Origin of the sequence: Shewanella sp. ECSMB14101, assembly GCF_000773485.1 — a bacterium.
GTDB lineage: Bacteria > Pseudomonadota > Gammaproteobacteria > Enterobacterales > Shewanellaceae > Shewanella > Shewanella marisflavi.
Window position 1 is genome coordinate 173015 of record NZ_JSFF01000002.1, and the last position, 113388, is coordinate 286402.

A 113388-nucleotide genomic window follows, 5' to 3' on the forward strand; every position below is an offset into this window, starting at 1 on the left:
AAAATCGCAATACTCAGAGCGTCCTCGATGGCGATCTGGACAAGTTTATTGAAGCTAGCCTGAAATCTGGCCTTTAACGAGAGAAGAAGATGACTGAACAAACTCAAGACGAAAACAAGTTAATTGCAGAGCGCCGTGCCAAGTTAGATCACGTTCGCGCTTCTTGCCCTGCTAACGGTCACCCGAATAACTTCGATCGAAAACACAAGGCTGCAGATATCCAGGCCGAGTACGGTCACTACAGCAAAGAAGAGCTGGAAGAGATGAATGTCCAACGCTCTATCGCTGGTCGTATCATGGCTAAACGTGGTCCCTTCCTGGTGATCCAGGATGTGAGCGGTCGCATCCAGGCCTACGCCGGTAAAGATGTGCAGAAAGAGCTTAAGGCCAAGTATCAAGGCTTGGATATTGGTGACATTATCGGTGTGACCGGTCAGCTGCACCTATCTGGTAAGGGTGACCTCTATGTCAACATGGAAGAGTATCAGCTGCTGACTAAGGCGCTGCGTCCGCTGCCAGAGAAGTTCCACGGCCTGACTGACCAAGAGATGCGCTACCGCCAGCGTTATGTAGACCTTATCGTCAACGAAGAGTCTCGCGCGGCATTTGTCATGCGTTCTAAAGTAGTTACGGCTATCCGTAACTTTATGGTGAGCAAAGAGTTTATGGAAGTAGAAACCCCTATGATGCACAGCATCCCGGGTGGTGCCTCGGCGCGTCCTTTCATTACTCATCACAATGCGCTGGATATCGAGATGTATCTGCGTATCGCCCCTGAACTTTACCTTAAGCGTCTGGTTGTAGGTGGTTTCGAGCGTGTGTTTGAGATCAACCGTAACTTCCGTAACGAAGGTCTGTCGCCACGCCATAACCCAGAATTCACTATGATGGAATTCTATATGGCCTACGCCGACTACAAGGATCTGATGGATCTGACCGAAGAGATGCTCTCGTCAATTGCCAAAGATCTGCTGGGTGATACTAAGCTGCCTTATGGCGATCACACCATCGATTTTGGTGGTCCATATGAGCGCCTGAGCATGCTGGATGCGATCAAGAAGTACAATCCAGACAATGAGACCATTCAGTCGATGACCTATGAAGAGGTTAAAGACGTCGAGTTTATGCGTAACCTGGCTAAGAGCCTGGGCATGACCATCGAGAAGTTCTGGACCTGTGGTCAGCTATTGGAAGAGATCTTCGGTGAAACCGCTGAGCCTAAGCTGATGCAGCCTACCTTCATTACAGGTTATCCTGCTGATATCTCGCCACTTGCACGTCGTAACGATGAAAACCATTTCATCACAGACCGTTTCGAGTTCTTTATCGGTGGTCGTGAAGTGGCTAACGGCTTTAGCGAGCTGAACGATGCTGAAGATCAAGATAAGCGTTTCAAGGCCCAGGTAGATGCTAAAGATGCGGGTGACGACGAAGCCATGTTCTATGACGCCGATTACATCACGGCGCTTGAGCACGGTCTGCCACCGACTGCGGGTCAAGGTATAGGTATCGACCGTTTGGTGATGCTATTTACTAATACGCACACTATTCGTGACGTGATCCTCTTCCCGGCGATGCGTCCCCAGGGTTAAGCAAATTCGCTCGTGACAAAACCAGCCTAAGGGCTGGTTTTTTTTATCTCTGCGGCTGGGGTATATCAGCCACTTCTGATTTTATCTTGGTTTAAATGACTGATAAGTTAATCTATTTCTAGTGTAAGATGAGGTAAATGCTGGTCATGACCTGAACTTTGTTCGCTTTAACATGTTTTTGTTAATTTAAGGTTAATTTATGCCGTTTGCCTGTGTCCATCTAGATAAATTGGCGATATGCTAGCAAAGGGATTATGGGATAGTGACAGTAGCTCGTCGCTCTCGGAGACGAATAGTGATAGATATCAAGATTCCAGCGCAAGCGATACAGGAGTGGCAAGAGGCGATAGAGACCTTGGCATAAGCCTTTGACGGCAGTGTTTTCCTGGTTAGCTTAACCGCCTCTGATAGCCTGTCACCTTTGCTGGCTGTGGGTGATAACAACCAAGCTCATAGACTGAGCGTTGAGCAGTTGTGTGCTCAGGGGCTCAAGTTATTTCGCGCCTACATAGAACAATCCCATTTGCCTCCGACACCCGTTTATGTCGGTGATATCACTCTGCATCCTATCTTCTGGCCTTCTCAAGCCATTTATGGCGCCATCTGCCTAATCCCTAATGAACAAGCGGGTCATGGTGATCGGGTTGCAGCCTTGGTGCGAATGACCTGCCAGGCGATTCAATATCGCTTGGTGACCCTGTATCAAGACCACCGGCAGCAGCTGTTATCGTCACTGCCAGACAGATCGCCCAGAGTAGATCTGCAGCTATTTATCGATAGCCTGCCTGAGCATGTGTGGATGAAAGATGTGGCTGGGCGCTACGTACTGGTCAACCGCAGTGTTGAGCTTGCCTGGGGCCGTAGTCGAGATCAGCTGCTTAACCGCACTGACGATGAGATCTTCGAGCCAGATGTGGCCGAGGGGTTTGTGACGGGGGATTATGAGTCGATTGTGCGCGGCGTGCACGTTGCGACAGCTGAGTGTGAGGCCAATGATATTGACCAATCTCAATCTTGGTTGGAAACCACTAAGGTGCCCGTGGTGGCGGCCGATGGCACCCTGGAAGGGGTGATTGGCATCACACGCAATATTAGTTCTCATAAGGCGGCCCAAGAGCAGCTGGAATTGGCTGCCAATGTTTTTGAGAACTCAGTAGAAGGTGTAGTGATCACCAATGCTGAAGGTCAGATAGTGGAAGTGCATGGCGCCTTCAGTGAGATCACGGGTTACAGCCGTGAAGAGGTACTGGGGAAAAATCCGCGCATCCTTAATTCGGGTCGACATGACAAAGCCTTTTTCGATCGTTTGTGGCATTCACTCTTAACCAATGGCAAGTGGCATGGCGAGATCTGGAATCGTCGCAAGAGCGGCGCCATCTATCCCGAACAGCTGACTATCAGCTCCATGTATGATGACGATCATCAGGTGCGCTATTTTGTCGCCGTATTTGCCGACATCTCGGCGCAGAAGAAGAGTGAAAAAGAGCTGGCGAGGCTGGCATACCAAGATCCCTTAACTAAGCTCCCCAATCGTTTGATGCTCTCGGCCAATCTGGAGCAGGAGCTGCGCCATGCTGTGCGAGAAGAGACTGAACTGGCATTGATCTTTATCGATGTGGACCTGTTTAAGCATATTAACGATAGTTATGGTCATGTGGCGGGGGACTCCATCCTGGTCGAGGTCGCCAGACGCTTAGGGCAGAAATTGGGAAATGAGGGGACTCTGGCCAGGCTCGGCAGTGACGAGTTTATCGCCGTACTGCCCCATATCGAGAGTGGCGATCATGTCTCTCTTATGGTGAGTCGTCTGAGAGAGGTATTTGATACGCCGTTTCTATTTGACGATGAAGCCAGTATTCGTTTGACTGCCAGTATGGGGGTTGCCATCTATCCGGGTGATGGCGAAAGCGGCGATACGCTGTTGCGTAATGCCGATACGGCCATGCATAGGGCTAAGCGCAATGGCCGTAATAATTACGCCTTCTATACCCAGTCGCTAACATTAGAATCTGTGGAGCACCTTAAGTTACAGAGCGCCCTGCACGATGCTATCAGTAATGGCACCTTCTACTTAGTCTATCAACCTAAGTTAGATCTGAGCTCAGGCGCATGCATTGGTTTTGAGGCCTTGCTGCGCTGGCAAGATCCGCAGCTTGGGCAGATCTCACCCGCGGTGTTTATTCCCGTTGCAGAGAAGATAGGCTTGATTAACGAGATAGGTCACTGGGTATTGAAACAGGCCGCGGCTCAGGCTGCTCTGTGGTTGGCTAAGGGGAAAGCATTTGGACGCATCTCAGTGAACGTGACGGGGCCGCAGCTGCAACAGAAGCATTTCTTCGATCAAGTTAGGCGAGTGCTCGATGAAGCTGGGGTACCCCCAGAGTATCTGGAGCTGGAGGTGACCGAGAGCTGTATGATGTCTGATCCTTTGGCTGTGATTGAGGTACTCAAACAGCTAGGTGAGCTGGGCGTCGAGTTGTCGGTGGATGACTTTGGTACCGGCTATTCATCACTTAACTATCTGAAACGTTTGCCGATCCATAAGCTAAAGATAGATCAGTCATTTATTCGCGATATTCCTAGCGATAGCAACAATACCGCTATCGCTAAGGCAGTGATCGCCTTAGGCCATGCGTTGAACCTCTGCATTATCGCAGAGGGGGTTGAGACACCGGAGCAGGCGGCATTTCTTAAGGCGGCGGGGTGCGATCAGGCGCAGGGCTATCTGTACAGTCAGCCCAGAGTCGTCGACGAGCTGGGTGACTTTCTGCGTTAGGCTTGCTTTAACCGGTTTGCCTGCTTGTTTTTACATCAGGCGTTTTTTCTGAGCCTGTCGTCAGCGCCTGAGCAACTTTAAACTAGACTCAGCGGCCGAACCTCACCCGGCGTCAGCTTGCCCAAGTGAATATCGCCTATTCGTACTCGCACCAGTCTTAAGGTGGCAAAGCCAACGGCTGCAGTCATCTTGCGGATCTGACGATTCTTGCCCTCAGTGATAGTGATGCTCACCCAGCTGGTGGGGCCGTGGCGCGCATCTCTTATCTTTCGCCCCCGCGGCGGTAAATCGGGCGTCAGTGTTAGACGGCGTGCCCGGCAAGGCAGGGTGTAATATTTCTCCCCTTTAATGCCTATCTCAACGCCTTCGCAGAGCCTGGTAATCGCCTGGTCGGTGATCTCTCCATCGAGCTGTACATAGTATTCCTTCTCAATCGATTTACTGCGGATATTGTGGCTGGTCTTGCCATCAGTGGTGAGTAATAGCAGGCCCTCGGAGTCATGGTCCAAACGGCCTATGGCCATGATGCCAGCGGGAAATTCGCCTAGCTCTGATAGGGTGGGTTTACGTTTACGCCGCTCGGCAACAAATTGACTGAGAAAGCCATAAGGCTTGTAGATCATAAAGTGCTGCACTTGGGGATTGGCTGAGTCTGCGGTCACTGAGATAGGGCTCTTGTGGAAAAGTATCGAGTCGATCTTAGCACGAAAACGGCGTCGATATTATCGTCAGATTAATAATGACAACGCTGTCATTTGTGGTTATAGTAATGTTAATTCCTCTAATGAGCGCGCCATCTCTGGGGTCATTTCAATTGCGGTTGAATAGGCGCGACTGTGAACATTGCGACTAACATAGGGCTGGGACGAGTCAAATTATGCAAATTGTTATTCTACGAGACAGCGCCGAGGTGGCGGAATATGGTGCCAACCTCATCATCAATCAGCTTAAGCGTAAGCCCGACTCAGTACTGGGGTTGGCGACCGGCTCGACGCCAGTATCTCTTTATCAGCGACTGGTGGCGGCCAATCAAGCTGGAGAGATCTCTTTTAAGAGCGTCACCAGTTTTAACCTGGATGAGTATCTGGGGCTAGATGCTGACCATCCACAGAGTTATCGCCACTTCATGAATCAGCAGTTGTTTGATGCCATCGACATCGACAAGGCTAACACCCATGTGCCGCCTGGAGATGCCGAAGATCCTATCGCCGCCTGTGAGCAATATGAGGCGCAGATCCAAGCCGCGGGTGGCATAGATATCCAGTTGCTCGGCATCGGGCGCAATGGTCATATCGGTTTCAACGAACCCTCATCTGGCTTGATGTCACGCACCCGGGTCAAGACACTGACCAAGGCGACGATTGAGGATAATGCCCGTTTCTTTGCGCAGGGAGAGTATCAGCCCCATCTGTCGATCACTATGGGCATAGGCACCATTTTAGATGCCAAGAAGGTGTTGCTGCTGGCGACCGGTGAAAACAAGGCTGAGGCGATTCGTGCCACGGTAGAAGGGGCCTTAAGCGCCGCCTGTCCGGCTTCGGCGCTGCAACTGCATAGAGACGCCGTGTTAGTGATCGACGAGGCGGCAGCGTCAAAGCTGGCTGACAAAGATTTCTACAAGCATATCGAGGCGGAAAATCAGCTGCTACAGGCTAGACTAGCGGCCCTCAAGGCTGGCTAATCGCCATAGGGACTCGGTTCCTCAGACATTTCTGGTTTTGGTAAAGGGCGTCTCTTAATCGAGGCGCTTTTTTGCTTTGTGGCAATGGTGTTTGCAAGCTCTTGTTAACTATGGGCTCTCTCTTGGGGTTCTTGGCTGGTGTGGCTTTCCAAAGCCTTGATTCTTGACTATGTTAAGACGAGTAGGTTTACACCGGCTGGCGTGCTGGCACCGACCATTTGAAGGAACTCGCCATGTTAAAAAAGCTGCTGATACTCGTGCTGCTATTGCTCTCCTCTCCCTTTATCGCCGCCCTCTTTATCGAAGAGGATTATCATGTTAATACCCATATCGTTATCGATAAACCTAAGGATCAGGTTTTTAACTTCTTGAGAATGCTTAAAAATCAGGATCAGTTTAGCGTCTGGGCCAAGATGGACTCGGCCATGGAGCAATATTATCGTGGGGAGGATGGCACCGTAGGCTTTGTTTCCGGCTGGCGCAGTGACAACCCTGATGTCGGTTCCGGGGAGCAGGAGATTAAGGCGATTTTCCCCGGTAAGCGCATAGAGTATGAGCTGAGGTTTAAGACGCCGTTCGAGGCGGTGTCACCTGCCTATATTACCACCGAGGCGCTGGGGCCGAATCAGACCGAGGTCCACTGGGGCTTCAGTGGCCATATGGCCTATCCGATGAACATACTGCTGCCTTTGATGCAGGTCGATGCAATGGTCGAGAGGGATCTGAGCCAGGGACTAGATAACCTTAAGACCCTGTTAGAGGCAAACTAAGCCAAGGCTTTGCCGTAAAGGAACGTCTATGGAAACACGTAACATCTTTCAATCTTTGCCCCAGGATCTGAGCCAGGAGGTGTTCGAGCCACTGGTGGATACGGGCGCAGTGTTAATCGAGCGTATTGTCTCAAAGGCCCATCGCACGCCAGAGGGGCAATGGTATGATCGAGACAGAAGCGAGTGGGTCATGGTGTTACAGGGGGAGGCGACCTTAGTGTTTGAGCATGCCGAGGTGGTGCATCTCAAGGTGGGCGACCACCTCAATATTCCCGCCCATGTTAAACACAGAGTCAGCTGGACCAGCGAGCGCGAGGAGACTATCTGGCTGGCGGTGCATTATTAAGTCTGTGGTGATTCATATCGTCTGAAGCATTAATCAAACGGCCTGCGAGCCTGAAGAATGGCTAATTTGGCGAAAAAGTGCGCGGCGGCGAGGTGTTTTGTGAGCCAGGTCTGTTATAATCGCGCCCCTAATTTTTATCTATCTGTGATCTGATTCGAGACTCCTCATGGACAAGCCTGAGATTTTTATCCCCGATAGCGCCCCGATAGCGCCGGTAACTACCCGCTCAAACCGCCTCGAGCTGTTGGCGCCCGCTAAGAATGCCGACTATGGTATTGAGGCCATCAAGCATGGTGCCGATGCTGTCTATATCGGTGGCCCGGCCTTCGGTGCCAGAGCGACTGCAGGTAACAGCGTCGAGGATATCGCGCGTCTATGTGAGTTTGCCCACCGCTATCATGCCCAGGTGTTTGTCGCCATCAATACCATCTTGATGGACGATGAACTGGAAGCGGCGCAGAAGCTGATCTGGCAACTATATGAAGCTGGTGCAGATGCCTTGATCGTGCAGGATATGGGGGTACTCCAGCTGGATATCCCGCCTATCGCCCTGCACGCCAGTACCCAGATGGATAATCGTAATCCCGAGAAGGTCGCCTTTCTTGAGCAGGTGGGTTTCTCTCAGGTGGTGCTTGCCCGTGAACTGGGGCTGAGTCAGATCCGTGATGTGGCGGCCAAGACGAACATGCAGCTGGAGTTCTTTATCCATGGCGCCCTGTGCGTTGCCTATAGCGGTCTGTGTAACCTGAGTCACGCCTTTAGTAACCGCAGCGCCAACCGTGGTGAGTGTTCGCAGATGTGTCGCCTACCTGGTGATCTCAAGACGCGTCAGGGTGAGGTGTTGGCACAAAATGAGCACCTGCTATCGCTCAAAGACAACAATCAGACAGATAATTTAGAGGCGCTGATCGACGCTGGTATTCGCTCCTTTAAGATTGAAGGGCGACTTAAAGATCTTAGCTATGTGAAAAACGTGACCGCTCACTATCGTCAGGAGCTGGACAAGATCATGGCGCGCCGCCCAGAGTTTGTTGCCTCAAGTCATGGCCGCTGTGAGCATACCTTTACCCCCAATACCGAGAAGACCTTTAACCGTGGTCGCACCGACTATTTCGTCAATGAGCGCAGCCAGGGGGTCAGCGATTTCCGTTCGCCTAAATATATCGGCGAAGAGGTGGGCAAGGTGGCGGCCCTGGGTAAAGACTTTATTCAGGTCGAATCGATCCATAGCTTCAATAATGGTGACGGCCTGTGTTACTTCCCACCTAATTATGAGAAGGCCAAACAGTCTGACGATAAGCTGCAGGGGCTCAGGGTTAACCGCGCCGACGGCAACAAGCTGTATGTGATTGCCGTGCCGGGCGATCTCAAGGTAGGCGCTACCTTGTATCGTAACCACGATCAGGCGTTCGAAACTGTGCTGGCCAAAGAGTCGGCTAAGCGGATCATCAAGGTGGATATGACCCTGAGCGATACCGAGCAAGGGGTCGTGCTGACCATGACAGACCAATATGGCCTGAGCGCAAGCTGTGAGCTTGAGCTGGAAAAGACACCTGCCACAGACGCAGACAAGACACTGAACAATATACGTAAACAGCTGAGCAAGCTGGGTAGCACAGACTTTGAGCCGCGCGAAATACGTATCGACACCGCCAGTCCTTGGTTTATGCCGGCCTCATTACTTAACGGCCTGCGCCGCGATACCGTTGCCGCCCTTGAGCTGGCTCGTGTCGAGGGTTATGAGCGGCCACAGGCGTGGAAATACAACCAAGACGCGGTTTATCCCTTTAAGCATCTGAGCTTCATGGGTAACGTGGCTAACGAGAAGGCGAAAGATTTCTACACCCGTCATGGGGTGATTGAGATTGAGGACACCTATGAGAAGAACGGCGTTACCGAAGATGCGCCACTCATGGTCACCAAGCACTGTCTGCGCTTTAACTTTAACCTCTGCCCGAAAGAGGTGCCCGGCATCAAGGCTGAGCCGCTGCAGATAGAGATAGGTAAAGATGTGCTCAAGCTGGTATTCGACTGCCCTAAATGTGAAATGATGGTTGTCGGTGCCAATCGCCAGGTATAGGCTAGAGAACAAATTAAGTTCACTTTAAAGGAGATAAAGTATGGGACTGTTAGATGCACTGATGGGTAATGCCGCCGAAGTCGACCTGCAAGAGTTGGCGCAGGAACTGGGGCCTATCATGGGAGACAACGAGCAGTTAGCGCTGGCTTACCGCGTGGTGCGCGATATGTTTGTGTTTACTAACAAGCGTCTTATCCTCATCGATAAGCAGGGAGTGACAGGCAAGAAGGTGAGTTATCACTCTGTCCCTTATAAGGCGATCACCCATTTTGAGGTGGAAACTGCCGGTACCTTCGATATGGACGCCGAGTTAAAGCTGTGGATCTCGGGTCAAAAAGAGCCCTTGGTAAAAGAGCTGAAGAAGGGCACTGACGTGGTGGGCATTCAGAAGACGATTGCTAACTTCTCCCTGTAACGCCAATCTCTGACAAATTTGTTGATTGATTAAGCCCAGGCCTAAGCCTGGGCTTTTTGTTGCCTAGCCTAGCTGGCAAGCCGATTGTGGAGGCCTGCTTGGGAGATATTCCTATCAATGGGTGTTATAGGGGAAAGATAATCCTTCCTCTCTGGGTCTTATACTGCTCAAGGCTAATTTAGCCAGATGTAAATAGACCAAGGAGATCGATTTGATGGGACATTTAGCGAGGCTTTTCATTTTATTGCTACCGACCTTTTTACTGAGTTCGCCTGCCAATTCAGCGGTGCAGGGGAATGATTTTATTGAAGTGTTTGAGAAGCTTTCCGGTAAGCATCCAGGCGTCAGGAAAGGTCATGCCAAGGGCGTGTGTGCACTGGGTAGCTTTTCGCCTTCTAAGGAGTCAGCGCTCTATTCACATGCCAACTTATTCAGTGGTCAAGATATTAAAGCCAGTATTCGCTTCTCTATGGCGGGGGGTAACCCCTATGCCGATGAGACCGCGCGCTCTCCGCGCGGCATAGGTGTGCAATTTAGTTTGCCTAATGGGGCTGTGCATAATATTGCCGGCCTGACGACCCCCGTCTTTCCCGGTAAAGATCCTGAAACCTTTCTTGGGCTGCTGAAAACCTTGCTACCCAACGAGCAGGGCAAAGTTGATTTCGCCAAGCTAGCAGAGTATCGACAGGCCCACCCCAGTACTCTGCCGCAGTTTAATTGGTTGCAAAGCCATAACCCGCCGAGTTCATACACCCGTGCCCAATACTTTGGTATTCATGCTTTCTATCTGGTCGATGAGAAGGGTCAGAAAACGAAGTTTAAATGGCGTTTGGTACCGGACGAGGGGGAGTTGCCTCTGACAGAAGAACAGATGGCGCAGTTACCGAAAAGCTTTCTTGCTAAAAAATTACAGCAAGAACTGAGTGACGGCCAGCGCTCATTCGACTTACAGGCTATCATTGGCGAAGCCCAAGATCCGGTAAATGATCCTTCACAGGCCTGGCCTGAGTCTCGAAAGGTGATAAGCCTGGGTAAGTTAACAATGCACAGTGCTGGCGACGATCATTGTGAGAAGATCAACTATGATCCCAATGTGTTGGCAAAGGGCGTATTGCCCAGTAGCGATCCTGTATTAAAGCTCAGATCTGTCGCCTATGCTATCTCATTCGCCAAGCGTGTGAGCGGCAACTAACCCAAATGTAAGGCGCACGAAATCACTTCTTGTTCGCCAAATGGGCCTTACGCTCGGCGGTGTAGTGCCACCAAGGCTGAGCGTCTTCTCCCTCCATAAAGCGCACCGCGGCGATAAAGACATCGATGACACAAGGATCCTGCCGACAGCCCGTGATGGCCTCTAACCGCGCGTGCATCTGGTAAGGGTCTTGCCCGATAAGATCCTTAGGGTGATGCAGTGCAAGCTGATGGAAATCCGCCGCCGTGGCCTTACCCACATTGGGGATCATGGTGAACTCCTTGATGGCGCTGCGATCTGACATCTTGCTATTTTCCTAGTAACCCAATTTTAAGTGTATGGCGTTTGGCGTTGTTTGTCTGTAGAGCTAGGGAAGCAGGGCATAACCCACCGCCAGCAACATGGCGATGGCGAAACTGATGCGCATTATTCGCGCCGCTCTGGGGCGGGCAAACAGCGGGCGCAGCAGACCGCCGAAGATCAGCCAGAGAGTATCGACTAGAGTTGCCACCATGAGTGCGCAGACACCTGTCGCCAGATACCCTAAGGCGGTGTTTTCCAGCGGCAACAGGAACTGCGAAAAGATGGCCAGAAAGGCGGCATAGGCCTTTGGGTTAAGTAGATTGAGGATGAAGCCATCTTTGAAACTGGGCGCCTGTTTTGCCGCATCTAGGCTGGTGATCGGCGCGCTGGCAATCTTGTAGGCGATGAAGGCGATATAAGCGGCGCCGAGCAGCTGACAGACGAGCCTGAGCTCGGGAAAGCGGCTAAATAGGGCGGCGAGTCCAGCACTGGCACCTATGATGGCGACCGAGAGGCCAAGGAGTATACCCAGCAGAAACGGTGCGCCGCGGCGGATACCAAAGGTGGCCCCGGTGGCAGCAAGCGCCAGTGGCGCCGGGCCTGGTGAGCCTAAGAGTAAACCAGTGGCGACGATTAATGACAGTACAGCTTCCAGCATGCCTTATTCCTTGTAGCAAAGTGTCCTTGGAACTTAGTGTCCGTGTGGCAATGAATACCATCAGCATCAGCATCAGCATCAGCATCAGCATCATATCCTGATCCCTTATCATGTAAAGCTAAAGACTGAGATCCACACCCGCTGCCAGTGCAAGCATATCGCTACGCCTTAGCCGATTTGTTTACACTAGGGCTTTTTCTATTGGTTAGCAGGTCGCCACTTATTAATGTCTTGTTGCCAGCGCTCGGCGATAAAGTCGATGAAATGGCGTACAAGATGCTGCTGATAGCTACGCGAGAGATAGACGGCCCACAGTGTCTTACTGGGCAGATGATGGCCTTGCAAGACCTCAACGAGTTCACCCGAGGCTAAGTGAGGATTGGCTAGATCGCAGGGCAAGAGAATGATCCCCTTACCACCAATGGCAGCTTTTAGCAGTACGCCCATGTCGTTGGCCTGCAGATTGCCGCTGATACTCTGCGCTATGGTCTGGTTATCTTTGACGAAATCCCATCGGCTCTGGCTGCTGTGAAGCAGGCAGTTATGCATCCTAAGATCGCTTATCTGCGTGATCGCCGGGTGCTGGCTTAGATAGTGGGGAGAGGCGCATAGCGCTGAGTCTATCTGCATCAGGCGGCGAGCGATCAGGCTCTCGTCCGGTTGATGGGTATAGCGTAGGGCGATATCGACGCGCTCGCCAACCAGTTGTGCCAGTTCGTCAGACAATACCAACTGTATCTTGACTTGGGGGTGTTGGTGGGTAAAAGCGTCGATAGCCTCGAATAACAAGTTTTGCCCTAAGCCGATGGGAGAGGCGACTCTGATGCTGCCCACCAGTTCCTGCCTGTGACGCTGGGAACGGCTCTCTAGGCTAGCGACTTCGTCTAGGATCTTCTGGCAATAGATGAAGGCTTCCTCACCTTGCACGCTAAGGCTGACACTGCGAGTGGTGCGGTGCAATAACCTGAGGCCAAGCCAGCGCTCAACTTCCTGTACGTGTCTGGAGACCTGTAAGCGGCTGAGATCCAACTGCTCTGCGGCCTGGGTAAAGCTGCCGCAGCTGGCCACCTCGACGAAACTACGAATCGCGCTGATCTTATCCATATTAGTATCTTATATTGAAACAATATTGCTCTATTTACGCTGTTTGTCACGATATCTTGGCTAAGTAAACTGATGCCAATTTAGTCAGACAGTGAGGAACAGAAGATGAATATTGCAATTATCGGTGCCACAGGTTGGATAGGTAGCGCCATTATGCAAGAGGCGTTGAGCCGTGAGTTAAGGGTAACCCCCTTGGTCAGAGACCCTGCAAAATTGAATGAGACGGTGCAGGCGCGTCAGTTAGATTTGAGTGAGACGCTCACCCCGGAACACTTTAACGATGTCGATCTGGTGATCGCCGCCATTGGTGGTCGTGCCAATGGACAGCACGAGTTGGTCCCAAAGAGTGCTCAGGCGCTACTTGAACTGTTGCCTAAGACTCAGGTGAAACGTCTCTTGTGGGTTGGCGGCGCCGGCAGTTTGGAGCTTGCCCCTGGGCAGATGTTGGTGCAATCGCCCGATTTCCCCCCTGAATACAAAGATGAGGCTCTTGCCCAAGGGGAGGCGCTTAAGGTGTTCAGAGAAAGTGATTCACCACTGAACTGGACCTTTGTCAGCCCCGCGGCAGAGATCTATCCTGGTGACAGTGAAGGTATTTATCGTATCGGTGGCGATCAGTTTTTTACCGATGAGCTGGGACGCAGCCGCATCTCGGTAGCCGATTATGCCAAGGCGATGGTCGATCTGGTGAGCACTGACAACTATGCCCGTCAGCGGATCAGCGTGGCCTACTAACGAGATATCTGGCTGTGGCGTTGAGTGAAATTGACTGCTGAGTTTGATGATAAAAAAAGCCACTCTAGGAGTGGCTTTTTGGTATGACTAAACTTGGTGTGTCAGCTTAGTGCTATAGCTTAACCGTCTTCACCCCATCAGGGGTTCCTACCAGCAGGACGTCTGCGCCGCGGTTGGCGAACAGGCCGTTAGTGACGACACCAACGATCTGGTTGAGCTTCTCTTCCAGCTCTTTCGGGTTAACGATTTTCATGTTGTACACATCGAGGATCACGTTGCCATTGTCGGTGATCACACCCTCACGGTAAACCGGATCGCCGCCTAATTTCACGATCTCGCGGGCCACGTATGAGCGCGCCATAGGGATCACTTCGACAGGCAGTGGAAATTCACCCAGAACATCGACTTCTTTCGTGTTATCCACGATGCAGACAAACTTTTCGGCCACGGCGGCAACAATCTTCTCACGGGTAAGGGCGGCGCCACCACCTTTGATCATGTCCATATGGCCGTTGATCTCATCGGCACCATCGACATAGACAGAAAGTTGGTCAACTGAGTTGAGATCGAAAACCGGGATCCCTAATGCCTTCATTTTCTCAGTTGAGGCCTCAGAACTAGATACCGCGCCTTCAATATCGGCCTTGATGGTCGCCAGGGCATCGATAAAGTGATTAACGGTCGAGCCTGTGCCCACACCGACAATACTGTCTTTTTCGACATATTCGAGGGCAGCCCAACCTGCGGCTTTTTTCATTTCATCTTGAGTCATAAGGAGTTCCTATTAAGGATATACGAAGCATTTGGTCGTCATTATACCCCTAGTTGCGCCAGAGCGTATGTCAAATGACACAGTTTGTTAGTTTGCCTGGCAATTTGGCTTAAAGCTCACCTTAAACAATTGTGCTAAACCTCCCAAGTTAATGCGCTATCAGGCGTTTTACTCGCTAGCCACTGGAAAAGTGTCAGGCTAAAGAGTAGGTTACGCTAATAGTTCGCTCGGGCACCTTTGTGATGTTTGATAACGCGCAAATGGGGCAGACAAAGGATATTGAAAGAGTTAAGGAGAGAGCATGGCTGGCGCGAGTCTATTAAGCCTGTTGGATGATATCGCAGCAATATTGGATGATGTTGCCCTGATGAGTAAGGTTGCAGCCCGTAAAACCGCGGGTGTGCTGGGGGATGATTTGGCGTTAAATGCCCAGCAGGTCTCAGGGGTCAATGCCGACCGTGAATTGCCTGTGGTGTGGGCCGTGGCTAAGGGGTCGATGCGCAATAAATGCATCTTGGTTCCCGCGGCGCTGCTGATCAGTGCCTTTATTCCCTGGGCGGTGACGCCGCTGCTGATGTTTGGTGGCCTGTTTCTCTGTTATGAGGGCTTCGAGAAGGTCTATCACTCGCTTACCCATAAGCATGAGCCTGCCATGAGCGAGAGTGAGATGATAAAGGCCGCCGAAGATCTCAAGGCGTTTGAGACGCAGAAGGTGGCAGGAGCGATCCGCACCGACTTTGTGCTCTCTGCCGAGATCATCGCTATTACCTTAGGCGTGGTGGCCGAGAGTAGTTTCATGACTCAGGTAGTGACTCTGGCGGTCATCGCCGTGCTGATGACCGTTGGGGTATATGGTTTGGTGGCGGGGATCGTCAAGCTTGACGATGCGGGCCTCTATTTGAGTCAGCGTCAGGGGGATAGCTTAACTAGACGATTTGGCCGTAAGCTTGGCGGCGCCTTGGTCAATGCGGCACCTTATCTGATGCGGGGGCTGACCGTGGTTGGCACCATCGCTATGTTCATGGTGGGTGGCGGGATCCTGACCCATGGTGTGCATGCCATCGGTAGCTATTTTGAGCAGGCGGCTCACTGGGTTGAGCAGTTTGCCTTGGTAGGGCCTGTACTGGCGTGGATCACCCCGAGTCTTCTCAATGCGTTGTTTGGCGTCTTAGTTGGGGCGGCAGCCTTGGTGGTGATGTCTCTTTTTTCAAGGATTCGTCGCTAGCACTGAGTTAAGTTATTGCCTTGTGTGGCGGTATCATTTTGTGTTTTATCGCCTTTCATAATTAGATGGCTGCAGCCCCCTAAAGTGGCATGTTTGGGGACTGACTCAGTCGAGCGTTGTCAGGCAATGGCTTTTTACTGCCTTTGCACAGCCTGATGGATGAATCGCCCTGGCTATTAGGGGCTGGTGGCCTGATGTTGTTTCACCAGCGCTACCATCGCCTGGGCGGCAAAAGAGAGGCTATGATCCTTGCGCCAGAATAGGCTCATCTGCCAACTGAGATCTGTCTCTGTCAGTGCCTTGAGACATACCCCTTGGTGGCGGTAGCGCTCGGCAATGAATTTAGGTAGTAACATCACGCCAATGCCCGCTGCCACTAAGGCCACGCCAAATTCAGGCTGATTCACCTGAGTGGGGTGCGTGATGGTCACTCCAGATTTTTGACAGGCGTTGAGCACCATCTCGTGCAGGGAAAACTCTGGTTCAAACAAGATCTGAGCATAGCCGTCGAGCTGGCCCAGAGGGATCTCGCTAAGATTAGCCAGTGGATGTTCGCTGGGAAGCACGACCACCATAGGCTCTGTGTGGATGGCAATTCCTTCGTACTGCTCTTTAAGATCGATAATGCCGGTCGCGAGTTCTATCTCTCCTTGTTGCAGTGCCGAGGTCTGCTCGACACCGCCCCGCACCAGCAGTTGGGTTTCAATCTCTGGATAGGCCTGACGATACTTGGCGATGATGGGGGCGAATAGTTCAGCACTGCCCAGAGGCGCCAGTCCCAGTCGCAAGCATCCTTTGCTCAGTCCCTTCAGCTTATCCAACTCTTCTGTTAGCGCCCTCTTGGCTGCAAGCAGCGTCAGCGCATGGCGGTAAACCACTTCGCCATGGGGGGTGAGTTGAACCTTGGTTCCTCGTTTGCCCCGGGTCAGCAGGGGAAGCTCGAGTTCGGCTTCTAGCTGGGCTATCGATTTAGAAAGGGCGGGCTGGCTGAGGTGGATACGCTCAGCGGCGCGATTGAAACCGCCAGAGTCCACCACCTCGACAAAATACTGTAGTGCCTTAAGATCCATCTTTAGATAGCTTTTGGTAATTAGTTTTATAAATAATATTCATTTTTTTTATTTAAATGGCAAGCGTAAGATCCCTTTATCTTCTTTTGGGCTGAGTATGTGATGGCCATTTATCTTCTCTCTTTTCGAAATCTGTTACTGCTGGCGCTTCAGGTCGGATTATTATCTCTGCTAGCCATAGGTGCCCAGTGGTTGGTGACGCGACTGGCGTTGCCATTACCCAGTGGTGTGATAGGTCTGGCGGCGCTGCTGACTCTGTTGGCATTAAACTGGTTACCTGAGCGCTTCGTGGCACGCGGCGCAGCCTGGTTGCTCGGTGAGTTGCTGCTCTTCTTTATTCCACCTGTGGTTGCCTCGATTCATTATGCCCCCTTGTTAGAGCAATATGGGGTTAGCTTACTCTGTACCTTAGTGCTGGGCAGTGGCTGCGTTTTGTTGTTCACCGGCTTAGTGATTGATCGCGTGTTCAAGTATGAGCGTCGGTTACGTCGACCAATCGCTGACTCGACTAAGGGAGCCTAGAATGTTTTCCTTTTTGCATCTCTCATTATTGGGGCTGGCCTGTCTGCTGGCAACGCTAGTCAGCTATGGGGTGAGCAAACGCCTCTATCGGCATTTCGGCTACTGGTACTTATCGCCTATGCTGCTTACGCCAGCGATACTGCTGGCTCTGGTCGGTTTTTTTGCCATCCCCTTACCAACTTATTTCGAATACAACCATTATTTAAGTATGTTGCTGGCACCAGCGACTATCGCCTTTGCCCTGCCTATCTACCGAGAGCGCCGGTTGATCAGGCGTTACCCTTTGACTCTGAGTCTTGGAGTGTTGACCGGGTTGCTGGTTGGGCTGCTCTCTTCCTGGTTACTGAGTCAGGTGATCTATCTGCCGCCTGAGTTATCACATAGTCTCTTGGTGCGAACTGTGTCGACGCCATTTGCCCTGGAAGCAACAACGGAGTTTGGTGGTGTGCCGGATCTGACCGCCGTGTTGGTGCTTATGACGGGTGTACTGGGGATGGTGTTATGTGGGCCTGTATTTAAGCTCGCCAGGATCTCCAGCCCCTTGGCGAAGGGAGCAGCCTTAGGTGCCAGTGCTCATGGCGTAGGGGCGGCTAAAGCCGCCGAATATGGTCGGGAAGAGGGGGTTGTCGCCAGCCTGACCATGATCTTTACTGGTATCGCCATGGTGGTCGGCGCGCCATTATTCGCCTACTTGTTGGTATAGCTTTTTGGGCCGCGCTCTATCGTAATAGCCAAACCACTATTTCGCGCCTTAGCCCTTGCCTAAGCTTTCGTCTGCGCTATTGCTTAAGCAGTGTGGCGCAGAGTTTGACGAAATCCGATGAAGTGAGAATGCCAATTACCTTATGGCTATCGTCTACCACAGGCAGGCAGCCCAACTTGTTGTCGATAAAGCAATCGACAATGACTAACAGGGGCTCATCCAGAGTGACTTTTTGAAATTCCCTTTCCATGATGTCGGCCACTAAGGTGCGACGTTCTTGACGATCTAACCCTTCATTGCCGTAATGGGTCAGTATGCTCATTACGGTTGCTATCATCTTCTTATGGGTCAGTATGCCGACTAGGGCGCCGTCATTTTCGCTGACTACCGGCAGGTGACGCACGCCGCGGCTACTCATTAACAGGTGAGCATCTTTAATCGTGGCCTGATCGCTGATACACACGATTTCCGTGGTCATGATATCGCTAACTCGCATGGTCGACTCCTTCAACTATGGTGATGGCTTAATCATAACAGCTTGTGATAAATGCTCTAGTCTGTATGAAGTAAGGTGCCTTTAGTTGGCGAAATATGCTGTCTCACTCCAATTATTTATCTGTTTTCAATATTTTTAGCTGCCTTGCTAGATGATACCAGTTAGAACCATCTGTTGCTGTGACCATAATAATTTTGCAATATTGTTAATTGACAATTAAGGTCATTGGACCTCTTACCAGGAATAACAATAACAAGGTCAGTTATCTTTCGAAGTATGAGTTTTCAGCTTCACATGATTTGGGGGAGAGGCGCTAGGGATAACAGGCTCAAATAAAGGAATAACAATGAAAACGAAATATTCTCGCAGGGATTTTTTGGCCATGTCGGCCAAGGGTGTCGGTGCCGCAGTGGTCTCCTATGGCTTGATGGGCTGTTCGAGCAGTGATGACGATAAGGTGGAAACCGCCGCCAAGGTACAATTTCTGCACGGTGTCGCCAGTGGCGATCCCACTCACAGCGCCGTGATCCTCTGGACCCGAGTGACGCCCGAAGTCGATGGCGATATTAATGTCAGCTGGGAGATCGCCACAGATGCCAGCTTTACTCAATTGATTTCTAACGGTGAGATGACCACTAATGCCGAGCGCGACTATACGGTGAAAGTCGATGCTATCGGCCTGGATTCGGGTACCGCTTACTACTATCGCTTCATGTCTGGCGACCAAGCCTCGGATGTGGGCATGACCAAGACGCTGCCAGAGGGCGCCGTCGAGCAGGTCAAGCTGGCAGTCATGTCATGTGCTAATTTCCCAGCTGGTCACTTTAATGTCTATCAGTTGGCGAGTGAGCAGGAAGGGCTGGACGCCGTGGTGCATCTGGGTGACTACATCTATGAATATGCTCGCGAGGGTTATGCCAGCGAAAATGCGGCCGAGCTTGGTCGTGAGGTTTTGCCTGCCGGTGAACTCTTTACCTTAAGCGATTATCGTACCCGTTACGGCCAATACCGTGGCGACACTGCCTTACAGACACTGCACGCCAAGGTGCCTTTCATCACCGTATGGGATGACCATGAGGTCGCCAACGATACTTGGTCTGACGGCGCGGAAAATCATAATGAAGGTGAAGGAGACTTCGAGCAGCGTAAGATGGCGGCGCTGCAAGCCTATTTTGAGTGGCTGCCAATTCGTCCTTGGCGTGATGGTAATCACGAGGAGATCTATCGCTCCTTTAGCTTTGGCGATCTGGTCGATCTGCATATGTTGGACACTCGTGTGCTGGCGCGCGATAAGCAGCTGGATTATGCCGACTATGTCGACGGGGCCACAGGTGCCATGGACAGCGCCCGTTTTATGGCGGATGTGACCAGCAGCGATCGCACCTTGCTCGGCGCAGACCAACTGCAGTGGTTGCAGGCGAGCCTGCTTAGCGCCACCGGTAAATGGCAGGTGCTGGGACAACAGGTTTTGATGGGCACCATGATGTTGCCTGCGGCGATCGCCATGCAGAAGCTGTCTGTGTATCAGTATGCCGAACTTGGGGCTCTGGCGCAGCTGGCGGCCCGCGCGGCGGCGAATGACCCTACGCTAACGGCGCAGGAATACAGTTATCTTATTGGTAATCAACACAAGCTAACTCCTGAAGTGATGGCCTTGTTACAGATGCCATCTATTCCCTATAACTTAGATGCCTGGGATGGTTATGCCTATGAGCGCGAGGTGATCTTGGCCACGGCAAAGGCGACGGGGGCAAACCTGGTAGTGATTGCCGGGGATACTCATAACGCCTGGGCAAACGAGCTTAAGGACAGTCATGGTGATGTGGTAGGGGTTGAGTACGCGACCAGCTCAGTTTCATCGCCTGGACTTGAGTATTACTTAGGCATTAGTGAGGATCAGCAAGGCGTGACCGAAGCGGGCGTGGTCGAGCTGGTGGAAGGGCTTAAGTACACCAACTTAAGGGACCGTGGTTTTATGCTGCTGACCTTTACTCCAGAGGCGGTGCGCAGTGACTGGCACTATGTCGATACCATACTGGATACCGAATTCAGTGAGGCAAGTGACAAACATTACGCGGCCGTGACTAAGGCGGGTGAGCCCAAGATTGCCGCGGCGTGAGCCTAAATTAGTCGATGTAGCCGCCTTCGAGGCGGCTTTTTATCTTATTGCCCATAGTAATAATTTAAGCTTGTTTAAATGCTCTATATGGCTGTTCACCAATTTTGATTGTCGTTATCTAAGGTTTTTTCCTTGTTTTCAGGCATTTTATCTAGCCATTGCTGAGCACTTGCTTGGGGGATTGGTATAAAAAAATGGATCCCCAGTTCAAGTTTCACGATTTAGTTCAGCACCTCTGGTTTTTTTAGTATAAAATTCAGCTCCAAATCCCGTAGCCCTGCTTGTTGTCGTGTTGAAACTCAATACGCCGCCCTTGTGCTACGCTGCATTTGGGGTGAAGCCTAATCGAAAAAGGATTACTTCCTCCCTCTCAAAGACCAAATAGAAAAAGATGGGGACGGCCTGATGTCTGATAAACACTTTATTACCGCACAAGAACTGCTGGAGGATTCTTTCCGACTAGCGGCGCAAGTTTATGAAAGCGGCTTTAGGCCACAGTTCATTGTTGGCATTTGGCGTGGTGGCGCTCCGATAGGGATCGCGGTACAGGAATATTTTGATTTCAAAAAGGTCGAGACAGATCATATTGCAGTACGTACCTCTTCCTACTACGGCATAGGCACGGACAAACAGAGCAAACAGATCAAGGTGCACGGCCTGCATTATATCGTTGAGAACGCTAACGCCGATGATGGCTTGCTGATTGTCGATGATGTGTTCGATTCGGGCCGCAGTATCCACGCCCTGAAAGAGAAGCTGGCTGAGCTGATGCGTCTTAACATGCCACGAGATGTGCGCATTGCCTGCCCATACTACAAGCCGAAGAATACGGCGGTGTCGTTAAAACCAGACTATTTTATCCATGAGTCTGAAGATTGGTTGGTATTCCCGCACGAGGTGTCTGGCTTGTCGCCAGAGGAGATCGCCAGCGGTAAGGGCGACTTGAAGAATATCAAAAATCTGTTTGTTTAAGCTTGTCGCTAACAATGCCACCCATTAGGGTGGCATTTTTTATCTCTGCCAGTTAAGTGCTAGAGCTTATCTATCTCATCCCTTAGCTGATAAGCCTTATCGGTAACGATTTTCTCTAAGGTGGCTATACGAGCCTTGAGCTGATCTATCTCCGCCTTAAGTTGATCCAGCTCGCTGTTGTCCTCTTTGACCTGACGTTTGTTATGTTCCTTAAAGGCCGCAAAGGCGAAGGCTCCTATGATGGCGATGGCGGCAAGTTGAAAAATGCCCATGGGATTCTCCTGTTGACTAGGCTACTGGCTGCTCTTTTCACTATAACCTAAAATCCTTTGCCATAGGTCTAGGGAAGATGCTGCATCGCCTCCAATACGCGAATACACTCTTGTTCTGCCTCTATGGTTTGGTTGATCCCCTTCAAGGTGGTTGGGCTATATCCCTCAGGTTGTGCCAGCAATGCCTGTAGGCGAGCGACACTGGCATAGTTGCAACTTCTCGGAAGCAGGTAGCGGGTATATTGCTGCATAAAGGCTTGGCTGTTGCGTTTATCCAGCTGCGTCAGTTCATCGAGACGTTGCTCGGCGCTCGCCTGACTCAAGGCTTTCTGTTCGCTGGGGTAGAGCTGACGCATCACGAGCGTCAGTTTTTCCAGTAATTGTGGATCACTCTCTTGAGTGTGAGACTGTACTCGTTCAAACCACTGACGCTTCTCTTTGGCGCTGGGTCTGGCGACCAGAGCGCTCAGCGCAGCCTGTTGGGCGAGTTTGGAGTCGTCGGCCTGTTTTTCCCGCTGCACCAGTCGCTCGGCACCTGGGTAATCATAACGATTGAGGTGGATCAGCATCTGCCAGCGACGCTCTGGCGTAAGCGTGATACCACTTAATTGCGCTTTGCCATCGAGCAGCGCCGCCAGATGCCGTTTGGCCTGGTGACTGACGGCAAAGTGCAGATAGTTGTCAAACCACAGAGATTGCACTTCAGGCTGAGCTTTGTTGCTGATAGTCAGTCGCAGGCTCATCTGGGCAATGGCATTGAGAGCCTGCCGGCTATAGCGTTGCTGATTAGGGCTCATCTGTTCCAGCATCGCCTTGGCCTGACGCAGCAGCTCTTGAGCGCTCTCAAGCACCTGAGGCTCGGACTCAGCGGGCAGGTTGATCAGGCTGCTGCCGATAAAGCGGTTAAGGGGCAGCTCGCCCGCAAGGACTGACTCCCATAAGGTTTGCCAAAGCATGAGACGCAGCTCAGGCTCTTCGAGGCTACTCAGGTGCAGCAGAGCCGTTTCCAGAGAGGTGTCATCGAGCTTGACCCTGACATAGGCCTTATTCTGATAGTTACTAAACACCAGATCCGGGCAGCGCACGCCATTAAGATGCTTCACCGTCGTGTGCTCACCCTGATAGGTTACCTCGGACACCAGATTCTTATGCAGTGCATGGCGCCCCAGGGTAAATAAGCCTAGCTTGACTCTATTAGATGCTGCGCCGCCATTTAGCTGGTGGAGATCAAAATGGCTAATGCGTCCCCCCTCGCAGCTGAAACGGGTTGTTAGGCGAGTGACACCAGCGCGCATAAAAGCTTCTTGTCCCCACTGGCTGAGTGGCTGATTGGTGACAGTCTCCAGGCTCAAAAGAAAGTCGTTCAAATCGGCATTTTGCAGGGGATAGGTCTTAAGGTAGTGAGCTATTCCTTGGTAAAAATGGGATTCGCCCAACATAAATTTAAGCTGGCTAAGCTGAGCGATTGCCTTATTTAGATTTGGCACTGTATTGGCATCAAATAGCTCCAGGCTATTGGCGACCTGCCGTGCTATTTGAGGCGCGCTGCGGCTGTAGTTATCCAGGGCTAAGCTGGCCTCTATTGGCTTATCGATAAGCTGAGTCTCGGCATCATCGGCGACAAGATGCGCCAGGCTCTGATTTAGCCAGAATTGATCCCACCACTTTAGGGTGACCAGATTTCCCAGCCACTGCTCGGCCAGAGCTTGTCGAAGTAAACGGCCCGGAACGGTTGCCGAAAAGCTTGCCAGATTAAAACTTGTTTGCCCCATACTAGCGCGAAAGTCAGAGGGCAGATGGGGGACTATGGCCTGGGTATAATGGCCAAAGGGATAGGGGGTCGCCAGACGCTGTTCATAGTAGCTCATGGCCTGAGCGGTTTGCGTTAACCAAGTATTCGCTTCTATCTGTGAGGCGACAGATTGAGGTGCCAGTAGCTGTAAGGTGATGCCATCTTTATCTTGCTGCCAGCTTTGGTAGGGACCCGCCAGTAGTGAGAAGTTATGAGGGCTGACCGGCAAACTGGGGTTAAATTGCCATAGCGTATTATCGCCCTGGGCCTGGCTGTTTTGCAGCGTTGCAGCACTAGCGAGTTGCCACTCTTTAGGGGCGAGTACACTGAGCTGGTAGCTGGCTCTAAGGTCCGGTTGATCGAACTGAGGCATCATGGTTTGCGCGCTCGATGGCAGAAAGTGCGAATAGAGATAGCGCTGACCATCGACGGGATCTTGGTATTGGATCAAGCCCTGATCGCCCTGGCTATAGGCCTTGCGAAAGTGCAGGCTGATCAGGTTGTTGCCGCTACGCAGTAACGTCGCAGGGATCAGGATTCGGCTGCCGTCATAATTGGGGTAAAGCTTCTGAGCGTTGATCACCAGATTGCTGATCTGTGCCTGCTTGAAGTCTAGCCTTAATGCCTGCTGGTTATCCGTAAGCCTAAACTGGATCTGAGTTTCGCCTGTTAATTGCCTGTCATTGGTGACATCCAGATGGAGTTGGTAACTTACCTCGCTGACCCGATTCGCTCGCTGCTGGGCAATAGTGGCGCTGATACCGTCCTGATTGGTCGAGGGCTGCTTAGGGGCGGGGGCCGTGCTCTGGCATGCGCTAATCAAAAGAGTGGTAAGGCTAATAGCGCAAAGCGAAAACAGTTTCAAAATGGGTCCTTGTTAGCTGACTGATGGGCGTAAGGCTTAGGTATTAAGGCTTAGGCATTAAAGCTTATCCATTAAGACTTAGTTATTAAGGCTTAGTTATTAAGGCTAAGCTGGCGATGTTTAGCTGTGCCAATAGCGGCCTCATTCTACATGACTCTTTGGCCGCGCAGTAGAATTTATCGGCAGAAATTGTGTGATGTTTTTCAGGGTAGAAGCCAGCCTGAGCAAGAGAACGCCATAAAAAAACCAGCACTAGGCTGGTTTTTATTGGCTCATTCGACAAGGTTCACTTACATGCCGAGGAAAGACTTAGATTTGGTCTTACGGATCTCTTTTTCGTCAGACCATTCGATCAGACCCGTTTCCAGATCCATTAGACGCATGGTCATCTTGTAATAGACATCTGTGGTGCTGCCATCTTGCTTGACGATGCTCGATAGATTGCCGTAAAGCATAAACTGGGCGCCAATTTGACGGCCGAAGTTGATGGCGGTCGATGGGTCTACCATGCCTGAATTGTTTTGGTAATCCAGTTGCTTGCGAACTGCGTCGACCTTAGTCATGTCGATAAAACGGAACTTGCCCGAGCGTAACAGCTTATTGCTGATAGAGTCTGTTACCGATTCGGTATCGATATGCTCCGAGGTCTTGTTCTTGATCTTGTCGACAAAGATGATTGGACGATCTTTGGCTGTCATGGCAACCACGGGTGGGAAACTCAGCATGCTGTCGACCATCTTGGCGGTGATCGCCTGCAGATCGGTAGAACCGAAGTTTTCATTGACGGTTTCGACTTCAGTTGCATCACCGTACTGGACCTTAGATTGACAGCCTGCCAGGCCGATAGCCACTGCAATGATAAAAATGAGGTTGAATTTTTTCATAAAAATACCGATTCCTTTATCTAGATTAGATGATTATTGAATAAAAACGGGTGAAATTACCAGTATCAATTATCCAAATTAATGTGGTTTTATCGCTTTTTACGTCAATCGTTTGCATTTGAGACTGCCCTAAGCGGATCTCATATTGACCGGCATCCAGATAACGCCTGGCCAGTTGTGCCTGCCTTGGCAGAGTCAACCAGCTACGCCTGTCGGCTTGCTCTGTGACCACGTTAAAGATCTGCATGGCAATGGCACCGGCATCTAACTCGTCCCGGCGCCGCTTAGATTCACTTCGTACACTGCGCGCCATCTCTGCCTTAGCGTATACCCTGGCCGCTTGTCGTATTAAGGCGCTGGGCAGTTCCTCTTTAAGTGCCGTGATGGCTAAGGCATCTATATTGGCGAGTGGCGCCGCGCGCAGCACAGTGCCAAACCCGGTTATCTCCGCGGCACTCGTCGCCGCGCGCTGTGGAGGGTAGGTGGCTAGCGAAGCCGTTTGCCAGTTATCATCAATTCGAAAAGGTACGGTAAAGCTTTGCTTCTCTGGGACAAAGCCTCTCTCGACCAAAACGACAACCTGTCCCTGGCTTGGCTTGGCGAGCAGCGCATCGCCCCAACGGCGCTTAAACTCCTCATACTGTGGCATGGCCAGTTTTTTGGCGAGGCGCACCAAATCTTGCTGCAGATAAGGGTTGTCAGGAGCTATTTGAGCGGCCTTACGATAATCGATAAAGGCATCGTTTTCTTCCCCCAATAGCTCATGTAGCAGACCCGTGGTGTAGTAACTATAGGCGTTTAAGAAAGAGCTTGTAGTGGTTCCGGCCGCTTGGCCAAGTCGATTAACCTCGGCGTCTATGGTGCCGTTGGCCATCGCCTGTACCGACGCTTGAGACTTTTGGTATCTGGCCTGCTCGCTTTGTTGTAGCTCATTACTGCGCCTGACTTCCACCAGAGCCCCTTGACTGTCCCCGCTAAAGAGGTAGTTGAGGGCCTGATATTGGTGCAACATAATGCGCTCATAGCCCGGACCACGGTAGGGGATCACATTGTCGTTGATGAACAAGCTGCTGGCCTTTGCTCCCAGATCGGATGCGCTGAGCACTGCCTGTTGATCAAATTTTTCATAGGCTTTTGCCGCCTGTTGATAGTAGCTCTTACTGGCTTCAAAGTCGCCGCTGATCTGTGCGATTCGCCCCGCCTCCTGGGCATATAAGAGTCCATCCTGGCCCGTGATGGCATCGTCGAGCTGATGGTAAAGCCCGGGTGATGCTTGTCTGCCGAGTTCTGCCTTGATGGGGGCTAGTTGTGAAGGGTAGCTAATGAAAATACTGTTAAAGGCGCAGCCCGATAGACAGAGTGAGACTAGGGCGGTGAGCAGCGGCGCTGTATAACCCTTGATGGCTCTGACAAATACGTTGGGCTGACTTGGCATATAGATTCAAATCCTTTATGAGCGGTTTTCCATCTTGGAGCATGACGCTTTCAGGTGCGCCGATGGCCGCCGCACACCTTAGTAGTGTGGTGGCGGTGTCTCTTCTGCTTGACTGGCAATGTTGCTGGGTTCCACCTGTGACAGCTTGCTGGTCAGTAAACGTAATTTTTCCTGCTGCTCGGCAAGAAGATCGTTGAGTCTGATCACCTGCTGATTCAGTGACTCTATGGTGTCGTCCTGAAAAGCCAGTTTCATCTCGAGATCTTCGATTCTTTGTTCTAGTTGCACCAAATGTTCCTTTATTGCTGTGGCATGGGCCAAGTCTCTAGCAAACCGTTGCTGGCGAAGCTGATGATCTGCCCATTGGGGGTTTCTGCCACTGAGTATACAACGGCGCCCTTGATTTGCGCACGTTCGGTGCGGGTAACTTGCCAGTTTGCGAGCATTTTTCCATCGGTGACCCGCCAAACGTTCACTTCTCGAGCCGGGGTGCCTGTGAGAAGGGTGAGATTATTATTGGTAAAGCGTGCGGTGGAAAAGTTCATTGTGCGCCGCTTTATTTTCAGTTGTGAGACGGCGTCGCCGCTTTGGGTCTGCCATATCTTGGCCTGATCTGTACTGTCGGCGGCAAAGGCCAGACTCGCATCTTGGCTTAGACTGACCTGAAGCACACGGCTGGGGAGCTGCCACTGACGCTGCGGCTGGCCGGTATTCGCTTGCCAGAGAACCACTTGGTTATCATTTCCGCCAGACAATGCCCAGCGACCATCGGCCGAGAGAGCCACGCTGTTTACTTTCTCACTATGGCCGAGGAATTTAATCAAGGTGTTGGTTTGATGATTGAGTGACATTACGCTGCCGTCGGTGAGGCCGATTAGCAAGGTGCCATTGTTGGCAAGTGCCAGGGTTTGTCCTGTGGCAGGTAGTGACCACCATCCCAAGGGCTGGCCATCCTCCATGTTCCACAGGGCAACTGAGTCACGGCTGAGCGAGGCGGCATATTTTAGGTTATCCGATAGAGCGGTATCTATGGCTGTGCCCCCTTGACCACCATGTAGCCATTGGTATTTCAGCGTCTGTGTTTGCAGATCCCAGAGTTGTAGATTGTTACTGGTGGTGCTGACCAGCAGATAGCTGGCATTGGGCGAGAGGCTGGCATCATAGCTGGGCTCGGCGATGATACTGTTGACCTGAGGCTTTGGCTGGCAGGCACTCAGCAGGAGTGTACAAGCTATCAGTGTACAAAAATGCAGCAAGCTGGATTTGCTCATGAACTTGTTCCTGGTTTAGTAGTCTCTAGCTCAAGCGCTATTACATGTGCTGGCCAAAATACCCCGCCAGCCTTCTAGATGAAACTTCATCAATGTAATTGGTATATGTTAATTAACTAGTATAAAGTGGTTCGTCTTAGAAGAGTAAGGTTATTGTAACCACAAGAAAATGCTGAGGAAGCTTTAATGAAGTCGATTTATAAAATGTCACTGGTCGCGTTGGCGGTGGTTGGTCTAACTGCTTGTAATCAAGAACAAAAAACAACAAAACCGGCAGAAGTCAAACTCGAGACTCAGGCGCAGAAGCAAGCCTATAGTGTCGGCGCGTCTATTGGTAAATATATGTCAGGCCATATTAAAGAGCAGGAAGAGTTGGGTCTGCCTGTGGATCGTAGCCTGATCATTCAAGGTTTTAGCAACGGTTTGAACGATGAGCTTAAGCTTACCGAAGAAGAGATGCAGACAGTACTGCAAGGTCTTGACGAGCAGCTTAATGAGAAGCGTCAGGCACAAGCGACTGCATTGGCTGAAAAAGCCCAGGCAGAAAGCGCTGCTTTCCTAGAAGCCAACAAGGCGAAAGAAGGTGTGGTGACAACTGAATCTGGTCTGCAGTATGAAGTGATCACTGAAGGAACGGGCGATAAGCCAGCGGCAGAAGACACAGTTGAAGTACACTATGTGGGTACGCTGATCGATGGCACTGAATTTGACAGTTCAATCGCTCGTGGTCAGAGCGCTAAGTTCCCGCTAAACCGCGTTATCCCAGGTTGGACCGAAGGCGTGCAGCTGATGCCAGTGGGTGCTAAGTACCGCTTCGTTATCCCTTCAGAGCTGGCCTATGGTAACCGTGATACCGGTAGCATTCCTGCCAACTCGACACTGATCTTTGAAGTGGAACTACTTTCTATCGAGAAGGCGGTACCAGCTGAAGAAGCGGCCAAATAAGCTTGGTTTAGCTAATTAAAGGGCGCTACGGCGCCCTTTTTTTATGCCTGCGCGTTAGCGTCAGTGGCAGATCAATTTATCGGCGTTTACCCTGTGCTCGAGCGGATATTCCTGCAATTGTCTTTTTCTTAGTTTAAAATTTGCAGAGCATTATTTGGGAAGACAGTTTATGGAATATGAATTTCGCCGCAATACATTAACCGGAACCTTGGTAGCCCAATTCACCATGGATCACGAGATAATGGGGCTTTGGTTTGTCGATGAGTTGGGCGAAGACAAGACTTTAATCGGCCAGGTGCAAGAGGCGATAGCGGCATTGCAGCAGGGTAAGATTAGAGAGCAGCGTTTTATTGGCCAAGCAGTGTCCATTGAACTGGATGAAGAGCAGGTAAGAGTGTTTGCCAACGTGCTCGAGACGGAGGACGACACCCTGCTGGATGAGTCTATGTCTCTGTATGATGGAGAGTCTCAGGCCTATTGCGGCTTGGAAGATTTTGAGGCGGCGCTTAATAGTTGGCAAGCCTTTATCGATGAGAGTCGATAATTTATTGGTCAGATCTAAAAAGGCAGCCTTAGGCTGCCTTTTTTATAAACTCGCGCAAGGTCAAGTTTATTGGTTTAAGTAACGTACCGCCATTTCGGTGCGCGACTTGGCATTTGCTTTACGCAGCAGGTTTTTGACATGGACTTTAACCGTGCCTTCACTGATATGTAGCTGCTCAGAGATCACCCGGTTGCTCTTGCCTTCGGCCAACTGCTCGAGGATCTGTAACTCTCTTGGCGTCAGGTTAGCTATCCAGTCCTGCTCGTCCGCGCCATCTTTAAGTTCGTAGATAAACTCCTCAACCGAATCAGAGATCACTCGGTGACCCTGCATGGCATTTTTGAGTTTCTCCAATAGCAGATCCGGCTCAGTATCTTTGAGTAGGTAACCATCGGCACCGGCTCTCACGAGGCGGATAACGTCCTGCTTCGCATCAGATACCGTAAGGATCACTATGCGGCTGGTCACTCCTTCCTGACGCAAAGCGTTCAGGGTATCTAGCCCTGTCATCCCTTTCATGTTGAGGTCTAACAGTACGATATCCGGTTCGTTTTCGGCAATTGCCGACAGGGCATCTAGGCCGCTGCCTGCTTCACCAAAGAGGGTGAAGTCTGAATCAGAGGTGATAAGTTGACAGATCCCACGACGTAACAGGGGATGATCGTCCACAACCAAAACTGAATAGGGTTTGCCCATTTGTATAGCCTCCACTGAGGTCTGTTTTGTTTAACAATTAGTATCTTATATCGTCAGTATCCCTACTGACTAGGCTCTTTTTCAGGTGGGAAGATTAAGGTCACCGTCGTTCCCCCCTGTTCATTGCTGCTGAAGTCTACCACACCTGAGAGGCGACTTGCGCGTTCATGCATGATTCCTATGCCAAAATGTTGATCTCTTTCTTTTAGCTTCTCTAAGCCTACCCCGTCATCACTGATACTGATCTTGACGTTGTTGCCGCTGCGAGTGCAGGAGATATGAATGTGATCAGCCTGAGCATGCTTGATGGCATTGAGGGTAGCTTCTCGGGTGAGCTGCAGGACATGTATATGTTGATGTGCACCCAAAAGTTGTATGGGTAGCTTGTCCTCCAGGGTTATCTTGGCGGTGGTTTGTCCCCTGAGCTGATCCAGCATCATCTCAATGGCATGATTGAGGTTAGGATCCTTAATGGTGAGCCTGAAGGTGGACAGGAGCTCCCTTAACTGAACATAAGCGGTATTAACCCCTTCGTTGATCTCTTTGAGCTGTTCCTCTACTTGAGGACTGCGGCATTGATTATCGAGTCCCTTGGAGAGCAGGTTGACCTGAATTTTAAGAAAGGACAGTAACTGACCCAGAGAATCGTGTAGCTCGCGAGCGATCACGCCACGCTCCTCCATCAAGGCCAATTGCTGGCGTTGTTCACCCGAGTTATGGATGACGATAGAGCGGGCCAACATGATGGCGAAGTTTTTAAAGAGCGGATGATTGATCTCCCCAAGCGAAGTGACCTCCAAATAGCCCAGTTCGTTGTCGGCAAATTTTAGCGGGAAACGTGTTTGACTGCGCGAGGCTACTGGCCAGCCGCCATCGGCATCAATATAGAGTTTCTCTTTGTCATCTTGAGCGATCACGAGACGCAAGAAGCTGTTGGGCTCGTGCGCTCGCAATTGATTCAGCGCCTGTTTAAGGGTGCTGAGCTCCAGTTTTCCGGAGTGCAGCATCACCAAGTTGTCATAAAGCAGTGTTAATTCATTATTGGCGCGCGTCAGTGCAAAGGTCTTCTCTTTGACCTGGTTTTCCAAGTTGTTATACAGAGTTGATAGCTCTTTAGCACTGCTGGCCAGGGCATTGCTGAGGGAGCTGAGCTCGATATATTCACTATCAGGCATGGTGACATCAAACTCCCCCTTAGAGATGGTGTTAGCTGACTCCATCAGCTGATTTAGGGGGGTTACCACCTTACGCTTTGTAAAGCGTACCGCAAAGAAAGCGATTAATAACATGAGTCCCAGGCCTGAGATCTGGCTGGCCGCCAGTAACTTGAGTTTGAAGGCGGCGAACTCTTCGGTTTCCAATACGAACAGATCTATGGTGTCGACAAAATCTTTAAGCGCCGAGACGTAGAGGCGGCTGTTTTCCTCTTCAATATACTGTTTCATCATCTGCCATTTCTCGATTACTAGCAGGTATTGAGAGGAGAGATCATCCGGTGTCATCCAGTCCAGGGAGCGTTTTAAGGCATCTGAGTGCAGGGTGGCTTCAAATTCTTTGATTTTCTCGTCTGCCTCTTCACTGCCGGAGTTGGCATAGAACATCAGGCGGTAGCTTTGCATTCGCAGAGAGCCGGAAGCGTTGATGGCTCTGGCATCCCCGAGACTATATGCCAAATTGGCTATGGCGAATGTGGCGAGTCCACTGGAAAGTAAAATTAGGGTTAACATTAACCTTAATATTGTGGAGGTGAGACTGCCTTTCTTCATGTATTAGAACTCATTAAATTATAGAGAGAAATCGGAACTTTGGACTATGTTACTTGTTTAGCAGTCGCTGATAAAATTAACAAAGTGGTAAAAATGTGACCAACAACACATTCACACTATGATCTGCCTCAAGTTTTACCCCGGATACCCCATAAGGGGTATATTTTTAACAAGCTTAAGGGACTAACTTTGGCCTTGGAGATGTTGTGGTTATAAAGACTACTATAAAAAGTAACACGGAGATGAGATGGTGAGAACATTAACGACTAAAACCTTTGCACTAAGTGCTTTGGTCGCTGCTAGCCTAATGGCTACTGGCGCAATGGCAAGTGAAAAAACTGAGCCCCGCAATGAAGTTTATAAAGATAAGTTTTCTAAGCAGTACAACAGCTGGCATGACACTGCTGAAAGCAAAGAAATTGTAGATATGCTTGAAGATGTACCTAGCCTGGTTGTGTTATGGGCAGGTTATGGCTTCGCGAAAGATTATAATGCGCCTCGTGGTCATATGTATGCAGTGACTGACGTACGTAACACGCTTCGTACCGGTGCACCAAAGTCTGCTGAAGATGGCCCAATGCCAATGGCATGTTGGTCTTGTAAGAGCCCTGATGTGCCTCGCGTTATTGAAGAGCAGGGCGAAGATGGCTACTTCACAGGTAAGTGGTACAAAGGCGGTGCTGAAATCGTTAACACTATCGGTTGTTCAGATTGCCACGAGAAAGGTTCTTCTAAACTACGTATGTCTCGTCCATTTGCCGACCGCGCAATGGCAACATTAGGCACACCATTTGATAAAGCGTCTAAGAAAGACAAGCAGTCAATGGTTTGTGGTCAGTGTCACGTAGAATACTACTTCGAGAAGACTAAAGATCGTAAAGGCTTTGTGAAGTTCCCATGGGATATGGGTACAACTGTTGAGCAGATGGAAGTCTACTACGACAACATGGAGTTCGCAGATTGGACTCATGCCGTGTCTAAGACACCTATGCTGAAAGCACAGCACCCAGGTTATGAAACTTGGCAGCTAGGCGTACACGGTAAGAACAACGTTAGCTGTACTGACTGCCATATGCCTAAAGTGACTAACGCTGAAGGCCGTAAGTTTACCGACCACAAGGTGGGTAACCCATTCGATCGCTTCGAAGAAACCTGTGCGACTTGTCACTCTCAAAGCAAAGAGTTCATGGTTAACTTAACTAAAGAGCGTAAAGTTAAAGTTGCTGACCTTAAAGCACGTGCTGAGTCTCAGTTAGTTAAAGCGCACTTTGAAGCTAAAGCGGCTTGGGACGCTGGCGCAACTGAAGCTGAAATGAAGCCTATCTTAATGGATATCCGTCATTCACAGTGGCGCTGGGATTATGCTACTGCCTCTCACGGTGTAGCGGCTCACGCGGCTGACGAAGCACTGCGCATACTCGGTACTGCAGTAGATAAAGCGGGTGATGCACGTATCAAGCTTGCTCAACTGCTAGCGAAGAAAGGTGTTCAGCAACCAATCGCTATCCCTGATGTTTCAACTAAGGCTAAGGCACAAGCAGCTCTTGGTATGGACATGAAGAAGATGAATGCCGATAAGGAAGAGTTCAAGAAGAATGTACTTCCTAAGTGGGATGCTGAAGCTAAGAAGCGCGAAGCAACTTACTAATACATCCCCCCTGCATAGTAAAAGCCCCGGTTATCCGGGGCTTTTTTATATCGTTGCTACTTTATCATCTTGAGCAGAGCCTTGAACCTGTCGCCACAGGCATGGGCTTGCAGTTCAAACAATAGTGATTCGCTATTGGTCAGCAATGCACCGTGCTGCGTCATCATCTCACAGCCTAATTGCTTATTGGTTTGTGTTCTGGATGAAACCGCGTCGGTTACCAGGTGCACTTCGTATTGATTATCCAGCAGATCCCGGCAGGTCTGATAGACACAGATATGGGTCTCAATACCTGTAAGCAATACCTTGGGTCTGCCATATTGGTGTAGGGCTTGCCTGAAAGGCTCTGCATGCCAGCCGCTAAAATGCTCTTTTGCGATAGGCTGATAGTGAGGTGTTAATAAATTCGCTAATTCAGGACTAGTGGCACCGAGTTTATCCGGAATCTGTTCCAGCCAGATGATAGGGATCTCGAACAGTTCGGCGGCCTTGATAAGGGTAGTGAGTTTAGCCTCTAGCTCATTGGCCTCATGCATCATGGTGGCCAGTTTTCCCTGTACATCCACAATGATCAGAACACATTCCTGTGGTTTTAACATAATGCTCTCCTCGGCTGATGGGTACTCAATCATACCTGCATATTGCGCCGAACCAATCCGTCATAAGTCGAATACCTGATTGCGCTATTTTTGTGCGCCGCATGCATGCCTGCACCCTATTGGTGCATTTATATGCAAGTTGTTTGGGTGAAATGTTTATAACTACATGAATGTTATGGTTTTGTAATTGTGGCCTAATGATTGAATTGTCTTTGGCATCAGCAAGATTATTAGGATGAGTCGGAGGCGGTAATGAAATTAATCAGCGCAATAATTAAGCCATTTAAACTCGATGATGTGCGAGAAGCCATTGCAGGGTTGGGTATAGAAGGCATGACGGTGACAGAAGTAAAAGGTTTCGGTCGTCAAAAAGGTCATACAGAGTTGTATCGAGGTGCCGAATATCAGGTGGATTTTCTGCCTAAGGTGAAACTTGATATTGCGACCAAGGCTGAAAATGTCGATCACCTTATCGAGTCAATCGTCGCGGCAGCGCGTACTGGCAAGATAGGTGATGGCAAGATTTTCGTGACGGATCTCGATCAGGTGATCCGTATCCGTACCGGCGAACTCGATAACGAAGCACTTTAAGGGGGATATCCAATGGAAGAGTTAACGGCACTAGGTGCGACTGTATCTGAGTTGAGATTCGCGCTCGATACCTTTTATTTCTTGATTTCTGGCGCTTTGGTGATGTGGATGGCTGCTGGGTTTGCCATGCTGGAAGCCGGCCTGGTGCGCTCTAAAAACACCACAGAAATCCTAACCAAGAACGTTTGTCTCTATTCGATCGCCTGCATCATGTATCTCGGGGTGGGCTATAACATCATGTATGTGGATAACGCTGAAGGTGGCTGGTTACCCTCGTTTGCCAGTTTAATTGGTTCACAGGCCAGTGATGCTGACCATGCGTTAGAGTCGGATTTCTTCTTCCAGGTCGTTTTTGTGGCGACTGCCATGTCTATCGTCTCGGGAGCCGTTGCCGAGCGTATGAAGTTGTGGGCATTTCTCATCTTCTCAGTGGTTATGACTGGGGTTATCTATCCTGTCGAAGGTTACTGGACTTGGGGCGGCGGCTTCCTCTCGGAAGCTGGATTTGTCGACTTTGCCGGTAGTGGTATTGTTCACATGGCCGGTGCCGCTGCGGCTATCTCAGGTGTGTTGTTGCTGGGTGCTCGTAAAGGTAAGTATGGTCCTAACGGGCAGGTCAATCCGATTCCTGGCTCTAACCTGCCGATGGCGACCTTGGGTATGTTTATTTTGTGGATGGGTTGGTTCGGGTTTAACGGTGGATCGCAGTTACTGGTGTCAGATGCCGAGAATGCCTCTGCTGTGGCGAAGATCTTTGTTAACACTAACTCTGCCGCCGCCTTCGGTGCAGTGTCAGCCCTAATAGTCTGTAAGATGGTGTGGGGCAAGGCTGATTTGACCATGATATTAAACGGCGCATTGGCTGGCCTGGTAGCGATAACCGCAGATCCCTTATCACCGTCATTGCCGTTGGCTGGCGTGATCGGCATGGTTGCTGGTGGCTTGGTTGTCTTCTCTATCGTGATGTTTGACCGAGTGAAAATTGATGATCCTGTTGGCGCCATTTCGGTGCACGGTGTGGCAGGTCTGTTTGGTCTGGTGTTGGTGCCGCTCTCAAACGCCGATGCCACCTTATTGGGACAGCTCTATGGCGCAGGGGTGATATTTGCTTGGGTATTTAGTGCATCGTTTGTCGTCTGGTATCTGCTGAAAGTGACCATGGGCATCCGCGTCACAGAAGAGGAAGAGTACAATGGAATGGACGCTTCTGATTGTGGTATCGACGCTTACCCTGAATTTGTATCGCTAAAAAGCGCCAGCTAATACCTAATCCTGATAGGCGTAAATAGAAAACAGGGCCCTGCCACATGGTATGGGCCCTGCTTTTTGTATTATGCTAGTTCAACGTTAGCTTGGTTAGAGGGCGCGACAATGAGAGTCTGGTTAGGTGTGCTGTTGATGGCAGTAATTGTGGGTGAGTTACAGGCGGGGCAGGTGGTGGTGCGCAAATCGAGTGAACCTTTCGATGCGTTTGCCGTGCGTGATCAGGTGCAGCGAGATTTTGAGTGGCGCGAATCGCTGCGCTTACAGCAGCAAATCCAGATCTTACAAAGCCTGCCTCTTGGTTGTGCGCTGTTTAAGCATCCCTATGCCTATTATCGGTGCGGTGCGAGTTTCTATCGCCCCTATCTGTATCAGACTGACAATAATCCAGGTCAGCAGCTCTATATTCAGATCGATCCTCCTTCGTCCAAATGATTGTTAATATTTTGTAACGCTTTGCAGGGGCAAAACCCAAAAGGCTACTTTATGATAGATCTTAGGGTGCCATCATAAGCGTAGGTTAAAGATGAGAAGGCTAATTGAGTGTCAATGCGCTATGTTACTGTTATTGCTAATAGTCAGCGGTTGTGCCAGCGGCCCAGGTAAGGAGACCATCGCGAATATAGAGCAATACTTTGTCGATAATGAATTTGCAGAGGTATCGGTTGAAGTGACTCCTGATGAGCTGTTTGCCTTGCCTCCTCAGGTGGAAGTGGATCTTCGACAAGAGTATAAGCGCAGTCGTATGGCGCGAGACTATATTGCCGCTAACCTTTGGCTAGCCAATTACATTAATGCCGACAATGGCGGCTTTAAGTACCAAGACAACCTTACCAAAACTCCGATGGATACTTTCAATGCCCGCGCCGGGAACTGTTTGTCTTTGGTGCTATTGAGTGCCTCGCTCGCAGACGCCCTGGGGGTCGATGTGGAGTTTCAAGAGGTCGATGTTCCGCCAGTATGGGATAAGGCGGGGGATTTCTACTTGGTGAATGGCCATATTAACCTGCGTCTCATACCGCGAGAGAGCAGTGAGACCTTTCTTGCGGACAAGAATGCACTTCAGATCGATTTCCTGCCGGAGCGCAGCATGCGAGGTTATGCCAAGCGACGTATCGACAGAACCACTGTGATGGCGATGTTTTATAACAATGTGGCTGCAGAGTCTTTGGTTGAGGGTAAATATGATTTGTCTTACGCCTATTTGAAACAAAGTCTGCAATTGAAAGCCGATTTTATCCCGGCGTTGAACACCTTGGCGATTCTTTATCGTTATAAAGGCTTGGATGAGAAGGCTGAGGTTCTCTATAAGTTGGCACTGTCGCAAAATAGCGAAGATATGAATGCGCTGTTTAATTATGGTGTGCTGCTCGCCAGTCAAAATCGGCTCGAGGAGTGGGCTGAGGTGCATAAAACGCTGGAGTTGGTCAGGATACGTAACCCTTATTACTACTATGATATGGCTCAGCAAGCCTATTCAGATCATGAATACCAAACCGCATTGACCTGGTATAAGCGTGCTGTAGAAAAGGCCGATTATCGGCATGAGTTCTACTTTGGATTATCTCGCGCTTATTGGGCTATGGGAGACGAGCGCCGGGCCAAGTTGAATATGCAAAAGGCGCTCTCACTGTCGGTTGATGAATATAACCAGAAACGTTACCAGGCTAAGTTGCAGGCGATGCAATCTCATCACGGGATGCATTAATCCTGCTGGGGCAGTTTGCCTGCATCACTCGCTATATTAATCCGTTAGCCACCTGGGGCAAGCTTTCCTGTCGATTCCTCTTGCTCCAGTTGTGCAATGCCTAAATCTATTTTTTCTGCCAAGCTTTTGTCGTGACAGGCTATTTTACGTGGTGCTTGGGAAAATAGTGGGTGTTCTCGAGTGGCTAGGCCAGTATCAAGTTTAAATTTGAGTTGATTACGATAGTAGTCAAATATGCGCCTTTCTAAAATAATCGCATCGACCCGTCCTGAGAAGAGCATCATCACCTGGCTTCGCTGACTATTTGACTCCCCATACTTTGGATTGCCTTTCGCCATGTCATAAAATGCACTGCCCAAATATTGTGTTGCATTTTGGAACCCCATTACCGAGAGGCTTGCCAGATCGTTAACGTTTTCAATCACTATAGCCTTGCTCGCTAAGGTAAATACACTATTTTGATAGCTGATCAGGCTGCGAGTGTAATAGAGGTCGTTGAGATTGTCCGGTGCGTTAATGAGGCAATCGACGTTTTTACTCAATACCTGACGAATTGCCCGTTTATTGGGTGATAAATAGATGTGATCTATCGACATGTGTTGTTTTGCCAGGGCGGCTGTCAGCCTGTCATATTGAATGCCACTTTGGCCGTTGGCAAAGAAATAGGGGGGGATAGTGTTGCTGACGGCAAAAGTGCGTTTGTCGATAGTATGATTGCCTAAAGCTTTGACAGAAAATAGCATAAAACAGCTTAGTAACAGCAACCTTCTCATTCGTATTTTTCATCCCCTTTACTCAATCGCGTTGGCGTTAGCCTATCTATTCGAGTGAGTTGTCTTAGTGTGTTTTAGCTTGATGAATACCTACTATAGATAGGCTTCTGTGTGATTTCCATCTAAATATTAACACTTTGTTCTGTTAGATCTGGCAACCATCGCAGCTTGTTTGTTAGAAGTCTTGAAAATAAAAAATATTTAATTCAATTATAACAATTGGTTATTGTTATCTTTTTTATTTTATTAATGTTTGGTTGCAATAAAGTGGGATACTGGATAAATTGAATTCAGTAGTGCAATAGAGAGACACGTATTTAATCCAGAGCCGGAGTGGAAATTTTTTATCATGTATTATCAAACTGATGACGTTCGCATTAATAAAATAAAAGAGTTATTACCCCCTGTTGCGATTCTTGAGCGATTTCCGGCAAGCGAAAATGCATCGGCGACAGTGTTTAATGCACGGCAGAATATCCACAATATCCTCAAAAAAGAAGATGATCGTCTGTTGGTGATTATCGGACCTTGTTCTATTCATGATCCTAAAGCCGCGCTCGAATATGGTGAGCGTCTGGTTAAGTTACGAGAGCAGTATCGTGACCAACTGGAAGTGGTCATGCGGGTTTATTTTGAAAAACCGCGCACCACTGTGGGTTGGAAGGGACTGATTAATGACCCTTATATGGACAACAGCTTCAAGCTCAATGATGGTTTGCGCACCGCGAGAAAATTATTGCTGGATCTTAATGAGCTGGGCATCCCAACGGCGGGCGAGTTCTTAGATATGATCACACCACAGTATGTGGCGGACCTTATGTGTTGGGGCGCGATTGGTGCTCGCACCACAGAATCTCAAGTGCATAGAGAGCTGGCCTCGGGTTTGTCATGTCCTGTCGGCTTTAAAAATGGGACTGACGGTACCATTAAGGTGGCGATTGATGCTATCGGCGCAGCCAGTGCTCCACATCATTTTCTTTCAGTGACCAAGTTTGGCCATTCAGCCATTGTGTCGACCAAGGGAAATCCCGATTGCCACATCATTTTACGTGGGGGGAAAGAGCCCAATTACAGCGCTGAACATGTGAAGGCAATCAGTGAGCAGTTGACTAAAGCGAACCTAGCGCAAAATATCATGGTGGACTTTAGCCATGCCAATAGCAGCAAACAATATAAGCGTCAGATGCTGGTGGCCGAAGATGTTGCGCAGCAAGTGGGTAAGGGGGAACGCGCTATTTTTGGCGTGATGGTAGAAAGCCATCTGGTTGAGGGTCGACAGGATTATGTTGAAGGACAACCTCTATGCTACGGCCAGAGTATCACTGATGCCTGTATTGGCTGGGAAGACACCGAAACCTTGCTGGCAAGGCTGAATCAAAGTGTTATCGAGCGGCGCGCTTAAACGACAGTCATTAAAAAAGGAAGCTTTAGGCTTCCTTTTTTATTATTGGCAATCTCATTTGTTTTGCTGCTGCACCAAATATTCATTGGCTTTAGCAAGACTGCCAAAAGACGATATTAAGTTATTTTGGCCCTTTTGCTGGATTTCTGGGCTGTTCGATTCGGTCATCATCCATACCCAAGTTTGTATCAGTGGCAATGGAGGGTATTGCACGTCAGATGATTGTGGCATATCGGCTTCCTTTAAAATGTGGGGTTATTCTTGCTCTGCGCTTAGCTCTGCTAACCCATCTTAAGCTGAGCTTGAGATTATCAAAATCTAAGGCAAGAGATAACAATAAATACCCCTGTGAAACATTAAAGTGATAATTATCTCACTCGGAATAGTTCTTTTTTCTAGTTTGGTTGTAAATAAGTAGGTCGAAAGTAGTATCTATTGTTCCCGGGGAGCTTGTCAATTGGGTCTCCTTGCCCCCAGATTTCAATGTTGTGACTGAGTCACTGAGTTGTCATTTAATGCTCGCAGTGAAATGGACTGGTGATGCACATTTGTCATGAGGTAAGATGGTGTATCTAGTGGCTTTTACCTTAATTTCCCTAAATGCCATCGTCTCTCTTTTGATGCTAGCTGGAGTTGCAATGCGTCCCTCTCTCTATTTTGATGGTCCAATCGATAAACTTAATTGGCATGTGTTGAAACTCCTTTGGCCCTATTTACTCGAGTTTAAGGGGCGAGTCCTTTTGGCGCTTGCCTGTCTGGTGGTAGCTAAGTTAGCCAGTGTCGGCTTACCTTTTGTGTTAAAGGAGTTGGTCGATACCCTGGGCGATGCATCAAATCTACAGTTGGTTAGCGTGCCTATTGCACTAGTGGTTGCCTATGGTGGATTACGTCTACTTAATACCGTGATTTCAGAGGTACGAGATACTCTGTTCGGCCGAGTGACTGAGCGTGCCATCCGCCGTTTAGGATTATCGGTTTTTGAGCATCTACATAGGTTGGATCTGGCCTTCCATCTGGAGCGCCGTACCGGTGGCTTGTCGCGGGATATTGAGCGTGGCACCAGTGGCGTCAGCTTCCTGATGCGTTTTATGGTGTTTAATATTGTACCAACCCTACTTGAGATCGCTCTGGTGGTGGGGATCCTCTTTTACAACTACGGCTGGGCTTTTGCGGCGATAACCCTCAGTGCCGTAGTGGCCTATATTCTCTTTTCCGTGCTGGCTACTGAGTGGCGTACTGGATTTGTGCGGGAAGCCGCTCAAGCGGATTCGCAATCAAATACCCGTGCGATAGACAGCCTGCTTAACTACGAGACGGTTAAATATTTCAATAATGAAACCTATGAATCAGAGCAATATGATCATGCTTTGGAGCGCTGGGAAGTCGCTAAGCGTAAGAATCGTCTCTCACTGTTTGCCTTGAATGCCGGTCAGGCATTTATTATCTCCCTGGCGATGACGCTTATGTTGGCATTGGCGGCGACTCAGGTGACCGAGGAACTCATGACTATAGGTGACTTCGTACTGATTAACGCCTTTATGATGCAGCTCTTTATGCCCCTTAATTTTTTGGGGTTTGTCTACCGGGAGATCCGCGGTGCGCTGGCCAATATCGAGCGAATGTTTAGCTTGCTAGACAGGGAACCTAAGGTGATAGACACTCCCGATGCTAAGTCACCTGAGCTACCCCAAGGTAGCCTCAAATTTGAGGGCGTTAGTTTTCACTATGGTGATCGCCCAATTTTATCTGATGTGAGCTTCGAGATCCCTGCCGGTCATAAGGTGGCGATAGTGGGTGATAGCGGTGCAGGTAAGTCTACTATCGTAAAGTTGCTGTTTCGCTTCTATGAGGCGCAGCTGGGGCGAATTACCATAGACGGACATGACATTCTGGGGCTCACTCAGCATGCACTGCGCAGCGCTATCGCCATTGTTCCACAAGATACTGTGCTGTTTAATGATTCGCTGTTGGAGAACATTCGCTATGGCTCACCGGGTGCCAGTGATGAAGAGGTGATGGAGGCGGTCAAACTGGCCCACCTGTCGACCTTTGTTTCTCAATTAAGTGAAGGCTGGCACACAAAGGTAGGCGAGAGAGGGTTAAAATTGTCCGGCGGAGAGAAGCAGCGAGTCGCAATAGCCAGGGCGATTCTTAAAGGTTCGCCTTTGTTGGTGTTCGATGAAGCGACCTCTTCGCTCGATAGTCATTCAGAGCAGGCTATCTTGAATGCACTTAAAGAGATGGCAAAGGGGCACACCAGCTTAGTGATTGCTCATCGGCTCTCGACTGTGGTGGATGCGGATCAGATCCTTGTATTGAGTCAGGGTAAGATAGTTGAGCGCGGCGATCATCAAAGCCTGTTGGCGGCAGATGGTCTGTATAAGAAGTTATGGACGGTTCAAAATCAGCACTAAAAGTGTGGGATTAAGTCTTTATTCAGGTTTGATTAGCATAATATTGTAAACATAGTGCTCACGGAGAAGAATCCATGAAGAATATTCCAATACACGCCAGCATTGAAGGTCAAACCCGAGTCGTCGACACAGATTGGCTAGCCATTATGGCAACGCTAAGAGAACGTGGACTGGAACAGGATGAGCTGCAATTGGTCTATTCACAGCTGAATTCTTATCTTAAAGTGACTACAAGAGGACTTACCTTAGCTAAGATACCGCCTTCAATGGCTATTGAGGGGATTACACGTGAGGTGAAGGGTTCTACCTATGAAGATATGGGAGTGATTCGACTTTAAGCTGTCTTTGAGGTGTTTATCGGCTTCCAGCCATCGCAAAGTAGGCTGAGTTTGGTGTTTTGGGGTTCATAGGGGGTCAGTCTGATGATCTCCCCAGCCCTAAAACAGATGGTTTCGCCTTCGATAACAGTGAGTCGGTCACAGTTTTGGCAACTGACCGACAGTGGTTTACTCTTACTTCCCGAACCAAAAAACGAATTACTCACCAGTTAATCTCCGTGGTCAAGCTTAACGCCAATTCTCTGGCGCTATTCCATATGTTGCTAATGTAATCAAGTTTAGCCTATAAATCTAGCGCTATCTAGACTAATGTCTAATCCTTAATGGGTAATGGCTGAAGATGCACCATATTGAGTCTTTATCAGACTGCTTGGACCATTTTCGGGTACTGAAAGTATATATAAATGGTTATATTCATTCTCTTTTAATTGCGGGATTTTGGGTCCTTTGAGTGCATCTATGATTGGTGCCAGGGTATTTGAGTGACCCGCGATAATCACATTGCCCTCCTCTTGGTTCACCCGTTCGACAATTGCCTTTATGTGCGCCGCTAGATCCGGTCCGGCATTGACTATGGTTACAGGGAGTTGACGGGCGCTGATAATCGGCGCCAGTGTTTCTTGGGTACGCCGATACTGAGTTGCTATAGCCAGGCTTAGCGGGGTGTTAGCTAAGGTCTCTATTAGCGCCTGAGCCCTAATTTTACCCTGTTCTGTCAGTGATGGATCTCGTCCGTTAGTCGCCTTTTCGGCGTGACGAACTAAAATGACGGTTTTCCCCTCACTCCCTTGATTTGCCTCAGCTAAAGGCTGGTAGAGTAAAAGTGAGATGAGGGCATAGCTTAACAGTTTTAACATGGGTAACCTCAGGCATCTAGTGCTGGTTTGTTAGGATAAACCATTTATTGGTCGATGCCGATGTAAGATTACATGATCAATTTGTCTAAAGTTGGCTATAAAATGGTCGATAATAGAGGTTGAGGGTGAATTTAATTTCTTGAGAGAGGCGATTATGGAGATTCAAAATCACGGCGGAGCCGTATCAGCGGCGGCGCGAAATAAAACAGATTCGACAACGAATCATGGTCAGCAAGTCTCCGAAGTGGCCAAGAACAAGACGGCATTGGCAGCCAGTAAGCAGTTGATGAATGCGGCTATCTTATCGGCGCAGCAGGAGGTCAACCTCAGTGCTGGTAATGAACCTATGCAGCTGCTGTACAAAGCGGCTATCGAAGCCATTAATGAGGAGTTAGCGCCGACCATGGGTGAACATGCCATCGAAACGGCAGTTGCTCAAGGGGTCGATACATCGCCAGAAGCGACAGCCGATCGCATCGTCAGCTTTGCAACCCAGTTTTTTGCTATTCATCAGGAGCAAAACCGAGGCCTCTCCTTCGATGAGCAACTTAACTCCTTTATGGATATTATCGGTGGTGCTATCGATCAAGGTTTCGACGAGGCCAAGGATATTTTATCCGGCCTTAAAGTCTTGGAAGGAGATATTGCCGATGGTGTCGATAAGACCTATAGCTTAGTGCAGGAAGGTCTGCAGGCTTTTAGAGACAGTTTTAATGATGATACGGCGCAAGAATAGTGCTTGCTTACATTCCAATATCATTGATTAAACCCCTTAGACTAAGGGGTTTTTTGTTGTCTTGACTCTAGCTAAAAATCTATCAATGATGGGGCTAACAGTATCCATAAGGCCGATAGAGGTAGTGAGATGTGGGGAGAGGCGAAGGTAGTAGAGCGAATAGACTGGAGTGATCAATTATTTACCCTGAAGTTGTCGGCCGATATTGGTGACTTTATTGCCGGGCAATTTATTAAACTATCGCTACATATCGACGACAAACGTGTCGCCCGGGCTTATTCACTGGTCAATGCCCCGCATGAGTCCCTGTTGGAGGTTCTGGCGGTTAGCGTCGATGATGGGCTCTTGTCTCCCAAGCTGCAGGCCCTTAACTCAGGGGATAGCGTTGACATCTCTACTAAAGCGGCTGGGTTTATGACCCTGGATGAACTGCCAAAACAGGGTAAGCACTTATGGCTGTTTGCCACAGGCACAGCCGTTGGTCCCTTTATTTCCATGATGAGAACTGCTGAGCCGTGGCAGAGATTTGAGCGTGTGATCTTAGTCTATGGCGTAAGATATCAAGAAGATCTCGCTTATTACCAAGAGCTTAAGGCATTCGAGGCTCAGTATCCCGGCCTGTTCTCCTTGGTTACTTCTGTGACGCGTGAGCCAGTGGAAGGGGCGATCAGCTGCCGCATCACTCAAGGGGTCGAGAGTGGCCTTATTGAGCAGCGAGTCGGCTTGTCACTCAATCCGCAAGATTCACAGGTGATGATTTGCGGTCATCCAGAGATGATTAAAGAGTTAAACACCTTATTACAGTCCCGCGGATTGGCGAAAAACCTGCGCCGGGCGCCAGGGCAGATAACCGTTGAAAAATATTGGTAGAGGATTCGAGATGCAACTATTGTTTTCTGAGGCGTCACCCTATGCGAGAACGGTTCGGGTGGTGATTGCGCAATTTGCGGTGGCGGGTATAGAACAAGTTAGTGTTAATCCGCTTGAAAATGGCGAACTGCTGCTTAATGCCAACCCTTTGGCTAAGATCCCTTGCCTCATGTTAAACGATGGCGGCGCCCTGTATGACAGCGAGGTGATCCTGCGCTACCTGGATCATGAATACTGTGGTGGTGAGCTGTTTGGTCAGCCTGGGGACTCTTGGTATGGCGAGACGCAATACTCGCTGATTAAGGGCTTACTCGACAGCGCGGTGGCGTTAAGACAGGAGCAGATGCGTGATGATGAGGGACTGCGCAGCCCCTTTTGGACCGCGAGATTTGAGCAAGCTCTGTTGAGGGGGTTAGCGCAGATCGAACAGATGGGAATTTCGGGTCACAGTCAGCTTTCTCTTCAGCAGATCTGTTTAGCCTGTTTATTGGAATATCTGGACTTTCGGCATCCAGATTTGGATTGGCGTAAGATTGCACCTGCAACGGCTAGGTGGTTAAAGTCCTTTTCTAAGTTAGAGGCTATGGTCAGCACTCGACCTAATGTCTAGTATCGCTTTGGCGTCGACCCTTACTTGGTTGGTGGCGCCTGTTGGTTTCGCCAAAGACACCATAGAGCTCGCGAGTGACGCCAAAGTCTAGCCGCCTATCTTCTGTCTGTCCCCGCCTGTCCTCATGGTGTCGATAGCGGCAACTGCAATCCGCTTTAGTACAACCCGCTAAGGGGAGGGGTGGAGCATCGTCAGATAGAAATCGCTTGCCCTTGAGTTTTTCTGCATTTTTACATAAGCCTTCATCACTCACAATTTCGACACAGTGATAGGGGTGGATGGTGTTGTGTTTGACGCTCGGCGCATGAGGAACTTCTTCGCTGATCACGCTAGCACTGAGGTTTGATGGCTGGGGCTGAGAGCGGCGTGAACGTTTCACTTTTACCCGGGTAAACCTGTGTTTAAAAAGGAATAAAAGTAGTATGACGGCGAGTATAAGGGCGAGAATTTCCAAAAACATGTGAGCTCCTTTTTTAAGCCGAGTCTTTTGAGTTTAGTCAGAGAGGCTTTTTTGGTCAAAATGAGACATCAAGGGGATTTTTACCTGTTTACTCTTGCCGTCTAGCCTAAGATTGATTACGCTAACCGCGATTGATAATGGTTATCATTAACTTTGTTTGGGAGTTCTCTCATGAGATTCATGAAGCGTTTGGCTGTTCTAGGGTTTGCTTGTGTGGCATCTGTTGCCAATGCGGCTGATAGTGTTACCGTTTATTCTTATCGTCAGGCTTTTCTTATTGATCCTATTTTGGCGGACTTCACCAAGGAGACCGGCATTAAAGTGAATCTGGTGTTTTCCAAGCAAGGCATCGCCGAACGTATGGCAAGAGAGGGACGTTTATCCCCAGTGGATCTGGTGCTGACCTCTGATTTCTCTCGTTTGATGGAGTTGGCCGATAAGCAGCTAGTGGCGCCGGTGGACAGTGAGTTACTGACAAACAATATTCCAGCGAATCTACGTTCACCCGAAGGTGATTGGTTTGCTATGACCAAGCGGGTTCGCAACATCTACTCCTCCAAGGAACGTCTGGGCCCACTGACGATCGATTATGAAGATCTTGCCGATCCTAAGTTTAAGGGCAAGATCTGTACCCGTAGTGGTAAGCATCCCTACAATATCTCTTTGGTTGCCTCAATGATCGCCCATCATGGTGAGGCGAATACTAAAGAGTGGCTAGAAGGCTTTAAAGCAAATCTGGCGCGAAAGCCACAGGGTAATGACAGAGCTCAGGTTAAAGCCGTTAAAGAAGGCCTGTGTGATATCGCCGTCGGTAATAGCTACTATCTGGGTAAAATGTTACAAGATCCAAAGCAAGTGCCTTGGGCAGAGGCTGTGAATATCAATTTCCCTAATCAGGCAAATCGCGGTTCACATATTAATGTTTCTGGGATGGCATTAGCCAAGTACGCGCCATCGCGGGAAAATGCAATTAAGTTGATGGAGTATCTTTCTGGTGATCAGGCACAGCAAAGTTACGCCGAGTTAAACATGGAGTATCCAGTGAAGCCAGATGTGAAACCGTCTCAGCTGGTGGCATCTTGGGGTGAGTTTAAAGCCGATTCACTGCCTATTCACAAACTTGCCGAGTATCACAGTGCTGCGGTAAGGTTACTTGATGAAGTGAAGTTCGATCTCTAGTGGCGTAGGCCTCCTGATTATATTAAAGCCTTCCCTGGGGAAGGCTTTGTTGTTTTTGCCTTAAGTCGCTTTTACTAAGTAATAATCGTTCGTCTTTAAGCTTAAATTTAAGTTGGTCAATGATAATGACCTCCCTTTTTTATTGAGGCTCTATATGATTTTAGGCTTTCCCAAAAGCTGGTCGACTATCAGTTATCTGACGGCGATCTGCTTTGTCTTACCGTTAGCCGCTATCTGTATTCAGGCGCTGGTTCCCGACGAGGCCGTGTTTGGCCATCTGATGCAGACGGTATTACCCACTTATCTCTTTAATACCTTAGGGTTAATGTTCTTGGTGAGTTTGGGAGCCTTGCTGTTAGCCGTGCCCGCCGCTTGGTGTGTGGCCCGCTGCGAATTTCCGGGTCGTGCCTGGTTTCAATGGGGTCTGCTCTTGCCTCTGGCTATGCCTGCCTACGTTGTTGCCTATGTGTATACGGATCTGCTTGATTACGCCGGTCCAGTGCAGTCTTGGCTGAGAGAGTTTTATGGCTGGCAATCACAGATGGATTACTATTTTCCTGATGTGCGTACCTTAGGTGGGGCCTCCTTGATACTTGCCTTGGTGCTTTTTCCCTATATTTATCTTCTGGCGCGAACCGCCTTTATGGAGCAGTCTCCCAGTCTGCTGCATGCGTCACGGGTCATGGGAGCGAGCCCCTGGCGCAGTTTTTGGCGTCTGAATTTGCCGATGGCCAGACCGGCATTGGCCGTTGGTGCAGCTTTGGTGGCGATGGAAACGGCGGCAGATTTTGCTACGGTAAGCTATTTTGCTGTGCCCACCTTAACTACGGCGGTCTACGATACCTGGTTAGGCTATGGTAGCTTGGCGGCGGCCGCAAAACTGTCGGCCATGATCTTGCTTGTCGTATTTTGCCTGATTGGCGTTGAACGATTTGCCCGGCGCAAGCAGCAACTGTTTCAAAAGCAGACCCCCATTTCTACCCATGACAGATATCAGCTGAAACCTGGCGCAGCTTGGTTGGCCTTTGGGTATTGCGCGATTTTGCTACTGTTTGCTTTTGGGATCCCCATGTGGGTGCTGCTCGGTTATGCCTGGGACTACTTTAGTGTCAGCTGGAATGATGATTTTTGGCAGTATAGCCTGAATAGTTTGCTCATCGCCTTAGTGGTCAGTCTGCTAACGGTTATCGTGGCTTTATTGTTGATGTTTGTAAGACGCTGTAGCCCCAGAACTATTGATATTTTGCCCTCACGCCTCGCCTCAACCGGGTATGCGTTGCCGGGGACAGTTTTGGCCATTGGTGTCTTGGTTCCACTGACCTATCTGGATTTTGCCGTTAATGACCTCTATCGCTATTTCGGGGTCATGGGGCCAGGCCTTATTTTCAGTGGTACGCTATTTGTTTTAATTTTTGCCTTCGCCATTCGTTTTGCTGCCATTGCAATTGGTAGTATTGAGAACAGCTATAAACACATTAATCCCTCTTTAGATATGGCCTCTGTGACCATGGGGGTTAGGCCCGCGTCTATTCTATCTCGGGTACACTTACCGCTGCTGCGTAGTGGTATATTTGCCGCTATCTTATTGGTGTTTATCGAATGTATGAAAGAGCTGCCTGCAGCACTTCTGCTCAGGCCGGTGGGATTTGAAAACCTGGCGACCTATGTCTATCAGTTCGTATCTGATGAGCAGTTGGAGCATGGGGCGCTGGGCGCTATCGTTATCGTCTTAGTGGGACTTATTCCGCTTATCTATCTAAATCGCTCGCTGGAGCAAGGGAAGTAATATGTCGACACTCTCCATCGAGAACCTACATAGTGACTATCAAGGGCAGCTTATTCTGCGCGGGTTGGATCTGGTGTTACGCCAAGGGGAAATCGCCGCCTTACTCGGTCCCAGTGGCTGCGGCAAGACCACTTTGCTTAAAGCGATTGCGGGTTTACAACCCATAAGCCAAGGCTCGATAAGTATCAACGGCAGGTTGTTGTCAGGGCCGGGGGTATTTGTGCCGAGCGAAAGGCGCGAGGTTGGCATGATCTTTCAAGATTATGCTCTGTTTCCCCATCTGACGGTGGCCGATAACATTTTGTTTGGTGTGAAAGGGCTTGATGGCGCCAAGAGACAGGCGCGATTGGACGAGATGCTCGCCTTGGTCAAGCTAGAAGGGTTGGCGGGGCGCTATCCCCATGAGCTTTCCGGCGGTCAGCAGCAAAGGGTGTCGATTGCCAGGGCTTTGGCCTATGAACCTGAGCTACTATTACTCGACGAGCCCTTTTCGAATATTGATGCCAAGGTGCGGGGCGAGATGATGTTGGAGATCAGGGAGATCTTAAAGCAGCGTAATGTGAGCGCCGTTTTTGTTACCCATAGCAAGGATGAGGCCTTTGTGTTTGCCGACAAGCTGGCGCTCTTTAAAGAGGGACGCATTGTTCAGTATGGCTGCGCCGAGGAGCTCTATAGTGCGCCGACAGATAAATATGTGGCTGAATTTCTTGGCCAGGTGAACTATCTTGGCTGCGAAGTCGAATCGACCGATGCCCTGCAGACACAGTTAGGTTTGATTCAAAGTAGCAGTGCTTTATCTCAAGGGGTTGGCTATCGCGGAGAGCTGTTATTGCGCCCCGAGCAACTGCAAATGAGAGAAGATGAACAGGGCGGGGGCACAGTGATTGCCCGGCGTTTTCTGGGTAATGTTTGCCATTACCGGGTGTTAATTGGTGAGAAGATACTTGAGGTACGTTCCGCTTTGCATGGTTTCACCCCAGGGCAGCGTGTGGCATTATCGGTTGAGCCCCATCCTGTGGTCCTGTTTTAAGCCTGATTGATATAACACTTTTGCAACCGACTATGGTTGCGGGCATTAAAAAAAGTTAATCTACCCACTTAACGACGTTTCGCTTTAACGGTTTGTGGGTTGTGTAATACTAATTATCGCTAAAGTTTCGGATAATATTGCCGAAATTGAGACTGACGAAAGGTAGGTTTATTTATGGATAATCTGGTTATGCCACGTGAACAACTGGGTGTGTGTGCCGAAGGAAATTTACATAGTGTGTATTTGATGTTCAACGCTAATGACGGTGTCGAATCTCAACTTCGTCCCTGTGTCGCCAATGTTGCTCAATATATCTATGAATTAGCCGACCAATATGCCGACAGTACCTTTAACGGTTTCGTCGCTATTGGTGCTAACTATTGGGACAGCCTCTATCCGGTGCAGCGCCCCAAGCAGTTAAAGCCTTTCCCCGCTATGCACGCCGATAACCGCGATGCGCCGGCCCATGAATATGATCTCTTTGTGCATTTGCGCTGTGACCGTTATGACATCTTGCACCTGGTGGCGAACGAGGTTTGCCAGATGTTTGAAGACTTAGTTGAGCTGGTGGATGAGGAGCGGGGCTTCCAGTTTATGGACACCCGGGATCTGACTGGATTTGTTGATGGCACCGAAAACCCCAAGGGACGTCACCGTCAGGACGTGGCCTTAGTGGGTGATGAAGATGAGGTGTTTCGCGGTGGTAGTTACGTCCATGTACAGAAGTTTGCGCATAACCTGAGCAAATGGAATCGACTGCCACAGAAGAAGCAGGAAGATATTTTTGGTCGCACTAAGATAGACAATATCGAGTACGCCTCTGAAGATAAGCCGCTCACCAGTCATACCAAACGTGTGAACCTGAAAGATGCCGATGGAAATTCGATGGAGATCTTACGTCAGAGCATGCCATACGGCTCGATGAAAGAGCAGGGGCTGATGTTTATTTCTGTCTGTAACAATTCGGTGCATTTTGAGAAGATGCTGCACAGCATGATCCATGGCGACGGAGAAGGGAATCACGATCACCTAATGCATTTCACTCAGGCGTTGACCGGTTCGGCATTCTTTGCCCCCTCGCTGGATTTCATGGAGCGAGAAGCTGATTTTGAGGGCTAACGCCGCGAAGTAGAGTCAATAAAAAACACACCTTAAGGTGTGTTTTTTTATGCCAGATAGAAGTGGATTAGCGGTCGGGATCCCAATAGTTGGTGGGCCGCTTGGCGTAGATCTCGTCGATAGATCTTACCTGTACTTTATTGTGTTCTGGGTACACTACAACATCATGGGGATCTCTGTTACCCAATACCAAGAAGAGAAAATCGGCATCGGACTCATTCTTTAATGTATGCGATACCCCAGAGTTGGCAGTAAAACAGATATAGTCGCCCTGTTTGAAGTCATGTGGCTCACCATTAATAAACAGGGTTGCTTCGCCTTGTAATGCGTAGAGGTGTTCCTCTTCCTTGGTGTGATAATGGGCGACAGAGGAGATCTTGCCTGGTTCAAGGCGCTCCATGGTGACACCTATCTGTCGACAGCCAGCGGCATCGCCGATATGTTTTTGATGACTGGCGTATTGATTTGAGTGTTGCCAAGATTCCCAGCAGAGGTTGTCGATATTAATTATCTTATTGTTATTCATCTCGGGTCCTTAACCATCAGGTGATAGAGGGGATGGTTCTGGCTCAGTGTATCCTATCTGATATACAGTATTCAATTTGGTCGCAAACAAAAAAAAAGACACTCAGAGGTGTCTTTTTTATTTAGCCTATTTTAGCTGCGATTAATCTGCGTAGTTAAATAGTGATTTGACAGTGTCTAGGGTCTTGTCCACTTCCTGAATATTCGATGGACAGATAAAGATGGTGTCATCACCGGCAATGGTACCCAAAATACCTTCGGGCTTACCTATTGAGTCCAGCAATCTCGCGATAAGTTGGGCTGCTCCTGGACTGGTTCTGACGACGATCATAGATTGATTATGGTCTACATCCAGGACTAAGTTTTTCAGTGGGCTGCCCGCCGTCGGAACTCCGAGCTCGGCGGGTAAGCAGTAGACCATCTCTTGTTTGGCGTTGCGGGTACGCACTGCGCCAAACTTGCTCAACATACGTGAGACTTTGGATTGGTTAATATTGTTATAGCCCTCGGCTTGCAGGGCATTCACTATCTCACTCTGGGAGCCAAAGCGCTCCTCTTTCAAGATAGCCTTAAAGGTCTTTACAAGTTCGTCTTGATTTTTATTGGCTTGCATATCGAATTATTCTTATATTCAAAAAACTGGCTCATTGTGAATATTTTTGCGCCATTAGTCAAGTGTTATTCGGATTGTGTGAATAAAAATTCAGATTCTACTTGGTGTGTGGTTTGGGCGGGGGAGTGGAGCTAAGTGCGGCCACTATATCGCAAAAGGGGCGTAAATGGCAGCTTGCAACGATAAAATGAAATTATCTGGCCACACGACTAAGGGATAATTGAATTTTTACCGTGATTCCAGTAATGTTGCGCCATCGGTAAATCTAGATCTATATCACATAATATCCAAGAATTAACGGAGATAACTATGAAAGTTGCTGTACTTGGTGCCGCCGGTGGTATTGGCCAGGCTCTTGCCCTACTACTTAAAACTCAATTGCCTGCCGGTTCAAAACTATCCCTTTATGATATAGCACCAGTCACTCCTGGTGTTGCTGTAGACTTAAGCCATATCCCTACGGCTGTTGAAGTTAAAGGTTTTGCGGGTGAAGATCCGACGCCAGCGTTAGAAGGTGCCGATGTGGTACTTATCTCTGCAGGTGTTGCACGTAAGCCTGGTATGGATCGCTCAGATCTATTTAACATCAATGCGGGTATCGTTAGAAACCTGGTTGAGAAGTGCGCAGCAACTTGTCCTAAGGCGCTGATTGGTATTATCACTAACCCAGTGAACACTACAGTGGCTATTGCTGCTGAGGTGTTAAAAGCGGCGGGTGTTTACGATAAGAACCGTCTGTTCGGTGTGACGACACTTGATGTTATCCGTTCTGAAACTTTCGTTGCCGAAGCGAAAGGTCTGAATGTTGCTGACGTTAAAGTTAACGTTATCGGTGGCCACAGTGGCGTGACTATTCTGCCTCTGCTATCTCAAGTTGAAGGCGTAAGCTTCTCTGATGAAGAAGTGGCTGCACTAACTACTCGTATCCAGAACGCTGGTACCGAAGTGGTTGAAGCTAAAGCCGGTGGCGGCAGCGCGACACTTTCTATGGGTCAAGCGGCTTGTCGTTTCGGTCTGTCACTGGTTCGTGGCCTACAGGGCGAAGCGAACGTGGTGGAATGTGCCTATGTTGATGGTGGCAGTGAACATGCCGAGTTCTTCGCACAACCAGTACTTCTGGGTAAGAACGGTGTTGAGCAGGTACTTGCTTATGGTGAAGTGAGCGAGTTTGAAGCTAACGCTCGTGACGCTATGCTAGATACACTGAAAGCCGATATCACTCTGGGTGTCGACTTCGTTAAGTAAGGCGCAGTGTGAGTAAGGTTTAGTCCTGAATAAAAAATGGAGCCAATAGGCTCCATTTTTTTATGTGTGATGTTATCGACTCATTGCAAGCTTGAAGACTTGCTCGAATTAGTGATTGCGCGCGACAGCGATTTTAGCAAGCGATATCAGAGCCTGCTTGTAGTCGCTATCAGGAATAATGTCTAAGGCGCGTATCGCCTTCTCAGCCTCTTCCTGAGCCCTTTTCTCTGTATAGTTAAGGGCACCACACTCTTGTAGTGCATTTAGTATGGTTTCTATGTGTCCTGTACCGTCGCCTTGTTCGATCGCATCGCGGATCAATTGGCGTTCGACCTCATTTCCATTGGCGATGGCGTAGATCAGTGGCAGAGTAGGTTTACCCTCGGCTAAGTCATCACCTATGTTTTTGCCCAGCTCTTCGGTGTCGGCAGTATAGTCGAGTAGGTCGTCAGTAAGCTGAAAGGCTGTGCCTAAGTATTTACCATAGTCGGCAAGGGCGGTTTGCACCTCTATGCTGCTATCGGCCAGCACGCCAGCGAGACGTGTGGCTGCCTCGAATAGTTTGGCGGTCTTGCAATAGATCACCCGCATATAGCTTTCTTCGGTGGTGTCCGGATCGTTGCAGTTCATTAACTGAAGCACTTCGCCTTCGGCCAATACGTTAGTGGCATCGGCGAGCACCTCAAGAACCTGCATGCTCTTAAGCTCGGTCATCATCTGAAATGAGCGGGTATAGAGGAAATCCCCTACTAATACGCTGGCGCTATTGCCAAACAAGGCATTGGCAGTTTCTCGGCCGCGTCTTAACATAGACTCATCAACTACGTCGTCATGCAGTAGAGAAGCGGTATGAATGAACTCTACGATTGCAGCCAGTTTAAGATGTGCTTCGCCTTCGTAGTCGATAGCACGGGCAGCTAAGATAGAGAGCAGCGGCCGCATACGCTTGCCCCCGCCGTTGATGATGTAGAATCCGAGTTGGTTAATAAGGGCGACATCCGAATCCAACTGCTTATAAATAAGTCGGTCGACGGCTTTCATATCAGCGTCTGCCAGCTGACGAATGGCATTCAAATCCATATAATGGCTCTACTTTTAGGGTTGCGGAGTAAATCAGACAGCCCAAATTAAGGCGAAAATGTTATAATTACCAGATTCTACCTAAAAATGCCTCGCCTGACAGTAGCAGAAGAGTATTGTGCGAGTAATTCCGATCTTTTTTTGATCAAAGCGAATTAGGACTTGTCAGCCAGGCGAACTTAGCGTAAACTCCGCGACCATTGTCATTAAAGCTTTTATAGCACCCGGCCAAACAAAAAGGGTCTGCGTGCTAGAAATATCGGAGTAAAATAGCTATGTACGCTGTTTTTCAAAGTGGTGGTAAGCAACACCGTGTTGCTGAAGGCCATACTGTACGTCTAGAGAAATTAGAAGTTGCTACAGGTGAAACTATCGAATTTGACCAAGTTCTTTTGGTTGCTGATGGTGAAACTGTACACGTTGGTGCACCTTTAGTTGAAGGTGGTAAGGTTGTTGCTGAAGTTGTCAGCCATGGCCGTGGCGAAAAGGTAACTATCGTTAAGTTCCGTCGTCGTAAGCACCACGATAAGAAGATGGGCCACCGTCAGTGGTTCACCGAAGTCAAAATTACAGCTATCAACGCTTAATAAGGAGTCTGACTAATGGCACATAAAAAAGCTGGCGGTTCTACTCGTAACGGCCGCGATTCAGAAAGCAAACGTCTTGGTGTTAAGCGTTTCGGTGGTGAATCAGTTTTAGCTGGTAACATCATCGTTCGTCAACGTGGTACTAAGTTCCACGCAGGTGTTAACGTAGGTATCGGTCGTGACCATACTCTATTTGCACTATCTGACGGTAAAGTTAAGTTCGAAGTTAAAGGTCCTAACAACCGTAAGTTCGTTAGCATCGAAGCTTAATACTTAGCTCACCAAAGCTAGTTTCTAAAGCCCTGCCTCTGGTAGGGCTTTATTGTTTATGAAGAATATTTACTGGTGAAATGAGCCGAATCCTTGCTCCAGCACCAGTCCAGTATTGTCTTAGCCCCCTAGATGGCAGAGGCAGTCGCATCATTGTTTTTTGGCGGTACGATTCGATAGGCAGTATAATCGGTCTATTGTTCGGCGCCTGGAGTTGGTATGAAGTTTGTCGATGAAGCTGTGATCAGAGTTGAAGCTGGTGATGGCGGTAGTGGTTGCGTTAGTTTTCGACGCGAAAAGTATGTGCCTGATGGTGGGCCAGATGGTGGTGATGGTGGCGATGGCGGCAGTGTCTATCTGGAGGCCGACGAAAACCTCAATACTTTGATCGATTACCGTTTTGAACGTTTTCATTTTGCAGAACGTGGTCAGAATGGCCGCGGCCGTGATTGTACCGGTCATGGTGGTAAAGATCTTATCTTAAAGGTGCCAGTAGGGACCCGCGCTGTCGATGAGGAAACTCAAGAGGCGTTAGGGGATCTTAAAGCCCATGGTCAAAAGCTTTTGGTGGCCAAAGGTGGTTTCCATGGCCTAGGTAACACTCGCTTTAAGAGCAGTACTAACCGCGCGCCACGTCAAAAGACCTTAGGTACTCCTGGTGAAGTTCGTAGCTTGAGACTCGAGTTGATGCTCCTGGCTGATGTGGGCTTGCTTGGTATGCCAAACGCAGGTAAGTCGACCTTTATTCGCTCTGTGTCGCGTGCTAAGCCTAAGGTTGCCGATTATCCGTTTACCACCTTAGTGCCAAACCTAGGGGTTGTTACGCCAAGACATGGCCAGAGCTTTGTGATCGCCGATATTCCTGGATTGATCGAAGGCGCAGCCGAAGGTGCTGGCTTAGGTATTCGATTCCTTAAGCACCTCGAGCGTTGCCGTGTGCTGCTGCATATCCTGGATATCGAGCCTATCGATGGCACAGATCCGGTTGACAGTGCCAGAGCTATTGTCGGTGAGCTAGAGAAGCACTCTCCGTTGCTGGCCAGCAAGCCTCGTTGGTTGGTCTTTAACAAAACCGATCTGCTACTTGAGGAAGAGATTCAAGAGCGTGTCGATCGTATTGTAAAAGAGCTGGATTGGCAGGGAGAAGTTTTCTGTATCTCGGCCTATAACCGTCAAGGCACCCAAGAATTGGCGCTCAAGCTGATGGACTTTATCGACTCACTGCCACCAGAAGTCGAAAAAGATCCCGATGCAGAGGTCGAATTCAAGTGGGATAACTATCATCAGAAGAGTCAGGAAGTGGTCAACGAAGATTATGATGACGACTTTGACGATGATTTCGATGATGATGACTATGACGTCGAAATCATCTATCAAAGGTAAGCTCGTTAAGTTGCCACTTTCATTCTGAGAGAATTGTGTACGCCGATACTCAAAATGATATTACCCGGCAGGTCGTCCGGGTTGCTCAACTGTTACTGGCCTATGGCGCTGAGTCTGAACTCGTTGAAGAGATCAGTCAGCGTTTAGGTCAGGCATTAGGTCTCGCAAGCGTCGAGATCTCTATCTCCTCTAACTCACTCGTACTAACCAGCTTGGTGCATGGGCGTTGTATTACGACGACCAGACGGATTCGCGAACATGGTATCAACATGAGCATCATCTGCGAATTACAGCGGATCTGCCTGTTGACCGAAAAGGGGATCTACGGTCTCAATGAGGTGCGTAAGCGTGTCGCCCGTATTCAACCCAAGAGCTATCCCAAGCGCTATTTAGTGCCTATGATCGGCCTTTCCTGCGGTAGCTTTTGTCACTTGTTTGGTGGCGATACCATGGCAGTGCTGATCACCATATTAGCCTCCTCAGTGGGTATGTCGGTTCGTCTCGCTATTGCCAAACGACATTTTAACTTGCTGTTGAACTTTGCTGTTACCGCCTTTGTTACCACACTGGTGGCGCAGATGGGGTATCACCTGCATCTGACTGATACGCCCAAGTTGCCCATGGCTGCCAGCGTGCTGATGTTGGTCCCAGGCTTTCCTATGATCAACGCCATTTCTGATATGGTGAAGGGACACCTGAATGTTGGGATCTCTCGTTGGGGACATGCCACTCTGTTAACCGTGTCATCGGTTATTGGGATCACCATTGCCATGCAATTAGGAGGACTCTTCCTATGATGGATCTGCTCATTAAGCTGCTAAATGATGCTCTGTTCTCTGCGGTGCCTGCGGTGGGGTTCGCCATGGTATTCAATGTGCCGAGACGGTTCTTACCCTATTGCGCGCTTGCCGGTTCCCTAGGACATAGTCTGCGTACCTTGCTAATGCATTTTGGCATGCCGATAGAGTGGGGCACTTTTGTGGCCGCAGCCTTGGTTGGCGTATTAACCATAGGTTTTGCGAAGAGACATCTTGCCCCACCGCTCATGTATGCGGTTGCGGCGATCATCCCGATGATCCCTGGCACTTATGCCTACAATACGGTTATTGCTTTGGTTCAGTTGACGGCTATGTCTGAGGTGAGTCCAGAACTGACCGCCGAGGTGATCAGTAATGGTTTGAAGACTATCTTCATTTTAGGCGCACTTTCAGTGGGATTGGCTATGCCCAGTTTGCTCTATTTTCGTACCCGTTCAGTGATCTAATTCTTAATTAAAGAAACGGCAATAGACCGTTGGAGAGCCCATGAAAATTGCAATGATCGCCGCGATGGCGAATAACCGGGTTATCGGTAAAGATAATCAGATGCCTTGGCATCTACCGGAAGATCTGCGCCATTTTAAGCAGATGACCTTAGGTAAGCCGGTCGTAATGGGCCGTAAGACCTTCGAGTCCATCGGTCGACCATTGCCGGGTCGCCACAATATCGTGGTCAGCCGTCAGGCAGATTTGGTGATTGAAGGCGTAACCTGTGTGAGCTCTTTTGAACAGGCTAAGGAAGTCGTTAAAGGTTGTGATGAGTTGGTGGTGATAGGTGGTGGCCAGTTATATGCCGAGCTTCTGCCTCAAGCAGATATTCTCTATTTAACCGAAATTAATCTCGACGTTGCTGGTGATACCCACTTCCCCGAGTGGGACGATGGCAGCTGGCAGCTTCTTCAGAGTGAATCTCACATAAATGATAAAGGTTTGGAATATCGCTTTATCAATTTGGTAAAAAAATGTTAACTTATGGTGTTACCCCGAGTTGTCTTTAAGTTATCGGATTAGCGATAGCCTATTGAAAAAAATAATAAATATTATAGGAGTACCCGATGCGTTTTTTACCGACTACGTTAGCTGTAGTGATTGCAGCGTCTGTATATACCGTTCCGGCACCTGTACAAGCTAATGATCAACTTGTTGCGAATATCTGCAACTATGTTCAGGCTGATGACAAAAACCGTTTACGCAAAAAATTGAAAGAAGCCCGTGTAAAGTTACGAAACGTTTATGAAGGTGTGGCTTGTGAAGGTGATAGCCTATTACGTTTCGCCATGAAGAGCGGCGCCAATGACGTGGGTGAGTTTATGGCTAAGCGACTCTCTACCGAAGATTTAAGTGTTAAGGAAGCCGATGGTATGACAGTTGTCGAATGGGCCGAGGGTAACGGCCATGGCGGCAGTCCAATTACCGCTGCAATCAAGGAACGTCTTGCTGGTAACTAATCGTTAGAAGACTTTTCAGTTAGCCATAAAAAACCGGACTCAAGTCCGGTTTTTTTGTGGCTGCTCGGTAATTAAACCTTAAACTCACCTACAGAAGCCTGCAGCTCTTCGGCCAGCTGAGCCACCTGATGACTCGATTGAGCCGTTTGATCGGCGCCTGTGGCTGTCTCTTCAGAGATGGCGGCAATATGTTCGAGCTTCTCAGACACCTGCTGGCTAACCAGGTTCTGCTCTTGAGCCGCATTAGCGATATGAGTGCCTGAGTCATGGGCGAAATGTACCGCATTGCTGATGCTTTCCAGGGCCTCATTAGCCTGCTCAGTCTTCTCGACACAGCTATTGGCTTGTTGACGTCCCAGCTCCATTACAGAGACCGCTTCTTGTGTGCCCTGTTGTAGCACCTGGATCATCTGCTGGATCTCTTGGGTAGAGTCTTGTGTACGTGATGCCAGGCTGCGCACTTCATCGGCGACCACGGCAAAACCACGACCTTGCTCACCCGCTCTGGCGGCTTCAATAGCGGCGTTTAAGGCTAGCAGGTTGGTTTGTTCGGCAATGCCACGGATCACATCGAGGATAGAGCCGATAGAGGCGCTGTCTGAATGCACTTTATTGATCACTTGCCCCGCCTTCGAGACTTCGTCTGCTAAGGCGAGTATGGTGCGTTTATTCTCATCGGCGATGGCGCGCATGTGTTGGGCTTCTTCATCTGCCTGCCTAATCTGATTCAGAGCCTCATCGGCGCTAGTGCTCACCTGCATAGCACTCGAACTAAGCTGGGTGGTAGCAGTGGCGACTTGATCCACTTGGTTCTTCTGCTCCTGAATACCCGCCGTCGTTTGAGCCGTGATGGCTGAGGTTTCCTCAGCTGCGGCGGCCAGTTGGTTTGAGCGATCTAAAATGCCCTGGATCAGGGTGCGCAGGCTATCTACCAGTCGGTTACAGTTACGAGAAAGTTCGGCAAATTCATCATGACCGCTATCGTCGAGCTTATGAGTCAAATTCCCAGAGGCCAGGATGTTGAGGGCATTATTTACTTTATCGAGCGAATGCTTGAGCGGACGGATAACGGCGATACTCACCAGTACGGCGACGACTATGGCGATTAATACCAGCGCCAGGGTCTGATAACTGGCGCTATCGACTTTTTCGATCGCCTTGATACTGACTTCCTGTGAGGTCGACTCAATGGCTTTATTCAAGCTAGCCATGCTTTGATTGACCGCTGTGGCGTCAGACTCAACTGTTGTAAGGAGTTGACCGGCCTGCAGGTTGAAATCCAGCTGCTGTCCTTTACGCTTAAGGAGCGATTGGGGACCGTTAAGCATGGCAAAGACCTTACCCGCTTCGGTATTGATATTGTCCAGGATCTCTTGGTCGATAACGCCTTCCCAATGACGCTGAACGTATTCGAGCTTGTTTTGGGCTTCGCTGATGATGTAGTCAAGTTCCTTGAGAATCGTGTCGTACTTGGATTTTTCTTTACTATTGACTAGGTCATAGCTGCTGGTGATCAGGTTGCTGAAGCTATTGTCTATGTTGCTGGCTGTCGCGGCGATCTCCCTGTCTGTGGGATCTTCGCTTGTCTCCAGATCGATAAGATCCAGTAGGAGGGAGGCGGTATCATCAGCGGCGACTTCAAGGTTATCCAGGTCATCTATCAGAGACTCTTGAGTGTGCAGTGACTGCTCGCGAGCCTGCATCATTTTGAGGCTGTTGTCGGTAAAGGTTTGGTAGCTGGATCTTAGTGTTTTGATCTGATTCCCTAAGTTGGCTTCGTGTCCCTGAATAATGCGATTAAGCTGATCTAACTCACTCAGAAACCCTTTACTAAAGGTGGTAAATTGATTGCGAACTTGAGGGAGTTCTTTGGATTGCTTGCTATGGAAAGCCACTAGGAGTTGCTTCTCCTGTAGGGCAAGGTTTTGAGTCAGGCCATTGCTACTCTTTAGCGCTGGTAGGCTCAGGTCTTGCAAAACAAGGGTGCTACTCTTGATACTGTCGTTGGTGACCAGTGACGCCACTCCTAACACGATAAGCAGTAATGTGACGACGCTAAATCCACCAATGACTCGAGTGGCGACATTCAATTTCATAGGGCACTCCGGTTTTTGTTGTTATATCCCTAATTACAAAACATATTCTCAGGGGGTGCGGGTGATGCCCGCTAGCTTTGTATCGGCCAAACTTGGTTGTAGTTTAACTCTTTTTTAACTTATTTTGGGTAATTTTTTGATTTGATTCAAGATGCCAAAGGGTTAAATATTGACCCCAGCAACAGCCAGTGTCCAGTGCATGCAGGCCTATCTGGTCGACCTTGCCCATTAGTGCGGCCCAGTGACCGAAGACCAAAGTATGTTTTTCCATGGCCAAGCTTGGCTGCTTATACCAAGGGATAAGACCTACTTCCTCTCCCTGTGCTGGCGGCAGTTTACAATCAAAGTCTAATCGACCATCGGGATAAAGAAAGCGCATGCGGGTCAGGGCATTGATGGTATACACCCAGCGTGCCAGCCCCTGAGCATCTGGCTGCCAATGGCTAGATTCGTTGGTGTACATCTTGCTAATAAGGCAGTCGACATAGTCATCGCGGCTGAGAACTTGCTGAACCTGGCGAGACTCTTCTATTGCGGTTGCGGCGTCCCAGTGTGGCGGTATTCCCGCGTGGGCCATCAGAATGGCCTGGTCTGAATGTTCCCTGACCAAAGGCTGTAGCCTTAGCCAATCGATCAGCTGGGCTATATCCGGGGCGCTCAGTAAGGAGTCGAGGTGATCTTTAGGGTTAGGGCGTTTAACCTTGCCATGCAGCGCCATAAGATGCAGGTCATGGTTACCCAGTACAGGTTTTACGGCGCCTTCTAGCCCTTTGAGGTACCTTAGGGTTTCGAGCGACTGCGTACCTCTGGCGACCATATCGCCGACCACCCAGAGTTCGTCGGTCGAGGGATTAAAAGCCACCTTGGCAAGCAGGGCCTGAAGTTCATCGAAACAGCCCTGAATGTCGCCTACGAAATATGTCGCCATGAATTACCTGTATCCTTTAGTGCGATTAATGGAGCAGGCCGGGAGCTGCAAGACGGAAGGGGGCGATAGGGGCTTTAAAGGTTTCACCGCTTTCGGTGACCATCACGTAGTGGCCTTGCATCACGGCAAATGGCGTTTCACATACAGTGCCGCTGGTATATTGATAGGCGGTATTAGGCGCTATGGTGGGAGTTTCGCCGACAACGCCAGCTCCTTGAACCTTACTTTCATGGCCGTTGGCATCAGTGATGCTCCACATGCGGCTCTTTAAGGTCACGGGCTGATCACCTAAGTTAACTATGGTGATGGTATAGCTGAACAGGTATCTCTCTTCTTCGGGTGAAGATTGCTCTTCGATGTAGTCGGTTTTGACCTCAATTTTGATTGAGGATTCGAGTTGTTTCATTCGGATCCCTAAAGGTTAAAAAGTGGAGGTGCCAAGGCACCTCCACCTTGATTAGGCTTGTTTTTAATCTACCAGATGATTTGCCATGGCAACATATTGGGCCACAGTGATCTGCTCTGGACGCTTGCTGGCATCGATATTAAGCGTGCTGAAATCCTCGTCGCTTAATAGCTGCTTTAGATTGTTGCGCAGTGTCTTACGGCGCATATTAAAGGCCGTAGTGCACAGATGCCTTAACAGGTCTACATCCTTGCAGGGGTAAGGCTTGTTCTTGTAGGGCACGAGTCGCACAACCGCTGAATCGACCTTAGGCGGTGGTGTAAAACAGCCTGGCGGTACTTCGAGTACCGGCATGACCTGACAGAAATATTGTGCCATTACAGTGAGGCGGCCATAAGCTTTAGTGCCTGGCGCCGCTGAGAGTCTAAGTACCACCTCTTTCTGCAGCATAAAGTGCATGTTTTCAATATGATCGGCAAACTCAAACAGATGGAACATCAGCGGTGTTGAGATGTTATAGGGAAGGTTACCAAATACCTTCATCTGTTTGCCTTCTTCGACCAGCTGCATAAAGTCAAATTTCAGCGCATCCCCTTGATGGATCTCAAGCTTATCCTTGAGGAAAGGATGGGTCTGAAGGCGTTCAACCAGATCTTTATCCAGCTCAACGACTGTCAGTTTGTCTATGCTTTCGGCTACAGGTTCGGTGAGTGCCGCTAGGCCTGGGCCAATTTCAACCATCACGTGATCATTGTCCGGAGCGATGGCGCCCACTATGCGGTTGATCACATTACTGTCGGTCAAAAAGTTCTGCCCGAAACGTTTTCTAGCCGTATGGCCTAAATGTACTTTATTACTCATTACTACTCTTTAAGTGACTCATTCTTGGTGGCCAGTTCGATGGCCTTGTTTAGCGCACAGACGAAACTGCCGATATCGGCCTTGCCTGTGCCGGCCAGCTCTAATGCCGTGCCGTGATCGACCGAGGTTCGGATATAGGGCAGGCCTAAGGTGATGTTGACCGAACTGCCAAATCCTTGGGATTTTAATACTGGGAGCCCCTGATCGTGATACATGGCGAGGATCACATCGGCATCTTCCAGATACTTGGGCTGGAACAGAGTGTCCGCTGGCAGTGGGCCTACTATGTGCATGTTTTGTTCGCGCAGCTCGTTGAGTGCGGGAATGATGACGTCTATCTCCTCCCGTCCCAGATGACCATCTTCGCCTGCGTGGGGGTTAAGGCCACAGACATAGATCTTGGGGTTGTCTATGGCAAATTTGGTCACCAGATCCTGATGCAGAATCTTGATGATCTGATGCAGGCGGTCACGGGTGATCGCCTTAGAGACATAAGCCAGTGGAATATGTGTGGTGACCAAGGCAACTTGCAGGCCTGGCGCTGCAAGTAACATCACCACATCCTGGCAGTTAGCTTGATGGGCAAAAAACTCGGTGTGACCACTGAAAGGGATACCAGCTTGGTTGATGATCCCTTTGTGCACTGGGCCTGTAACCACGGCATCGAACTCGCCATTCATGTTCTTTTCACCGGCGTAAGCCAAGGTGTCTATGACATAGCTGCTGTTTTGCTCATCGAGTTTGCCGCATACCGCATCGTTGACCAGCGGGAAGGGCACTATGGTTAAGGTGCCCGCTTCTTGTGGTCTTGGAGGCTGACTTGGCTGATAAGGCCTTAGCTGAATCGGCAGGCCAATCTTTTTGGCGCGCGAGGTCAGCAATGTGGGGTCAGCACAAACAACAAGCTCAGCGGGCCAAGCGCGCTGAGCAAGTTGAATGACTAAGTCTGGGCCCACACCGGCAGGTTCTCCCGGTGTGATGGCGATGCGTTTAGTCGTCAATATGGTTAACCTCGATTAAAATCGGCATCGAATACTTCAATGTAAGCTTCTGCTCGCATTTCATCCAGCCAGTTTTGCAATTCTTCATTAAACTTACGGCGGAAGATGAGCTGATGTGCGCGATTAGTGTTAAATTTATCCGTTGCATCCGTCTTACGTTTCTCCTCTAACTGGACAATATGCCAGCCATGGCTAGAGCGAAACGGCTCACTGATCTCGTTAAGCTTCAGTGCGTTAAGTGTTTGTGCAAAGGCGGGTACATAGACCGATGGGTCTGCCCAGCCCAGTTCACCGCCCTTGGTTGCAGAGCCTGGGTCTTCGCTGTACTGACGTGCTAGGCTGGCAAAGTCGGCTTCGCCTGATCTTAGCTGAGCGACAAACTTATCCAGCATCGCCTTAGCGCGCTCTTCCGACAGGATCGGTGAAGGTTTGATCAGTATATGGCGTGAACGCACTTCGTCAATTTCTTTAGTTTGCAGACCACGGGCATCCATCACCTTGATGATGTGGAAACCGGCGCCGCTACGTACAGGGCCAATAATATCTCCAGTCTTGGCGCCTACTAATAGTTCGGCAAAGAGAGTTGGCATCTCATTGACGTTCATATAATCCCAGATACCGCCTTCGAGAGCCTTAGGGCCTGACGAGGAGGCGATAGCCGTTTGTTTAAAGTCAGCATTATCTTGCAGGCGTTTGAGTACGGCATTGGCGCGGTTACTGGCAGATTCAAGCTGTTCACTGTTGGGACTGTTGGGGACTTCGATAAGAATATGGCCTATCTGATATTCCACCTGTTGCATGCCCTGTTCTTCAATGAGCTTAACCAGGCTGTTGATCTCTTGTGGAGACACCTGAATGCGACGCTGAACCTGAATTCGCTGGATCTCACCTAGGGTGATCTCTTCACGCAGCTGTTCGCGGTACTGACTCCAACTGATACCGTCAGCTTCTAACTGTTCGCGCATCATATCTGGAGTCATTTTCTGTTCTTTGGCGATATTCTCAATGGTTTGATCCAGTTGTAGATCGCCGATGTGCAGACCAATACGGTCGGCCATCTGTAATTGCAGGCGAGTCATGATAAGGCGCTCGATCACCTGAGTGCGCAGTGCTTTATCTGAAGGCAGTGACTGACCAGCGGCCTTTGCATTGGCTTTCACTGTCTTCAACATGTTGACGATTTCGCTTTCCAGCACTATGCCTTCGTTTATTTGTACTGTCACCCTGTCGAGAGGGACGTTTTCGGCCATCGCACCGTGGCTCATCGCCAGTGTAAGTAAAGCAAAAATCAGTTGTTTACAGGGTTTCATCCACAAAAATCCTTGGCATATTCAGGTCGGTCAACACGCACGTCGACCGACGATGTAATTCGATTATTTTGATTGGACTACAAGTCCGTATCTAGGTTCAGCTTAAAGCGCACTAAATATCAAAAACTAGTTTCTCAGGTAGAGTGGCTTGCGATAGTTAAAGAGACCATCGTTGAGCATATCCGATACACCTAGTGGGCCTGAGCCTCCCAATCCTTTGATCACAAAATTCAGGTAGAAGCCGCTTTCGAATAGCTCTCTGTCATCGAAGGTCGGATCCAGGTTGTCATCATAATTGGTTTTAATGCGGTAATGATAACTTAAGCGCACGGCCCAGCAACAAGATTCGTATTGAAATCCTGTGTAGCTCTCGACACTACGATTCTCATTGAGATCGTAATACCAGTTGCCGACGATATACCAGTTATCGTTGATTGGCCAAGCGGCACGTAAGCCCGTCTGCGACACATTAACAGATTCGTTGGTGTTGCTGTTAACTAAATCGGGCACGTATCGATAGCTAAATTGCATGAGCTTGTTGACCCCAGGCCTGAAATCCAGGGTGACTTCGCTCTTCTTGTTGTTTTTGTTTTCAGTGTCATATTGAATGGCACCACTTAAAAACCAATCGCTGTATAACTGGGTGTTGAGTTCGGCCGCTAACACAGAGTTGGAGGTGTTTTGCTGCTCAAATATCTGGTTAGGGCGCGAGGGTTCGGTGATCCCTACTTTACTGTCTTCGAAATAGAAGATCTGCCCTAAGCTGAACTTAAAACGCTCTAGGTTGTGCTCATCAAACAGGCGTGTGGTTAAGCCTAAGGTCATCTGATTGGCATCGGCGATGCGATCTAACCCGGAGAAGCGACGATCCCTGAACAGGCCATAGTAGTCTTCTTGCAGCAGGGCGGTGTCATAGATGCCAATATTGGACTGATCTTCATATCCCACATACAGATACTGGAATTGTGGCTCCAGCGTCTGGCGATAGTTAACATCGAAGAAGTCGGTAAAACGCTCGAAGTTGATCTGGCCATGGATACGTACCTGAGGCAAGGTACGGCTGACCGAGCTGTCGAGTGGCTCGGTACCATTGTAGTTGGTGGTATCTTGCCAGTAGTTGGTTTGCATTAACTTAAGTTCGCTAGTAAGCGAACCTGCCGGGCCATGAATGGGTAGCGACACACTTGGCTCGATGTGCAAACGGCTGGCCGTGGCGTACTGGTTCTCTTTATGACGGAAGTTACTGGCTTCTCCTAAGAGGTTGAAATCTAGCCCTTTCCACAGTGCAGGCGAACGGTAGTTGAACGCTATCTGAGGCATCACCTGGTAAGGAGACTCATCTTCGCCCAACACCTTGATATCTTGCACCCTGGCCGAGAGATCCCAGTTGTCCTCGAAATAGGCTATTTCGCCAATGCGAGACAGTTGGTTGTCTGTGGCTCTCAAAACGTCCGATGGCAGATCATTGAAGTAGTTGTTGTCTGACACATCGGTAAAGTTAGCCAGTACTCGCCAGTTTTCGGCAATAGCGCCTTTATGCTGCCAGTGATAGAGGTAGCGATCGGCACGGTTTGGCACTAGCTGATCATTACCCAGATATTCAAGGTTGAGCTGGCCTTGCTGATCGTCGCCGGCGAGGTATCTAAATTCCGATTTTAAAAACAGACCGCGCGCCGACATGTAATGAGGCGTGAAGGTCAGATCATATTCAGGCGCAATATTCCAATAATAAGGCGTCGATATCTCGACCCCATTGGTGGTGCTGGTGCTGAAAAAGGGAAATAGGAAGCCGGATTTGCGCTTCTCTGAAACCGGAATCGTCATATAGGGTAGATAGAAAACGGGGACATCGCCTATTCTCAGCTTGGCATCCCAAAGTTCGCCCCACTCTTCACTGCTATCAATCTTAATGGTTTCTGCTTCCAGCAACCAAGAGGTGTCCCCTGGGGGACAGGTGGTAAAGCTGGTGTTAGACAGATGAAGGTTATTGTCCTGAGTAATTTCAAGGCTTTCTGCATCGCCGTGTATCTGCTGGCCGTGCATCCAATATTGGGCGCCGCTAAGCTTGGCACTGTTACTACGCATCTCGGCGCTGAGTGAGTCGGCGGTGACGGTAAACATATTGTCCTGAAACACCAGGTTGCCATTGGCATCCAGGCGCTCATTGGCTTGATCCAGCACGGCACTGTCGGCGGCGATATGGCGCCCGCCTTGACTAAAGCTCACATCACCGTCAAAGCTCGCCTTATCACCCATCTTGGCGGACGATGAGTCGGATACTATCTTTATTTGCTGCAGATTTAAGGGGCGCTCATCTGTGCTGGGCTCGGGAATAGGCACCGGAGGCAACACCAGGCACTGGGCACCGGGCGCGGGAGTGGTCTCTGATTCGTCTGCCAAGACTAGCTGCGGGAGTAGCGCCAATGCCAATAAGTAACGGATATGCATCTTTTATCGTTTTAGTGAATTCTTAGTCTAGACAAGTTATCGGTGAGAATAGTTGCATCCCCGTCGGGAAGCAACTTAGCAAAAGAGATAGAATCATCTTAATTGCTGTTTCTATTTTGCTTTATAATAAAGCAATTTTCTTCTAAGAGCCATGAGGTGCCCTTGTCAGATCCAAGATTTCTTGCCCTTAATTCATGGATAGCGCGAACTTTAGGCGATGATGCTCAGGTCGCATTGATTTCCGGGGATGCCAGTTTTCGTCGCTATTTTCGCGTCCAATTACCCAAGCAAAGTTTTATCGCCATGGATTCCCCGCCGGATCTGGTGCCCGTTGCCCCTTTTATTGCCTTAGCCAACGCCTATCAAGCGCGTGGGATTAAGGCGCCTGAGGTGAAGGCCGCCGAACTTTCCCAAGGCTTTTTACTGCTCTCCGACCTGGGGGACACTCAGCTGCTGGACGCATTGAATTCTGACAATGTGAGTCATTATTACGGTCGCGCTCTGGCCTTGCTGGATCAAGTGCTCACTATCACAGAGGCTGATGGCGAGTCGCTGCCCGATTATGACGACGAGTTTGTCCTGCGTGAGCTAAACATCTTCCTCGAATGGTTGGTTCAGCATCACCTAAGGCTAAACATAGATAATCAAGCGCGAGAGATGATAGATGAGTGCTTTGGGCTGCTTATCGACAATGTCGCCCTGCAACCCAAAGTGGGCATGCACAGGGACTACCATAGCCGTAATCTGATGTTGTGTGATGATGAGCTGGCGGTGATCGATTTTCAAGATGCGGTGATTGGCCCTATCACCTATGACGCCGTCTCTTTGCTGCGCGACTGTTATGTGCGCTGGCCTGACGAGGTGATTACTCCCTTGATTGCCCAGCACTATCAGCAGATGCGTACCCTGGGGTTAATCGAAGAAACGGTTTCGCTGAGTCAGTATCGTCGCTGGTTTGATCTAATGGGGATGCAGCGCCACCTTAAGGCGGCGGGGATATTTTGTCGTCTCAACTATCGCGACGCTAAGCCTGGCTATATGAAAGATATTCCACTGACGCTGAGTTATGTGCGCGATATCGGTGCCCAATATCCCGAGTTTACCCCTTTCATCACCTGGTTAGACACCCAAGTTATCCCCAAAATGGGAGCCATGTGATGAAGGCGATGATTCTTGCGGCGGGTCGAGGTGAGCGTTTACGCCCCTTAACCGATACCTTGCCCAAACCCTTGGTGGCGGTGGCCGATAAGCCATTGATTGTTTATCACATAGAGCGGCTCGCCGCCCTAGGAATAAATGAGATCGTTATAAATCATGCTTGGCTTGGGCATAAGTTAGAAGCGTATTTAGGCGATGGCAGCGCCTGGGGGGTTAGCATTCACTACAGCCCTGAGACTGAGGCGCTGGAGACGGGTGGCGGCATTAAGCGCGCGCTACCACTACTCGGTGATGAGCCTTTTCTGGTACTTAATGGTGATGTCTATATTGATAGCCTGCCTATGGTGAATGGTCAGCCTCTGACCCATGCCTTGGTGGCCGAGCTGATGCGTGAGCAAGAAGCCTATCTCTGGTTGGTGGATAATCCCGTGCAGCATCCTCAGGGGGATTTCGCCTTGGTTGCCGGTAAGGTGCAAGAGTCTGGTGAGCCCAAGTTGACCTTTTCCGGCATGGGGCTTTACCATCCGCGTTTGTTTGCGGGGGCTCCCGAGGGGCGTTTCGCCTTGGCGCCGCTGCTGCGGCAAAAGATGCAACAGGGTCTGATTGGGGGCGAGCATTACCCGCACCTGTGGTGCGACGTGGGCACCCCCGAGCGTTTTCATTTACTGGATAGTGAATTAAGGGCGGCACAATCAATGAGTAAGGTTTCTCGATGAAGATTTGGGGTAAATTTTTTGGTTTTGCCATCGGCTTTATGTTTGGCCGTATTATCGGCGGCATCATAGGGCTTTGGCTGGGGCATCTTTACGACAAGAAGCGCGGCCAGATAGAGCAGCTGATGGGCAAGAGCAGCGATCGTCAGGCGCTGTTCTTTAATACCGCTTTTGCGGTGATGGGGCATGTGGCCAAGGCCTCGGGTCAGGTGACCGAACACGATATTCGTTTGGCTACGGCCTTGATGGATCAGATGCGCCTATCAGGCGATGCAAGGCGCGAGGCCCAAGCGGCCTTTACTCAGGGTAAGGCGGCGGATTTCGATCTTAAGGCGTCGCTACGCACCTTCAGGCTGATCTCTATGGGGAGACGTGAGCTACTGCAGATGTTCCTGGAGATCCAGATCCAAACGGCACTGTCCGATGCCCAGCTAGACGCCAAAGAACATGCCATACTCTTAACCGTGGCGCAGGAGCTCGGATTTAGCCGCGAGCAACTGGACGACCTGTTAAAGCGTTGGCAGGCTGAGTTTAATTTTCAGCGCCAGGGCAAGCAGAAGACCTCCATTCACGATGCCTATGAGGTTCTGGGGCTGACAGAAGAGGCCTCAGATCAGACGGTTAAACGGGCCTATCGCAAGCTGATGAACGAGCACCATCCCGATAAGCTCGTGGCCAAGGGGTTACCGGCAGAGATGATGGAGTTGGCAAAGCAGAAGGCGCAAGATATTCAGGCGGCTTACGACAGAGTCAAACAAGAGCGCGCCCTGCGGTAATCACTGTCTACAAAAGGAGAGGGCGATGAAACCAGTATTGATGGTATTGATAGGATGTTTGGCGAGCTTGCTAACCGGAGCCGCCTCGGCGAAATCGGATATCTATATCGCCCCCTTTGGTGGTTACAGCTTTGGTACCAGCGAACTCGATGCCACAGACTTAGATACTAATGTCGAGGGCAGTATCGATATCGAGGCCGCGAGCCATTACGGTATCATGCTGGGGATGAAGACCCGCGATCCTGGTGATGTCTACTTTCTATACAGTCATCAGAGCACGGATATGCATGCCGCAGGGATGTTTACCCCCAATCGACTTGCAAGGCTGGAACTGAATTACCTGCATCTGGGTGGATCGCTCTATTTCCCCAGAGGCAATTGGCGCCCCTATGTAACAGTGAGTGCGGGGATGACTCAAATGCGGCCATCGGGAGACTATTCCGATGAGTCACGCTTTTCCATGGGCATAGGTGGCGGCGTCGAATACCTTTTTAGCGATAACTTCAGCCTATTTGCCGATGGCCGAGGCTATGCCACTTTTATTAACAGTGATAATGCACTGTTTTGTGATGCTAACCGCTGTATCTGGAATATCCGTGCCGATCTTATGTGGCAGGGACAGGTCAATGCGGGTTTTAAATACACTTTTTAGTCGCTGAAACAGAGAGGTCCTATGAAGCTCGTTGTACTCGATGGTTATACCCTCAACCCTGGCGATCTCGATTGGCAGCCACTGGCCGAGTTGGGAGAGTTTCATTGTTATGACCGAAGTTCGCCAGATGAGGTGTTGGCAAGGGCGCAAGGCGCGCGGGTGTTGCTGACTAATAAGACAGTGCTAAACCGAGAAACCCTAAAAGCCTTGCCAGAGCTTGAGTATATCGGCGTGCTCGCCACCGGCACCAACGTGGTGGATCTCGCCGCGGCCAGTGAGCTGGGGATTAAGGTCACCAATGTACCAGGTTATGGCCCTGATGCCGTGGCGCAAATGGTGTTTGCCCATATACTGCATCACACCCAACGCCTTGCGGATCATCATAACGCTGTGGTGTCTGGCGCTTGGTCCCAGTCGCCCGATTTCTGCTTTACCTTGGCGCCGCTTCAGTCACTTAAAGGAAAGGTGTTAGGGCTGGTAGGATTTGGGGATATCGGCGCTCAGGTGGCGACCATCGCCCTGGCATTTCAGATGCAGGTGCTGGTCAATACGCGCTCGCCTAAACAGGGCCTGCCTGATGGCGTGCGCTGGTGTGAGCGAGAAGAACTGTTTGCCGAGGCCGATATCATCTCCTTGCACTGCCCACTGACGAGTGATACCGAGCAATTAATTAACCGTGAGCGCCTTCTTGCGATGAAGCCAAGTGCCATCTTGATTAACACTGCGCGCGGTGGTCTGGTGGATGAACGGGCATTGGCTGATGCCTTGCGAGCTGGCGAGATCGCCGCCGCTGGCGTGGATGTCTTGTCGACTGAGCCGCCAAGTGATGATAATCCCTTGCTGAGCGCCGTCAATATCAGCATCAGCCCCCATAATGCCTGGGCCACACTTGAGGCTCGGCAGAACCTGCTGGCCATTGCGGTGGCAAATCTTAAGGGGTTTCTGGCGGGAAAACCTCAGCATCTGGTTAACTAACCGGGGTTTGATTTTAGGGCTTTGATTTTAGTGCTTTGATTCAGAGCAGAAAAATAACAAGGGCGCCAGTTGGCGCCCTTTGGCTTATGGCTGCAATTAATCCAGCAGCACTTCGACTTGGCCTGCGACATTAAGGGCCTTGTCGATGGCCTGGTCAACCGTTTCGCCGCGGGCGAGCCCTACGCCGAGACGACGGCGACCGTCGATATCTGGTTTGCCGAACAGTCTCAGTTGGGTGTCGGGCTCAATCAGTGCGTGTGCCATGCCGCGATAGGCGATGTTGTAGCTAGTGCCTTCGGCGAGAATAACCGCCGAAGCCGATGGGCCATGTTGGCTGATGTTGGCGATCGGCAGGCCTAAGATGGCGCGCACATGCAGGGCGAACTCAGATAGGTCTTGACTGATCAGGGTGACCAGACCGGTATCGTGAGGGCGGGGGGAAACTTCAGAGAAGTAAACCTCATCGCCTTTGATAAACAGCTCGACGCCAAACAGGCCATAGCCACCCAAGGCTTCGACCACCTTGCGACCAATCTCTTGCGCCTTGTCGAGAACCGCCGGGCTCATCGCCTGGGGTTGCCATGACTCGCGATAATCACCATCTTCCTGGCGATGACCAATCGGCTCACAGAAATGTATGCCATTAACTGCACTGACGGTGAGTAGGGTGATCTCATAATCGAAGGGCACGAAGCCTTCGACAATCACTTTACCGCCACCGGCGCGGCCGCCTTCCTGGGCATATTGCCAGGCCTTTAAGATCTGATCCTGGCTGCGGATAACGCTTTGTCCCTTGCCCGATGAACTCATGACAGGCTTGACCACGCAAGGCAGGCCTATGTTAGCCACCGCCTGTTCAAATTCCCCTTGGGTATCGCAGAAGAAGTAGGGTGAGGTGGGCAGTTCCAAGGTCTCGGCGGCGAGGCGGCGGATCCCTTCACGATCCATGGTGAGTTGGGTCGCTTTCGCCGTGGGGACCACATTAAGTCCTTCGGCTTCCATCTCGACCAAGGTTTGGGTGGCGATCGCCTCAATTTCTGGGATCACCAGATGGGGCTTCTCTTGCTCTATGATGGCGCGTAGTGCTGCGCCATCGAGCATATTGATCACATGGAATCTGTGGCTGACCTGCATGGCCGGTGCGTTGGGGTAGCGGTCGACGCCGATCACTTCAACGCCCAGACGTTGCAGTTCGATGGCAACTTCTTTGCCGAGTTCGCCACATCCAAGCAGCATGGCGCGCACGGCGCCTTTTGAATAGGGGGTGCCTATCATAGTGTGGGTACCTTTTGATGATGAGAGGGTCTCTGTCGGACCTGCTTCAATTATTTGGCGATTATCTTACCCTGACAAGGAGGAGATTGAGATCTTTTCCGCCAACAAGTGTGTAGTGGATCAAGATTATTCATCCAATTAGAAAAGAAATATCAGCAGTTTATGTCTAGTATAAATACAGCGAGCTTGAAGGTGTCCTAGTGATATCTATGGTGAGGTCGACTAGCTCTGCCGTTTCAGGGAATCAATAATATTAAGGAGTGGGCCGTGTTTCTGGATTACTTTGCTTTAGGCGTCATTATTTTTGTGGCTGTCTTTCTGTTTTATGGGGTGATCGTGATCCACGACATTCCCTATGAGATCGCAAAGAAGCGCAATCATCCTCAGCAAGATGCACTGCATGTTGCCGGTTGGGTCAGCCTCTTTACCCTGCATGCCATCTGGCCCTTGCTGTGGATTTGGGCGACTCTGTATCGAGAAGACAGAGGTTGGGGCTTTAATCAGGTGGTAAAGCGTGAGATTGAGCTGGAAGATGAGGTTAAACTGCTCAATCAGACCATAGCCAAGCTTGAACAGCGTCTAAGCGCGGTAGAGGGCGGACAAAGCCCACAGCATGTGGAAAAGCCAAGCGCTGCTGAAGAGCAAGAGAAGGAGTCTTAATATGGATCTGCTACTCATTCTTACCTATACCGCCATCTGTATCGCCATCTTTAAAATCTTCAAGATCCCCTTGAATAAGTGGACAGTACCCACGGCAATATTGGGAGGAATAGTGCTGGTTGGCGCTCTGGTGCTCTTGATGAACTATAACCATCCCTATACTCCCCATGCGCGCCACGTGTTTGCCACTGTACCTATCAGCCCAGCGGTGCGCGGTTTAGTGCTTTCTGTTGAAGCCAAACCCAATGTGCCGCTCAAAAAGGGAGATGTGCTGTTTCGTATCGACCCTAAACCTTTCGAGGCTGTGGTGATGCAAAAGCGGGCTGCGCTGGTAGCGGCAGAGCTTGAGGTGCCTCAATTGGAGGCCGCCTGGCAGACAGCTAAGGCGAGCGTCGAGCGAGCCATGGCAGACCGAGATCGCACCAAGTCGGCGTTTGAGCGTTACGAGAAAGGCCGTAAGCGTGGTGGGGCTAACTCTCCCTTTACCGAGTTGGAATTGGATAACAAACGTCAGCTCTATATGGCCTCCGAGGCTCAGTTAACTGCCGCACGCTCCGAAGAGCTGAGGGTAAGGCTCGCCTATGAATCCAATGTCGATGGCGTCAATACTAAGGTCGCCGGGCTTAGAGCCGAATTGGATAAAGCCGTCTACGACTTGGAACATACCATAGTCAGGGCCCCCGCCGACGGCATCGTCACTCAGATGGCGCTGCGCCCAGGGATCATTGCCGTGCCTATGCCGCTGCGATCACTGGTGAGTTTTATTCCCGATGAGGAGCGCTATTTTGCCGGTGCCTTCTGGCAAAACTCTCTGCTGCGTCTCAAGGAGGGTGATGAAGCTGAGATGATCTTAGATGCCGCGCCGGGTCAGGTGTTCAAAGGCCGTGTTGCTAAGGTGCTACCCGCCATGGCAGAGGGTGAGATACAGTCGCAAGGCTCTCTGGTCTCCTCTATGGCGCTGCTTCCCAGAGGCCGCACCATAGTCCTTATCGAACTCGATGATCATGAGGCCAAGCGAAACTTTCCCGCCGGGGTATCGGGTCAGGTGGCCGTCTATACAGAGCATTTCTCTCATGTGGCCGTGATGCGTAAAGTGTTGCTGCGCATGCAAGGCTGGTTAAACTATCTGTTTCACTAGTCATAGCCTTGAAACATTAAAGCCCGCGATGCGGGCCTTATTTTTTTGGGAGTTAGTCAGCAAGTGGGTGGTTACTTGTTGTTGACCAGATCGTTGACTGTATCGGCAACCTGCTGCGCGCCGTGGCGTATGTCATCAATCAAGCGTTGAGTCGTTGCCAGTTGTTGGTTGGACTGGGAAACCTTCTCCTGAATCGATTGCATTCCCCTTTCTGAAACCTGAGTTAGCTGGCTGTTACGCGCCACGATATGCTCGATATCCTGAGTGGCATTGGAGGTATTGGCGGCGAGGGTTCTCACCTCATCGGCCACCACGGCGAAGCCACGACCCTGGTCTCCGGCGCGGGCCGCTTCAATGGCCGCGTTGAGAGCGAGTAGGTTGGTTTGATCGGCAACCTTGGCAATAGTGTGCACGATTTGGCTGATCTGCTGTGACTGCTGTGCCAGTTCGGCCATGAGCTGAGTGGCCTCAGATACGGCGCTATCAATATCGTTGGCCAGGTTGGTGGCTGCGTTGAGCATCGTCGCCCCTTGTCCTGCAATATCGACAGTTTCTAGGGCACTTTGATGAGCAAGTTGTGAAGCCTCATGCACCGCCTGCTGATCAATGATGCGAGGGGTGATGTCACTGGCCAGTTTGACAACGCGAACAACCTTTCCGGCATCGTCGAACACCGGGTTATAGGTTGCCTCTAACCAGATGGGCTGGCCCTGCTTGGTGATACGCTCGAACATCCCAGATTCAAATTGCCCCTTGGCCAAGTTTTGCCAGAAATGGGGGTGATCGCGCAAGAAGGTCTCGGTACAAAAGAGACGATGATGTTGTCCCTTAAGCTCTTTCAGGCTATAGCCCATGGCGCTGCAGAAGTTAGCGTTGGCATCGATGATCTCCCCTTGGGGGGTAAATTCGATATAGGCCAAAGACTTATTTAGTGCATTGAAAATCGCTTCTTGTTGTTCGGCCAGGTGTTTCTTCTGGGTTACATCGCTGGCTATTTTGATCACCTTAGTGATGCGCCCAGTGTCATCGGGAACGGGCACATAGGTGGCCTCTATCCAGATAGTTGAGCCATCTTTATGTTGGCGCTGAAAGGTGCCGTGATTCGCCTGGCCTCTGGCGAGGTTTTGCCAAAAGTTGCGGTAGGCAGCGCTACCTGCAAGTGATGGACTGCACAGGCGGCTATGATGTTGCCCTTGGATTTCGTCCAGAGAATAGCCGATAACCGACAGAAATTGTTCATTGGCGGTCAGTATCTTACCGTCAATGGTAAATTCGATGTAGGGGGCGCTGCGTCGTATTGCCTTTAACATTTGGCTTTCATCGCACAGGGCTTGATACTTCTGTGCCTGTAGTTTATCTGTTTTGGTACGATTGAAACCAAACATCTGGGTATACCTTTATCGATTAGGTGAAACGCAAAGAGAAAACGATCTCAGGTGACTGAATCGTTATCCATTATCTTAGGGCTCTCGCGTGTATTGATGCCCTTGATTACGCGCATGAGTCTAATAGCTTAATAGTAGTTAATAGACGCAACAATTAGGCAGACATATTGATACGCAGGGAGTGACTTTTTGGATCAGTGTGACCTACTAATAATATCCCTTGCCAGGTCGGCGTGATTGAATTTGCCTTAAGAGTGGGGTATCAATAGGCTACATCCAGGCCTAAGCGACTTGGAGACGACACTTTTCTTAAGGACTTCTATGCAAGATATCAGGGATCTTACTGCTGTACTGCGCTCCAACACTCCGATAGTCGTGATTGAAACCTATGAAGAGCACCGGGTGATCGACCTGCTTAAACGGGTATCGAGCATCTTGTATCAACCGCTGTTTACCTGGAGTATTACCCAGGGCCTCACTCGCGCCGACGTAAAGATGGGCACCCAGAAGTTCAACACAGATCCTGGGGAGATCTTAGGCCAGATAAAGTCGACCAGTCAGCAGGGGATCTATGTGTTGTGCGACTTTCATCCTTTTGTGGAAAACGCCCCTAAGAATGTGCGTCTGTTAAAAGAGATCGCCCTCGAATACGAGGCACTGAAACATACGATTGTGCTGGTGAGTCATGCCTTCGATATTCCGCCTGAAATTAAACGCTATTGTGCCCATTTCTCTCTTTCACTGCCCAATCCCGCCCAACTAGAAAACCTTATCTATGAGCAGATAGACAAGGCGCGTAGCGACGGCTTATTACAGAGTGTCGATGAGGAGGCGGTGGCTAAACTGGCGGACAACCTCAGAGGGCTGACCTTCGACGATGCACGGCGCCTAGCCCATAAGGCGATAGTCGATGACGGAGCGATCACCCACTCGGATGTGGATAGAATTAATCAAGGCAAGTTTAAGCTGCTGGATATGGAGGGAGTGTTGCAGTTTGAGTATGACACCAGTGACTTCTCTCAGGTGGCGGGCTTACACAACCTCAAGAAGTGGCTTTCTCAGCGCAGTCCCGCCTCAAGTGGTGAGCCAGACGTCGAGCATCCAAAAGGGATCTTACTGCTTGGTGTACAAGGCAGCGGTAAGAGTCTGGCGGCTAAGGCCGTGGTTGGCATGTGGCAACGTCCTCTGCTGCGTATGGATATGTCGGCCCTTTATAATAAATATATCGGTGAGACTGAGAAGAATCTGCGCAACGCCTTGGCGCTTGCCGATCTGATGGCGCCTTGTGTGCTGTGGATCGATGAGATCGAAAAGGGGCTGAGCAGTGGTAGCAGCGACGATGGCACCTCTAAGCGGATCCTCGGGGCGCTGCTGACCTGGATGGCCGAGCGGCAGTCAGAGGTTTTCTTAGTCGCAACGGCCAACGATATCAGTGCCTTGCCACCAGAGCTGATGCGCAAGGGACGAATGGATGAGATCTTCTTTGTGGATCTGCCAGACGACAAGGTGCGTCAGGCGATCTTCTTGATTCATCTGCAGCGCAGGGGGCTGGATCCCCTCTGTTTCGATCTGGCCAAATTGGCTCAGGCGAGTCAGGGCTTTTCGGGGGCAGAAATAGAGCAGGCGGTTATCTCGGCGCGTTACACGGCAAGGGCACTGGAGCAAGTGGTGTCTCAGGAACTCTTGGCTAATGAATTGATGAAGACGCGACCGCTCTCAGTCGTGATGCGTGAAAAATTAAATGTCCTACGCCAGTGGGCCAATGGGCGTACGGTGAACGCCCATTAATCGCCTTGTGGACGATTAGCGAGGCTGTGGTGGGAACTGGGCGAGGATCTTGTTGACCGTCTCCCGAGTCTCTTTGGCCTTCTTTTCGCCGCCATCATCGAAGTCAAATGCGTCGCTGCCTCGCCATACTAGTTTGTTGCTGGCGCTGTCGACGATATCGATCTGGATGATCTGCATCTTGTTGCTGTCGCTGCCCATTGGCACACCCACACTGGTCCCTACGCTTACGCCGCCAGAGCTGCCCCAACTGCCGGTTCCCAGACCAATAGAGAGCCCGGAGCGCTTAGGCTTGTCTACTACCTTAAAGCCATAGGTCACCATAAATTGTGCTTGGTCGCTTGTCTGAACATAGCCACGTGCTGTGAGGTGTTCGACGATAGCGGTATCTATGCGTGAGGTGCTGAGCGGATCGCTAATATTGGCAGGCTTTTGCAGAGTAAATTGCTTCAAGTCATTAAAATTATATTTAATATCATAATCTTGAGTAGGTTTGCTGGCACAGGCGCTTAGCAGCAATGCCGCTAATGCAGGGATAATAAAGCGAAGTGAGGTCATAGGGTTCCCTAATGATGAAAAATTGATGCTATCAGCTTATTTACGCAAGAGATTTTAGTCTAACCTGATGAATAAAGTTTAGCCAGTGACTGTGAATTAGGTTATGTTTTAACTATAGGCTCATTTAGCGACCGCTTAAGTGGGCCATGGTCAGAGGTTCATAGATAACAGGTTCAAAAGGTAAAAGGTTGCGGCTATCCCTCATGGAACAGTTAGAGTTTTTCGAGATCCCAAGTCCCTGCATCGGTGTTTGTCAGACCGATGCCAGGGGCTATTGCAAGGGGTGTCTGCGCAGCAGAGAGGAGCGCTTTAATTGGCTGAACTTTTCCGATGCGCAAAAAAATGAGGTGATACGTCTGTGTAAACAGCGTCATCGTCGTCGCCGTCTGGCGCTGTTAAAGGCTAAGAAAACCGCCATCTTAGAGGAGCGCGCCGCAGCGACCCAGTCGCTGGACTTTGACATCGAATAAGGGGCTTATCTTACTGGGTTTTGTGCTTGAATTTAGCGCTACTCACCCTCGGCCAGATCAGGGTAAAGATGGTTTCTCCCGGTCGGCTCTGTAGTGTTACCTGTCCACTGTGTCTATGCATGATGCGTTTGATGATGGCCAGTCCCAGGCCGTGACCCTTGTTGCCATTTTGCACCACCTTGCTGCGATAGAAGGGCTCAAAGATCTTTTGTTGATCTTCCTCTGCGATTCCTGGTCCATCATCAATCACCTTAAGTTGTACCGACTTGTGATCTTGGCTAATAGCGATAGTGATCTCACTGGTGGCGAAGCGCTGGGCATTAATGATCAGGTTTTGCAGGGCGCGCTCTACCAGGGACGGGTCGCCCATCACCTTAAGCTCAGGCGTCTGAGCATTAAAATGGATCGCTATTTCGTGGTTGTTTTGTAACCGGCTGATGGTTTGCTGGGTAAGCTTGGTCAGCTCACAACATTCAAATTCCAGATCCTGTGGTTGAGATTCCAGGCTGGCGTAGGTAAGCAGCTCTTGCAGCAGGGTCTCCATCTCTTTTACATCTTGCTGCATCTCGTCGAGAAACGCCTGACGCCGGTCGGGATCCGAATCTGGCGCGCAATACTGGGGTACTAGAGCCAGGGCAAATTTAAGTCGCGCCAAGGGAGTGCGGATCTCATGGGAGACGGCATTAGAGAGGTGCTTTTGGTTTTCGATCAGGGCGCTGATATGCCTTGCCATCTCATTAAAGGTACTGGCCAGGGGTTGTACCTGTGAGCGGTTCGACAGTTGTATTTGGGTATCCCATTTAGCCTGACCAAACTCCTTGGTCGCCAGTCGCAGCGTCTTGAGATCCCGGGACAGTGGCCAGACCCAGATCAGTGCTACCAGGGCGAGGGACAGGTAGAAGAGCAGGGTAAACAGGCCGCGTAGCTGCTCTCTGGGATCTATCTCTATGGGACCGGCCATTAAGATCTGTTGATCATCGACCCTGATAAAATGCAACTCATGCTCCTCATCGGGAGCGGTGACCAGTACGCTATCTTTGCTGAGAAGCTTGCTTTCATTCATGGCGACCTGCTGACGGGGCAGTAGCCTTAGGGGGTAGCTTTCTTGTGTCGAGAGTTGTTGCAGGAAGGCTTCTCTCTGCCCTATGGGTAGCTTGCCGATCAGCTGCGCCAAAGCGATCAGCGGCGCATCTTGTGCACCGCTGTCATCGACATTGTTTTGCCAAATACTGTCGAGTGTCCAGCCTATGCCGAGGAAACTGAGGCTCAGTAATAGGTATAGGCTGATGAAGAGTCGTTTCAACGCTGCTCCGCTAGTTGTTCCAGGCTTCTGGGGCGAACAGGTATCCTTGACCCCATACCGTCTTAATTCTAAACGGGGTTTCGATATTGTCACCTAACTTCTTACGCAACCTAGAGATGCGCACATCGATCTTTCTGTCTTTGCCGTCGAAATCGATATTGAGCAGATACTGATAGATATATTGACGGCTCAATACTTGTCCCGCTTGAGAGGCCAGCAACCATAGGAGTTCAAACTCATGGCTGGTCAGATCCACTTCAAGATCGCCCAGACGAATCGCCTGAGTGTGCGGATCTATGCTGAGTTTACCAAAGCTGAGGCAGTGAGATTCTGCCTGTGGCGGCTTAGCATTGCGGCGCAGTAGATTGTTGATACGGGCAATAAGCAGTGCGGGATCGACAGGTTTAACGACATAGTCATCCGCCCCGAGTTCCAGTCCCTTGATCTGATCTTCATTCGAGCCTAGAGCGCTCATTAAGAGGATTGGGCCGGCGAAGTAGTCGGGCAGCTTTTCGCATAAGGTAAGGCCATCCATCCCTGGTAGCATGATATCGAGCAAGATGATATCTGGTTTATAGTTGATCAGTCGGGTCAATACGGTATCCCCGCGACGCTCAACTTCAACATGCATTCCATGCGACTTTAAATAATCCACAATCAGATTTGCCAGACGAATATCGTCTTCGACGAGCAAGACTCTATGGGTCGATTGAGATTCGGTCATTAGAATAGACTCCAGGGGTTGCGATAACGACGCCTCACTTGAGGGGTCGAAGTGGGGGTAACTTTTAGTTTCACGCCAGCCAATGTCTGATGGCTTTGTTTGTCTATCATGACAAATTGAATATCGTGTTGTGTCTTCACCTTGACGGTGAGCGAGTGAGTATTAGGCGAGTCCGCGCACCATTTCTCCAGTGCATTGTGATCCGACATGATACAAACCACCTGAGGATAGGGGGTCTCCCAGCTCAACACTAACTCGATTTCACAGCTTTGTTCGACATCGGCCGTGATGCAAAATTGGGGTGACAAAGACAAGCTGGCCGCGGACTCTTGGCCCATGGCATAGGTGATATTGCACAGCAATAAGATAACAAGAATTGCCTGTATCAGCTTGAAAGTCATTGAAAAAACTTACCTTAAAATCTATAGGCAGCGCCGATAAAGTAAGTGCTAGAGTGATCTTCATTGACGAGCGGACTGGCGGTTATTGCGTCGGCCAGATCTGTGTAGCGAACCAGAAAGAGTAACTCCCAGTGTTCATTCATCATATATTGTGTCGTCAATTCTAATCCTAAATTAGTGCCTGAACTGGCTTGATACTGTTCGCTCCAATACTCATTTTCGCTGAAGCGTACGCCGTAATAGTAGTCGATGATCTCTTTGCTCTTCCAGTTAGCGGTAGCAGAAAGCTCAAAGATCCAGTCATCTAAGGTCATGTTGTAGAGCCATTTTAATTTGCCCTCCATGCCTGAATGTACATCGAAAAGATCATGTGCCACAGCGATATTGATTATACCCACTGGTGTGTAAATAAATGCTTCTGCTCCGCCAAGAAGTGTAAATTTCCTGTCTTCTAGCTCATTAAATACAGGCTCAGACTCTGTACCTAGGGGGACGCGACGTGAGGGGAACCCCGAAGAAGGTGAAGTGAGCTGACTATTACCTGAGATAAAGATATTCGAAGGATCCCAGCGATAGAAATAAGCGCTGTCGCTGCTAAAGCTAGTGCTCAAGTTGAGGCTGAAATGCTCTTTATCGGCCAGGGTATACCCCAGGTTGCCGTTATCGAAAAACCACTTTTCACCATAATAGGCCAGGGTCGGTGCTAAATAGATGGGGATGTCATCATAGTCGCGGATCGGATTGGAGCGTTCGCCATAGCCAAGCGCCAGGCCAAACTGCCATTTTCCTATCTCAATACAGTCATCATCTGAAAGACAAGCTTGCTGCTCATCAGCCAAAGCGGTAGATGAGAGTAAGAGTATGGTTACTAGGCTTGTCAGCAACTTGTTTATCATGGTGATTGATACACTATAAGTCAGGTCAATACAGGGTCTGAGCAAAAGATTACCATTTACGTCATATATGCACAGTTTTTTCGGCATTCATGATGCAAAATGATACAGCTTCAGGGCTTGTGTTGGATAAGGTTTGGCGGGTTGTTATCCGTGCTTCTTGTTTGGGTGAACACTTCTAGCTATAGAGTTTACTCACTTGTTGCAACTGCCTTTGCTGCTCTGTGTATTCACCACCTCTGGGTAGGGCTAGCCCTACGGTGCGCTTAAGCTGTAGATCGCCAATGGCTTTATAGATGATGTTGTTTTGCTCCATCAGCACTGGGAGAGCAGGAACCAAGGCGATGCCGACACCTGCCGCTACCAGGCCGACTGCGTATTCCACGGTTTGGATACGGGCGCGGATCTGCATCTTAATGCCCTCTAAATCCATCAACTGCTGCAGATCGGCCAGAGCCTCACAGGGGGCGCGGTGGATAAAGGGCTGACCACTGAGATCTTGCAGGCGTATCTCTTTTTTCAGCGCCAGGCTCATGGCTGAAGGGATAGCCAGAAGATAGTCATCGTGCCAAATGGGCTGGAACGCCTCATCGGATTTTAACTGGCTGGTAGTGATGATACGTGCATCACAGGCTTCGTTGGCCTCAACCAGGGTGAGCTCCATATCATGGCAGGCCTGGGTAAAGTCTTTGAGCAGCATGCTCATCCGCTGTACCCCTAATGAGTTGATCAACCCAAGTTTAAAAGGTTGGCGTTGCTCCGGTGTGTTAAACAGCGACTGAATGGCCTTAGATTCGTTCAGTAGCTTTTGCGCCAAAGGATAGAGGCGCTCGGCCGACTCCGTTGGGCTGACGCCCTTACCATGTCGCTGAAAAAGCTGAGTATTGAGTTTACTTTCTAGCTGGCTGATGGCCGATGATATCGATGGCTGGGCAATGTAGCACTGTTTGGCGGCGGCGCTGATGGTGCCCTTATCATATACGGCGACAAAGTAACTCAGGGCTCTCAGGTTCATATTAGGCTCTTTAATTTACCTTTACGTAAGGTATAGAAAATAACTATAGAAGCTAAACAAAAAGAATATTTTTTATAAGGGTAAATTATGCCTATGCTAGTCGAATTAGCAAGTGATGAATTAGTCGTCAGTTGCGATCACAACAATAACGACAGCAAGGAACAGACTCATGGCTCGAGTGAAATTTGATTGGCAAGATCCACTGCAATTTGATGCGCTGCTTAGCGAAGATGAACGCATGATCCGTGAAATGGTGCACGACTATGCGCAAGAGAAGTTGATGACCCGGGTATTGATGGCCAATCGCAATGAGCATTTTGACCGTGAGATCATGAATGAACTGGGTGAGCTGGGACTCCTGGGAGCAACCCTGCCCGAGGCTTACGGCTGCGCCAATGCTAACTATGTGAGCTATGGGCTGGTCGCCCGTGAGATTGAGCGGGTCGACAGCGGTTATCGTAGCGCCATGAGCGTGCAGTCTTCCCTGGTGATGCACCCTATCTATACCTATGGCAGCGAGGCCCAGCGCCAGAAATACCTACCTAAGTTGGCGACCGGCGAGTGGGTGGGCTGTTTCGGCTTAACCGAGCCGGATGTGGGCTCTGATCCCGGTGGCATGAAGACCCGCGCCGAGCGTATTGACGGTGGCTATCGCCTTAATGGTGCCAAGATGTGGATCACTAACTCGCCCATCGCAGACGTGTTTGTGGTGTGGGCTAAGCTCGATGGTGTGATCCGTGGTTTCATCTTAGACAAGGGCATGAAGGGACTGAGCGCGCCTAAGATAGAGGGCAAGTTCAGCCTCAGGGCGTCGATCACCGGCGAGATAGTGATGGACAATGTCGAGGTGGGGGAAGAGGCGCTGCTGCCTAATGTCGAGGGATTAAAAGGGCCGTTTGGCTGTTTGAATAAGGCCCGCTACGGCATTGCCTGGGGCGCACTCGGCGCGGCCGAGTTCTGCTGGCACGCGGCGCGTCAATACAGCCTAGATCGCATTCAGTTTAATCGTCCTCTGGCGGCGACTCAGCTGATTCAGAAGAAACTGGCGGATATGCAAACCGAGATCACCACAGGTTTATTTGCCTGTCTGCAGGCGGGCCGCTTGATGGATCAGGATGCGCTGCCGGTAGAGGCTATCTCGCTTATCAAACGTAACTCCTGCGGCAAGGCGCTTGATATCGCTCGTACCTCCCGTGACATGCATGGCGGTAACGGCATTAGCGATGAGTACCACGTGATCCGTCATGTGATGAATCTCGAAGCGGTCAATACCTATGAGGGCACCCATGATATTCATGCTCTCATCTTGGGCCGTGCCCAGACAGGCATTCAGGCCTTCGAATAACCCTTTCCTTCATTCGGAGCGACGGTGTCGCTCCGCTTTCTCGTCGCAGCGGCCTAGTGAACGCCTGTGGTATGGGCTTTGTTGCGCCAAATTGAGGTAGGTCAAGTTGGAAGATAGAGCTATCGCCCTCGACAGGCAATTTGTCGAACGTGTATCACAGCAAGATTTCTTGGAGATAGAGCAGGGCTGGGATCATCTCAGCCTGGGTCTTAGCGATGCCGATTTTGTCGGCATGTTCGAGTCACAGATGAAGAGCCGTCTGCTGGATCTTGAGTCCCGCAGCATGCGCGCCCGTAATCAAGGTTTCTACACCATAGGCAGTTCTGGCCATGAGGGCAATGCCGCCTGCGCCGCGGCGCTGCGCCCAACGGATATGGCGTTTCTGCATTATCGCAGCGCGGCCTTCATGATAGAGCGTGCCCGCCAGGTGCCTGGCGAGACTTCCCTGTGGGATATGCTGCTCTCTTTTGCGGCCTCAAGCGAAGACCCTATCTCGGGTGGACGCCATAAGGTGCTCGGCAGCAAGCGGCTGATGATCCCGCCGCAGACCTCCACCATCGCCTCTCATCTGCCCAAGGCGGTGGGCGCGGCCCTGAGTATTCCCTTGAATCAGAGGCTCAGTATCGATAGCGTCTTGCCCGAGGATAGTCTGGTCTTCTGTAATTTTGGTGACGCCTCTGCCAACCATGCTAGCGCCCAGACGGCGATCAATGCCGCGGGGTGGGCCGCCTATCAACAGGTGCCACTGCCGCTCATGTTTGTCTGTGAAGATAATGGCATAGGGATCTCTACCGCGACGCCAAGCGGCTGGATTGCGGCTAATTTTAAAGATCGCGCCGGGATCAAATATTTCTACTGTGATGGACGGGATCTGCTCGATTGTTATCGGGTCAGCCGTCAGGCGGCCGATTACGCCAGGTATAATCGCAGGCCAGTATTTTTACATGTACGAACGGTGCGCCTGATGGGGCACGCCGGTAGCGATGCCGAAATTGCCTATCTCAGCAAACAGAAGATTTTTGATAATGAGGCGCAAGATCCGCTGCTGCTCAGTGCCAAGCAGATCATCGAGGCCAATCTGATGAGCCCGGAAGAGATCGTCGAGCAGTACCAGACTCTCAAGGCGCGTATCGCTGCCATCGCGAAGGTGGCGGTTGAGCGACCGAAACTGACTAGCGCCAAGACGGCGATGGCGGCGGTGATTCCACCTGTGCGCCAGACGCCAGTGGTCCATCAGAGCCTGAGTGACGAGTCCTTTGCAAAGCTCTTTAGCGCCGACAAAAACTCTCTGGGCAAGCCGGTGCACATGGGCAAGCTGATCAACATGACACTGACCGAGTTGATGGCACGCCAGCAGAATATCGTGGTCTGCGGTGAAGATGTTGGCAAGAAGGGCGGGGTCTATCATGTGACCTCGCGCCTAGTGGAGCGTTTTGGCCCTAACCGGGTGATCAACACTCTGCTGGATGAGACCTCAATTCTGGGGCTGGCCATCGGCATGGCCCACAATGGATTGCTGCCTATTCCCGAGATCCAGTTCCTTGCCTATGTGCATAACGCCGAAGATCAGATCCGCGGTGAGGCGGCGACCCTGCCTTTCTTCTCCAACGGTCAATTTAGTAACCCTATGGTGATCCGTATCGCCGGCCTGGGTTACCAAAAAGGCTTTGGTGGTCATTTTCATAACGATAACTCCCTGGCGGTGTTTCGCGATATTCCGGGCCTTATCCTGGCCTGCCCCTCCAATGGCGCCGATGCCATCGGGATGCTGCGAGAATGTGTGCGCCTGGCGGAGCAGGAGCAGCGGCTGGTGATCTTCTTGGAGCCTATTGCGCTTTACATGACGCGGGATCTTCATGAGGAAGGTGACGGACTATGGAGTCATAGCTACTGCCCGCAAGATCAGGCGAAAGCCTTGCCCTATGGCGAGCTAGGCGTCTTTGGCAAGGGGAAGACACTGGCGATTCTCAGTTATGGCAATGGCTACTATTTTAGCCGTCAGGCCGAGCGAGAGCTGTCTAAGAAGGGGATAGACTGCCGAGTGATCGATCTGCGGTATCTGATCCCGCTCAATGAAGCGGCAATCACCTCCGCGGTCAGCGAGTGTGAACATCTGCTGATCGTCGATGAGTGCCGCCGCAGTGGTTCGGTAAGCGAGGCGATTGTCACTTGCGTACATGAACGACTCGGGGATCTTGCGCCGCAGATGGCAAGGCTTACCGCTGAAGATTGTTTTATCCCGCTGGCTGAGGCGGCAACCTTACCACTACCAAGTCGCTCGCAGATCGTCGAGGCTGCGCTCGCCTTGCTTGGCGATAGCCTGGAGCAAGAACTGCTAACGGGAGCGAGGGAAGCCTAATGACAACACCAACAAATAGGAGTGAGGGCGGCGTGAGCAATAAGCTAAGGGCATTGGTGGTTGCACCGGGGCGTGGCTGCTATAACAAGGAGGAGCTGGGATATCTGGCTAAGTATCACAGTGACAAATCAGGCTTTATCGAGGCGATAGATGCTTATCGGCGTCAGCTGGGCCAGCAACCCATTAGCGACTTAGATAGTCAAAGTAAATATTCCTTTAAGCTGCATACACCGGGTGAGAATGCTTCGGCGCTCATCTATGCCTGTGCCATGGCAGACTTTATGGATATCGACCGCGAGCGCTTTGATATAGTGGCGGTCACTGGTAACTCCATGGGCTGGTATATCGCCCTGGCACTGGCTGGTGCCCTCGATGAGCGCAGCGCTATTAAGGTGATCAACACCATGGGCAGCATGATGAGTGACGGCCTGATTGGCGGGCAGATGATCTATCCTGAGATGGATGCCGACTGGCGTAAAGATCCGAATCAAACGGAGTTGCTCGACAGGGTGATTGCCGAGGTTAACCAGCTTGATGGCTGTGAGCTTTATACCTCTATTTATCTTGGTGGCTATCGGGTCTTGGCGGGAAATGACGCCGGGTTGACCGAGGCGGAGGCCCGCTTGCCAAAGTTGGATGAGCGTTATCCTATGCGTCTCTATAACCATGGCGCCTTTCATTCGCCTTTGCTCAGTGACATTGCCCGCCGGGGGCAAGAGGCTTTGCCTGTCTCACTGTTTCAGCCCTCTAAGCTGCCTATGATAGATGGCAGGGGCCAGATTTGGAGTCGATATTCGAGCGATCTGACTCGGCTACACAGCTACACCTTAGGTCATCAAGTGGTGGCTCCCTATGACTTTAGTCAGGCGATGGCGGTAGGGGTTAAGGAGTTTGCGCCAGATTGTGTGATAGTGCTGGGGCCGGGCAATACCTTGGGCGGGCCAGTGGCCCAGTCACTAATAGCTCACTCCTGGTTTGGCTGGCAGAACAAGTCTGGCTTTAGCGCGGCGCAGCAACAAGCGCCTAAATTAATCGCCATGGGCAATGAGTTACAAAGAGGTGTGGCCACAGGGCGATAGCGGCATTGCTAATACTGTCATTGCTTAACCTATTGCTCCTATGGCATATTTTCCTCTTTTATAAGGATATATTAAGACCTTTATGGCCGAGCCCAACACGAGTTTACCGACAACAAGCGAAATTGAGATCCGTCACAGCACAGATGCTGATATAAAAGGGATCTTTGCCCTCTATAGTCAGCGCAGCTGTTATGCCGGGACGCTACAGCGTCCCTATCCGTCACTGGCGTTCTGGCAGAAGCGACTGCAGGAGCTACCGGATAATTGTTATAGCCTGGTCGCAGTGCATGAGGGCAAGGTGGTGGGACAGCTAGGCATGGAGGTATACGCTAATGCCAGGCGCAAGCATGTGGCTAATTTCGGTATGGCGGTGTGTGAGTCGGCGCGTGGTCAAGGAGTTGGGAGCGCGTTGATGGCAGCCATGATAGATCTGGCCACCAATTGGCTGGCGGTCAGGCGTATAGAACTCGAAGTCTATACGGATAACGACGCTGCTATCGCGCTTTATAAGGCCCATGGCTTTGAGATAGAAGGGGAAGCCAAAGATTACGCTTTTCGTGACGGCGTCTATGTGAATGTCTATATGATGGCCAGATGCAGCTAACCTGGCTAATGACAGTTAAGCGCCGCTAAGGCGGCGCGCTCCTGACTATCTGCTTTGATCGTCAGATCTTACCTATTTAGCGAGCCATCGCTGGGGCAAAAGCTGATCTAGATCAGTAGAAGGTAAACTAATATTTTATCCTCCACTTTTGCCGGGGAAACTCTCAAAAATCCCAAAAGCGTGACCTTTAGCCCGTCTTGCCTCACTTTCTATACCGCTAGGGGATAAACGCCATGAGCGGTGAAGGTGGATTCGTGGGTCACTTAGCAAACCGGCCTCTTTATGTGAGGCTGGTCACGCGCCAGTTGCAGCCTCTATTTATCTTTATGAATTTATTGAATATTTAACTTTTCTCTAACGCCTTTCTTTGTGGGTTCTTCGTATTTTACTGTTTTGTATGGCTTTTTTGGTATTTTCCTTGCCCATTGTGGCGTCATTAAGACTTCTCTAAAATCCGCGGCGACTTTGATCGCGCCATTGGGCGCCTAAACGAATAGCGATAGTGAGGGGAAAGTAGATGTCGACAAAATTGGCCAATCCAGCACCATTAGGTTTAATGGGCTTTGGCATGACAACCATCTTATTGAATATCCATAACGCAGGTTTTTTTGCCATCGATGCAATGATCTTGGCGATGGGGATCTTCTATGGGGGGATAGGTCAGGTGCTGGTGGGCATGATGTGCTTTAAGCGCGGAGATACCTTTGGCACCACGGCGTTTACCTCTTACGGTTTATTCTGGCTGACACTCGTTGGTCTGATGATCTTGCCAAAGATGGGCCTGGCTGAGGCGAGTCCTCACCATTTCATGGGCTGGTACCTGACGCTTTGGGGCGTGTTTACTGCCTTTATGTTTGTTGGTTCCCTGCGTTACCCACGCGCCAAACAGGTGGTATTTGGCTCTTTGACTGTGCTGTTTTTCCTCTTGGCGGCCCGTGATTTTACCGGCAGTGCATTTATCGGCATGATTGCTGGTTTCGAAGGTATATTCTGTGGCGCCAGCGCCATCTACTTCGCCATGGCGCAGGTGTTGAATCAGGAATATGGCCGAGTCGTTTTGCCCGTGGGTGAGCTTAAGCGTTAACCATCATAGATAAGCGCCATGATTGCCCGGACGATCTTTTTGCCATATCAGGCTTTGTAGGGATCCGTAAAATCCTGCAGTTGGTGATAACACTGACTGCTCGTCTGGGCTTTTTTACGCTTTCAATAGCTTATTAGCTAAAAGAGTTTGCCCTGTGATGCCTTCGCGTGTTGTGAATTGGCCTAGCGCTGGCTTGTCAGTTGGCTTGGCGGGTCGTTTGGAATGCGTGAGGAGAGTGGGGAGATGAGTCCCTCACTCAGCGTTGAGTAAGGGACAAAGATTTGCCTTTTAGAAGAGTCTTAGCCTTGTGGCATAGGGCTTAAGACAATCTCTACACGGCGGTTTTGCGCGCGGCCTTGGGGTGTGGCGTTGTCTGCAATAGGACGTGATTCGCCCATGCCGATAGAGCTGATACGCTGATTCTTGATCTCGCGCGACATCAGGTAGTTAGCAACTTCTGCGGCACGTACCTGAGACAGACGCAAGTTGTAAGACTCGCTACCAGAGCTGTCGGTAAAGCCCATGACGTTTAGCATGGTTTCATCATATTCTTTGGCGACTAGGGCGACGCTGTCGAGCACATTCTTGGCACGGCTGCTGAGCACCGATTGGTCAACACCAAAGGTCACCTCATTAGGCATGTTCAGAATGATGTTGTCACCGCTGCGGGTGACGCTAACGCCAGTCGATTGTAGTTGCTTGCGCAGCTCTGCTTCTTGCACATCCATGTAATAACCGATACCGCCACCGACGGCTGCACCCGATGCAGCACCGATCAGTGCGCCCTTACCTCTGTCGCTCTTGCTCGATGAAGCAACACCAATTGCAGCACCGGCAATTGCGCCTATGATGGCACCATTGGTTGCCTTAGCATTTTGAGATTCATTGGTATAAGGGTTAGTTGTTTGGCACGCTGAGATAAAAAGCGTTGAACTCGCTACCAGTGCGGCGACTAATTTTGGCTTAGTGATCATCGTTACTCCATATCAGGTATGCCTTAGGATCGAGTTCGTCCCAAGGCTTGTTATTATTTACGTTCTGGTTCCATTTCGTTTGCATAATAACAAAGAGATGACCCTTTGTTTGAATCTATCTAAATTTTAATGAAGCTATTTAAGGATATCAGTTGTCTTTGGCGCACTTTTTGCGCAGGAAGTCCTGACTCTCGGCATTGAGATGGCTTTTAGAAAGATAATGCTGGCGATTACCTGAGCGTAGCAGATACCCGGTATCTGTCTCTTTTAATTCGTCAATGCTGTCCCACAGCAGCTGTTGTTTCACATAGAGTGATTCTGTGGTGATTCCCTCTTCATCCAAGGTGAGGCAAGCCTCATTGCCCGCCGCCTTACTCATCATCTGGCGCCACAGGTACCAAGGGCGTTTGTATTTAACGCTGAGCGCCTCCAAGACGCCGAGTCCAACAATAAACCAAGAGGCATAGGCGTTAACGCCTGTCATCAATAATGCCAATCCCGCCAAGAGGAAGCCGATAGCTTTAGTGTAGTCGGCTAATTGTGGGGCCTGTGTCACCGAGGCGTCGAAACACTCGCCATAGTATGCCTTGTCTAAGATAAAGTGTTTGCTGTAATGAAATGAAGCTGTCATGGGAATATCGTTATCTGAGTTTTCGCACAGTGTAACGCTATCTAAGCGAAGTGCAATCGCGCCAAAGGCCAGGTTTAGATATTTGCTGAAATATGCGCTAAGTTTAGCTATCTGATGAACCGGCTTATATGGCGCTGCAAAGGGAGCTTAAGATGTCATTTGTGCCTAAAGGATATGTGAAGTGTAAGAAGACGCCAGTCTTTGGCGTACAGGATATGCCTGCCATCTATCGGGAACGTCATTTTACCCGTCCCGGTGTTTATGAGCAGATCCATGTGATTCAGGGAGAACTGCTGTTTTTCGGTTATCGGGATAAGCAGGGGCAGGTGGAGAGGGAGATAAAGCTTGGGGCAAATGAGACCGCTATCTCTCACCCTGGCTACTGGCACAGTATCGAGCCCTTGACTCAAGATACTCAGTTTGAAATTCACTTCTTTATTAAGCCGCAGGGATTGGCTGAAGAGGCATCTCCAGCAGAGTGAGACTCACCTTTGGCCGGGTGCAAAAGCCCCTGTATTGGCCAGCGCTGTTTCATCAGGAAAAACGTCTGGCAAAGAATGATTTTTATAGCGTCTATCTGACAGGCTTCTTCTCTTACCTATTGCTGTTTACCCTACTGGTTTATTTGGGATAAACGCGAGTTTATCCCTTGGGCATATGGTTTTATCTTGCGTTAGCTGGGGAGATCGTAACGATTACGCTGCGCCGGCAGATCGCTGAGGTATTGCACAAACTCCACCTCATAGCCGCTTGGGTCGATAAAGTAGACGTTGCGGCGATAGGGATCTTCTTGTCCCTCTTTGTCGACCTCGAAGCCCGCCTGATTGAGCCTAGTGATCACGCCATCGAGATCTTGGGTCACAAAGGCGAAATGAGCCAGTCCCACTTGATGACCTTTGAGATCGCGGTTTTCGCCTTCGCCATCGTCGTTAAAAGCAATATATTGATATTCATCGCCAAAGTGGATCCAGTTTCTGGGTTTGCCATACCAAGAGCCCTGACCGCCGCCACGGACTGTCCAGTGCGGAAAGGCCGCGCGATAGAAGTTAAGCGCCCTGTCTATGTCGGTGACGACGAGATTAATGTGTTCCAGATGAATCATGATTAAATTCCTTCTTAGTTAGATTTAAGATATTCCATCGAAATTTTAATGATTTAGTTTTTATCCTAGGCTACATGCCATACACATACTCTTGCTGTTTAGGATAGGGCAGGTCTTGGTGCTGCTGGCGTATGCTGCTCAGTGCTACTGAGTATTGAGCCAGCATATGCAGACTATAACCAATGCGTTCTCTTAACCCTTGATCTCTGCTATCGACCACCTTCTCACCCAGTACCTGCTCGACATTACGTATGATTAGGTGATCGGGAGTCGGCACCAGCTTATTGTTTTTCAGCGCATTCATCTTGAGCTCTGCGATGGGATAGCTGCCGCTGATACCACTGGTGACCGCCACTAACAGGGCGGGTTTGTGGGCGGTATCCTGGTTATCGCATAACAAGAGAAAGTTTTTCAGCATGGGGGAGGCCATGCCACCCCATTCGGGCGTGATAAGAATCAAGGCATCGGCCTGTTTTACCAGAGGGCTGATGCGATGCCAGTCGCTCGCTTGGAGTGCGGCGCTTTCTCTATCGCCATCCCAGAAAGGCAAGGCGTGTTGGCATAACTCTATATGCTGTATCTCATTGAATTGGTTAGCGTGTTCGCTAAGGTATCCGGCGACTCTGGCACTTTGGGAGCCGGGACGTTGACTGGCACTGACGATGAGAAGTTTCATTATGTAAATCCTTTTGTTTATTTATTGTTTTGTACAGTAATTGCTTTACTTAATTTTGTAAAGACTAAAGTAAATAAAAAAGTTTACTTAACTGCAGGATAGGTAATAATGGGCTCACATGAGTTAAGGGGAGACAGCGGTGAGTAAGAAGACCAGCGATAAAATCATCGATTACATCAAGATCCAGGGGCCCAGCACCGCCAAGGTGTTAGCCGAGCAATTTGCACTGACCACCATGGGGATTAGACAGCATCTGCAGGCACTGGAAGAGGAGGGGATCTTGAGCTTCGAAGATAGAAAGGCCAGTCGCGGTCGTCCCACCCGTTATTGGGCGCTTACCGAGAAAAGCTACCAAAAATTTCCCGATCGCCACGATGAGTTAAGCAGTCAGCTGGTTGACTCGGTACGTGTGGTCTTTGGTGATCAGGGGCTGGAGCAGCTCATCGCGCACCGAGAGCAGACTAGCAAGCGCATCTATCAAGAGGCACTCTCGGCCCATAGCGGCCTTGTCGAAAAGTTGGAGACCCTGGCTGAGATCAGAACTCAGGAAGGGTATGTGGCAACCATAGAGGTGCAAGATGGTGTCTACTGGCTAATGGAAAATCACTGTCCTATCTGCGCCGCCGCCAGCCGCTGCGCCAACTTTTGTCGCTCAGAGTTACAGTTATTCCAAGAGCTTTTTATTGGTATGGCAGAGGTTAGCCGTGAGGAGCATATCATTGCTGGTGCCAGACGTTGTGCTTATAAGGTAGCCCCAGTGGCAAGCGATGATGTCAGCTAAACGTGCCCGGTTAGACAGATTTATCAGCCAACAATGTCAGATCCCGCGCAAGCAGGTGCGGCTACTGTTGGCGAAAGGCCGGGTGAGTGTCGATGGGCTTGTGGTGAGAGATGCCGACTGGCAGATAGATCAGTTTTCGGTGGTTATGCTCGATGGTGAAGTGCTCAGACAGGAGCAGGCCATCTACCTGATGTTACATAAACCCGTGGGTGTGGTGAGTGCGACTAAGGATACCCAGCACAAGACAGTGATGGATCTCTTGCCTGAATATCAGGACAAGGGGCTGCATATCGTCGGGCGTCTGGATCTTAACACCTCGGGCCTGGTGCTGCTCACTAACGACAGCCGTTGGTCGAAACAGATCATGTCTCCCGAGCATAAGGTGGCGAAGCAGTATCTGGTTGGCCTCAAGGCTCCGCTGACTCAGGCTTATGTGAAAGCCTTCGCCGAAGGATTTTATTTTGCCTATGAAAATATTACCACTCAGCCTGCAGAGCTGGAGATCCTCGACAGCCACCTTGCTCGGGTTAGCTTGCTAGAGGGACGCTATCATCAGATTAAGCGTATGTTTGGCCGATTCCGTAATCAGGTCATGACATTGCACCGATTCGCCGTGGGCAATATTCACCTGGATGAGTCACTTGAACCTGGTGAGTTCCGAGCGCTAACGGCCGAAGAGGTAGCCAGTATATCCCAGTGAGGTGATGAGATTCATAGGGCAGAAGTTTGTCATAGAAGCGTCTTCTAGCACTTACCGCTGAGTTAGACAAGCCATCGCTAAATGTGTGACTAATGGCTATATCGTTTACTGTAAATCCTGTGTTATAAATATTCGATTACTCAAATAAACAATAGTGTCGATGAGCAATCAAACCTTAAAGAAAATCAGCGAACTCGATGTGTTTTGTTTGATGGTGTTTAAAGTCATTTTTCAAACCGGACACGCCAATATCGCTGCGAAACAGTTAAACGTTTCCGCTCCTAAAATTAGCCGTTGTTTGAATATGTTACGTGCTACTTTTGATGATGAGTTGTTTTATCGGCGACAACTTGGCCTCAAGCCAACCCCCATGGCTGAATTTCTCTATGAGCCCGTATGTCAGTTCTGTGAAGCCGTTTTAAAAATAGAACAGTCTATCTGTGAAAAGAGCAGTGAGCTGGCCAGTGAACGTCTGCGAATCGCAGTCACTCCGAGTATCTTGGCTAGCCTGTCATTGGCTTATTCCCGCAGCAACGCCAGAGATGCCTTTAGTCAGCTGCAGTTTGTGATTTGGGGGGATGATTCTGCCGATCTTATTCATAACGGCGAGCTGGATATGGGCATTACTTTTGATGCCTGTAGCGAACACCACCTGTCGGTAGAGTCCTTGGGTGAGTTGAGTGGTGTTTGTCTGGCGGCCAACGAAGAACATGCCATCTGGTCCCAGAGCGAACCTTTGACCCTGGAAACCGTCTGTCGTCATCCTTTTCTCTGCTTGGACGGTAAGGGGTTTAACGACAAGATTGATCCCTTAGAGGTGTTTGCTCGTCAACACGGTGCCGATATCGACAGCATAGAAAGAGTCAGCTCTCGTGATGAGTGGTATAGCCACCTGCTGACCATGAACTCGGTGGCCTTCTTGCCCTGCTCAGAGGCGGATATTTGTGGCTGCTTGCCGGGGCTGCGTGTGGTACGGCTCTCCGACGAGGAGGTGGCGAGGTTACATGGTGAAAGCATGTCACCACAGTACCTATTACTTGAAAATCCGGCGGAATATCGTCGTTACTCTTTAGAGCAGCGAGAATTAATTATCCAGCTTATCAAGCAGCTACTCGTTAAATGTTAATTTCAAAATTTGAAATTTACGGTTTCAAATTTTGAAATTTCTGTTAATGAATCTTTAAATTGTAGTCACAACTTGGACTCAATTAACTAACAATTTATCGCCACTCCCTTATATTTGAGGTACTGCAATAGCAGCAAATACCTATAAAGGGATATGGCGATGAAAAAAAATAAAATTACCTTATTAGCCATGGCACTCTTCTGTGCCATTGGTGTGAGCGCGTGTAGTGATGGTGATGACGGTAAAGATGGAGCCCCAGGTGAACCAGGCGTTCCTGGTACTCCTGGTGCACCTGGTGCACCAGCGGGATCGACCGTTGATGCTGTAGCCACTGCCGCAGACTTCAAACTAACGCTAGAACCTGCCGACATTGTAGTAGTAGGAGCTGATGACTTCTCTATTAAGTTCACCGCGACAGGTAAAAATGCTAAAGGAGATGATGTTCCGTTTACCGGTCTGGACAAGGTTGCTCTGTATGTGACGAACCAGATCGCTAACCCCACCGATACTGGTGCTCCTATGCTCTGGTCAAATAATGCCTTGGTCAACGAGTTTGGCTCTAGCATGTACTGTACGCCGACGGGTAAGGCGACAGCACGTGGCGGCGCCGAAGTTGATGCTTGTACCTTGGTAGAAGATCCTGAAAATCCAGGTACTTATACTGGTACATGGGAACATGATGGCAATGCGCCTGTAGTGGTTGCCGATGGCGATCCTAACAGCATGTTCCGCGTCATGGTGCGTACCTATAACGTGACCGACGCTACTGGCGCATCGATATCCGATAAATTGCTTTCTACTCCGCTCGACTTTATTCCTGCAACGGGTGAGTTGGCCGTATCTGAGAAAGATTCAGTATCCAATGCTGCCTGTATCCAGTGTCACAGTGAGTTAATGGGCTATGGTGAAGGCGATCAACGCATTGCTAACATCGGTGCTCACCACAACTACCAGAAAGTGGAAAACTGTATTACATGTCATAACCCAGCTTATGCCTCTGATCAGTACGATCCTGAAAAAGGCTGGAACGCTAACTTTAATGCGATGATCCATACCATACACGTTGCTGGTCATGTAGCGCCTTATGGTTGGGTTAAAGGTGAAGCGTTAGAAGAGTTTGGTGATGTTCACTTCCCATCTGAACTCAATGAGTGTACTACCTGTCACGACAATGGTACTCAGTGGAACGACAATGTTTATGCAGAAGCTTGTGTAGGTTGTCACCTTACTGTGAACTTTGAAACTGGTGAAGGCCACTCTGAGTTCCAGTTGCCACAGGCTGATGATTCACAATGTATGAACTGTCACATTGGTAATCTGAGTCCACAGAAGGTACATAAAGTTGGATCTAGAGCGATTGCGACAGATTCAATGGAAATTAGTGTTAGCTCAGTAGCTTATACTGAAAATGTTTCTCCTGCACTTGATGAAATTGTGGTCACATTTGATGTGACTGTAGACGGTGCACCTATCGCTGACGGCTTTGACTTCAGTGAATACACTAACTATGACCGTATGCTGGTTGGCTGGGTTGACGCTAAAGGTACTTACTTTGGTAATTCTAGCAATTATTTATCACTAAATGGTACGCCAGCTGTTGGTGGTAAGTTAGTGGTAACATTACAGAAAGACGGCCTTGATTTCGATGGTAAGAGTATTGCGATCACTCCACGCTTCTCTGTATGTGCCGATGCCAAAGGAATGCTGGCTAAATGTGCAGATGCAGATATTGAGTATGTGGGGGTCACAATGGCACCAACATATTGGAATCTAGCTACTGCAGATGGTAGCGGTGCGACTCCTGCTAGACAAAGTAATCCTGCGTCTATCACTGCTGATGAAGCTAAGTGTAATTCATGTCACGGTTCGTTAACGGTTGCTAAGCACTATGGTAATGAACGCTTCGACCAGTGTGTTGGTTGTCACAACAATACTTGGGGTGGTTCATACCACGTGCCTGTCGAGTATAAGAGCGACGAGGTAGATGCTGATGGTAAGCCAATATTCAAGACTCTTGAAGGTTTGACATTCCACAATAGAGATCTTGTTACAGTAGCTCACCGTTTCCATACCGGTCTATGGGATGACAACAGAGGTTTCCCTGCTATTCACCTAAATTCTGATTTGGAAGTGATTGGCTACCCAGCATTGGCAACCGATTGTCAGGCTTGTCATAAAGATGGTGCCAAGTTCTTCGCAGCAGATGGCGGTTTGACTTCTGGTAAACGCGCAATCGCTGTCGATGCAGCAGGTACTCAGTTTGTTAGCCCTGTAGCAGAGTCATGCCGCTCTTGTCACTACAGTGCCTCTGCACTCGCTCACTTCGAGAGCAACGGTGCGACAGTTGAAGGTAAGCCAGATACAACTGCTGACCTGCCTATCGAGTCTTGTGCAACCTGTCACGCCGAAGGCAAGACATACGGTGTTGATAAAGTTCACGCCGGAGGCGCTCACTAGAGCCTACAATAATAACTCTCGCTAAGTGGGCATACCCCTGCTAACTGCCCACTGAGAAAGTCGTAATCTTGGGGAACCTGATTTAGGTTCCCCCTTTTTGTGCCCGGCTTTTTTGCCCAAGGGGCGCTATTGGACTGGCTAATTGTCTGTTTTCCCTATCTTGGTCTAAGTTAAATAGACCTGTTAGGCCAAAGTAGAGCATCCACATTGGCGGTCAAAGAAACCTCCTCCAGCCTGTTTTTAATAGCGATAAAAGAGTCTTTTATTGCACTCTTGCCTTTTATCTTTGTGAACTCATTACTGGCGCTGGTGCTGGCTTTGGTGGATGTGTGGCAGCCAGGCTGGCAAACCAGTGATGCCTATGTATGGCTGAGTCAGTTCGGTCATCTTCTGTTTAGCTTTTTTCCCTTAATGGCGCTGCTGTCGCTTTCATTTCATTTTGCCAAATATCTGCACGTGTCGGCCGTGGTGGTGGCATCGCTTTCTATCGGTACTCAAATCGCCTTGCATATTCATGGGAGCGTTATTTGGGAGACGAACCAAGGGTTCGATTTTCTGTTTGGCGATGCCAGAGCCATTATTACGCCGATTTTGGTGGCCTATCTGCTGCGTTACCTGATGGGCATTAAGGCGCTTAATCTGTTACAGAGCACGAGTTTGAGCAGTTACCTCAAGTTGCACCTCAATCTGTTTATTCCCTTAATTCTTTGCTTTGTCATTATTACCAGTGGCACCTACCTGGTCAGTGAATTAATGGGGCAGGTGTTTAGCTCGCTGGCCGACTCACTGGCCGCCAGTGGTACTATGTTTCAGCTATTTGTTCGTGTGCTTGCAACCCATGTTCTTTGGTGTTTCGGTGTTCATGGTGATATCGCCTATATGTTGGTGCTCGGTGTGGACAATGGGCTGCAGTCGGTAGCCCCCAATCTGACGCTGTCGCAATTTACCGATCTGTTTGTGCTCTTAGGTGGCAGTGGGGCCACTCATTCTTTGTTGATCGCCTTATTTATTGCCTCTAAAGATCGCAATGCCGTCAATGTGGCTAAGCTTGCCTTGCCATTTGCGCTGTTTAACATCAATGAAATTTTGATCTATGGCTTGCCAATCATCTTTAACCCCAGGTTGATGCTGCCTTTCGTGTTGCTGCCCCTGTTTAATACCCTGATAGGGGTCTTGCTGATCAACGCTGGCTGGATAAGTTTTACTGGCAATGGCTTTGCCTGGGTCACACCGATATTTCTCAATGGTTATGTGGCAGGGGGCAGTCTGGCGCTACCTTTAGTGCAGCTGCTTTTAGTATGCGCCGGGGTGTTTATCTATCTGCCTTTCGTCAGGCGATATAGCCTCTTGGTGAGCAATAAAGGGTTTGAGCGAGACCTGATTAAGCGGGTACAACTACAGCACGATATCGACCAGATGAGTGAGCGAAACTATGCGCGGCAGCAATCAGAGGAGCTAGCGGCCAACCTTAACCTGGAAAAGACCATTAAAGAGGTGCTCAACGGCGAGTTGCTGCTTTACTACCAACCTAAGCTCAGCCTGAGTAACAGGCATGTTGTTGGCTATGAAGCGCGACTTAGGCTGCGAAACGAGCAGGGTAAGGTGGTGGGCCCCTATTTTATTCCCGCCTTCGATCAGGCTGGTTATTTCAACTTAATCGACAGTTTTGTGATTAAGCGGCTGCGTGACGATATGCAGCGATGGGCTCATCAAGGCTTCTATCCCAGGGTCAGTATCAACTTAAACCCAAATAGCGTGTTAAGCCCGGATATTCAGGCGATGCTGATCGAGCAGCTGGGCGATATGGCCGAACGGGTGGATATTGAGGTGCTCGAGTCTATGTTTGTGGCCGATCTCGATGCTGTAGAGGCCAGTATGGCCTATCTGCGCCAATATGGATTCTCTTTCGTGCTCGATGATTTTGGTACCGGCTTTTCCAGTATTAGCCTGCTGAGTAAGATCACCATAGAGGGAGTAAAGTTGGATCGCTCTATTTTGGACAATATCAAACATCACAAAGGGCAGGTCTTATACCGTCACACCTGTATGTTGTGCAGAAGTTTGGGCTTTAACTTAGTTGCCGAAGGGGTTGAGACTAAGGCTGAAGAGCGCTTTGTGGCGTCAGTGGGGGTCGAGACAGTGCAAGGTTGGTTATACGCCAAAGCCATGCCGGCCGATGAAGCCAAGCGCTACGCCTTGTTACAGCAGGGCTTTGGGAAAAAAGCGGTCGAGGCACAAATAAAAAGGGAGCCATAGGCTCCCTTAACTGCGTTAGGCTTGGGCGCGCTGTAAGTTCAGCAGCCATTTGCCGTAGATAAAGATCCCTACCGCTGAGATGGTGCCGATGGCGGCAATGATATACCAGGCCATGCCTATGTTATGGGCGTTATACAGCAGGGTTGTAAGCGCTTGCGCCGACTCGCCGGTGAAGCTGACCAAGGTGGTGAAGGCTTCCCCTTGTGGAATGGCGGCGACATCGCTGGCGCTCATGCCGCGCTCAAGAAGCAGCTCACGAGAGAAGATCTCTTTCGATGCGTACATCTCATAGAGTTTAGGGCCAAAATAGCCTTCCAGTCCCCAGCCTATCCCTTGAGGCAGCATCACGAAGCCCAGATACATAGCCTTCTTGCCCTTAGGGGCGATGTTACCCATAAATTCGTTCTTCTTAGGGCTGATCATCATCTCGCCGAAGGAGAACATGGCAATCGCCAGGACGATCATCCAGGCGGCGTTGGTGGCACCGATAAGAACGAAGGCAATAATGCTGAGCAAACAGCCTGCCAGCATGGCGGTAGTAATACGGTATTTCGCGGTAAGCGCCGCCACCAGGAAGCAGCTGGTCATGATCATACCAGCGTTAAGGTTCAGCATGCCCTCAGGCATCACCTTAGTGCCCGAGTTATCCAGGCCCAGCCAGAACTGTAACACGCCGTTTGAGGTGCCCTCACTGCCAAACAGGCTGGTAACGATCACACTGGTATCGACCCACTCAGCAATATGAATTGGTAGCACGTCAAACAGTGCGTTAAACAGGAACCAGAAGCCAGCAAATACCAGCATATAGTAGATGACAACCGGCTTTTTTAGTTCATGTAGGGCGTCTTTCCACAGGGCTTGCTGGGTGATCTCGCCACTTTTTATCTGACGGTTGCGTTCCATGCGCTCCTCTTTGCCTGGCTCCTTGTAGGCCAGTAGGAAGAGGAAGTTGAGCGAGATGATGGCGGCGCAGGCATAGAAGACGTTGTCCCAGGAGAGCTGGCGCATATGAACCGCCACCAGTGGGCCGAGGAAACCACCGATATTCACCACCTGATAGAAGATGCCCCAGGCCATTGAGGTATTTTGGCGTCCCGTCGAGAGGACCAGTGTACCCTGGATCCCGGGTTTAAATATCCCCGTGCCGCCGGCCAGTAGCATGGCGCCGAAGAGGAAGCCCCAGAAGGTAGGGAAGAAGGCCATGACCAGATAACCGGAGATCTTAATCACGGTAGAGGCGAAGATGGTCTCCTTGTAACCAACACGGTCTGAGATCCCGCCGGTAAACACTGGGATAAAGGTTTGCATCAAGGCCCAGATAGAGATGATGACACCATAGTCATGCAGACTGATCCCCAGTCCGCCTTCAGACACAGGCGCCTTGGCATAAAGACCGGCACTGGCTTTCACACCATAGTAGGCGATACGTTCGACCAGCTCCATGCCGCCGACGATCCAGAAAATGTAACTTAAACTGGCAATGGAGGCCCACATTCCCAGCTGCTTGACTTCGCGCAGATCATTTTCTGCGTAAGCATCATTGGCGTCGCTCATACCCTTCCTCAATTTTTATCGTTTTGTTGTGCTGCTTAATCTGCAACATCTAGTGTTGGTTAGTGATACCTATGCTAGTAAATCGCCGAACATCCTAGCTTGTTAACACGTTTGGTAACCGCGTTACTATTTTCGACTGTAGAATAACGACTTATCGAAAAATTAACCCTTGTTATTAAACGTATTTGTTACGCTATTTCTGAACCCCTATTTACTGTGATTGGTATGATAAGCACTCGCTATCGAGGCGAGCACTGCACATTTGACAGCACACTTTACCTAAAAATGACCTTAAAGACCAAAACCATTCACATTGAGTGACACTGGTGTGATGAGCAGGTAAAAAAAAGCGAGCACTCCGGCTCGCCAAAAAGGGGGTGACAACAACGGTTTTCCTGTCGTCAAGGGGAAAGCAACTGACCAAATTGGTCCAAACTATAGCGGCCAGGCCTGTTCGCCATCGACGGCAACGGCTTGTAGATCTAGGCCATAACAGTAATCTCCCGGCGCATAGACATAGATAGCCTTGGGCACGGCAGGATAAGCGAAGCTGGCGACCTGGGTCTTGGCGGCCTCTGAGGTCGCCAGTCCCCACATCTGGTAGAAGTCTCGATAGTCGAGCCCGGTGGAGAAGCTCATGGCGATCATCAGAAAGTCGTTGTTACTTAGCTCCTTGGCCGCGGCCAGGTCGAAATGGCTAAAGCCCAGTTGGTCACGCTTGGCCAGCCAGCTGGTCTCATCGGCCTGAGCGCGCTCAAACTCCCGCAGCAATATGTGCAGTCTGGCCAGCAGATGCCAACCATTTTGCAGCGCCCCCTGTTTCTGGGCGGCAATCATAGTTTGCAACATGGTCGCCATGCCGCTCGACCAGCTGGTGAGGTTGGCCGCCTGCATATAGGCGAAGGGATCGGCCTGGCGCTGACTGGCCTGTAATACTTCAAACTCATCCTGAATCGACAGGCCCTGGCATTGGGGAAGCTTACCGGTCTCAATATAGGCCCGTGACTTAGTGTAATAGGAGTAAGGGTTGGTGGAGGCGTGCCCCTCGTGGCCATCGAATCTCAGGCGTTTTCGCTCCAGTCCATGGCCAAGCTCGTGGATATCGCCATGGCCCGTAGGGCTAAATGACCAAGAAGCATCGTAGGGGTTACCCGAGCAGCCCGAACCACAGGTAGGTTGGTCGGCATTCATATGTTTAACCATATCTAACTGATTGAGCTGCCACCCCTTAGTCGCCGCAAAGTTAACAATTTCGTCGACGCTGTCGATACCCGGGCCCTTAAAGCCAGCTAATAGGTGGGGATAGTTGTGCACATAGCTGCCGATGGCCTGGCTCATCTTCAGCGGCGTGTCCCACATGGGCTCCTTGCTCATGGTCTCTTGCATCTTATTGAGCCGTGAATGCACCTCAAAATGCGCTGTGGCCAGTTCGGCCCAATCATAGTCGCCCTTGGTCAAGGCTTGTAGGAAACTCTGCTCATCCATGCCGTCGCGCCAGAAGGGGTGCAGGCCGACCTGGCTAAAGCTGAATTCGACTATCTGATCATTGTCGCTAAACCTTATCTGCACTGGGCCACCATAGGGAGAGGTAAGGGTGAGGGTTTCTCCCGGCTTTATCGCTATGGCTGGCGACTGCAGATACTTGGGGCGGTTATAGCCATTGCTTGCATATTCGTGAGTAGAACCTGAACGTTGAGTATTGATAAAGACCTTGGTTTCTACCGCACTGCTGTCTGTGCGCTTCACGCTAAAGGTTTGTCCCGGCAGGGCGTAGACGCCCGCGGCGCGAAACGGCGCCTTACTGGTCAGGGAAACCGTTCTATCTACCGGACTAATATGGGAGAAGTCGGTACGGCTGAAATTACCCAGATCCTGTGGCACAGGATTGAGGTGACGGGTGTTGTAAACGCTGCTGTCGGCAAAGAGAGCCTTAAGGTAGCTCATCGGCGCGGTAGTGGAGACGTCCATGGGGTATGTTATCTCGCTACGGTAACGATCGCCGAGTAAAATCAGATACTTGTACAGCTGATACTCAGAGGTATCGAAGATAGCCGTCTTCTCTGTATCCAGACGTTTGATACTGTTTTGGATATGGCTAAGGGCTGTGCGATAGGTCTCGCTAAAGAGAGGATCGCAAGTGTCCGCGCAGCTGGCCAGGTTAAAGCTTGGGGTTTCGCTTTCCAACAGCTCGAGCCAGAGGGCTTCCTGGGTCAGCGACGGTTTGGCGGCTTGCATGGCGAGGTAGTCGCTCCAGTCTGCCTTGTCTGGACTATAGAAATTACCCGGACCACCAGGTCCCTGCATGGCAAACCCCATGGCGCCGAGTACGGTTTGAGTCAGCGGCACACTGTTCCAGCTGTGCATGTGCAGATACAAAAGCGGTGTCTTGGCCTCTTGCAGGGCGTCGAGTCTCGCCGACACCTGAGTTTCATCAAAGGATTCGATAGAGCCAGTGATCACCAGTTCGGCTTCGCCCAGGCAGCTCGCCAATTCGCTGGCGACCTCACAGCGGCTCACCTGCCAGTTGGGATAGTGACTGGCGAGCCAGGTGGTGATGCGACTCTTACTCCAGTCGCTGATGAGGAATAGACGCACCTGCTTGCTGGCGGCGACAGTCTCTTGCTTCTCACCGGTTAACCAGGCCAGCAGTCGCATCATGCTGGGCTCAAAGCCCAAGTTATTGCCGCCCTGCATGCTGGAGATGATATCTGTACCGAAGGCGGCGTTACGCTGGCCATTGAGGTCGCTGGCCGCCGCAAATAGGCGTCCCTGATTGCCCCTTATCAGCTCGAAACTCTGGTTAATGGGAAAACCTTTACTGGCCAGGGGCATCTGAATCATCTGCGAGTGCTGGCCCGAATCATAACTGACCCTGTCTGCCTGATAGATGGTGCTTAAAAAGTGCTTGTGGGCGCTGCGATAGTCTTGGATCAGCTTGAGGCCGCGGGCGATCACCTTAGGCTCCAGATCTTTGATGAGATCGGCATCACCGCTCTGACTGGCGGCGCTGATCTTGTCTTTCAGCTTAAGAGTGAGACTATCCTGGCTACTCAGGCCTGCAGCGTCTGTCACCGTCAGGGAGACCATTATCTCCTCATCCTGCATCAGATCACTGGCATCCAGGGTGAGGGTATCGCTGTTAAGACCGGTTAGTGTGATCTCTGGGCCTTGGCTTTGCTGCCATTGGTAGGTCGCGCTGCCCGGATTAAATAGGGTAACGTTCGCGGTAAGTGAGAGGGTTTCATGATTCCAGATTTGCTGATCTGGCCCCAGGTCGATACTCGGCGCCTGTGCCAGTGGTGGCGTCACCACGCCTCCGTTGCCCGCATCCGTATTGCTATCCTCTGAACCGCCGCAGGCCGATAACCCTAAGGCGATAGCGAGTATCCATGGTTTCATTGTTAACCCTCATTTTCAATTTGTGACATTCTGATAGCATTTGCTGCTGAAATCAAATCAAAATTAAGAATTATTCAATAAAAACAATGGTTAAGTCGATATTTTGACGTCTTTGTTTTTTTGACGCTAGCCTTCTACTGTGCCTCGTCGACCAGGGCCGGCTTGTCAGGCGCCACCTCGATGAGCGTCTCACTGCTAAGCCCTTTCACCTCACTGCGAGCTAACCATTAATTTTCAGCTGTGCCCAAGAGAAGTTTCCCCCCTGACCTTTTAACTCAGTTTGCAGGGCGAAGTGCACCGTCATTGAGGTGATTTCCAAAAACTTTGGCTAAATGTGATCTATTACTTATTGGGTATGTCACAGTACTGTTACTTTAATGCTATAAGTAAAAGTACTATAGATTGCGCTGCGTGAAATACCTTTGTTTTAAATGATTTATGTTTTAAATGGCTAATGCTTTATATGGCTTAAGTTTTAAATTATTTAGGCTTTGAACAAGCTGGCAGAGTCGGCGTTATACAAGCTTTGCGGGTAAGTCAAAATGCGCGATGGCAAAGGTCTTAGGGGAAGTTGATGTCTCAACAGGGAGTAGGAATGATGGATCGTATTAAGTCGGTTCGTTTTCAGTTAAAACTGAATGTCTTTTTAATCATCTTTGCCTTTGTGTTTCTTGGGTACAAAGGCATTACCGGCATGTTAGATGCGGGGGCGTCGATTGGTGAGCTTTATGGTCAGGGGATGCAACACAGCATCAGGGCCGGAAAGATTTTGCATGAATTGGAGATGGCCCGTAGCGGTCTGCTCCTCGGGTTTCAGCATGCTCCCGATAACGCCTTTACAGATATGCACAATCACCCACTGAGCTTTCATGTGGAGTCGAGCCGCGAATCGATTAGGTTGCTGCATGACATTATAGATAACCAGATCTTAGCATCGGATCTCGATAGTGATGAGCGTACTCAGGTGAATCGTTTAGTCTCACTGCTCGATAAGGTCACTCAAGAAGGCTTTAACCCCGCTATCGAGGCGCTAAGCCAGGGCGATTACCAGCGTTCTAATCAACTCTTGCTGGAAAATATCAACCCGCTGTTTAAGGACATCACGGCCCAGGCTCAGGCTTTCCTGGATTTGCAGATAGCCGAAGCTAAAGCCAGTTACCAGGACTCTGAGGAAACCGTTTCTCTCTATATCTGGCTGGTGGCCATCTTCTCAGGTGTCGCCATGTTGACCATTACTGCCAGCTCGGTATTTATCATACGCAGGGTCAGCCAATCCGTGGTGCAACTGGAAGAGACTGCGGTGGATATTGCTGCCGGGGATTTGACCAAGCGGATCCAGTTGGGCGGACAAGATGAGTTTGCCCACATTGCCGAACATGTGAACCGCATAGCAAGCGATTTTCAGCAGGCGGTGACCAATACTCATGCCTCCACCTCGCGACTGGCCAGCGCGGCTGAAGAGAATGCCGTGGTCTCAACCCAGACTCAGCGAAATGTGCTGGATCAACAACAGCAGACCCAGCTGATCGCCACCGCCATCCATGAATTTACCGCCACAGTGCGCGAAGTGGCTCAAAGCGCCGCATCGGCCGCCACTGCCTCCCATGAAGCCAACGAGGCCGCCCATGGCGCCCAGGGTGTGGTGGATGAGAGTATCGCCGTTATCGAAGCCCTGTCTCAGGAACTGACTAGCGCCAGTGAGGCGATGACGCTACTCGCGCAACATTCCGATGAGATAGGCAGCGTAGTCGATGTGATCCAGGGGATTTCTGAGCAGACCAACCTGCTGGCACTTAACGCCGCGATTGAGGCGGCGCGTGCGGGCGAGCAGGGCAGAGGCTTTGCCGTGGTCGCCGATGAGGTGCGATCCTTGGCCAAACGTACCCAGGACTCGACCGAGGAGATTCAGAAGATGATCCAGCGTCTGCAACAGGGGGCGCGTGGTTCGATGCAGATGATGCAGAGCGGTACAGAGCAGGTCAAACTCAGTGTGGATAAGTCTCTACTGGTGCGCGGCGCCCTGCAGCAGATCTTAAACAGCATAGAGGAGATCAATGCCCTCAACGCCCAGATAGCGACCGCCTCAGAGGAGCAGAGCTCGGTGACCGAGGAGATCAACATTAACATCACCAATATCAGCGAGATCTCAGATCAGACCGCCGAGGGCGCCAGACAGAGCAGCGATGCCACCGAAGATCTGGCCAGACTGGCAGAATCTATGGAGGCGGATATCGCCCACTATAAGGTGTAGTCGGCTATTAAGAGGTCACGCCAGGTCTAAGTGAAAAACAGCAGACAAGAAAAAAGGCAGTCAACTGACTGCCTTTTTAGTATCTCAAACCGGATTAGCCTTCTAGCTTAGCCCTCGAGCTTAGCCAGTTCGGTCTTCTGCTCGCTGAGCTTGTCCATATCGCGTTGGAACTCGGCCAGCTTGGCGCGCTCCTTCTCGATAACCGCTTCCGGCGCCTTGGCCACGAAGCCCTGGTTATTGAGCTTGCCTTCGATACGCTTAGCTTCACCCGCAAGCTTTTCAAGTTGCTTGTCGATACGCGCCATCTCGGCGGCCACATCGATAAGGCCAGCCATAGGGATCAATAGCTCCATCTCGCCAACCAACTGAGTGGTCGACATGGGCGCTGTGTCACCGTCTGCCAGAATCGTCATAGATTCCAGTTTGGCCAGAGTCGCAAAGAAGGTCTGGTTAGCTTCGACGCGTGCCTTGTCTTGCTCGCTAACGCTGCGTAGCAGGGCATTTAGCGGCTTGCTTGGGGCTATGTTCAGCTCGGCGCGGATGTTACGCACGGCGACGATCACCTGCTTAACCCACTCCAGATCCGCCATGGCGGTTTCATCCACCTTGTCCGCCTGATATTCAGGGAACTCGGCCAGCATCAGGGTATCACCCTCGACGCCCGCCAGCGGCTTAACGCGCTGCCAGATGGTCTCTGTCAGGTATGGCATCATAGGATGCAGCAGACGTTGCATGGCTTCCAGTACCGTCACTAGGGTGTGACGGGTACCGCGCTGCTCGGCCTCGGTGCCGTTTTGCAGTACCGGCTTGGTCAGCTCCAGATACCAGTCACAGAACTGGTTCCAGGTGAACTCGTACAGGGTGTTGGCCGCCAGGTCGAAACGGTAGTTTTCCATGTGCTCGTCAAAGGTCTTAACCGTTTGGTTAAACAGGCCGACGATCCAGCGATCCGCCAGTGACAGCTGCATCTCGCCGCCAGCTTTTCCGTTTGGAGACTGAGGGCCACAATCTTGCTCTTCTGTGTTCATCAACACATAGCGCGACGCGTTCCAGATCTTGTTACAGAAGCTGCGGTAACCGTCCAGACGCTTCATGTCCCAGTTGATGTCACGGCCGGTAGAGGCCATGGCTGCTAGGGTGAAACGCAGGGCGTCGGTGCCGTGGGCCTCGATGCCATCGGCAAACTCTTTACGGGTACTCTTCTCGATCTTAGCGGCCAGCTGTGGCTGCATCATGTTGCCGGTGCGCTTCTCAACCAAGGCTTCGAGATCGATACCGTCGATCATATCCAGTGGATCCAGTACGTTACCCTTAGACTTGGACATCTTGTTGCCCTGCTCGTCACGGATAAGACCGGTCACATAAACTGTCTTGAACGGCACCTGCGGCTTGCCATCTTCATCCTTGATGAAGTGCATGGTCATCATGATCATGCGCGCCACCCAGAAGAAGATGATGTCGAAACCTGTCACCAACACATCGGTTGGGTGGAAAGTCTTAAGCGCCTCGGTATCGTCTGGCCAGCCTAGGGTTGAGAAGGTCCACAGCGCTGAGCTGAACCAGGTATCCAGTACGTCTGGGTCTTGGCGTAGCACTACGGAATCGTCGAGGTTATGCTTGGCGCGAACTTCGGCTTCGTCGCGGCCCACATACACCTTACCAGCTTCGTCGTACCAGGCTGGGATACGGTGACCCCACCACAGCTGACGCGAGATACACCAGTCTTGAATGTCGCGCATCCAAGAGAAGTACATGTTTTCATACTGCTGCGGCACAAACTTGATGTCGCCGTTCTCAACCGCTTCGATAGCCGTCTTGGCCATAGGGGCTACGGCCACATACCATTGGTCGGTCAGTAGCGGCTCGATCACTACGCCAGAGCGGTCGCCGTAAGGCACCTTGAGGGCGTGTGGGTCAATCTTGCCCAGCAGGCCGAGTGACTCGAACTCTTCGACGATAGCAGTACGCGCCTTGAAACGGTCCATGCCGGCAAAGCGCTCTGGCAGGCTGTTATCTAACTCGTTGTTGGCGGTGCCGTCGGTGTTAACCACTTCAGCCGTTGAGCGAATCGCCGCATCAATCGTTAAGATGTTGAACATAGGCAGGTTGTGGCGCTTACCTACCTCATAGTCGTTGAAGTCGTGGGCCGGGGTGATCTTCACGCAGCCGGTACCAAACTCCATATCCACATAGTCGTCGGCCACGATAGGGATGCGGCGATTAACGATAGGCAGCAGGATAAACTTGCCGATCAGTGACTGATAACGCTCGTCGTCAGGATGTACGGCAACCGCGCTGTCACCCAGCATGGTTTCTGGACGCGTGGTGGCGACTTCTAGGTAGTCTTTACCGTCGGCGGTCAGCGCGCCATCGGCCAGCGGGTAGCGGAAATGCCACATGCTGCCCTGCTTCTCTTTGTTTTCGACTTCGAGATCTGAGATGGCTGTGTGTAGCTTAGGATCCCAGTTAACCAGGCGCTTACCACGGTAGATGAGCTCGTCGTTGTACAGACGCACAAACACCTCTTGCACCGCGGCAGACATGCCTTCGTCCATGGTGAAACGTTCACGATCCCAATCGACCGAGGCACCCAGACGACGCAGCTGCTTGGTGATGGTGCCACCAGATTGGTTTTTCCAATCCCAGATACGGTCGATAAAGGTCTCACGGCCCAGGTCGTGACGGCTCTTGCCCTCTTCGGCTTCGACTTTGCGCTCCACCAACATCTGAGTGGCGATACCCGCGTGGTCGGTACCTACCTGCCACAGGGTGTTCTTACCCTTCATGCGGTGGTAACGGGTCAGGGTATCCATAATGGTGTCTTGGAAGGCATGACCCATGTGCAGGCTACCAGTCACGTTTGGCGGCGGGATCATGATGCAGTAATTGCCCTTCGACTCATCGCCGTGCGGCTTAAAGTAACCTTTCTCTTCCCAGTTCTGGTACAGAGCCTGTTCGATTGACTGTGGGTTGTATGTCTTTTCCATAGGAGCGTGTGCTTCTCAAACTAATTAATTGGTTGTTGGGTCGTCAGGGGGATCCCTAACTCGCGATACTGGCGATAGCGATCGCGCGCGGTCGCTTTCATAGCAGCATCGTTGGCAACGAAGTCGATAATCTGGCCAAAGTTTACCGCAAATTGCGGGGCTTGGTCTGCAAGATTAATCAGAAGATGACGATTTTTATTGGGGCCCAGTTTATCAAAGCCTATCTCTACTGGCGCACCACCCGTTGGCCCTTCACCTTTGAGGTTGTGGGGCACGAATGCTGTGGGTTCAAATTGCCATAATATTTCGTCAATCTCATAGGCCTGCTGTTGATCATTACAGTGGATATAGACCAGTTGTTGATCGCGATATGCCTGCTCGGCGAGCCGACAGGCAAACAGATAGACATTCTCGCGCTCTGCCTTTGCAACCTGGGTCGCGGCAGAAGCTGCTTGTGGCATCAAATAAAACAAGGCGTTAGGCATTATCTGGCTCTATGTTGCTCGAGTATGGCTAGGCGTTGACGAAAGAGAGAATTCTACACCTAAAAGGGGGCGTTAAACCAGAGGGGGAGGGGATTTGTCGAATAACAAATTGGGTAATATTTTGGATTTGTTGGCCAAGGCCTTTTGGAATTGAATTTTGCCTGCTGAAGACCAATGCTTCATTGTCTTGAATTGCTTGGCAGCAGGCCTTTCGTGCAGGTACTGCTGTGACGCGCCGCAAGTACGTTCCCTGTAGGCTCTGCCGTGACATCCTTGTCACGGAAGGTCACAGCCGTACCTACACCGAGTTATCCGTTTCTTCGATTTGGCCGTATTTGATATCCGATCGTATTGAAGTTGCGTTTGCCTAGAGAGGCCTATGTTTCAGTGAGGCTGTAAGTAGTTATTGAAACATCTACCTGACTAGGGTACTTGGTCGGGAGGGCTTTAAACCATAGCCTCTTGTTTAATCAATCGCCTGTCCGGCGGGGAAGGTGCATGCACTCTTTTGGCACGCTGTGGATATGTCCCTATACGCTCCGAGGCGGCATCCATGCCGCCGAGGGCCAAAAGCGCGCATACACTGAGTTATCTGTCTCTTCGATTTGACCTTGTGAGAAGGTCTAGCCGTAAAATCATTATGGGGATTGGTATTTGTCAGAATGTTTATTCTGGCCCCACTAATTATTTAGTACATATAATCCCTCAAACAGGGGGCGCGCGTTAGCGCGTACTGGCCGCGGCTTCTTGCTGCTATGACTTGTTAGGTGACCTGTGAATGCTGGTAAACAGCTCAACCACCTCTTTGTATTTGGGAGGGAAGCGGCAGCCACCCTTAGTATTAACTTTCAAATTTTCGTGAATTATATACAGACTAAAAACCAAACCATCACATATAAGCCCAGGCTCATTGTCAGGATATTTAGGTTTCCAATCGGCTACACCAAGAGAAATTAGCTCAGCCACAAGATTTGCCTCTTGGGATTCGGCTAATTGGATAGAGTAAATCTTGGGAATATGAGGAGTAACATCAGCTGTTTTTTCATCATATTCATAGTGATCATCTATGTGAACATATAAACCTGATTTGATATCTGTCTGGTGCCGATAGGCTTGCAAGAAGTGACCTTCCTCAAAATTCACAAGCAAGCCATCAGCGGCTACTGAAACAGAGAATAAAAGTAGAAAAATTGCTCGATACATGTATTCACCTAACGCTTTGCTCTAGGGAATCCCCAGATAATTCCTTGTACA

110 protein-coding genes (1 of these 110 running past the window's edge) are annotated in these 113388 nt (G+C 50.2%); 62 read left to right on the forward strand and 48 right to left on the reverse strand.

The features are described 5' to 3' along the window. The 3 genes from prfB to NY07_RS03165 all read left to right on the forward strand — a co-directional run. Positions 1-77 (forward strand): peptide chain release factor 2 gene (gene prfB, locus NY07_RS03155; RefSeq protein WP_161783148.1); it begins 1022 nt to the left of the window's first position. Within the gene, positions 1-77 belong to an annotated coding region that runs on past the window's edge; the region does not span the whole gene. Between the two features lie 12 nt (positions 78-89). Then, entirely contained in the window at positions 90-1592 is a 1503-nt protein-coding gene (gene lysS, locus NY07_RS03160) for a lysine--tRNA ligase (RefSeq protein ID WP_033537904.1), read from the forward strand. A 421-nt stretch (positions 1593-2013) separates the two neighbouring features. Then, a complete protein-coding gene (locus NY07_RS03165; RefSeq protein WP_441347684.1) occupies positions 2014-4368 on the forward strand; it encodes a putative bifunctional diguanylate cyclase/phosphodiesterase in 2355 nt (784 codons plus the stop codon). 77 nt (positions 4369-4445) lie between these two features. Here NY07_RS03165 and NY07_RS03170 read toward each other — a convergent pair whose 3' ends face one another. Beyond that, positions 4446-4991 (reverse strand): pseudouridine synthase, encoded by a 546-nt coding sequence (locus NY07_RS03170; RefSeq protein WP_081953763.1) that lies wholly within the window; start codon positions 4989-4991, stop codon positions 4446-4448. A gap of 254 nt (positions 4992-5245) precedes the next feature. Here NY07_RS03170 and nagB point away from each other — a divergent pair, with 254 nt between their 5' ends. From nagB to NY07_RS03200, 6 genes are all read left to right on the forward strand, one after another. After that, positions 5246-6049 carry a glucosamine-6-phosphate deaminase gene (gene nagB, locus NY07_RS03175; protein WP_033537906.1) on the forward strand — a complete coding sequence of 268 codons (804 nt, stop codon included), beginning with the start codon at positions 5246-5248 and terminating at the stop codon, positions 6047-6049. Positions 6050-6282: 233 nt separating this feature from the next. Beyond that, the gene (locus NY07_RS03180) at positions 6283-6819 is read left to right on the forward strand and encodes an SRPBCC family protein (RefSeq protein ID WP_033537907.1); all 537 of its coding nucleotides are present in this window, start codon (positions 6283-6285) and stop codon (positions 6817-6819) included. 28 nt (positions 6820-6847) lie between these two features. Continuing rightward, positions 6848-7165, forward strand: coding sequence for a cupin domain-containing protein (locus NY07_RS03185; protein ID WP_033537908.1), 318 nt, complete (start codon positions 6848-6850; stop codon positions 7163-7165). A 166-nt stretch (positions 7166-7331) separates the two neighbouring features. Next, positions 7332-9245, forward strand: coding sequence for a peptidase U32 family protein (locus tag NY07_RS03190; protein ID WP_033537909.1), 1914 nt, complete (start codon positions 7332-7334; stop codon positions 9243-9245). A 40-nt stretch (positions 9246-9285) separates the two neighbouring features. Further along, on the forward strand, positions 9286-9660 hold the full coding sequence (locus NY07_RS03195; RefSeq protein WP_033537910.1) for a PH domain-containing protein: 375 nt from the start codon (positions 9286-9288) through the stop codon (positions 9658-9660). 214 nt (positions 9661-9874) lie between these two features. Continuing rightward, complete coding sequence (locus NY07_RS03200; protein ID WP_033537911.1) at positions 9875-10852, forward strand: catalase family peroxidase; 978 nt, start codon at positions 9875-9877, stop codon at positions 10850-10852. Positions 10853-10874: 22 nt separating this feature from the next. Here the strand turns inward: NY07_RS03200 and NY07_RS03205 are convergent, their stop codons facing one another. The 3 genes from NY07_RS03205 to NY07_RS03215 form a co-directional block, all read right to left on the reverse strand. Next, the gene (locus NY07_RS03205) at positions 10875-11156 is read right to left on the reverse strand and encodes a helix-hairpin-helix domain-containing protein (protein WP_033537912.1); all 282 of its coding nucleotides are present in this window, start codon (positions 11154-11156) and stop codon (positions 10875-10877) included. A gap of 63 nt (positions 11157-11219) precedes the next feature. Continuing rightward, positions 11220-11813, reverse strand: coding sequence for a LysE family translocator (locus NY07_RS03210; protein WP_033537913.1), 594 nt, complete (start codon positions 11811-11813; stop codon positions 11220-11222). 198 nt (positions 11814-12011) lie between these two features. After that, entirely contained in the window at positions 12012-12917 is a 906-nt protein-coding gene (locus tag NY07_RS03215) for a LysR family transcriptional regulator (RefSeq protein ID WP_033537914.1), read from the reverse strand. A 105-nt stretch (positions 12918-13022) separates the two neighbouring features. Here NY07_RS03215 and NY07_RS03220 point away from each other — a divergent pair, with 105 nt between their 5' ends. Beyond that, positions 13023-13652 (forward strand): NAD(P)-dependent oxidoreductase, encoded by a 630-nt coding sequence (locus NY07_RS03220; RefSeq protein WP_033537915.1) that lies wholly within the window; start codon positions 13023-13025, stop codon positions 13650-13652. A 112-nt stretch (positions 13653-13764) separates the two neighbouring features. Here NY07_RS03220 and rpiA read toward each other — a convergent pair whose 3' ends face one another. After that, positions 13765-14424: a ribose-5-phosphate isomerase RpiA gene (gene rpiA / locus NY07_RS03225; protein WP_033537916.1), complete on the reverse strand. Its 660-nt coding sequence runs from the start codon at positions 14422-14424 to the stop codon at positions 13765-13767. A gap of 301 nt (positions 14425-14725) precedes the next feature. Here rpiA and NY07_RS03230 point away from each other — a divergent pair, with 301 nt between their 5' ends. Further along, positions 14726-15649, forward strand: coding sequence for a DUF808 domain-containing protein (locus NY07_RS03230; protein ID WP_033537917.1), 924 nt, complete (start codon positions 14726-14728; stop codon positions 15647-15649). A 176-nt stretch (positions 15650-15825) separates the two neighbouring features. On the opposite strand, the gene NY07_RS03235 is transcribed toward NY07_RS03230, so the two are convergent. Continuing rightward, positions 15826-16719 carry a LysR substrate-binding domain-containing protein gene (locus tag NY07_RS03235; protein WP_033537918.1) on the reverse strand — a complete coding sequence of 298 codons (894 nt, stop codon included), beginning with the start codon at positions 16717-16719 and terminating at the stop codon, positions 15826-15828. 102 nt (positions 16720-16821) lie between these two features. Here NY07_RS03235 and NY07_RS03240 point away from each other — a divergent pair, with 102 nt between their 5' ends. Beyond that, a complete protein-coding gene (locus NY07_RS03240) occupies positions 16822-17241 on the forward strand; it encodes a CidA/LrgA family protein (protein WP_033537919.1) in 420 nt (139 codons plus the stop codon). A 1-nt stretch (position 17242) separates the two neighbouring features. Continuing rightward, positions 17243-17944 carry an LrgB family protein gene (locus NY07_RS03245; RefSeq protein ID WP_033537920.1) on the forward strand — a complete coding sequence of 234 codons (702 nt, stop codon included), beginning with the start codon at positions 17243-17245 and terminating at the stop codon, positions 17942-17944. A 76-nt stretch (positions 17945-18020) separates the two neighbouring features. Here NY07_RS03245 and NY07_RS03250 read toward each other — a convergent pair whose 3' ends face one another. Beyond that, entirely contained in the window at positions 18021-18440 is a 420-nt protein-coding gene (locus NY07_RS03250; protein ID WP_033537921.1) for a CBS domain-containing protein, read from the reverse strand. 346 nt (positions 18441-18786) lie between these two features. Between NY07_RS03250 and NY07_RS03255 the strand changes: the two genes are divergently transcribed. Together NY07_RS03255 and NY07_RS03260 are read left to right on the forward strand one after the other, a co-directional pair. Further along, on the forward strand, positions 18787-20559 hold the full coding sequence (locus NY07_RS03255; RefSeq protein ID WP_033537922.1) for an alkaline phosphatase D family protein: 1773 nt from the start codon (positions 18787-18789) through the stop codon (positions 20557-20559). Between the two features lie 405 nt (positions 20560-20964). Further along, positions 20965-21531, forward strand: a complete 567-nt coding sequence (locus NY07_RS03260; RefSeq protein ID WP_033537923.1) for a phosphoribosyltransferase — start codon at positions 20965-20967, stop codon at positions 21529-21531. A 59-nt stretch (positions 21532-21590) separates the two neighbouring features. Here the strand turns inward: NY07_RS03260 and NY07_RS03265 are convergent, their stop codons facing one another. The 6 genes from NY07_RS03265 to NY07_RS03290 form a co-directional block, all read right to left on the reverse strand. After that, on the reverse strand, positions 21591-21803 hold the full coding sequence (locus tag NY07_RS03265) for a hypothetical protein (RefSeq protein ID WP_033537924.1): 213 nt from the start codon (positions 21801-21803) through the stop codon (positions 21591-21593). Between the two features lie 68 nt (positions 21804-21871). After that, positions 21872-24460, reverse strand: coding sequence for an ERAP1-like C-terminal domain-containing protein (locus NY07_RS03270; RefSeq protein ID WP_052125463.1), 2589 nt, complete (start codon positions 24458-24460; stop codon positions 21872-21874). 290 nt (positions 24461-24750) lie between these two features. Then, entirely contained in the window at positions 24751-25344 is a 594-nt protein-coding gene (gene lpoB, locus NY07_RS03275; RefSeq protein WP_033537925.1) for a penicillin-binding protein activator LpoB, read from the reverse strand. A gap of 25 nt (positions 25345-25369) precedes the next feature. Beyond that, positions 25370-26779 (reverse strand): COG3014 family protein, encoded by a 1410-nt coding sequence (locus tag NY07_RS03280; RefSeq protein WP_052125464.1) that lies wholly within the window; start codon positions 26777-26779, stop codon positions 25370-25372. A 78-nt stretch (positions 26780-26857) separates the two neighbouring features. Further along, positions 26858-27070 (reverse strand): SlyX family protein, encoded by a 213-nt coding sequence (locus tag NY07_RS03285; protein WP_033537926.1) that lies wholly within the window; start codon positions 27068-27070, stop codon positions 26858-26860. 8 nt (positions 27071-27078) lie between these two features. After that, positions 27079-28050 (reverse strand): WD40 repeat domain-containing protein, encoded by a 972-nt coding sequence (locus NY07_RS03290; protein ID WP_033537927.1) that lies wholly within the window; start codon positions 28048-28050, stop codon positions 27079-27081. Between the two features lie 186 nt (positions 28051-28236). Here NY07_RS03290 and fkpA point away from each other — a divergent pair, with 186 nt between their 5' ends. Together fkpA and NY07_RS03300 are read left to right on the forward strand one after the other, a co-directional pair. Then, on the forward strand, positions 28237-28995 hold the full coding sequence (gene fkpA / locus NY07_RS03295; protein ID WP_033537928.1) for an FKBP-type peptidyl-prolyl cis-trans isomerase: 759 nt from the start codon (positions 28237-28239) through the stop codon (positions 28993-28995). Positions 28996-29164: 169 nt separating this feature from the next. Continuing rightward, positions 29165-29539, forward strand: coding sequence for a YacL family protein (locus NY07_RS03300; RefSeq protein ID WP_033537929.1), 375 nt, complete (start codon positions 29165-29167; stop codon positions 29537-29539). 66 nt (positions 29540-29605) lie between these two features. Here the strand turns inward: NY07_RS03300 and NY07_RS03305 are convergent, their stop codons facing one another. Then, the gene (locus NY07_RS03305; protein ID WP_033537930.1) at positions 29606-30235 is read right to left on the reverse strand and encodes a response regulator; all 630 of its coding nucleotides are present in this window, start codon (positions 30233-30235) and stop codon (positions 29606-29608) included. A 62-nt stretch (positions 30236-30297) separates the two neighbouring features. Beyond that, a complete protein-coding gene (gene narQ, locus NY07_RS03310) occupies positions 30298-32001 on the reverse strand; it encodes a nitrate/nitrite two-component system sensor histidine kinase NarQ (RefSeq protein WP_033537931.1) in 1704 nt (567 codons plus the stop codon). Positions 32002-32248: 247 nt separating this feature from the next. Here narQ and nrfA point away from each other — a divergent pair, with 247 nt between their 5' ends. Beyond that, positions 32249-33649, forward strand: coding sequence for an ammonia-forming nitrite reductase cytochrome c552 subunit (gene nrfA / locus NY07_RS03315; protein ID WP_033537932.1), 1401 nt, complete (start codon positions 32249-32251; stop codon positions 33647-33649). Positions 33650-33705: 56 nt separating this feature from the next. On the opposite strand, the gene NY07_RS03320 is transcribed toward nrfA, so the two are convergent. Further along, a complete protein-coding gene (locus NY07_RS03320) occupies positions 33706-34248 on the reverse strand; it encodes a hydrolase (protein WP_033537933.1) in 543 nt (180 codons plus the stop codon). A 252-nt stretch (positions 34249-34500) separates the two neighbouring features. Between NY07_RS03320 and NY07_RS03325 the strand changes: the two genes are divergently transcribed. The 4 genes from NY07_RS03325 to NY07_RS03340 all read left to right on the forward strand — a co-directional run bounded on the left by NY07_RS03325 (position 34501) and on the right by NY07_RS03340 (position 37810). Beyond that, on the forward strand, positions 34501-34839 hold the full coding sequence (locus NY07_RS03325; protein ID WP_033537934.1) for a P-II family nitrogen regulator: 339 nt from the start codon (positions 34501-34503) through the stop codon (positions 34837-34839). 12 nt (positions 34840-34851) lie between these two features. Beyond that, positions 34852-36102: an ammonium transporter gene (locus NY07_RS03330; RefSeq protein WP_033537935.1), complete on the forward strand. Its 1251-nt coding sequence runs from the start codon at positions 34852-34854 to the stop codon at positions 36100-36102. 108 nt (positions 36103-36210) lie between these two features. Beyond that, positions 36211-36537: a hypothetical protein gene (locus NY07_RS03335; protein ID WP_033537936.1), complete on the forward strand. Its 327-nt coding sequence runs from the start codon at positions 36211-36213 to the stop codon at positions 36535-36537. Positions 36538-36628: 91 nt separating this feature from the next. Continuing rightward, positions 36629-37810 carry a tetratricopeptide repeat protein gene (locus tag NY07_RS03340; RefSeq protein ID WP_052125465.1) on the forward strand — a complete coding sequence of 394 codons (1182 nt, stop codon included), beginning with the start codon at positions 36629-36631 and terminating at the stop codon, positions 37808-37810. Positions 37811-37854: 44 nt separating this feature from the next. Here NY07_RS03340 and NY07_RS03345 read toward each other — a convergent pair whose 3' ends face one another. Further along, complete coding sequence (locus tag NY07_RS03345) at positions 37855-38553, reverse strand: substrate-binding periplasmic protein (RefSeq protein ID WP_052125466.1); 699 nt, start codon at positions 38551-38553, stop codon at positions 37855-37857. Positions 38554-38932: 379 nt separating this feature from the next. Here NY07_RS03345 and aroG point away from each other — a divergent pair, with 379 nt between their 5' ends. Next, the gene (gene aroG / locus NY07_RS03350) at positions 38933-39985 is read left to right on the forward strand and encodes a 3-deoxy-7-phosphoheptulonate synthase AroG (protein WP_033537937.1); all 1053 of its coding nucleotides are present in this window, start codon (positions 38933-38935) and stop codon (positions 39983-39985) included. Between the two features lie 54 nt (positions 39986-40039). Here the strand turns inward: aroG and NY07_RS19580 are convergent, their stop codons facing one another. Next, positions 40040-40216 (reverse strand): hypothetical protein, encoded by a 177-nt coding sequence (locus NY07_RS19580; protein WP_088905362.1) that lies wholly within the window; start codon positions 40214-40216, stop codon positions 40040-40042. Between the two features lie 407 nt (positions 40217-40623). Between NY07_RS19580 and NY07_RS03355 the strand changes: the two genes are divergently transcribed. After that, positions 40624-42399: an ABCB family ABC transporter ATP-binding protein/permease gene (locus tag NY07_RS03355; protein ID WP_033537938.1), complete on the forward strand. Its 1776-nt coding sequence runs from the start codon at positions 40624-40626 to the stop codon at positions 42397-42399. A gap of 74 nt (positions 42400-42473) precedes the next feature. Further along, positions 42474-42737, forward strand: a complete 264-nt coding sequence (locus NY07_RS03360; RefSeq protein ID WP_033537939.1) for a hypothetical protein — start codon at positions 42474-42476, stop codon at positions 42735-42737. Here the strand turns inward: NY07_RS03360 and NY07_RS19135 are convergent. Further along, on the reverse strand, positions 42734-42943 hold the full coding sequence (locus tag NY07_RS19135) for a hypothetical protein (protein ID WP_081953760.1): 210 nt from the start codon (positions 42941-42943) through the stop codon (positions 42734-42736). The two genes, NY07_RS03360 and NY07_RS19135, sit on opposite strands and share 4 nt — an antisense overlap. Before the next feature lie 114 nt (positions 42944-43057). Then, the gene (locus NY07_RS03365; RefSeq protein ID WP_033537940.1) at positions 43058-43594 is read right to left on the reverse strand and encodes a histidine phosphatase family protein; all 537 of its coding nucleotides are present in this window, start codon (positions 43592-43594) and stop codon (positions 43058-43060) included. Between the two features lie 154 nt (positions 43595-43748). Between NY07_RS03365 and NY07_RS03370 the strand changes: the two genes are divergently transcribed. From NY07_RS03370 to NY07_RS03380, 3 genes are all read left to right on the forward strand, one after another. After that, positions 43749-44330, forward strand: coding sequence for a DUF5610 domain-containing protein (locus NY07_RS03370; RefSeq protein WP_033537941.1), 582 nt, complete (start codon positions 43749-43751; stop codon positions 44328-44330). Between the two features lie 129 nt (positions 44331-44459). Further along, entirely contained in the window at positions 44460-45200 is a 741-nt protein-coding gene (locus NY07_RS03375; protein ID WP_033537942.1) for a ferredoxin--NADP reductase, read from the forward strand. A 10-nt stretch (positions 45201-45210) separates the two neighbouring features. Further along, entirely contained in the window at positions 45211-45810 is a 600-nt protein-coding gene (locus NY07_RS03380) for a glutathione S-transferase N-terminal domain-containing protein (protein ID WP_033537943.1), read from the forward strand. Here the strand turns inward: NY07_RS03380 and NY07_RS03385 are convergent. Further along, positions 45800-46270 carry a hypothetical protein gene (locus NY07_RS03385; RefSeq protein ID WP_052125467.1) on the reverse strand — a complete coding sequence of 157 codons (471 nt, stop codon included), beginning with the start codon at positions 46268-46270 and terminating at the stop codon, positions 45800-45802. The genes NY07_RS03380 and NY07_RS03385 overlap by 11 nt on opposite strands. A gap of 171 nt (positions 46271-46441) precedes the next feature. Here NY07_RS03385 and NY07_RS03390 point away from each other — a divergent pair, with 171 nt between their 5' ends. The 4 genes from NY07_RS03390 (at position 46442) to NY07_RS03405 (ending at position 51384) form a co-directional block, all read left to right on the forward strand. Then, positions 46442-47449, forward strand: coding sequence for a Fe(3+) ABC transporter substrate-binding protein (locus NY07_RS03390; protein ID WP_033537944.1), 1008 nt, complete (start codon positions 46442-46444; stop codon positions 47447-47449). A gap of 154 nt (positions 47450-47603) precedes the next feature. After that, positions 47604-49235, forward strand: a complete 1632-nt coding sequence (locus NY07_RS03395) for an ABC transporter permease (protein WP_033537945.1) — start codon at positions 47604-47606, stop codon at positions 49233-49235. 1 nt (position 49236) lies between these two features. After that, the gene (locus tag NY07_RS03400; RefSeq protein ID WP_033537946.1) at positions 49237-50265 is read left to right on the forward strand and encodes an ABC transporter ATP-binding protein; all 1029 of its coding nucleotides are present in this window, start codon (positions 49237-49239) and stop codon (positions 50263-50265) included. A gap of 174 nt (positions 50266-50439) precedes the next feature. Continuing rightward, complete coding sequence (locus NY07_RS03405) at positions 50440-51384, forward strand: Dyp-type peroxidase (protein WP_033537947.1); 945 nt, start codon at positions 50440-50442, stop codon at positions 51382-51384. 67 nt (positions 51385-51451) lie between these two features. On the opposite strand, the gene NY07_RS03410 is transcribed toward NY07_RS03405, so the two are convergent. Both NY07_RS03410 and argR read right to left on the reverse strand, forming a co-directional pair. Beyond that, complete coding sequence (locus tag NY07_RS03410; protein WP_033537948.1) at positions 51452-51910, reverse strand: cupin domain-containing protein; 459 nt, start codon at positions 51908-51910, stop codon at positions 51452-51454. Between the two features lie 141 nt (positions 51911-52051). Continuing rightward, on the reverse strand, positions 52052-52522 hold the full coding sequence (gene argR / locus NY07_RS03415; RefSeq protein ID WP_033537949.1) for a transcriptional regulator ArgR: 471 nt from the start codon (positions 52520-52522) through the stop codon (positions 52052-52054). A gap of 309 nt (positions 52523-52831) precedes the next feature. Between argR and mdh the strand changes: the two genes are divergently transcribed. Next, positions 52832-53767, forward strand: coding sequence for a malate dehydrogenase (gene mdh / locus NY07_RS03420; protein WP_033537950.1), 936 nt, complete (start codon positions 52832-52834; stop codon positions 53765-53767). A 108-nt stretch (positions 53768-53875) separates the two neighbouring features. Here the strand turns inward: mdh and ispB are convergent, their stop codons facing one another. Further along, a complete protein-coding gene (ispB, locus tag NY07_RS03425; protein ID WP_033537951.1) occupies positions 53876-54847 on the reverse strand; it encodes an octaprenyl diphosphate synthase in 972 nt (323 codons plus the stop codon). Positions 54848-55122: 275 nt separating this feature from the next. On the opposite strand from ispB, the gene rplU reads away from it, so the two are divergent. The 7 genes from rplU to NY07_RS03460 all read left to right on the forward strand — a co-directional run bounded on the left by rplU (position 55123) and on the right by NY07_RS03460 (position 59353). After that, a complete protein-coding gene (gene rplU, locus NY07_RS03430) occupies positions 55123-55434 on the forward strand; it encodes a 50S ribosomal protein L21 (RefSeq protein WP_033537952.1) in 312 nt (103 codons plus the stop codon). Between the two features lie 15 nt (positions 55435-55449). Then, a complete protein-coding gene (gene rpmA / locus NY07_RS03435; RefSeq protein WP_033537953.1) occupies positions 55450-55704 on the forward strand; it encodes a 50S ribosomal protein L27 in 255 nt (84 codons plus the stop codon). A gap of 219 nt (positions 55705-55923) precedes the next feature. Further along, complete coding sequence (gene cgtA / locus NY07_RS03440; protein WP_033537954.1) at positions 55924-57087, forward strand: Obg family GTPase CgtA; 1164 nt, start codon at positions 55924-55926, stop codon at positions 57085-57087. 35 nt (positions 57088-57122) lie between these two features. Further along, the gene (locus NY07_RS03445) at positions 57123-57884 is read left to right on the forward strand and encodes a threonine/serine ThrE exporter family protein (protein ID WP_081953761.1); all 762 of its coding nucleotides are present in this window, start codon (positions 57123-57125) and stop codon (positions 57882-57884) included. Continuing rightward, complete coding sequence (locus NY07_RS03450; protein ID WP_033537956.1) at positions 57881-58351, forward strand: threonine/serine exporter family protein; 471 nt, start codon at positions 57881-57883, stop codon at positions 58349-58351. Before NY07_RS03445 ends, NY07_RS03450 begins: the two co-directional genes overlap by 4 nt. A 40-nt stretch (positions 58352-58391) precedes the next feature. Next, the gene (gene folA, locus NY07_RS03455) at positions 58392-58874 is read left to right on the forward strand and encodes a type 3 dihydrofolate reductase (RefSeq protein WP_033537957.1); all 483 of its coding nucleotides are present in this window, start codon (positions 58392-58394) and stop codon (positions 58872-58874) included. Positions 58875-58960: 86 nt separating this feature from the next. Continuing rightward, on the forward strand, positions 58961-59353 hold the full coding sequence (locus tag NY07_RS03460; protein ID WP_033537958.1) for a DUF3718 domain-containing protein: 393 nt from the start codon (positions 58961-58963) through the stop codon (positions 59351-59353). Positions 59354-59424: 71 nt separating this feature from the next. Here NY07_RS03460 and NY07_RS03465 read toward each other — a convergent pair whose 3' ends face one another. The 7 genes from NY07_RS03465 to lptD all read right to left on the reverse strand — a co-directional run bounded on the left by NY07_RS03465 (position 59425) and on the right by lptD (position 68403). Further along, positions 59425-61449, reverse strand: coding sequence for a methyl-accepting chemotaxis protein (locus NY07_RS03465; protein WP_033537959.1), 2025 nt, complete (start codon positions 61447-61449; stop codon positions 59425-59427). A gap of 103 nt (positions 61450-61552) precedes the next feature. Next, on the reverse strand, positions 61553-62377 hold the full coding sequence (locus NY07_RS03470; RefSeq protein WP_033537960.1) for a symmetrical bis(5'-nucleosyl)-tetraphosphatase: 825 nt from the start codon (positions 62375-62377) through the stop codon (positions 61553-61555). A gap of 25 nt (positions 62378-62402) precedes the next feature. Then, on the reverse strand, positions 62403-62783 hold the full coding sequence (gene apaG, locus NY07_RS03475; RefSeq protein ID WP_033537961.1) for a Co2+/Mg2+ efflux protein ApaG: 381 nt from the start codon (positions 62781-62783) through the stop codon (positions 62403-62405). Positions 62784-62846: 63 nt separating this feature from the next. Continuing rightward, complete coding sequence (gene rsmA, locus NY07_RS03480; RefSeq protein WP_033537962.1) at positions 62847-63644, reverse strand: 16S rRNA (adenine(1518)-N(6)/adenine(1519)-N(6))-dimethyltransferase RsmA; 798 nt, start codon at positions 63642-63644, stop codon at positions 62847-62849. Positions 63645-63646: 2 nt separating this feature from the next. Beyond that, the gene (gene pdxA / locus NY07_RS03485; RefSeq protein ID WP_033537963.1) at positions 63647-64645 is read right to left on the reverse strand and encodes a 4-hydroxythreonine-4-phosphate dehydrogenase PdxA; all 999 of its coding nucleotides are present in this window, start codon (positions 64643-64645) and stop codon (positions 63647-63649) included. A gap of 5 nt (positions 64646-64650) precedes the next feature. Further along, positions 64651-65955, reverse strand: coding sequence for a peptidylprolyl isomerase SurA (surA, locus tag NY07_RS03490; RefSeq protein ID WP_033537964.1), 1305 nt, complete (start codon positions 65953-65955; stop codon positions 64651-64653). Positions 65956-66081: 126 nt separating this feature from the next. Then, positions 66082-68403 (reverse strand): LPS assembly protein LptD, encoded by a 2322-nt coding sequence (gene lptD / locus NY07_RS03495; RefSeq protein WP_033537965.1) that lies wholly within the window; start codon positions 68401-68403, stop codon positions 66082-66084. 156 nt (positions 68404-68559) lie between these two features. Between lptD and NY07_RS03500 the strand changes: the two genes are divergently transcribed. The 5 genes from NY07_RS03500 to NY07_RS03520 are packed head-to-tail and all read left to right on the forward strand — an operon-like array spanning position 68560 to position 72677. Continuing rightward, the gene (locus tag NY07_RS03500) at positions 68560-69561 is read left to right on the forward strand and encodes an aminoglycoside phosphotransferase family protein (protein ID WP_052125468.1); all 1002 of its coding nucleotides are present in this window, start codon (positions 68560-68562) and stop codon (positions 69559-69561) included. Further along, entirely contained in the window at positions 69561-70277 is a 717-nt protein-coding gene (gene murU / locus NY07_RS03505) for an N-acetylmuramate alpha-1-phosphate uridylyltransferase MurU (protein WP_033537966.1), read from the forward strand. The genes NY07_RS03500 and murU overlap by 1 nt, the downstream gene beginning before the upstream one ends. Then, positions 70274-71050 (forward strand): co-chaperone DjlA, encoded by a 777-nt coding sequence (gene djlA / locus NY07_RS03510; RefSeq protein ID WP_033537967.1) that lies wholly within the window; start codon positions 70274-70276, stop codon positions 71048-71050. Before murU ends, djlA begins: the two co-directional genes overlap by 4 nt. A 25-nt stretch (positions 71051-71075) precedes the next feature. Next, positions 71076-71702 carry an outer membrane beta-barrel protein gene (locus tag NY07_RS03515; protein ID WP_033537968.1) on the forward strand — a complete coding sequence of 209 codons (627 nt, stop codon included), beginning with the start codon at positions 71076-71078 and terminating at the stop codon, positions 71700-71702. Positions 71703-71723: 21 nt separating this feature from the next. Further along, positions 71724-72677: a D-2-hydroxyacid dehydrogenase gene (locus NY07_RS03520; RefSeq protein WP_033537969.1), complete on the forward strand. Its 954-nt coding sequence runs from the start codon at positions 71724-71726 to the stop codon at positions 72675-72677. Positions 72678-72773: 96 nt separating this feature from the next. Here the strand turns inward: NY07_RS03520 and purT are convergent, their stop codons facing one another. After that, positions 72774-73952 (reverse strand): formate-dependent phosphoribosylglycinamide formyltransferase, encoded by a 1179-nt coding sequence (purT, locus tag NY07_RS03525; protein WP_033537970.1) that lies wholly within the window; start codon positions 73950-73952, stop codon positions 72774-72776. Between the two features lie 267 nt (positions 73953-74219). Here purT and NY07_RS03530 point away from each other — a divergent pair, with 267 nt between their 5' ends. After that, positions 74220-74612 (forward strand): DUF3302 domain-containing protein, encoded by a 393-nt coding sequence (locus tag NY07_RS03530; protein WP_033537971.1) that lies wholly within the window; start codon positions 74220-74222, stop codon positions 74610-74612. A gap of 1 nt (position 74613) precedes the next feature. Further along, positions 74614-75750, forward strand: a complete 1137-nt coding sequence (locus tag NY07_RS03535; RefSeq protein WP_033537972.1) for an HlyD family secretion protein — start codon at positions 74614-74616, stop codon at positions 75748-75750. A gap of 71 nt (positions 75751-75821) precedes the next feature. On the opposite strand, the gene NY07_RS03540 is transcribed toward NY07_RS03535, so the two are convergent. Then, entirely contained in the window at positions 75822-77135 is a 1314-nt protein-coding gene (locus tag NY07_RS03540) for a methyl-accepting chemotaxis protein (protein WP_033537973.1), read from the reverse strand. A 321-nt stretch (positions 77136-77456) separates the two neighbouring features. On the opposite strand from NY07_RS03540, the gene NY07_RS03545 reads away from it, so the two are divergent. After that, positions 77457-78923: an AAA family ATPase gene (locus NY07_RS03545; RefSeq protein WP_033537974.1), complete on the forward strand. Its 1467-nt coding sequence runs from the start codon at positions 77457-77459 to the stop codon at positions 78921-78923. A gap of 15 nt (positions 78924-78938) precedes the next feature. Here the strand turns inward: NY07_RS03545 and NY07_RS03550 are convergent, their stop codons facing one another. Then, positions 78939-79478, reverse strand: coding sequence for a DUF4136 domain-containing protein (locus tag NY07_RS03550; protein WP_033537975.1), 540 nt, complete (start codon positions 79476-79478; stop codon positions 78939-78941). A 203-nt stretch (positions 79479-79681) separates the two neighbouring features. Here NY07_RS03550 and NY07_RS03555 point away from each other — a divergent pair, with 203 nt between their 5' ends. After that, positions 79682-79948 carry a DUF1289 domain-containing protein gene (locus tag NY07_RS03555; protein ID WP_033537976.1) on the forward strand — a complete coding sequence of 89 codons (267 nt, stop codon included), beginning with the start codon at positions 79682-79684 and terminating at the stop codon, positions 79946-79948. A gap of 10 nt (positions 79949-79958) precedes the next feature. On the opposite strand, the gene NY07_RS03560 is transcribed toward NY07_RS03555, so the two are convergent. From NY07_RS03560 to NY07_RS03580, 5 genes are all read right to left on the reverse strand, one after another. Beyond that, positions 79959-81251: a sensor histidine kinase gene (locus NY07_RS03560; RefSeq protein ID WP_033537977.1), complete on the reverse strand. Its 1293-nt coding sequence runs from the start codon at positions 81249-81251 to the stop codon at positions 79959-79961. 10 nt (positions 81252-81261) lie between these two features. After that, the gene (locus NY07_RS03565) at positions 81262-81975 is read right to left on the reverse strand and encodes a response regulator (protein ID WP_033537978.1); all 714 of its coding nucleotides are present in this window, start codon (positions 81973-81975) and stop codon (positions 81262-81264) included. Next, entirely contained in the window at positions 81975-82376 is a 402-nt protein-coding gene (locus NY07_RS03570; RefSeq protein WP_052125469.1) for a DUF3019 domain-containing protein, read from the reverse strand. The genes NY07_RS03565 and NY07_RS03570 overlap by 1 nt, the downstream gene beginning before the upstream one ends. A gap of 14 nt (positions 82377-82390) precedes the next feature. After that, complete coding sequence (locus NY07_RS03575) at positions 82391-83272, reverse strand: MipA/OmpV family protein (RefSeq protein WP_033537979.1); 882 nt, start codon at positions 83270-83272, stop codon at positions 82391-82393. Between the two features lie 175 nt (positions 83273-83447). Then, entirely contained in the window at positions 83448-84284 is an 837-nt protein-coding gene (locus tag NY07_RS03580) for a LysR family transcriptional regulator (protein ID WP_033537980.1), read from the reverse strand. A 169-nt stretch (positions 84285-84453) separates the two neighbouring features. On the opposite strand from NY07_RS03580, the gene NY07_RS03585 reads away from it, so the two are divergent. The 5 genes from NY07_RS03585 (at position 84454) to NY07_RS03605 (ending at position 90755) form a co-directional block, all read left to right on the forward strand. Further along, positions 84454-85629, forward strand: a complete 1176-nt coding sequence (locus tag NY07_RS03585) for an acyl-CoA dehydrogenase (protein WP_033537981.1) — start codon at positions 84454-84456, stop codon at positions 85627-85629. A gap of 106 nt (positions 85630-85735) precedes the next feature. Then, complete coding sequence (locus NY07_RS03590; RefSeq protein ID WP_033537982.1) at positions 85736-87988, forward strand: dehydrogenase E1 component subunit alpha/beta; 2253 nt, start codon at positions 85736-85738, stop codon at positions 87986-87988. Continuing rightward, a complete protein-coding gene (locus tag NY07_RS03595) occupies positions 87988-89067 on the forward strand; it encodes an ACP S-malonyltransferase (RefSeq protein ID WP_052125470.1) in 1080 nt (359 codons plus the stop codon). The genes NY07_RS03590 and NY07_RS03595 overlap by 1 nt, the downstream gene beginning before the upstream one ends. 82 nt (positions 89068-89149) lie before the next feature. Continuing rightward, positions 89150-89671, forward strand: a complete 522-nt coding sequence (locus tag NY07_RS03600) for a GNAT family N-acetyltransferase (RefSeq protein ID WP_052125471.1) — start codon at positions 89150-89152, stop codon at positions 89669-89671. Between the two features lie 517 nt (positions 89672-90188). Continuing rightward, positions 90189-90755, forward strand: a complete 567-nt coding sequence (locus NY07_RS03605) for an acetate uptake transporter (protein ID WP_033537983.1) — start codon at positions 90189-90191, stop codon at positions 90753-90755. Positions 90756-91054: 299 nt separating this feature from the next. Here NY07_RS03605 and NY07_RS03610 read toward each other — a convergent pair whose 3' ends face one another. Both NY07_RS03610 and NY07_RS03615 read right to left on the reverse strand, forming a co-directional pair. Then, positions 91055-91729, reverse strand: coding sequence for an OmpA family protein (locus NY07_RS03610; protein WP_033537984.1), 675 nt, complete (start codon positions 91727-91729; stop codon positions 91055-91057). 148 nt (positions 91730-91877) lie between these two features. Then, entirely contained in the window at positions 91878-92360 is a 483-nt protein-coding gene (locus NY07_RS03615; RefSeq protein WP_033537985.1) for a YcxB family protein, read from the reverse strand. 152 nt (positions 92361-92512) lie between these two features. Here NY07_RS03615 and NY07_RS03620 point away from each other — a divergent pair, with 152 nt between their 5' ends. Together NY07_RS03620 and NY07_RS19585 are read left to right on the forward strand one after the other, a co-directional pair. Then, positions 92513-92842 (forward strand): DUF1971 domain-containing protein, encoded by a 330-nt coding sequence (locus NY07_RS03620; protein WP_033537986.1) that lies wholly within the window; start codon positions 92513-92515, stop codon positions 92840-92842. Then, positions 92839-92994 carry a hypothetical protein gene (locus tag NY07_RS19585; protein ID WP_181404191.1) on the forward strand — a complete coding sequence of 52 codons (156 nt, stop codon included), beginning with the start codon at positions 92839-92841 and terminating at the stop codon, positions 92992-92994. The genes NY07_RS03620 and NY07_RS19585 overlap by 4 nt, the downstream gene beginning before the upstream one ends. Before the next feature lie 39 nt (positions 92995-93033). On the opposite strand, the gene NY07_RS03625 is transcribed toward NY07_RS19585, so the two are convergent. Continuing rightward, the gene (locus NY07_RS03625; protein ID WP_033537987.1) at positions 93034-93462 is read right to left on the reverse strand and encodes a VOC family protein; all 429 of its coding nucleotides are present in this window, start codon (positions 93460-93462) and stop codon (positions 93034-93036) included. A gap of 70 nt (positions 93463-93532) precedes the next feature. Continuing rightward, positions 93533-94138: an NADPH-dependent FMN reductase gene (locus NY07_RS03630; RefSeq protein WP_033537988.1), complete on the reverse strand. Its 606-nt coding sequence runs from the start codon at positions 94136-94138 to the stop codon at positions 93533-93535. Positions 94139-94277: 139 nt separating this feature from the next. Between NY07_RS03630 and NY07_RS03635 the strand changes: the two genes are divergently transcribed. The 5 genes from NY07_RS03635 to NY07_RS03655 all read left to right on the forward strand — a co-directional run bounded on the left by NY07_RS03635 (position 94278) and on the right by NY07_RS03655 (position 101458). Further along, positions 94278-94919 carry a helix-turn-helix transcriptional regulator gene (locus NY07_RS03635; RefSeq protein WP_033537989.1) on the forward strand — a complete coding sequence of 214 codons (642 nt, stop codon included), beginning with the start codon at positions 94278-94280 and terminating at the stop codon, positions 94917-94919. Continuing rightward, the gene (locus tag NY07_RS03640) at positions 94909-95619 is read left to right on the forward strand and encodes a pseudouridine synthase (RefSeq protein ID WP_033537990.1); all 711 of its coding nucleotides are present in this window, start codon (positions 94909-94911) and stop codon (positions 95617-95619) included. The genes NY07_RS03635 and NY07_RS03640 overlap by 11 nt, the downstream gene beginning before the upstream one ends. Positions 95620-95779: 160 nt before the next feature. Further along, entirely contained in the window at positions 95780-96745 is a 966-nt protein-coding gene (locus NY07_RS03645; protein WP_033537991.1) for a LysR family transcriptional regulator, read from the forward strand. 159 nt (positions 96746-96904) lie between these two features. Continuing rightward, the gene (locus tag NY07_RS03650; protein WP_033537992.1) at positions 96905-99202 is read left to right on the forward strand and encodes an OmcA/MtrC family decaheme c-type cytochrome; all 2298 of its coding nucleotides are present in this window, start codon (positions 96905-96907) and stop codon (positions 99200-99202) included. Between the two features lie 207 nt (positions 99203-99409). Next, a complete protein-coding gene (locus NY07_RS03655; RefSeq protein ID WP_052125472.1) occupies positions 99410-101458 on the forward strand; it encodes an EAL domain-containing protein in 2049 nt (682 codons plus the stop codon). A 15-nt stretch (positions 101459-101473) separates the two neighbouring features. Here the strand turns inward: NY07_RS03655 and NY07_RS03660 are convergent, their stop codons facing one another. Together NY07_RS03660 and NY07_RS03665 are read right to left on the reverse strand one after the other, a co-directional pair. Next, positions 101474-103012, reverse strand: a complete 1539-nt coding sequence (locus tag NY07_RS03660; RefSeq protein ID WP_033537993.1) for an MFS transporter — start codon at positions 103010-103012, stop codon at positions 101474-101476. Positions 103013-103447: 435 nt separating this feature from the next. Further along, positions 103448-106411, reverse strand: coding sequence for an ImpA family metalloprotease (locus NY07_RS03665; protein ID WP_033537994.1), 2964 nt, complete (start codon positions 106409-106411; stop codon positions 103448-103450). A 595-nt stretch (positions 106412-107006) separates the two neighbouring features. On the opposite strand from NY07_RS03665, the gene NY07_RS03670 reads away from it, so the two are divergent. Beyond that, complete coding sequence (locus NY07_RS03670; protein WP_235363887.1) at positions 107007-108662, forward strand: methyl-accepting chemotaxis protein; 1656 nt, start codon at positions 107007-107009, stop codon at positions 108660-108662. 107 nt (positions 108663-108769) lie between these two features. Here NY07_RS03670 and NY07_RS03675 read toward each other — a convergent pair whose 3' ends face one another. The 3 genes from NY07_RS03675 to NY07_RS03685 form a co-directional block, all read right to left on the reverse strand. After that, on the reverse strand, positions 108770-111649 hold the full coding sequence (locus NY07_RS03675; RefSeq protein ID WP_033537996.1) for a valine--tRNA ligase: 2880 nt from the start codon (positions 111647-111649) through the stop codon (positions 108770-108772). A 20-nt stretch (positions 111650-111669) separates the two neighbouring features. Then, on the reverse strand, positions 111670-112134 hold the full coding sequence (locus NY07_RS03680; RefSeq protein ID WP_033537997.1) for a DNA polymerase III subunit chi: 465 nt from the start codon (positions 112132-112134) through the stop codon (positions 111670-111672). Positions 112135-112887: 753 nt separating this feature from the next. After that, positions 112888-113337, reverse strand: a complete 450-nt coding sequence (locus tag NY07_RS03685; RefSeq protein WP_052125473.1) for a hypothetical protein — start codon at positions 113335-113337, stop codon at positions 112888-112890. Between the last annotated feature and the right edge of the window lie 51 nt (positions 113338-113388).

Coding starts and splice junctions, on each gene's coding strand:
- lysS (WP_033537904.1), top strand. CDS start 90: ATGACTGAACAAACTCAAGACGAAAACAAGTTAATTGCAGAGCGCCGT.
- NY07_RS03170 (WP_081953763.1), bottom strand. CDS start 4,991: ATGATCTACAAGCCTTATGGCTTTCTCAGTCAATTTGTTGCCGAGCGG.
- nagB (WP_033537906.1), top strand. CDS start 5,246: ATGCAAATTGTTATTCTACGAGACAGCGCCGAGGTGGCGGAATATGGT.
- NY07_RS03180 (WP_033537907.1), top strand. CDS start 6,283: ATGTTAAAAAAGCTGCTGATACTCGTGCTGCTATTGCTCTCCTCTCCC.
- NY07_RS03185 (WP_033537908.1), top strand. CDS start 6,848: ATGGAAACACGTAACATCTTTCAATCTTTGCCCCAGGATCTGAGCCAG.
- NY07_RS03190 (WP_033537909.1), top strand. CDS start 7,332: ATGGACAAGCCTGAGATTTTTATCCCCGATAGCGCCCCGATAGCGCCG.
- NY07_RS03195 (WP_033537910.1), top strand. CDS start 9,286: ATGGGACTGTTAGATGCACTGATGGGTAATGCCGCCGAAGTCGACCTG.
- NY07_RS03200 (WP_033537911.1), top strand. CDS start 9,875: ATGGGACATTTAGCGAGGCTTTTCATTTTATTGCTACCGACCTTTTTA.
- NY07_RS03205 (WP_033537912.1), bottom strand. CDS start 11,156: ATGTCAGATCGCAGCGCCATCAAGGAGTTCACCATGATCCCCAATGTG.
- NY07_RS03210 (WP_033537913.1), bottom strand. CDS start 11,813: ATGCTGGAAGCTGTACTGTCATTAATCGTCGCCACTGGTTTACTCTTA.
- NY07_RS03215 (WP_033537914.1), bottom strand. CDS start 12,917: ATGGATAAGATCAGCGCGATTCGTAGTTTCGTCGAGGTGGCCAGCTGC.
- NY07_RS03220 (WP_033537915.1), top strand. CDS start 13,023: ATGAATATTGCAATTATCGGTGCCACAGGTTGGATAGGTAGCGCCATT.
- rpiA (WP_033537916.1), bottom strand. CDS start 14,424: ATGACTCAAGATGAAATGAAAAAAGCCGCAGGTTGGGCTGCCCTCGAA.
- NY07_RS03230 (WP_033537917.1), top strand. CDS start 14,726: ATGGCTGGCGCGAGTCTATTAAGCCTGTTGGATGATATCGCAGCAATA.
- NY07_RS03235 (WP_033537918.1), bottom strand. CDS start 16,719: ATGGATCTTAAGGCACTACAGTATTTTGTCGAGGTGGTGGACTCTGGC.
- NY07_RS03240 (WP_033537919.1), top strand. CDS start 16,822: ATGGCCATTTATCTTCTCTCTTTTCGAAATCTGTTACTGCTGGCGCTT.
- NY07_RS03245 (WP_033537920.1), top strand. CDS start 17,243: ATGTTTTCCTTTTTGCATCTCTCATTATTGGGGCTGGCCTGTCTGCTG.
- NY07_RS03250 (WP_033537921.1), bottom strand. CDS start 18,440: ATGCGAGTTAGCGATATCATGACCACGGAAATCGTGTGTATCAGCGAT.
- NY07_RS03255 (WP_033537922.1), top strand. CDS start 18,787: ATGAAAACGAAATATTCTCGCAGGGATTTTTTGGCCATGTCGGCCAAG.
- NY07_RS03260 (WP_033537923.1), top strand. CDS start 20,965: ATGTCTGATAAACACTTTATTACCGCACAAGAACTGCTGGAGGATTCT.
- NY07_RS03265 (WP_033537924.1), bottom strand. CDS start 21,803: ATGGGCATTTTTCAACTTGCCGCCATCGCCATCATAGGAGCCTTCGCC.
- lpoB (WP_033537925.1), bottom strand. CDS start 25,344: ATGAAAAAATTCAACCTCATTTTTATCATTGCAGTGGCTATCGGCCTG.
- NY07_RS03280 (WP_052125464.1), bottom strand. CDS start 26,779: ATGCCAAGTCAGCCCAACGTATTTGTCAGAGCCATCAAGGGTTATACA.
- NY07_RS03290 (WP_033537927.1), bottom strand. CDS start 28,050: ATGAGCAAATCCAGCTTGCTGCATTTTTGTACACTGATAGCTTGTACA.
- fkpA (WP_033537928.1), top strand. CDS start 28,237: ATGAAGTCGATTTATAAAATGTCACTGGTCGCGTTGGCGGTGGTTGGT.
- NY07_RS03300 (WP_033537929.1), top strand. CDS start 29,165: ATGGAATATGAATTTCGCCGCAATACATTAACCGGAACCTTGGTAGCC.
- NY07_RS03305 (WP_033537930.1), bottom strand. CDS start 30,235: ATGGGCAAACCCTATTCAGTTTTGGTTGTGGACGATCATCCCCTGTTA.
- narQ (WP_033537931.1), bottom strand. CDS start 32,001: ATGAAGAAAGGCAGTCTCACCTCCACAATATTAAGGTTAATGTTAACC.
- nrfA (WP_033537932.1), top strand. CDS start 32,249: ATGGTGAGAACATTAACGACTAAAACCTTTGCACTAAGTGCTTTGGTC.
- NY07_RS03320 (WP_033537933.1), bottom strand. CDS start 34,248: ATGTTAAAACCACAGGAATGTGTTCTGATCATTGTGGATGTACAGGGA.
- NY07_RS03325 (WP_033537934.1), top strand. CDS start 34,501: ATGAAATTAATCAGCGCAATAATTAAGCCATTTAAACTCGATGATGTG.
- NY07_RS03330 (WP_033537935.1), top strand. CDS start 34,852: ATGGAAGAGTTAACGGCACTAGGTGCGACTGTATCTGAGTTGAGATTC.
- NY07_RS03335 (WP_033537936.1), top strand. CDS start 36,211: ATGAGAGTCTGGTTAGGTGTGCTGTTGATGGCAGTAATTGTGGGTGAG.
- NY07_RS03340 (WP_052125465.1), top strand. CDS start 36,629: ATGAGAAGGCTAATTGAGTGTCAATGCGCTATGTTACTGTTATTGCTA.
- NY07_RS03345 (WP_052125466.1), bottom strand. CDS start 38,553: ATGCTATTTTCTGTCAAAGCTTTAGGCAATCATACTATCGACAAACGC.
- aroG (WP_033537937.1), top strand. CDS start 38,933: ATGTATTATCAAACTGATGACGTTCGCATTAATAAAATAAAAGAGTTA.
- NY07_RS19580 (WP_088905362.1), bottom strand. CDS start 40,216: ATGCCACAATCATCTGACGTGCAATACCCTCCATTGCCACTGATACAA.
- NY07_RS03355 (WP_033537938.1), top strand. CDS start 40,624: ATGCGTCCCTCTCTCTATTTTGATGGTCCAATCGATAAACTTAATTGG.
- NY07_RS03360 (WP_033537939.1), top strand. CDS start 42,474: ATGAAGAATATTCCAATACACGCCAGCATTGAAGGTCAAACCCGAGTC.
- NY07_RS03365 (WP_033537940.1), bottom strand. CDS start 43,594: ATGTTAAAACTGTTAAGCTATGCCCTCATCTCACTTTTACTCTACCAG.
- NY07_RS03370 (WP_033537941.1), top strand. CDS start 43,749: ATGGAGATTCAAAATCACGGCGGAGCCGTATCAGCGGCGGCGCGAAAT.
- NY07_RS03375 (WP_033537942.1), top strand. CDS start 44,460: ATGTGGGGAGAGGCGAAGGTAGTAGAGCGAATAGACTGGAGTGATCAA.
- NY07_RS03380 (WP_033537943.1), top strand. CDS start 45,211: ATGCAACTATTGTTTTCTGAGGCGTCACCCTATGCGAGAACGGTTCGG.
- NY07_RS03385 (WP_052125467.1), bottom strand. CDS start 46,270: ATGTTTTTGGAAATTCTCGCCCTTATACTCGCCGTCATACTACTTTTA.
- NY07_RS03390 (WP_033537944.1), top strand. CDS start 46,442: ATGAGATTCATGAAGCGTTTGGCTGTTCTAGGGTTTGCTTGTGTGGCA.
- NY07_RS03395 (WP_033537945.1), top strand. CDS start 47,604: ATGATTTTAGGCTTTCCCAAAAGCTGGTCGACTATCAGTTATCTGACG.
- NY07_RS03400 (WP_033537946.1), top strand. CDS start 49,237: ATGTCGACACTCTCCATCGAGAACCTACATAGTGACTATCAAGGGCAG.
- NY07_RS03405 (WP_033537947.1), top strand. CDS start 50,440: ATGGATAATCTGGTTATGCCACGTGAACAACTGGGTGTGTGTGCCGAA.
- NY07_RS03410 (WP_033537948.1), bottom strand. CDS start 51,910: ATGAATAACAATAAGATAATTAATATCGACAACCTCTGCTGGGAATCT.
- argR (WP_033537949.1), bottom strand. CDS start 52,522: ATGCAAGCCAATAAAAATCAAGACGAACTTGTAAAGACCTTTAAGGCT.
- mdh (WP_033537950.1), top strand. CDS start 52,832: ATGAAAGTTGCTGTACTTGGTGCCGCCGGTGGTATTGGCCAGGCTCTT.
- ispB (WP_033537951.1), bottom strand. CDS start 54,847: ATGGATTTGAATGCCATTCGTCAGCTGGCAGACGCTGATATGAAAGCC.
- rplU (WP_033537952.1), top strand. CDS start 55,123: ATGTACGCTGTTTTTCAAAGTGGTGGTAAGCAACACCGTGTTGCTGAA.
- rpmA (WP_033537953.1), top strand. CDS start 55,450: ATGGCACATAAAAAAGCTGGCGGTTCTACTCGTAACGGCCGCGATTCA.
- cgtA (WP_033537954.1), top strand. CDS start 55,924: ATGAAGTTTGTCGATGAAGCTGTGATCAGAGTTGAAGCTGGTGATGGC.
- NY07_RS03450 (WP_033537956.1), top strand. CDS start 57,881: ATGATGGATCTGCTCATTAAGCTGCTAAATGATGCTCTGTTCTCTGCG.
- folA (WP_033537957.1), top strand. CDS start 58,392: ATGAAAATTGCAATGATCGCCGCGATGGCGAATAACCGGGTTATCGGT.
- NY07_RS03460 (WP_033537958.1), top strand. CDS start 58,961: ATGCGTTTTTTACCGACTACGTTAGCTGTAGTGATTGCAGCGTCTGTA.
- NY07_RS03465 (WP_033537959.1), bottom strand. CDS start 61,449: ATGAAATTGAATGTCGCCACTCGAGTCATTGGTGGATTTAGCGTCGTC.
- NY07_RS03470 (WP_033537960.1), bottom strand. CDS start 62,377: ATGGCGACATATTTCGTAGGCGACATTCAGGGCTGTTTCGATGAACTT.
- apaG (WP_033537961.1), bottom strand. CDS start 62,783: ATGAAACAACTCGAATCCTCAATCAAAATTGAGGTCAAAACCGACTAC.
- rsmA (WP_033537962.1), bottom strand. CDS start 63,644: ATGAGTAATAAAGTACATTTAGGCCATACGGCTAGAAAACGTTTCGGG.
- surA (WP_033537964.1), bottom strand. CDS start 65,955: ATGAAACCCTGTAAACAACTGATTTTTGCTTTACTTACACTGGCGATG.
- lptD (WP_033537965.1), bottom strand. CDS start 68,403: ATGCATATCCGTTACTTATTGGCATTGGCGCTACTCCCGCAGCTAGTC.
- murU (WP_033537966.1), top strand. CDS start 69,561: ATGAAGGCGATGATTCTTGCGGCGGGTCGAGGTGAGCGTTTACGCCCC.
- djlA (WP_033537967.1), top strand. CDS start 70,274: ATGAAGATTTGGGGTAAATTTTTTGGTTTTGCCATCGGCTTTATGTTT.
- NY07_RS03515 (WP_033537968.1), top strand. CDS start 71,076: ATGAAACCAGTATTGATGGTATTGATAGGATGTTTGGCGAGCTTGCTA.
- NY07_RS03520 (WP_033537969.1), top strand. CDS start 71,724: ATGAAGCTCGTTGTACTCGATGGTTATACCCTCAACCCTGGCGATCTC.
- purT (WP_033537970.1), bottom strand. CDS start 73,952: ATGATAGGCACCCCCTATTCAAAAGGCGCCGTGCGCGCCATGCTGCTT.
- NY07_RS03535 (WP_033537972.1), top strand. CDS start 74,614: ATGGATCTGCTACTCATTCTTACCTATACCGCCATCTGTATCGCCATC.
- NY07_RS03540 (WP_033537973.1), bottom strand. CDS start 77,135: ATGTTTGGTTTCAATCGTACCAAAACAGATAAACTACAGGCACAGAAG.
- NY07_RS03545 (WP_033537974.1), top strand. CDS start 77,457: ATGCAAGATATCAGGGATCTTACTGCTGTACTGCGCTCCAACACTCCG.
- NY07_RS03550 (WP_033537975.1), bottom strand. CDS start 79,478: ATGACCTCACTTCGCTTTATTATCCCTGCATTAGCGGCATTGCTGCTA.
- NY07_RS03555 (WP_033537976.1), top strand. CDS start 79,682: ATGGAACAGTTAGAGTTTTTCGAGATCCCAAGTCCCTGCATCGGTGTT.
- NY07_RS03565 (WP_033537978.1), bottom strand. CDS start 81,975: ATGACCGAATCTCAATCGACCCATAGAGTCTTGCTCGTCGAAGACGAT.
- NY07_RS03570 (WP_052125469.1), bottom strand. CDS start 82,376: ATGACTTTCAAGCTGATACAGGCAATTCTTGTTATCTTATTGCTGTGC.
- NY07_RS03575 (WP_033537979.1), bottom strand. CDS start 83,272: ATGATAAACAAGTTGCTGACAAGCCTAGTAACCATACTCTTACTCTCA.
- NY07_RS03580 (WP_033537980.1), bottom strand. CDS start 84,284: ATGAACCTGAGAGCCCTGAGTTACTTTGTCGCCGTATATGATAAGGGC.
- NY07_RS03585 (WP_033537981.1), top strand. CDS start 84,454: ATGGCTCGAGTGAAATTTGATTGGCAAGATCCACTGCAATTTGATGCG.
- NY07_RS03595 (WP_052125470.1), top strand. CDS start 87,988: ATGACAACACCAACAAATAGGAGTGAGGGCGGCGTGAGCAATAAGCTA.
- NY07_RS03600 (WP_052125471.1), top strand. CDS start 89,150: ATGGCCGAGCCCAACACGAGTTTACCGACAACAAGCGAAATTGAGATC.
- NY07_RS03605 (WP_033537983.1), top strand. CDS start 90,189: ATGTCGACAAAATTGGCCAATCCAGCACCATTAGGTTTAATGGGCTTT.
- NY07_RS03610 (WP_033537984.1), bottom strand. CDS start 91,729: ATGATCACTAAGCCAAAATTAGTCGCCGCACTGGTAGCGAGTTCAACG.
- NY07_RS03615 (WP_033537985.1), bottom strand. CDS start 92,360: ATGACAGCTTCATTTCATTACAGCAAACACTTTATCTTAGACAAGGCA.
- NY07_RS03620 (WP_033537986.1), top strand. CDS start 92,513: ATGTCATTTGTGCCTAAAGGATATGTGAAGTGTAAGAAGACGCCAGTC.
- NY07_RS03625 (WP_033537987.1), bottom strand. CDS start 93,462: ATGATTCATCTGGAACACATTAATCTCGTCGTCACCGACATAGACAGG.
- NY07_RS03630 (WP_033537988.1), bottom strand. CDS start 94,138: ATGAAACTTCTCATCGTCAGTGCCAGTCAACGTCCCGGCTCCCAAAGT.
- NY07_RS03640 (WP_033537990.1), top strand. CDS start 94,909: ATGTCAGCTAAACGTGCCCGGTTAGACAGATTTATCAGCCAACAATGT.
- NY07_RS03645 (WP_033537991.1), top strand. CDS start 95,780: ATGAGCAATCAAACCTTAAAGAAAATCAGCGAACTCGATGTGTTTTGT.
- NY07_RS03650 (WP_033537992.1), top strand. CDS start 96,905: ATGAAAAAAAATAAAATTACCTTATTAGCCATGGCACTCTTCTGTGCC.
- NY07_RS03660 (WP_033537993.1), bottom strand. CDS start 103,012: ATGAGCGACGCCAATGATGCTTACGCAGAAAATGATCTGCGCGAAGTC.
- NY07_RS03665 (WP_033537994.1), bottom strand. CDS start 106,411: ATGAAACCATGGATACTCGCTATCGCCTTAGGGTTATCGGCCTGCGGC.
- NY07_RS03670 (WP_235363887.1), top strand. CDS start 107,007: ATGATGGATCGTATTAAGTCGGTTCGTTTTCAGTTAAAACTGAATGTC.
- NY07_RS03675 (WP_033537996.1), bottom strand. CDS start 111,649: ATGGAAAAGACATACAACCCACAGTCAATCGAACAGGCTCTGTACCAG.
- NY07_RS03680 (WP_033537997.1), bottom strand. CDS start 112,134: ATGCCTAACGCCTTGTTTTATTTGATGCCACAAGCAGCTTCTGCCGCG.
- NY07_RS03685 (WP_052125473.1), bottom strand. CDS start 113,337: ATGTATCGAGCAATTTTTCTACTTTTATTCTCTGTTTCAGTAGCCGCT.